The sequence below is a fragment of the Mesorhizobium sp. 8 genome, assembly GCF_006351905.1.
Classification (GTDB): Bacteria; Pseudomonadota; Alphaproteobacteria; order Rhizobiales; family Rhizobiaceae; genus Mesorhizobium; species Mesorhizobium composti.
On sequence record NZ_CP040914.1, the window covers coordinates 3795005 to 3908433 of the forward strand.

99 protein-coding genes, 2 tRNA genes, 1 pseudogene and 1 riboswitch (2 of these 103 running past the window's edge) are annotated in these 113429 nt (G+C 64.6%); of the genes and pseudogenes, 44 read left to right on the forward strand and 58 right to left on the reverse strand.

Annotated features, from left to right (window positions below; translation table 11 throughout):
• Positions 1-146 carry the beginning of a phosphate signaling complex protein PhoU gene (phoU, locus tag FGU64_RS18405; RefSeq protein WP_136360260.1) on the reverse strand. 580 nt of this gene lie to the left of the window's left edge, so the window shows 146 of its 726 coding nt (coding positions 1-146); the start codon lies at positions 144-146; its stop codon lies off the left edge, out of view.
• Between the two features lie 115 nt (positions 147-261).
• Positions 262-1497: an ATP-binding protein gene (locus tag FGU64_RS18410; protein WP_139954487.1), complete on the reverse strand. Its 1236-nt coding sequence runs from the start codon at positions 1495-1497 to the stop codon at positions 262-264.
• A gap of 107 nt (positions 1498-1604) precedes the next feature.
• On the opposite strand from FGU64_RS18410, the gene ppk2 reads away from it, so the two are divergent.
• Positions 1605-2501: a polyphosphate kinase 2 gene (ppk2, locus tag FGU64_RS18415; protein WP_139954488.1), complete on the forward strand. Its 897-nt coding sequence runs from the start codon at positions 1605-1607 to the stop codon at positions 2499-2501.
• On the opposite strand, the gene FGU64_RS18420 is transcribed toward ppk2, so the two are convergent.
• The 4 genes from FGU64_RS18420 to ilvD form a co-directional block, all read right to left on the reverse strand.
• Positions 2491-3060 (reverse strand): DNA-3-methyladenine glycosylase, encoded by a 570-nt coding sequence (locus tag FGU64_RS18420; RefSeq protein ID WP_139954489.1) that lies wholly within the window; start codon positions 3058-3060, stop codon positions 2491-2493. The genes ppk2 and FGU64_RS18420 overlap by 11 nt on opposite strands.
• A gap of 44 nt (positions 3061-3104) precedes the next feature.
• Positions 3105-4022 (reverse strand): DMT family transporter, encoded by a 918-nt coding sequence (locus FGU64_RS18425; protein ID WP_139954490.1) that lies wholly within the window; start codon positions 4020-4022, stop codon positions 3105-3107.
• 99 nt (positions 4023-4121) lie between these two features.
• Positions 4122-5417 (reverse strand): amidohydrolase family protein, encoded by a 1296-nt coding sequence (locus tag FGU64_RS18430; RefSeq protein WP_139954491.1) that lies wholly within the window; start codon positions 5415-5417, stop codon positions 4122-4124.
• 233 nt (positions 5418-5650) lie between these two features.
• Entirely contained in the window at positions 5651-7486 is a 1836-nt protein-coding gene (gene ilvD / locus FGU64_RS18435) for a dihydroxy-acid dehydratase (RefSeq protein WP_139954492.1), read from the reverse strand.
• Positions 7487-7709: 223 nt separating this feature from the next.
• Between ilvD and FGU64_RS18440 the strand changes: the two genes are divergently transcribed.
• Positions 7710-8183, forward strand: a complete 474-nt coding sequence (locus tag FGU64_RS18440) for a VOC family protein (protein WP_136360239.1) — start codon at positions 7710-7712, stop codon at positions 8181-8183.
• A 67-nt stretch (positions 8184-8250) separates the two neighbouring features.
• Here FGU64_RS18440 and FGU64_RS18445 read toward each other — a convergent pair whose 3' ends face one another.
• The gene (locus tag FGU64_RS18445) at positions 8251-11337 is read right to left on the reverse strand and encodes an efflux RND transporter permease subunit (protein ID WP_139954493.1); all 3087 of its coding nucleotides are present in this window, start codon (positions 11335-11337) and stop codon (positions 8251-8253) included.
• Entirely contained in the window at positions 11334-12539 is a 1206-nt protein-coding gene (locus tag FGU64_RS18450; RefSeq protein ID WP_136360241.1) for an efflux RND transporter periplasmic adaptor subunit, read from the reverse strand. Before FGU64_RS18450 ends, FGU64_RS18445 begins: the two co-directional genes overlap by 4 nt.
• Before the next feature lie 159 nt (positions 12540-12698).
• Here FGU64_RS18450 and FGU64_RS18455 point away from each other — a divergent pair, with 159 nt between their 5' ends.
• The 7 genes from FGU64_RS18455 to FGU64_RS18485 all read left to right on the forward strand — a co-directional run bounded on the left by FGU64_RS18455 (position 12699) and on the right by FGU64_RS18485 (position 19875).
• A complete protein-coding gene (locus FGU64_RS18455) occupies positions 12699-13238 on the forward strand; it encodes a TetR/AcrR family transcriptional regulator (RefSeq protein ID WP_136360261.1) in 540 nt (179 codons plus the stop codon).
• 44 nt (positions 13239-13282) lie between these two features.
• Positions 13283-14194: a LysR family transcriptional regulator gene (locus FGU64_RS18460; protein WP_139955442.1), complete on the forward strand. Its 912-nt coding sequence runs from the start codon at positions 13283-13285 to the stop codon at positions 14192-14194.
• A gap of 133 nt (positions 14195-14327) precedes the next feature.
• Positions 14328-15488, forward strand: a complete 1161-nt coding sequence (locus FGU64_RS18465) for an ABC transporter substrate-binding protein (protein ID WP_139954494.1) — start codon at positions 14328-14330, stop codon at positions 15486-15488.
• A 155-nt stretch (positions 15489-15643) separates the two neighbouring features.
• Positions 15644-16651, forward strand: coding sequence for an ABC transporter ATP-binding protein (locus tag FGU64_RS18470; protein ID WP_139954495.1), 1008 nt, complete (start codon positions 15644-15646; stop codon positions 16649-16651).
• A 59-nt stretch (positions 16652-16710) separates the two neighbouring features.
• On the forward strand, positions 16711-17616 hold the full coding sequence (locus FGU64_RS18475) for an ABC transporter permease (RefSeq protein ID WP_180375730.1): 906 nt from the start codon (positions 16711-16713) through the stop codon (positions 17614-17616).
• Positions 17606-18421 carry an ABC transporter permease gene (locus FGU64_RS18480; protein ID WP_139954496.1) on the forward strand — a complete coding sequence of 272 codons (816 nt, stop codon included), beginning with the start codon at positions 17606-17608 and terminating at the stop codon, positions 18419-18421. The genes FGU64_RS18475 and FGU64_RS18480 overlap by 11 nt, the downstream gene beginning before the upstream one ends.
• Positions 18422-18447: 26 nt before the next feature.
• Complete coding sequence (locus FGU64_RS18485) at positions 18448-19875, forward strand: gamma-aminobutyraldehyde dehydrogenase (RefSeq protein ID WP_139954497.1); 1428 nt, start codon at positions 18448-18450, stop codon at positions 19873-19875.
• A gap of 139 nt (positions 19876-20014) precedes the next feature.
• On the opposite strand, the gene FGU64_RS18490 is transcribed toward FGU64_RS18485, so the two are convergent.
• From FGU64_RS18490 to FGU64_RS18515, 6 genes are all read right to left on the reverse strand, one after another.
• Complete coding sequence (locus tag FGU64_RS18490) at positions 20015-20308, reverse strand: formate dehydrogenase subunit delta (protein WP_139954498.1); 294 nt, start codon at positions 20306-20308, stop codon at positions 20015-20017.
• Positions 20298-21068 (reverse strand): formate dehydrogenase accessory sulfurtransferase FdhD, encoded by a 771-nt coding sequence (gene fdhD, locus FGU64_RS18495; RefSeq protein ID WP_246671369.1) that lies wholly within the window; start codon positions 21066-21068, stop codon positions 20298-20300. Before fdhD ends, FGU64_RS18490 begins: the two co-directional genes overlap by 11 nt.
• A gap of 57 nt (positions 21069-21125) precedes the next feature.
• Positions 21126-24041, reverse strand: coding sequence for a formate dehydrogenase subunit alpha (gene fdhF, locus FGU64_RS18500; RefSeq protein WP_139954500.1), 2916 nt, complete (start codon positions 24039-24041; stop codon positions 21126-21128).
• Positions 24042-24051: 10 nt separating this feature from the next.
• Positions 24052-25608: an NADH-quinone oxidoreductase subunit NuoF gene (locus FGU64_RS18505; RefSeq protein WP_139954501.1), complete on the reverse strand. Its 1557-nt coding sequence runs from the start codon at positions 25606-25608 to the stop codon at positions 24052-24054.
• Positions 25605-26084 (reverse strand): formate dehydrogenase subunit gamma, encoded by a 480-nt coding sequence (locus FGU64_RS18510; protein ID WP_139954502.1) that lies wholly within the window; start codon positions 26082-26084, stop codon positions 25605-25607. Before FGU64_RS18510 ends, FGU64_RS18505 begins: the two co-directional genes overlap by 4 nt.
• A 132-nt stretch (positions 26085-26216) precedes the next feature.
• Positions 26217-27116 carry a LysR family transcriptional regulator gene (locus FGU64_RS18515; protein WP_136360252.1) on the reverse strand — a complete coding sequence of 300 codons (900 nt, stop codon included), beginning with the start codon at positions 27114-27116 and terminating at the stop codon, positions 26217-26219.
• Positions 27117-27257: 141 nt separating this feature from the next.
• Here FGU64_RS18515 and FGU64_RS18520 point away from each other — a divergent pair, with 141 nt between their 5' ends.
• From FGU64_RS18520 to FGU64_RS18530, 3 genes are all read left to right on the forward strand, one after another.
• Positions 27258-27899 (forward strand): DUF47 domain-containing protein, encoded by a 642-nt coding sequence (locus FGU64_RS18520; RefSeq protein ID WP_139954503.1) that lies wholly within the window; start codon positions 27258-27260, stop codon positions 27897-27899.
• 6 nt (positions 27900-27905) lie between these two features.
• The gene (locus FGU64_RS18525; protein ID WP_139954504.1) at positions 27906-28910 is read left to right on the forward strand and encodes an inorganic phosphate transporter; all 1005 of its coding nucleotides are present in this window, start codon (positions 27906-27908) and stop codon (positions 28908-28910) included.
• A gap of 104 nt (positions 28911-29014) precedes the next feature.
• Positions 29015-30175, forward strand: coding sequence for an Mrp/NBP35 family ATP-binding protein (locus tag FGU64_RS18530; protein ID WP_139954505.1), 1161 nt, complete (start codon positions 29015-29017; stop codon positions 30173-30175).
• Between the two features lie 41 nt (positions 30176-30216).
• On the opposite strand, the gene FGU64_RS18535 is transcribed toward FGU64_RS18530, so the two are convergent.
• Positions 30217-30663: a carbon monoxide dehydrogenase subunit G gene (locus tag FGU64_RS18535; RefSeq protein WP_139954506.1), complete on the reverse strand. Its 447-nt coding sequence runs from the start codon at positions 30661-30663 to the stop codon at positions 30217-30219.
• A 147-nt stretch (positions 30664-30810) separates the two neighbouring features.
• On the opposite strand from FGU64_RS18535, the gene FGU64_RS18540 reads away from it, so the two are divergent.
• Complete coding sequence (locus tag FGU64_RS18540) at positions 30811-32613, forward strand: IlvD/Edd family dehydratase (RefSeq protein WP_139954507.1); 1803 nt, start codon at positions 30811-30813, stop codon at positions 32611-32613.
• Positions 32614-33300: 687 nt separating this feature from the next.
• Here FGU64_RS18540 and FGU64_RS18545 read toward each other — a convergent pair.
• Together FGU64_RS18545 and FGU64_RS18550 are read right to left on the reverse strand one after the other, a co-directional pair.
• Positions 33301-34989, reverse strand: coding sequence for a hydantoinase B/oxoprolinase family protein (locus tag FGU64_RS18545; RefSeq protein WP_139954508.1), 1689 nt, complete (start codon positions 34987-34989; stop codon positions 33301-33303).
• 2 nt (positions 34990-34991) lie between these two features.
• Positions 34992-37055, reverse strand: a complete 2064-nt coding sequence (locus FGU64_RS18550) for a hydantoinase/oxoprolinase family protein (protein ID WP_139954509.1) — start codon at positions 37053-37055, stop codon at positions 34992-34994.
• Between the two features lie 225 nt (positions 37056-37280).
• Here FGU64_RS18550 and FGU64_RS18555 point away from each other — a divergent pair, with 225 nt between their 5' ends.
• A complete protein-coding gene (locus tag FGU64_RS18555; RefSeq protein WP_139954510.1) occupies positions 37281-38099 on the forward strand; it encodes a ferredoxin--NADP reductase in 819 nt (272 codons plus the stop codon).
• Between the two features lie 122 nt (positions 38100-38221).
• Here FGU64_RS18555 and FGU64_RS18560 read toward each other — a convergent pair whose 3' ends face one another.
• From FGU64_RS18560 to FGU64_RS18585, 6 genes are all read right to left on the reverse strand, one after another.
• Positions 38222-38998, reverse strand: a complete 777-nt coding sequence (locus tag FGU64_RS18560) for an amino acid ABC transporter ATP-binding protein (RefSeq protein ID WP_139954511.1) — start codon at positions 38996-38998, stop codon at positions 38222-38224.
• 1 nt (position 38999) lies between these two features.
• The gene (locus tag FGU64_RS18565; RefSeq protein ID WP_139954512.1) at positions 39000-39662 is read right to left on the reverse strand and encodes an amino acid ABC transporter permease; all 663 of its coding nucleotides are present in this window, start codon (positions 39660-39662) and stop codon (positions 39000-39002) included.
• Positions 39662-40309, reverse strand: a complete 648-nt coding sequence (locus FGU64_RS18570) for an amino acid ABC transporter permease (protein WP_139954513.1) — start codon at positions 40307-40309, stop codon at positions 39662-39664. Before FGU64_RS18570 ends, FGU64_RS18565 begins: the two co-directional genes overlap by 1 nt.
• 71 nt (positions 40310-40380) lie before the next feature.
• Positions 40381-41199 carry a transporter substrate-binding domain-containing protein gene (locus FGU64_RS18575; RefSeq protein WP_139954514.1) on the reverse strand — a complete coding sequence of 273 codons (819 nt, stop codon included), beginning with the start codon at positions 41197-41199 and terminating at the stop codon, positions 40381-40383.
• Positions 41200-41487: 288 nt separating this feature from the next.
• On the reverse strand, positions 41488-42651 hold the full coding sequence (locus tag FGU64_RS18580; RefSeq protein ID WP_180375568.1) for an acyl-CoA dehydrogenase family protein: 1164 nt from the start codon (positions 42649-42651) through the stop codon (positions 41488-41490).
• Positions 42648-43799 carry a CoA transferase gene (locus FGU64_RS18585; RefSeq protein ID WP_139954515.1) on the reverse strand — a complete coding sequence of 384 codons (1152 nt, stop codon included), beginning with the start codon at positions 43797-43799 and terminating at the stop codon, positions 42648-42650. The genes FGU64_RS18580 and FGU64_RS18585 overlap by 4 nt, the downstream gene beginning before the upstream one ends.
• Positions 43800-44018: 219 nt before the next feature.
• On the opposite strand from FGU64_RS18585, the gene FGU64_RS18590 reads away from it, so the two are divergent.
• The 8 genes from FGU64_RS18590 to FGU64_RS18625 all read left to right on the forward strand — a co-directional run bounded on the left by FGU64_RS18590 (position 44019) and on the right by FGU64_RS18625 (position 54538).
• A complete protein-coding gene (locus FGU64_RS18590; RefSeq protein ID WP_139954516.1) occupies positions 44019-44741 on the forward strand; it encodes a GntR family transcriptional regulator in 723 nt (240 codons plus the stop codon).
• A 285-nt stretch (positions 44742-45026) separates the two neighbouring features.
• Positions 45027-46541: an ABC-F family ATP-binding cassette domain-containing protein gene (locus FGU64_RS18595; RefSeq protein WP_139954517.1), complete on the forward strand. Its 1515-nt coding sequence runs from the start codon at positions 45027-45029 to the stop codon at positions 46539-46541.
• 277 nt (positions 46542-46818) lie between these two features.
• On the forward strand, positions 46819-47064 hold the full coding sequence (locus FGU64_RS18600) for an acyl carrier protein (RefSeq protein WP_139954518.1): 246 nt from the start codon (positions 46819-46821) through the stop codon (positions 47062-47064).
• A gap of 68 nt (positions 47065-47132) precedes the next feature.
• Positions 47133-48290 (forward strand): acyl-CoA dehydrogenase family protein, encoded by a 1158-nt coding sequence (locus FGU64_RS18605; protein WP_180375732.1) that lies wholly within the window; start codon positions 47133-47135, stop codon positions 48288-48290.
• Positions 48291-48292: 2 nt separating this feature from the next.
• On the forward strand, positions 48293-49216 hold the full coding sequence (locus FGU64_RS18610) for an amino acid--[acyl-carrier-protein] ligase (protein WP_139954520.1): 924 nt from the start codon (positions 48293-48295) through the stop codon (positions 49214-49216).
• A gap of 2 nt (positions 49217-49218) precedes the next feature.
• Positions 49219-50217, forward strand: coding sequence for a DUF1839 family protein (locus tag FGU64_RS18615; RefSeq protein ID WP_139954521.1), 999 nt, complete (start codon positions 49219-49221; stop codon positions 50215-50217).
• Positions 50218-50231: 14 nt separating this feature from the next.
• A complete protein-coding gene (locus FGU64_RS18620) occupies positions 50232-52754 on the forward strand; it encodes a glycoside hydrolase family 2 protein (protein WP_139954522.1) in 2523 nt (840 codons plus the stop codon).
• A complete protein-coding gene (locus tag FGU64_RS18625; protein ID WP_139954523.1) occupies positions 52751-54538 on the forward strand; it encodes an alpha/beta fold hydrolase in 1788 nt (595 codons plus the stop codon). The genes FGU64_RS18620 and FGU64_RS18625 overlap by 4 nt, the downstream gene beginning before the upstream one ends.
• A gap of 24 nt (positions 54539-54562) precedes the next feature.
• On the opposite strand, the gene FGU64_RS18630 is transcribed toward FGU64_RS18625, so the two are convergent.
• From FGU64_RS18630 to FGU64_RS18640, 3 genes are all read right to left on the reverse strand, one after another.
• Entirely contained in the window at positions 54563-55906 is a 1344-nt protein-coding gene (locus tag FGU64_RS18630) for an MATE family efflux transporter (protein WP_168734620.1), read from the reverse strand.
• Positions 55907-56032: 126 nt separating this feature from the next.
• Positions 56033-56563 (reverse strand): L-2-amino-thiazoline-4-carboxylic acid hydrolase, encoded by a 531-nt coding sequence (locus FGU64_RS18635; RefSeq protein ID WP_136360320.1) that lies wholly within the window; start codon positions 56561-56563, stop codon positions 56033-56035.
• Positions 56564-56611: 48 nt separating this feature from the next.
• Positions 56612-56875, reverse strand: a complete 264-nt coding sequence (locus FGU64_RS18640; protein WP_136360319.1) for a DUF6460 domain-containing protein — start codon at positions 56873-56875, stop codon at positions 56612-56614.
• Positions 56876-56993: 118 nt separating this feature from the next.
• Here FGU64_RS18640 and FGU64_RS18645 point away from each other — a divergent pair.
• Positions 56994-57067: transfer RNA gene (locus FGU64_RS18645), tRNA-Gly, on the forward strand.
• A gap of 16 nt (positions 57068-57083) precedes the next feature.
• Here FGU64_RS18645 and FGU64_RS18650 read toward each other — a convergent pair.
• Entirely contained in the window at positions 57084-58061 is a 978-nt protein-coding gene (locus FGU64_RS18650) for a LysR family transcriptional regulator (RefSeq protein WP_139954524.1), read from the reverse strand.
• A gap of 289 nt (positions 58062-58350) precedes the next feature.
• Between FGU64_RS18650 and chvE the strand changes: the two genes are divergently transcribed.
• From chvE to araD1, 4 genes are all read left to right on the forward strand, one after another.
• Positions 58351-59421, forward strand: a complete 1071-nt coding sequence (gene chvE / locus FGU64_RS18655) for a multiple monosaccharide ABC transporter substrate-binding protein (RefSeq protein WP_136360317.1) — start codon at positions 58351-58353, stop codon at positions 59419-59421.
• A gap of 93 nt (positions 59422-59514) precedes the next feature.
• Positions 59515-61050, forward strand: a complete 1536-nt coding sequence (gene mmsA, locus FGU64_RS18660) for a multiple monosaccharide ABC transporter ATP-binding protein (RefSeq protein WP_136360316.1) — start codon at positions 59515-59517, stop codon at positions 61048-61050.
• Entirely contained in the window at positions 61047-62336 is a 1290-nt protein-coding gene (gene mmsB, locus FGU64_RS18665; RefSeq protein WP_139954525.1) for a multiple monosaccharide ABC transporter permease, read from the forward strand. Before mmsA ends, mmsB begins: the two co-directional genes overlap by 4 nt.
• 127 nt (positions 62337-62463) lie before the next feature.
• Positions 62464-63456 carry an AraD1 family protein gene (gene araD1 / locus FGU64_RS18670; protein WP_139954526.1) on the forward strand — a complete coding sequence of 331 codons (993 nt, stop codon included), beginning with the start codon at positions 62464-62466 and terminating at the stop codon, positions 63454-63456.
• Between the two features lie 215 nt (positions 63457-63671).
• Here the strand turns inward: araD1 and FGU64_RS18675 are convergent, their stop codons facing one another.
• Positions 63672-64769 (reverse strand): 2'-deoxycytidine 5'-triphosphate deaminase, encoded by a 1098-nt coding sequence (locus FGU64_RS18675; protein ID WP_139954527.1) that lies wholly within the window; start codon positions 64767-64769, stop codon positions 63672-63674.
• Positions 64770-65036: 267 nt separating this feature from the next.
• Positions 65037-65113, forward strand: a riboswitch (SAM riboswitch).
• Between the two features lie 70 nt (positions 65114-65183).
• On the opposite strand from FGU64_RS18675, the gene FGU64_RS18680 reads away from it, so the two are divergent.
• Positions 65184-66371, forward strand: a complete 1188-nt coding sequence (locus FGU64_RS18680) for an O-succinylhomoserine sulfhydrylase (RefSeq protein WP_139954528.1) — start codon at positions 65184-65186, stop codon at positions 66369-66371.
• A 3-nt stretch (positions 66372-66374) separates the two neighbouring features.
• Here the strand turns inward: FGU64_RS18680 and FGU64_RS18685 are convergent, their stop codons facing one another.
• Complete coding sequence (locus FGU64_RS18685) at positions 66375-66698, reverse strand: MmcQ/YjbR family DNA-binding protein (RefSeq protein WP_139954529.1); 324 nt, start codon at positions 66696-66698, stop codon at positions 66375-66377.
• Between the two features lie 126 nt (positions 66699-66824).
• Between FGU64_RS18685 and apaG the strand changes: the two genes are divergently transcribed.
• Positions 66825-67217 (forward strand): Co2+/Mg2+ efflux protein ApaG, encoded by a 393-nt coding sequence (apaG, locus tag FGU64_RS18690; RefSeq protein ID WP_139954530.1) that lies wholly within the window; start codon positions 66825-66827, stop codon positions 67215-67217.
• Positions 67218-67226: 9 nt separating this feature from the next.
• On the opposite strand, the gene yihA is transcribed toward apaG, so the two are convergent.
• The 5 genes from yihA to rpmH all read right to left on the reverse strand — a co-directional run bounded on the left by yihA (position 67227) and on the right by rpmH (position 71012).
• Positions 67227-67877, reverse strand: coding sequence for a ribosome biogenesis GTP-binding protein YihA/YsxC (yihA, locus tag FGU64_RS18695; protein ID WP_180375569.1), 651 nt, complete (start codon positions 67875-67877; stop codon positions 67227-67229).
• Complete coding sequence (locus FGU64_RS18700; protein WP_139954531.1) at positions 67874-68512, reverse strand: CatB-related O-acetyltransferase; 639 nt, start codon at positions 68510-68512, stop codon at positions 67874-67876. Before FGU64_RS18700 ends, yihA begins: the two co-directional genes overlap by 4 nt.
• A 170-nt stretch (positions 68513-68682) precedes the next feature.
• Positions 68683-70497 carry a membrane protein insertase YidC gene (yidC, locus tag FGU64_RS18705; RefSeq protein WP_139954532.1) on the reverse strand — a complete coding sequence of 605 codons (1815 nt, stop codon included), beginning with the start codon at positions 70495-70497 and terminating at the stop codon, positions 68683-68685.
• 15 nt (positions 70498-70512) lie between these two features.
• Positions 70513-70863, reverse strand: a complete 351-nt coding sequence (rnpA, locus tag FGU64_RS18710) for a ribonuclease P protein component (protein WP_139954533.1) — start codon at positions 70861-70863, stop codon at positions 70513-70515.
• Positions 70864-70877: 14 nt separating this feature from the next.
• A complete protein-coding gene (rpmH, locus tag FGU64_RS18715) occupies positions 70878-71012 on the reverse strand; it encodes a 50S ribosomal protein L34 (protein ID WP_011579721.1) in 135 nt (44 codons plus the stop codon).
• 270 nt (positions 71013-71282) lie between these two features.
• On the opposite strand from rpmH, the gene FGU64_RS18720 reads away from it, so the two are divergent.
• Both FGU64_RS18720 and FGU64_RS18725 read left to right on the forward strand, forming a co-directional pair.
• Entirely contained in the window at positions 71283-72770 is a 1488-nt protein-coding gene (locus tag FGU64_RS18720; RefSeq protein WP_139954534.1) for a HAMP domain-containing sensor histidine kinase, read from the forward strand.
• Positions 72771-73123: 353 nt separating this feature from the next.
• Positions 73124-73200 (forward strand) — tRNA-Arg (locus FGU64_RS18725).
• 1 nt (position 73201) lies between these two features.
• Here FGU64_RS18725 and FGU64_RS18730 read toward each other — a convergent pair.
• The 6 genes from FGU64_RS18730 to FGU64_RS18755 form a co-directional block, all read right to left on the reverse strand.
• Positions 73202-74296, reverse strand: a complete 1095-nt coding sequence (locus FGU64_RS18730; protein ID WP_139954535.1) for a tyrosine-type recombinase/integrase — start codon at positions 74294-74296, stop codon at positions 73202-73204.
• Positions 74289-74585, reverse strand: coding sequence for a hypothetical protein (locus FGU64_RS23440; RefSeq protein WP_210239038.1), 297 nt, complete (start codon positions 74583-74585; stop codon positions 74289-74291). The genes FGU64_RS18730 and FGU64_RS23440 overlap by 8 nt, the downstream gene beginning before the upstream one ends.
• A 1580-nt stretch (positions 74586-76165) precedes the next feature.
• A complete protein-coding gene (locus FGU64_RS18740) occupies positions 76166-76384 on the reverse strand; it encodes a hypothetical protein (protein ID WP_139954536.1) in 219 nt (72 codons plus the stop codon).
• On the reverse strand, positions 76384-76701 hold the full coding sequence (locus tag FGU64_RS18745) for a hypothetical protein (RefSeq protein ID WP_139954537.1): 318 nt from the start codon (positions 76699-76701) through the stop codon (positions 76384-76386). The genes FGU64_RS18740 and FGU64_RS18745 overlap by 1 nt, the downstream gene beginning before the upstream one ends.
• Entirely contained in the window at positions 76701-77507 is an 807-nt protein-coding gene (locus FGU64_RS18750; RefSeq protein ID WP_139954538.1) for a DUF3102 domain-containing protein, read from the reverse strand. Before FGU64_RS18750 ends, FGU64_RS18745 begins: the two co-directional genes overlap by 1 nt.
• A gap of 92 nt (positions 77508-77599) precedes the next feature.
• Positions 77600-78133 carry a hypothetical protein gene (locus FGU64_RS18755; protein WP_139954539.1) on the reverse strand — a complete coding sequence of 178 codons (534 nt, stop codon included), beginning with the start codon at positions 78131-78133 and terminating at the stop codon, positions 77600-77602.
• Between the two features lie 440 nt (positions 78134-78573).
• Between FGU64_RS18755 and FGU64_RS18760 the strand changes: the two genes are divergently transcribed.
• Positions 78574-79809, forward strand: a complete 1236-nt coding sequence (locus tag FGU64_RS18760; RefSeq protein ID WP_139954540.1) for a hypothetical protein — start codon at positions 78574-78576, stop codon at positions 79807-79809.
• A gap of 489 nt (positions 79810-80298) precedes the next feature.
• On the opposite strand, the gene FGU64_RS18765 is transcribed toward FGU64_RS18760, so the two are convergent.
• Entirely contained in the window at positions 80299-83721 is a 3423-nt protein-coding gene (locus tag FGU64_RS18765; protein ID WP_139954541.1) for a DEAD/DEAH box helicase family protein, read from the reverse strand.
• 86 nt (positions 83722-83807) lie between these two features.
• Here FGU64_RS18765 and FGU64_RS18770 point away from each other — a divergent pair.
• Positions 83808-84574 (forward strand): annotated as a pseudogene (locus tag FGU64_RS18770) (IS5 family transposase).
• Between the two features lie 85 nt (positions 84575-84659).
• On the opposite strand, the gene FGU64_RS18775 reads toward FGU64_RS18770, so the two are convergent.
• A complete protein-coding gene (locus tag FGU64_RS18775; RefSeq protein WP_210239039.1) occupies positions 84660-85097 on the reverse strand; it encodes a hypothetical protein in 438 nt (145 codons plus the stop codon).
• A 45-nt stretch (positions 85098-85142) separates the two neighbouring features.
• Positions 85143-85412: a hypothetical protein gene (locus FGU64_RS18780; protein WP_139954542.1), complete on the reverse strand. Its 270-nt coding sequence runs from the start codon at positions 85410-85412 to the stop codon at positions 85143-85145.
• 111 nt (positions 85413-85523) lie between these two features.
• Between FGU64_RS18780 and FGU64_RS18785 the strand changes: the two genes are divergently transcribed.
• Complete coding sequence (locus FGU64_RS18785; protein WP_139954543.1) at positions 85524-86597, forward strand: hypothetical protein; 1074 nt, start codon at positions 85524-85526, stop codon at positions 86595-86597.
• On the opposite strand, the gene FGU64_RS18790 is transcribed toward FGU64_RS18785, so the two are convergent.
• The 3 genes from FGU64_RS18790 to FGU64_RS18800 are packed head-to-tail and all read right to left on the reverse strand — an operon-like array spanning position 86575 to position 90169.
• Positions 86575-87408, reverse strand: a complete 834-nt coding sequence (locus FGU64_RS18790) for a DUF3883 domain-containing protein (RefSeq protein ID WP_210239040.1) — start codon at positions 87406-87408, stop codon at positions 86575-86577. The two genes, FGU64_RS18785 and FGU64_RS18790, sit on opposite strands and share 23 nt — an antisense overlap.
• A gap of 2 nt (positions 87409-87410) precedes the next feature.
• Positions 87411-88571 carry a restriction endonuclease subunit S gene (locus tag FGU64_RS18795; protein ID WP_139954544.1) on the reverse strand — a complete coding sequence of 387 codons (1161 nt, stop codon included), beginning with the start codon at positions 88569-88571 and terminating at the stop codon, positions 87411-87413.
• Between the two features lie 8 nt (positions 88572-88579).
• Positions 88580-90169, reverse strand: coding sequence for a class I SAM-dependent DNA methyltransferase (locus tag FGU64_RS18800; protein ID WP_139954545.1), 1590 nt, complete (start codon positions 90167-90169; stop codon positions 88580-88582).
• Between the two features lie 175 nt (positions 90170-90344).
• Between FGU64_RS18800 and FGU64_RS18805 the strand changes: the two genes are divergently transcribed.
• Complete coding sequence (locus FGU64_RS18805; RefSeq protein ID WP_210239041.1) at positions 90345-95027, forward strand: DUF3320 domain-containing protein; 4683 nt, start codon at positions 90345-90347, stop codon at positions 95025-95027.
• 87 nt (positions 95028-95114) lie between these two features.
• Here FGU64_RS18805 and FGU64_RS18810 read toward each other — a convergent pair whose 3' ends face one another.
• From FGU64_RS18810 to FGU64_RS18825, 4 genes are all read right to left on the reverse strand, one after another.
• A complete protein-coding gene (locus tag FGU64_RS18810) occupies positions 95115-95426 on the reverse strand; it encodes a hypothetical protein (protein WP_139954546.1) in 312 nt (103 codons plus the stop codon).
• A 103-nt stretch (positions 95427-95529) separates the two neighbouring features.
• Positions 95530-95715: a hypothetical protein gene (locus FGU64_RS18815; RefSeq protein WP_139954547.1), complete on the reverse strand. Its 186-nt coding sequence runs from the start codon at positions 95713-95715 to the stop codon at positions 95530-95532.
• On the reverse strand, positions 95712-96122 hold the full coding sequence (locus FGU64_RS18820) for a helix-turn-helix transcriptional regulator (RefSeq protein ID WP_139954548.1): 411 nt from the start codon (positions 96120-96122) through the stop codon (positions 95712-95714). Before FGU64_RS18820 ends, FGU64_RS18815 begins: the two co-directional genes overlap by 4 nt.
• Before the next feature lie 197 nt (positions 96123-96319).
• Positions 96320-97222, reverse strand: a complete 903-nt coding sequence (locus FGU64_RS18825) for a sigma-70 family RNA polymerase sigma factor (RefSeq protein ID WP_139954549.1) — start codon at positions 97220-97222, stop codon at positions 96320-96322.
• Positions 97223-97335: 113 nt separating this feature from the next.
• Here FGU64_RS18825 and FGU64_RS18830 point away from each other — a divergent pair, with 113 nt between their 5' ends.
• From FGU64_RS18830 to FGU64_RS18875, 9 genes are all read left to right on the forward strand, one after another.
• On the forward strand, positions 97336-97794 hold the full coding sequence (locus FGU64_RS18830) for a carboxymuconolactone decarboxylase family protein (RefSeq protein ID WP_139954550.1): 459 nt from the start codon (positions 97336-97338) through the stop codon (positions 97792-97794).
• 157 nt (positions 97795-97951) lie between these two features.
• Positions 97952-98374 carry a carboxymuconolactone decarboxylase family protein gene (locus FGU64_RS18835; protein ID WP_139954551.1) on the forward strand — a complete coding sequence of 141 codons (423 nt, stop codon included), beginning with the start codon at positions 97952-97954 and terminating at the stop codon, positions 98372-98374.
• A gap of 332 nt (positions 98375-98706) precedes the next feature.
• Entirely contained in the window at positions 98707-99408 is a 702-nt protein-coding gene (locus tag FGU64_RS18840; RefSeq protein ID WP_139954552.1) for a GntR family transcriptional regulator, read from the forward strand.
• Between the two features lie 229 nt (positions 99409-99637).
• Positions 99638-100639, forward strand: a complete 1002-nt coding sequence (locus tag FGU64_RS18845; protein ID WP_139954553.1) for a sialic acid TRAP transporter substrate-binding protein SiaP — start codon at positions 99638-99640, stop codon at positions 100637-100639.
• A 14-nt stretch (positions 100640-100653) separates the two neighbouring features.
• Complete coding sequence (locus FGU64_RS18850) at positions 100654-101151, forward strand: TRAP transporter small permease subunit (RefSeq protein ID WP_139954554.1); 498 nt, start codon at positions 100654-100656, stop codon at positions 101149-101151.
• Positions 101148-102443: a TRAP transporter large permease gene (locus tag FGU64_RS18855; RefSeq protein WP_139954555.1), complete on the forward strand. Its 1296-nt coding sequence runs from the start codon at positions 101148-101150 to the stop codon at positions 102441-102443. Before FGU64_RS18850 ends, FGU64_RS18855 begins: the two co-directional genes overlap by 4 nt.
• Positions 102440-103321, forward strand: coding sequence for a shikimate dehydrogenase (locus tag FGU64_RS18860; protein ID WP_139954556.1), 882 nt, complete (start codon positions 102440-102442; stop codon positions 103319-103321). The genes FGU64_RS18855 and FGU64_RS18860 overlap by 4 nt, the downstream gene beginning before the upstream one ends.
• Positions 103322-103337: 16 nt before the next feature.
• Entirely contained in the window at positions 103338-104219 is an 882-nt protein-coding gene (locus FGU64_RS18865) for a dihydrodipicolinate synthase family protein (protein ID WP_139954557.1), read from the forward strand.
• A gap of 593 nt (positions 104220-104812) precedes the next feature.
• Entirely contained in the window at positions 104813-105577 is a 765-nt protein-coding gene (locus FGU64_RS18875; protein ID WP_139954558.1) for an SDR family NAD(P)-dependent oxidoreductase, read from the forward strand.
• Between the two features lie 17 nt (positions 105578-105594).
• Here the strand turns inward: FGU64_RS18875 and FGU64_RS18880 are convergent, their stop codons facing one another.
• From FGU64_RS18880 to FGU64_RS18915, 8 genes are all read right to left on the reverse strand, one after another.
• Complete coding sequence (locus tag FGU64_RS18880) at positions 105595-106461, reverse strand: LysR family transcriptional regulator (RefSeq protein WP_246671148.1); 867 nt, start codon at positions 106459-106461, stop codon at positions 105595-105597.
• Between the two features lie 186 nt (positions 106462-106647).
• Positions 106648-107523, reverse strand: coding sequence for an ABC transporter substrate-binding protein (locus FGU64_RS18885; RefSeq protein WP_139954559.1), 876 nt, complete (start codon positions 107521-107523; stop codon positions 106648-106650).
• 98 nt (positions 107524-107621) lie between these two features.
• A complete protein-coding gene (locus FGU64_RS18890) occupies positions 107622-108410 on the reverse strand; it encodes an amino acid ABC transporter ATP-binding protein (RefSeq protein WP_139955448.1) in 789 nt (262 codons plus the stop codon).
• Positions 108410-109273 carry an amino acid ABC transporter permease gene (locus FGU64_RS18895; protein WP_246671372.1) on the reverse strand — a complete coding sequence of 288 codons (864 nt, stop codon included), beginning with the start codon at positions 109271-109273 and terminating at the stop codon, positions 108410-108412. Before FGU64_RS18895 ends, FGU64_RS18890 begins: the two co-directional genes overlap by 1 nt.
• Positions 109274-109484: 211 nt before the next feature.
• Complete coding sequence (locus FGU64_RS18900) at positions 109485-110465, reverse strand: nitrate ABC transporter substrate-binding protein (RefSeq protein WP_139954560.1); 981 nt, start codon at positions 110463-110465, stop codon at positions 109485-109487.
• 10 nt (positions 110466-110475) lie between these two features.
• Positions 110476-111279 carry an aldolase/citrate lyase family protein gene (locus FGU64_RS18905; RefSeq protein WP_139954561.1) on the reverse strand — a complete coding sequence of 268 codons (804 nt, stop codon included), beginning with the start codon at positions 111277-111279 and terminating at the stop codon, positions 110476-110478.
• Positions 111280-111480: 201 nt separating this feature from the next.
• Positions 111481-112659: a M20 aminoacylase family protein gene (locus tag FGU64_RS18910; RefSeq protein ID WP_139954562.1), complete on the reverse strand. Its 1179-nt coding sequence runs from the start codon at positions 112657-112659 to the stop codon at positions 111481-111483.
• A 37-nt stretch (positions 112660-112696) separates the two neighbouring features.
• Positions 112697-113429, reverse strand: the 3' portion of a protein-coding gene (locus FGU64_RS18915; RefSeq protein WP_139954563.1) for an amino acid ABC transporter ATP-binding protein. It continues 41 nt past the right edge of the window; 733 of the gene's 774 nt are visible here — the last part of the coding sequence; its start codon lies off the right edge, out of view; its stop codon occupies positions 112697-112699.

A 113429-nucleotide genomic window follows, 5' to 3' on the forward strand; every position in this document is an offset into this window, starting at 1 on the left:
TTCTGCGCCAGCCCGGCATCGGCATTGACGAGGGCGGCGATGGATTGCTCCACCATGCGCTCGGCATGGCCGCCCATGGCCGCGATGCGCCTGGCCAGATAGGCCAATTCCTCGTCATAGGCGCTGACGATGTGCATGGTCTGCATGGGCATGACGCCTTTCCGGTCGATTCGCGATTTCCAGTTTGCCGGTTGTTACGCCGGCAACATGACAGGAAGACGAAACCGTTCGCTCAGACATAGCGCGTGACGGATTATTATTCTAGTTCGCCGGCAAATGAACCGTGAAGGCGGCGCCTTCGCCGGGCTCCGAGGCGATGGACAGGCGCCCGTGATGGCGCGTCAGTATGTGCTTGACGATGGCAAGGCCGAGCCCGGTGCCTTTCTGCGCCCGGCTGCTCTCGGCATCGATGCGGTAGAAGCGTTCGGTGACGCGCGGGATGTGTTCTTCCGCGATGCCCGGTCCGAAGTCGCGCACCGTCACGTCGACGGTCGGCTCCGGCCCGTCATGGCCGGGCTTGACCGAGACCACCACCCGGCCGCCCGACTGGCCGTATTTGCAGGCGTTTTCGACAAGGTTCTCGAACACCTGGAAAAGCTCGTCGCGGTCGCCTGGAATTTCCGTCGGCTCGTCGGCGAATTCGCGTTCGATGACGACGCCGTTGTCCTTCGCCAGCGGCGTGAGCGTATCGATGACGGCCTTGAGCGTACCGGTGAGGTCGACCCTGCTGCCCGGTCTGAGATACGGCTTCATCTCCAGCCGCGACAGCGACAGGAGGTCGTCGATCAGCCGCGCCATACGCTCGGTCTGATTCTGCATGATCTGCAGGAACTTGTCGCGCGCCGCCGCGTCGTTGCGGGCGGGGCCGCGCAAGGTCTCGATGAAGCCTGAGATGGAGGCCAGCGGCGTGCGCAATTCGTGGCTGGCATTGGCGATGAAATCGGCCCGCATGCGGTCGATGCGGCGCGCCTCGCTCTGGTCCTTGAAGATCAGCACGTAGAGGCCGCTGCCATGGCCGACGGTCGAGGCGCTGACACGGTAGAGCCGCTCCACCGGCAGCTTTTCCGCGTAATCGATGCTATCGGCGCCGACGCTGCCGGAAAGCACGTTGTCCAGCAGCACCTGCATTTCGGGCGCGCGGAACTTGAGCGGCAGCGAGAGCCCCGGCGCCAGGCTGCCGAAAGCCGCGATGGCGGCGGCATTGGCATGCACCACGGTCGCCGTGCGGTCGAACAGGATGAGCGGATCGGTGACGGCCTGCGCCAGATGCTCCGCCGGCAACCTTTGCAGGTCGTCGGCCATGGCGGCGCCCGCGCCTTCGCCGTTCTGGTTCTCGCCATCGCCGACCACCAGGACGGACGCGACGAGCAGGAGGCTGAGGCCCACCGGCACCACGAGCGAGGAGCCGGCCAGCGCATGGGCGACCAGGATCGCGACGATGCCGGCCGTCAGCAATCGGCGATGCCGCCACAGTTTTCGCCAGAGCGCCTCGATCATTGCGTTCTTCCTGCCGCGCCGAACGTGCCGGCGGACATAACTTCCCGCTGGACCGCCGGCAGGCCCCCCCATAGCATGAAGACGATGACGAAAAAGGTTCTGCCTGCATGAAAAAGACCGATGCACAGCCCGAGCGCACCGGGCCGCTGAAGATCGAGATCGGGGGCAAGGAGCGCATCTTCGACATCGACGATCCGGTGCTGCCCGACTGGATCGAAAACCACAAGCTGACGACCGGCGGCTACCCCTACGACAAGAAGATGAAGGGCAAGGATTACGACGAGACGCTGGAACGGCTGCAGATCGAACTGGTCAAGGCGCAGGCCTGGCTGCAGAAGACCGGCCAACGGGTGATCGCCCTGTTCGAGGGGCGCGACGCCGCCGGCAAGGGCGGCACCATCTTCGCCATCCACCAGTACATGAACCCGCGCACGGCCCGCAACGTAGCGCTGCCCAAGCCGACCGAGCCGGAGCTAGGGCAATGGTATTTCCAGCGCTACGTCCGGCATTTCCCGACTTCCGGCGAATTCGTCAGCTTCGACCGTTCCTGGTACAACCGTGCCGGTGTCGAGCCGGTGATGGGTTTCTGCACGCCCGAGCAGCACGAGCGCTTCCTGCACGAGGCGCCGCATTTCGAGCGCATGATCCGCAACGACGGCATCCATTTCTTCAAGTTCTGGCTGGACATCGGCCGCGAAACACAGCTCGACCGTTTCCACGACCGCCGCCACAGCCTGCTCAAGAGCTGGAAGTTCTCGCCCATCGACATCGCCGGCATCACCAAGTGGGACGCATACACCAGGGCTCGCGACGAGATGGTCAAGCGCACTCACACCAAGGAGGCGCCGTGGATCGTCATCCGCGCCAACGACAAGCGTCGCGCCCGGCTCGCGGCCATCCGGCGGCTGCTTCTGTCGCTGCCCTATGACGGCCGCGACCTCGATGCCATCGGCAAGGAAGACAAGAAGATCATCGGCGAAGGGCCGTCGAAACTCAGCGGTTGATCGTTTCCCGGAAGCGGCGACTGACGAAGGACGATCCCGCGAGGCCGAAGCGCCACGGCTTGTCGACGGCCCGGGTGATGCCGATGCGCGGGCCGGTCGCCACCGGCATCGGGTCCGCCGGCAATTCGAGTGAGAAGGGCGGCCGGTCGAGGGCTGCGCCGTTCAGCGAAATGTCGACGCCGAGCGCCTGGCAGAGCCGGCCCGGTCCCGAACAGAGGAGCCTCGGCTGGACGCTCTGTCGCCGCGCCTGCATCGCCTCAAGGTCCGCTTGCGGCTCGATGGCGCGGATGAGCACGGCGCAGCCCGGCAGGCAGACGAAATTCAGGCACCAGTGGATACCGTAGGAGCGGTAGACATAGACGTGCGCGGCCGCGCCGAACATGGCGCCGTTGCGCTTCGTCTCGCCGTTGTAGCTGTGCGAGGCCGGATCGTCGCGCTCATAGGCTTCCGTCTCGACGATGATGCCGCCGACACCGTCCACGGCAAGCCGCGCACCGATCAGGTCCCTGGCGACGATGCTGGCGGGTTTGGTGAAGAAGGTTTCGAACGTCGCTGTCATTCGGATTCGCTATATGGCGGGCCGCCCACAGCGCGGCAGATCGCTTAGTTCACGCCCTTCGGCACCACCTCCGGCGGCACCGTATCGACCACCTTCTGGCGATGGAAGATGAACAGGCCGGCGACGACGACGATGGCCGCGCCGATCAGCGTACGGGGGCCGGGCACGTCGCTGAAGAAGACGAAGCCGAACACCACGGCCCACAACAGCAGCGTGTATTGCAGCGGCGCCAGCGTCGAGGCCGGCGCCAGTTTCAGCGCGCGCGTGATGAGGAGATGGGCGATGCACGATACGACGCCGAGCAGGAGCATGGCGCCGAGGTCGAAGGCACTTGGCGTGGCCCAGTTGCCGATGGCGAGCGCGGCACCGACCACGAGCATGCCGACCGTCTGCCATGTCACCAGCGTCGTGTCGCTGGTGCCGCGCAGCAGCCGTCCGAGGATGATGGTGAAGGCGAAGGCGATCGATCCGACCAGCGCGAAGAGCGATGCCAGCGAGAAGGCGGCGGAAGAAGGCTTCAGGATGATCAGCACACCACAGAAGCCGATCAGGATGGCAATGGTGCGCCGCCAGCCGACCTTTTCGCCGAGCAGGAAATGCGACAGTGCCGCGACGTAGATCGGGCCGGCCATGTAGAAGCTCATCACGTCGGCCAGCGGCAGGTAGACGACCGCTGCATAGAAACAGCCGGTGTCGGCGGTGGTTGCGACGACGCGCAGCACCTGCAGCAGCGGCCGTTCGATGTTGAAAAGCTTGCCTGCGCCCTGCCGCGCCATCATCGGGCCGAGCACCAGGAAGGCGCCGACCGAGCGGATCGCCACCACCTGGCCGACCGAGAAGGACGCCACCAGCCATTTGCCCATGGCGTCGTTGAGGGCGAACATGAAATCGCCGGCCAACATCAACAGGATGCCGGCGAGCAACAGGTTCTTCGTGGTCAGTTTTGCTGCAATGGTCGCCATGGTCGGCAAAATCCCTCCGACTTGGCTCGGATTCGTCCGCCTTTAGCCCGGCCGGTTGCGGCTGGCGAGGGAAATCGGTTGGCGCAGCGATCCCTCCCCTCAAGGTGGAGGGAAGGCCTCGGTCCGATGTCTCCGGTTCACCGTCTTCGGCCGGCCGGCGATCGACAGCCGCGTGTCCTGCTGCGTGCGCTCGGCAACCACTTTGCCGCGCGCGATGACGGCGAGCCGTTCCGGCCGCAGCCGCACCGCCTCGATGGCGTCGCCGGCGTCGAGCACGACGAGGCTGGCACGCTTGCCGACAGCCAGCCCAAGATGGTCGAGGCCCATGATCGAGGTATTGACGGTCGTCACCATGTCGAAGCACTTCGCCATGTCGGCAGGCGACGACATCTGCGCCACATGCAGGCCCATGAAGGCGACGTCGAGCATGTCGGCGGTGCCGAGCGAATACCACGGGTCGAGCACGCAATCCTGCCCCCAGCCGACGCGGATGCCGAGCGCCTGCATCTCCTTGACCCGCGTCAGCCCGCGCCGCTTCGGGAAGGTGTCGTGGCGGCCTTGCAGCATGATGTTGATGAGCGGATTGGGAATGGCCGAAACTTGCGCTTCCGCGATCAGCGGCAACAGCTTCGAGACGTAGTAATTGTCCATCGAATGCATGGAGGTGAGATGCGAGCCGGCCACCCGGCCTTGCAGGCCGAGGCGCTGGGATTCGTAGGCGAGCTGCTCGATATGGCGCGACAGCGGATCGTCCGTCTCGTCGCAATGCATGTCGACCGTCAGACCGCGCTCGGCGGCGATTTCGCAAAGCTCCGTGACCGAGCGCCGGCCGTCTTCCATGGTGCGCTCGAAATGCGGGATGCCGCCGACCACGTCGACGCCCATGTCGAGCGCGCGGATTGTGTTTTCGCGCGCCGTCGGCGAGCGGTAGAAACCGTCCTGCGGGAAGGCGACCAGTTGCAGGTCGATATACGGCGCGACGGTCTTCTTCACCTCCAGCAGGGCCTCGACGCCGAGCAGCCGGTCGTCGCAGGTGTCGACGTGCGAGCGGATGGCGAGCAGGCCCATCGAAACGGCCCAGTCGCAATAGGCGAGCGCCCGGTCGCGCACCTCCTCGAAGGTCATCACCTTCTTCAACTCCCCCCACAGCGCGATGCCTTCCAGCAGCGTGCCCGAGGCGTTGATGCGTGGAATGCCGTAGGAGAGCGTCGCATCCATATGGAAATGCGGATCGACGAAGGGCGGCGAGACGAGATTGCCGGTGGCGTCGATCACCCGTCCGGCCTCGGCCTCGATCTTCGGCTCGATCGCCGCGATGGCCTCACCGCGAATGCCGATGTCGGCCTTTCGGCCGTCCGGCAGGGTACCGTTGCGGATGAGGAGATCGAAAGTCATGCCGTTTCCCGGTCGATTGGGTTCATATTTTCAGGATGCGTCTTTCAAGACTCGCTTCGCTCGCACCTCGGGATGAGGACGGTTGGGCGCTGTTCGGATGTCAAGATATCCTAAGCCGGCACTACAAGGCTTCGGTTCGGCATCAAACGGTCCTCATCCCGAGGTGCGAGCGAAGCGAGCCTCGAAGGACGCACCCAATTGGCTGGGGAGCCCCGCAAGGCCTGGCTTCACGCTTACTCCGGCACTTTCCTCACCGCGCCCTTGTCGGCGCTGGTGGCGAAGGCGGCGTAGGCGCGCAATGCCTGGGTGACGTTGCGCTTGCGCTTCTCGGCCGGCTTCCAGCCGGCCTTGTCCTGCGCAACGCGGCGAGCGGCAAGCTCGGCTTCCGATACGGCGAGGTTGATGGTGCGGTTCGGGATGTCGATCTCGATCAGGTCGCCGTCGCGCACCAGCCCGATGGCGCCGCCTTCGGCCGCTTCCGGCGAGGCGTGGCCGATGGAGAGGCCCGACGTGCCGCCGGAAAAGCGCCCGTCGGTCAAGAGCGCGCAGGCCTTGCCCAGACCCTTCGATTTCAGGTAGCTGGTCGGATAGAGCATCTCCTGCATGCCCGGTCCGCCGCGCGGGCCCTCGTAGCGGATGACCACCACGTCGCCGGCCTTCACGGCGTTGCCGAGGATGCCCTTCACCGCCGCGTCCTGGCTTTCGAACACCACGGCCGGGCCGGAGAATTTCAGGATCGATTCGTCGACGCCGGCGGTTTTCACGATGCAGCCGTCGAGCGCGATGTTGCCCTTCAGAACGGCGAGGCCGCCGTCCTTGGAGAAGGGATGCTCGGCCGAGCGGATGACGCCCTTTTCGCGATCGAGGTCGAGTTCGTCCCAGCGCCGCTCCTGGCTGAAGGCGACCTGCGTCGGCACGCCGCCGGGGGCGGCGAGGTAGAAGTCGCGCACCTTCTGGCTGTTGGTGCGCGAAACGTCCCAATGCTCGATGGCCTGGCCGATCGTGGCGGTATGCACCGTCGGCTGGTCGCGGTTGATGAGGCCGGCTTTGTCGAGCTGGCCGAGGATGGCGAAGATGCCGCCGGCGCGGTGGACGTCCTCCATGTGCACGTCGGCCTTGGCCGGCGCCACCTTGGACAGGCACGGCACGCGCCGCGACAGGCGGTCGATGTCGGCAAGCGTGAAGTCAATGCCGCCTTCGACAGCAGCGGCGAGAATGTGCAGCACCGTGTTGGTCGAACCGCCCATGGCGATATCGAGGCTCATGGCGTTCTCAAAGGCCGGCTTGGAGGCGACGTTGCGCGGCAGAACGCTCTCGTCGTCCTGTTCGTAGTAGCGCTGGCAGAGATCGACGACGAGATGGCCGGCCTCGACGAACAGCCGCTTGCGGTCGGCGTGGGTGGCGAGAGTCGAGCCGTTGCCCGGCAAGGACAGGCCAAGTGCCTCGGTCAGGCAGTTCATCGAGTTCGCCGTGAACATGCCGGAGCAGGAGCCGCAGGTCGGGCAGGCCGAGCGCTCCATCACCGTCACCTCCTCGTCGGAGACGGAATCGTCGGCAGCAGCCACCATGGCGTCGATCAGGTCGACGGCGGTGACCTTGTCCTTCCATACCACCTTGCCGGCTTCCATCGGGCCGCCGGAAACGAAGACGGCGGGGATGTTGAGGCGCATGGCCGCCATCAGCATGCCGGGGGTGATCTTGTCGCAGTTCGAGATGCAGACCATGGCGTCGGCGCAGTGAGCGTTGACCATGTATTCGACGGAGTCTGCGATCAGCTCGCGCGAGGGCAGCGAATAGAGCATGCCGTCATGGCCCATCGCGATGCCGTCGTCCACCGCGATGGTGTTGAATTCCTTGGCGACGCCGCCGGCCTTCTCGATCTCGCGCGCCACAAGCTGGCCGAGGTCCTTCAGGTGGACGTGGCCGGGTACGAACTGGGTGAAGGAGTTCACCACCGCGATGATCGGCTTGCCGAAATCCGAATCCTTCATGCCGGTTGCGCGCCAAAGGCCGCGCGCGCCGGCCATGTTGCGGCCGTGGGTGGTGGTACGGGAACGGTAAGCTGGCATCGGATCGTCCTTGCGGCTGCGCCTTGCGCCTAATTTCACTGGAACTGCTGGCCTTATATACGCCGGGCGCCGGCCTTGCCATTGTTTTGCGCTGCGCCAGATTGAACCTGCGTCGCTGGGTGGAGGGCAGCCGGAATACTTTTTTCAGCGGGGATGTCGGATTGGCCTTGTGCTGCCCGTCCTCGAAGCGTCGAAGCCGAGGCCGATACCCGAGGAGAAAACAATGCAGAAGATCAGCCCATGCCTGTGGTTCCGTAATGAGGCCGAAGAGGCGGTGGACTTCTATGTCTCGATCTTTCCCGACGCGAAGAAGGGAACCGTGTTACGCAGCGGCGAAGGCGGGCCCGGCCCGGCTGGCAGCGTCATCATGGTTCATTTCGAGTTGTTCGGACAGTCATTCCAGGCACTGAACGGCAATTCTGAGGACGTGTTCAACAATTCCATCTCGCTGTCTGTCGATTGCGAGGACCAGGCCGAGGTCGATCACTACTGGGACAGCCTGATCGGCGATCGCGGCCGGGGGATAGCCTGCTCCTGGCTGAAGGATCGCTACGGCGTCGCCTGGCAGATCGTACCGCGGATCCTGCCGAAGTTGCTCGGCGATCCCGACAAGGCCAAGGCCGGGCGCGCCATGGCGGCGATGATGAAGATGGTCAAGATCGACGTCGCCAAGATCGAGGAGGCGGCAAAAGGCTGACCAGCCTGACCGGAAATGGAAGAAGGCGGCGGATCGCTCCGCCGCCTTTTTCTGAATGCCGATCGGTCTAAAGCCAGTCGGTCGCCGGCATCAGCGCCGGGTCGGGCTTCTCCGCATGCTGCGGCAGGTCCTTCGACGCGATGAAGGTGTAGAACATCGGCACCACGAACAGCGTGAACATCGTGCCGACGAGAATGCCGGTGAAGATCACAAGGCCCATCGAGTAGCGCGCTGCCGCACCCGCGCCGCTGGAGGTGATCAGCGGCACGACGCCGAGCGCCATGGCTGCCGTCGTCATCAGGATAGGCCGCAGGCGCACCTTGGCGGAAGCGATGATGGCGTCGCGCCGTCGCATGCCATGGATCTCGCGCTGCTGGTTGGCGAACTCCACAAGCAGGATGCCGTGCTTGGTGATGAGGCCGATCAGCGTGATGAGGCCGACCTGCGTGTAGATGTTCAAGGTGCCGAGCCCGAGGTTGAGCGGCACGATGGCGCCGAAGATCGACAGCGGCACCGCCATCATGATGATGAGCGGATCGCGGAAGCTCTCGAACTGTGCGGCGAGCACGAGGTAGATGACCAGCACCGCCGCGGCGAACGCGATCATGATGGTGTTGCCCTGTTCCTTCTCCTGCCTGGACTGGCCGGAATAGTCGACAAAGAAGGTATCGGGCAGCGTCTCATGGGCGATCTGCTCAAGCGTCGCCAGTCCGTCGCCGGTGGTGACGCCGGGCAGCGGCAGGGCCGAGATCGTCGCCGAGTTCAACTGGTTGAACTGTTCGATCGCCGCCGGCGAGGCGTTGGTGGAAATATTCACCACCGCCGACAGCGGCACCATTTCACCGGTCGTCGAGCGCACGAAGAACTGGCCGAGTTTCTCGGGATTGTTGCGGAACTCCTCGGGCACCTGCGGGATGATGTCATAGCTGTTGGAGTCGCGGTCGAATTGCGCGACCTCGGCGCCGCCGACAAGCAGCGTCAGCGTGCGGCCGATATCAGCGATGGGAATGCCGAGCGCCGCCGCGCGGTCGCGGTCGATGGTCACCGTCACCTGCGGCGCGTCGTAGGCCATCGAGTTCTGCACGATGATGAACTTGCCGGTCGCCTGCGCCTTGTTCTTGATCTGCTCGGCTGCCTCGTAGACCTGCGAGGCTTCACCGGTGGACCGCACGACCATGCTGATCGGCAGGCCGCCGCCGGAGCCGGGCAGCGTCGGCGGGGCGAAGACGAAGGCCTGCACGCCCGCCACCTTGGCAAGCCGGTTCTGGATGTCGGCCTGCAGTTCCTTGGAACTGCGGACACGCTGGGCCCAATCCTTGAAGGCGAAGCCGACGAAGGCCTGGCCGGTGTCGCCGCCGAAGGCGACGGCCGAGAACTGCGCCCGCGTTTCGGGGATGTCCTGTGTCAGCTCGCGGATCTGGGTGACATAGCGGTCGGTGTAGTCCGCCGTCGCGTAACGCGGCGCCGTCACCAGCGAGAGCAGGAAGCCTTGGTCTTCTTCCGGCGCCAGCTCGCTCGATGTCTTGGTGAACATGAAGCCGGTCAGGGCGACGAGCACCAGCACGATCATCAGCGTCACCGGCCGGTACTTCAGCGAGCCGGTGACGAGCTTTTCGTAAATGTGCTCGACATAGCCGAATGTGCCGTCGACGATGCGCTGGAAACGGCTGTAGTTGCCGGCCTTCAGGATGCGGGCCGACATCATCGGCGTGATCGTGATGGCGATGAGGCCCGACAGGACGACGGAGCCGGCCAGCGTCACGGCGAATTCGCGGAACAGCGCGCCCGTCAACCCGCCGGTGAAGGCCAGCGGCGCGAACACCGCCGCCAGCGTCAGCGTCATGGCCACGATCGCCGAGGAGATTTCGCGCATGCCGTTGAAGGCCGCCTGGATGGCCGACATGCCGTCTTCTTCCATGTGGCGGTGGATGTTCTCCACCACCACGATGGCGTCGTCGACGACCAGGCCGATCGCCAGAACCATGGCGAGCAGCGACAGAAGATTGATCGAGTATCCAACTGTATAGAGCAGGAAACACACGCCGATCAGCGACAGCGGAATGGTGACGATGGGCATCAGCACCGAGCGGAAGGAACCGAGGAACAAGAGGATGACGACGATGACGATGGCGACCGCCTCGCCGATCGTCTTGAAGACTTCCTCGATGGAGGCGCTGATCTGCTCGGTGGAATCGTAGACGACCTCGATCGTCATGCCCTGCGGCAGCGTTTCCTGGATCGTCGGCACCAGCTTCTGGATGGCGGCGGCGGTCGTCAGCGGATTGGCGGCCGGCGTCGGGAAGACGGCGAGGAAGGTGCCGGGCTTGCCGTTGAAGGAGACGCGGGTGTCGGTGCTTTCTGCGGCCAGCTCGATGGTGGCCACGTCGCGCAGCCGTACCACGTTGCCATCCTTGGTGCGCAGGGGCAGCTCGCCGAAGGCTTCCGGCGTCTGGATGGTGGAGCGCACCGTGATGGACGAGACGTAGTATTCGTTCTCGGTCTTGCCCGGTGCCGACAGGAAGTTCGACGCCTGGATGGCCGCAAGCACTTCGGCGGCGGTGACATCGCGCGAGGCGAGCTTCACCGGGTCGATCCACACGCGCATGGAATAGTCGGCGGCGCCGAACACCTGCACGTCGGAGACGCCTTCAACCGTCGACATGCGCGGACGGATGACGCGCTCGATGTATTCGGTGAGCTGCTCCGGCGTCATGTTCGGATTCTGCATGGAGATATACATCATCGCGAACGACTGGCCGGTGCCCTTGACGATCACCGGGTCCTTGGCTTCCGTCGGCAGCACGCCGCGCACGCCCTGCACCTTGGACATCACCTCCGTCAGCGCCACGTCCGGGTTGGAGCCGAGCTTCATCTGCACGGTCACCGTGCTGGACGACGGCCGGCTGGCCGAGGTGACGTAGTCGATGTTCTCTGTCGAGGAGACGGCGCGCGCGATCGGCGCCGAGATGAAGCCCTGGATCAGGTCGGCGCTGGCGCCCGGATAGGCGGTGGTGATGGTGATCGCCGTCTCGTCCACCTTCGGATACTGGCGGATCGACAGGCTGGAAATGCCCTGGAAGCCCAGGAGCAGGATCATGCAAGCAAGCACGGTCGAAAGGACCGGCCTGCGGATGAAGAGGTCGGAGACGTTCATTGTGCGGTCCCCTGCTTGGCGTTCGACAGTTCCGGCGTAAGCGTGTTGTCGACCGTGACGTGCGCGCCGTTGGAGAGCCGGTTCTGGCCCGCCGTCACCACCTCGTCATCGGCCTTGACGCCCTCGGTGATCTCGACCAGCCCGCCGAAATGGCGGCCCGACTTGACGAAGATCTGCCTGGCGACGAGGGCAGGGGCCTCCGTCTTCGGCGCGGCCGGCTTTTCGGCCGAGGCGTCCGCCGCCTTGGCGCCCTCCGCAGGCTTTTCGGCCGCCGGCGGCGTCTCCGTCTTCGGCGCGGGAACGACGGTGTAGACGAAATCGCCGTAGAGGCTGGTCGTCAGCGCCGTTTGCGGGATCGCGATGACGTTATCCTCCTTCGGCAACTCGACGCGCACCTGAAGGAACTGGCCGGGGCTCAGCTTGCCGTCGGAATTGGTGACTTCGGCGCGTACAGAAACCAGCCGGCTGATCGGGTCGATCTTGGGGTCGATGCCGGTGATGGCGCCGCGATAGGGCAGCTTGTCGAGCGTCAGGCCGAAGGAGACCGGCTGGCCGATCTTGAGGGCGGCGAACTGCTGTTCGGGCACGGTGAAGTCGACGCGCATGGTGTCGAGGTCCTGCAGCGTCACCACCGTCGCGCCGGGAGCGATGTACTGGCCCTCGTCGACGCGCGGAATGCCGGCGGTGCCGGAGAACGGCGCCTTGAGCAGCTTCTGTTCGGCCAGCGCCTGCAGCTTGGCGACCTGCGACTTCGAGGTCGATGCGGCCGCTTCGGCGGAATCGAGCGCGGCCTGGGTGCCTGCTCCGCTCTTGCGCAGAGCCTGCGCACGGTCCAAGGCCTGCTGGTCAAGGGCCGCCTGGGTCTTGGCCGCCGCGAGGTCCGCCTGCTCCACCGCGTCGTCGAGCCGGACCAGAAGCTGGCCCTGCTCCACATGATCGTTCGCCTTGAACTGGATTTCCTTGACGATGCCGGTGGTTTCCACGGTGAGGTCGACGCCGCGCGAGGCCGCGGCCGTGCCGATCGCCTCGATGCCGGGCGTCCAGGTGGTGGGTTCGACCTTTACCGTCGAGACCGTCAGCGACGGCACCGGCATGTTGGCGAAATACTGCTGGATCGCCTTGTCGCGGAACAGGTTGAAGCCGACGATGCCGCCGCCGATGAGGACAAGCAGAATGAAGGCAATGATGAAGCGCTTGATCACGGACGGTCCCTCGGGCGGCGTTTGGTATGGATGGCCGTACACGCTGACTTCGCTGCGTGCACGGAGGCACCGGCGTGAAACGCCGGTTTTGAATCGCGGCACTTACTGTACCGTCCGGACGGTCTTGTCAACCGGGGTGCGGCTAATATATGGGGGGGCATGGCGACTTCCCGAAGAACCAACTCGCGTGAGAAGATATTGGCTGCGGCGGCCGATGTCGCGCGGGTATCCGGTCCGGGAAATGTTTCCCTGGAGGCGGTGGCCAGTCGTGCCGGCGTCTCCAAGGGCGGACTTCTCTACAATTTTCCCAGCAAAGGCAAGCTCATGCAGGCGCTCGTGGAGCGCTACCTGGGCGAATTCGAACAGTCGCTGACCGAGGCGCATGCTAGCGGCGAGAGCCTGCTCGAAGCCTTCGTCAAGCGCTCTGTCCGGGAATGTCAGGAGAGTGAACCGTCTTCGGCTTCGTGGGTTTTTTCCGCGATTGCCGAAGATCCGGATTTCCTGACGCCGATGAAGGCATTCCACCGCCAGCTCTTCGCGCGTCTCAAGGGCGAGACGAACGACCTGCGCGCTGTTCTGCTGTGCTATCTCGCCATTGAGGGCCTGCGCAGCCTGAATCTGTTCGATTTCGATATCCTGTCGCCCGAGGAACGCGACGTGCTTCTGTCTTCATTGCTGGAGATCGCCGAAAAGGCTTGATCGCAGCCCTTTCCAGTGCCGCCCGCACCGTGTTTATTCGGTGCATGGCCTTCACCATCCGCCAGCTCCAGTTCTTCGTCGCTGTCGCCGAGCAGGGCACGGTGTCGCGCGCGGCACAGAACCTGTCGATCTCGCAGTCCTCGGTGACGGAGGCGATCAAGGAATTGGAGGGCGACCTTGGCGTCGAACTGTTCGAGCGCCATCCGCGCGGCCTGTCGATTACCCACAAGGGCCATCAGTTCCTGCGCCATGCCACCAAGATCCTGGCCGACGTTTCGGACGCCCGCCGTGCCTTCCTCGATGCGCCTGCGGCGACCGGCGGCAGGCTGCAACTCGGCGTGACCTCGCTGGTCGCCGGCTACGTGCTCTCCGATCTTCTCGCCCGCTACCGCCGTGCCAATCCCGGCGTCGAGGTCTCGGCGATCGAGGACAATGGCGACTACCTTGAGCACCTGCTGGTCGGAGGCAAGCTCGACATCGCCGTCATGGTGACCTCCAACCTGCGCGACCGCATGGCCTTGCAGTCCGAGATCCTGGAGGTGTCGGCCTACCGGCTGTGGCTGCCGCTCAGCCACCGGCTGACGACGACGGAAATCATCGGCATCGGCGATCTCGCAGGCGAGCCGCTCATCATGCTTACCGTCGATGAGACGGAGGAAAACACCGGCAAGCTGCTCGCAGCCATCGGCACCAGACCGAACGTCGCCTTCCGCACCCGTTCGGTCGAGGCCGTTCGCAGCCTCGTCGCCACGGGGGCCGGGGTGGCGCTGCTGCCCGACCTCGTCTACCGGCCGTGGTCGCTGGAAGGTGACCGCATCGAGCAGCGCGACGTGTCCGGCTCGTTGCCGGTGGTCCAGGTCGGCATGGTCTGGCGGCGCGGCTCCGGCCTGCCGCAGGCAGCGCGCGACTTTATCGGTCTTGCTCAAGCGCAGCGCACGGTGCGGCAGCGCCCATAACCGATACCTATCGGTAAAACCGATATCGGCGTTCTGATAAATGAATTTGCGAAACCGGGATTTTCGCGACACCTTCTCTCCAAGGGATCAAAGCCGCCGCTGGAGTGTGGCCCCTTTGAATGGGAGGATGACAATGAATTCATTCCTGAAGTCCTGCACAGCCTTGACCGTCGCGCTGACCTTCGCCGGTCAGGCTGTCGCGCAGGAGGCGCTGAAGGAGCTCGGCAAGGGCGAAGGTGCACTCAATATCGTTGCCTGGCCGGGCTACGTCGAACGCGGCGAGACGGACAAGGCCTACGACTGGGTGACGGATTTCGAGAAGGAAACGGGCTGCAAGGTGACGGTCAAGACCGCCGCCACTTCCGACGAGATGGTGTCGCTGATGAACGAGGGCGGCTTCGACCTCGTCACGGCCAGCGGCGATGCCTCGCTGCGCCTCGTCGCCGGCAAGCGCGTGCAGCCGATCAACCTCGACCTGATCCCGAGCTGGAAGACGGTGGACGAGCGCCTGCAGAACGCGCCCTGGTACACGGTCGACGGCGTCCACTACGGCGTGCCCTATCAGTGGGGGCCGAACGTGCTGATGTACAATACCGAGATCTTCAAGGAAGCGCCCAAGAGCTGGAATGTCGTCTTCGAGGAGCAGACCCTGTCGGACGGCAAGTCCAACAAGGGCCGCGTGCAGGCCTATGATGGGCCGATCTACATCGCCGACGCCGCCAACTACCTGATGGCGCACAAGCCCGAGCTCGGCATCAAGGACCCTTATGAGCTGAACGAGGACCAGTACAAGGCCGCGCTCGAGCTGCTGCGCGTCCAGCGCACGCTGGTCGGCCGCTACTGGCACGACGCCGCCATCCAGGTCGACGATTTCCAGAACGAAGGCGTTGTCGCCTCCTCCTCGTGGCCGTTCCAGGTCAACACGCTGGTCGCCGCCAAACAGCCGATCGCCTCGACCGTTCCGGAAGAGGGCGCCACCGGCTGGGCCGACACCACCATGATGGAGGCCGACGCCGCGCATCCGAACTGCGCCTATATGTGGATCGAGCATTCGCTGAAGCCGAAGGTGCAGGGCGACCTCGCCGCATGGTTCGGCTCGGTGCCGGTCGTGCCCGCCGCCTGCAAGGGCAATGAGCTCCTGACCGACGAGGGCTGCAAGACCAACGGCTTCGAGAACTTCGACAAGATCAAGTTCTGGAAGACGCCGACCTCCAAATGCGCCACCCAGGGCGACCAGTGCGTGCCCTACTACCGCTGGGTGTCGGATTACATCGGCGTCATCGGCGGACGGTAAATGCCTGTCCTTCCCCTCCTGGGGGAAGGATGCCGCGCGAGGTGGGGACGGATGAGCTCCTCCCCTTTCCATCCCCACCCGCGCCTGCGGCGTGACTTCCTCCGTAGAGGAGGCGGCGTCCCCGCTCTCGATCGTAAATCTGAGGCGACAGCACGATGACTCCAGCCGTTTCCTTCCAGGGCGTATCCCGCCATTTCGGCGCGGTGAAAGCCGTCGACGCGCTTTCCCTCGACATCCAGCCTGGTGAGTTCTTCGCCATGCTGGGGCCGTCCGGCTCCGGCAAGACGACCTGTCTCAGGCTCATCGCCGGCTTCGAGCAGCCCACCGCAGGATCCATTTCCATCTTCGGCGAGCGTGCCGAGGGCGTTCCGCCCTATCGCCGCAACGTCAACACCGTCTTCCAGGACTACGCGCTGTTCCCGCATCTCAATGTGCTCGACAACGTCGCCTACGGCCTGATGGTCAGGGGCGTTGGTAAGGCGCAGCGCCACAAGGCGGCTGAGGAGGCGCTCGCTCTTGTGCGCCTGCCCGGCTATGGCGCCCGCCGGCCCGGCCAGCTGTCCGGCGGCCAGCGCCAGCGCGTCGCGCTTGCCCGTGCGCTCGTCAACCAGCCCAAGGTGCTGTTGCTGGACGAGCCGCTCGGCGCGCTCGATCTCAAGCTGCGCGAGGACATGCAGGAGGAGCTGAAATCCCTGCAGAAGGCGCTCGGCATCACCTTCGTCTTCGTCACCCACGACCAGGGCGAGGCGCTTTCCATGGCCGATCGCGTCGCCGTCTTCAACGAGGGTCGCATCGCCCAGGTCGGCGCGCCGCAGGACATCTACCAGAAGCCGGCGACCCGCTTCGTCGCCGATTTCGTCGGCTCGTCCAATGTCCTGCCGCCGGATTTCGTCCAGCGCTGGTCCGGCCAGAAACGCTGGGGATCGCTGCGGCCGGAAGCGATCCGGGTCAACCTCGGCGGCGGCGCCAAGGGGAATGAGGGCGTGGCGGCGCGCCTCGTCGCCACCAACTACCTCGGGGCCACCACGAGGCTGGCGCTCGATGCCGACGGTCTGCGGCTGCATGCCACCGTGCCGGCCGGGTCGGCGCTGCCTCGGGAAGGCGAGCAGGTGACGCTCTCCTTCAACCGCGAGAGCCTGCACCTGATGGAGGAAGGTGCGTGAGCGTGCAGGCGACCCTGCCGACGCGGCAAGCTCCCGCCGTGCTGCCTTCGTCGGGCGGCATGCGCGGCGCGCTGTCCGACCTGTTCTGGCGACGGCCGCGCGTCCTGCTGCTGCTGATGCTGGCGCCGCCGCTGTTGTGGCTGGGCATCGTCTATATCGGCTCGCTGATCGCCCTGCTTTTGCAGAGCTTCTTTTCGATCGACGAGTTTTCCGGCCTCATCAACCGGCAGTTCACGCTGAAAACCTACGGCGACCTGTTGCAGGCCGCCAATCTCGACATCATCCTGCGCACGGTGACGATGGCAGCCCTTGTGACGCTGGCCTCGGCGGCCATCGCCTTCCCCATCGCCTACTACGCGGCGCGCTATGCGCGCGGCCGCTGGAAGGCCTTGTTCTACCTCGCCGTCATGCTGCCCCTGTGGTCGAGCTATCTCGTCAAGGTCTATGCCTGGAAGCTGATCCTCGCCAAGGAAGGTATTCTCACCTGGCTGTTGGCCAAGGTGCATCTCGGCTGGCTGCTCGACGGCTGGCTGGCGCTGCCCTATGTCGGCGGCTCCTCGCTCTCGGTCTCGGCCACCGGCACCTTCATCGCCTTCGTCTATGTCTGGCTGCCCTTCATGATCCTGCCGGTGCAGGCCTCACTCGAGCGCGTGCCGACGAACCTCATCGAGGCATCGTCCGACCTCGGCGCCTCGCCCGGCCAGACGTTCCGCAACGTGCTGTTCCCGCTGGCGCTGCCGGGCATCGTCGCCGGCTCCATTTTCACCTTCTCGCTGACGCTCGGCGACTACATCATCCCGCAGATCATCGGCACCTCGCGCCTGTTCATCGGCCAGGCCGTCTACGCCCAGCAGGGCACCGCCGGCAACATCCCCCTTGCCGCCGCCTTCGCCGTCGTGCCGATCGTCATCATGGGCTTCTATCTCTGGGGCGCCAAGAAGCTGGGGGCCTTCGATGCGCTCTGACCGCAACCAGGCAGCACCCCTGCCGCTGAAGATCGCCGCCGCCTGTGGGCTGCTCTTCCTGCACCTGCCGATCCTGCTGATCTTCGTCTACGCCTTCACGACCGAGGAAAAGACCTTCCAGTGGCCGCTGCCGGGCTTCACGCTGCAATGGTTCGGTGTCACCTGGAACCGGCCGGACGTCTGGTCGGCCCTGTCGCTCTCCGTGCGCGTCGCCGCCATCTCGACGCTGATCGCGCTGGTTTTGGGCACGCTGTGCTCGGCCGCCGTGTCCCGCTCGAAATTCTTCGGCCGCGAGACGATTTCGCTGCTGGTCATCCTGCCCATCGCGCTGCCCGGCATCATCACCGGCATCGCGCTGCGCTCGGCTTTTTCGCTGACCGACATTCCCTTCTCTTTCTGGACGATCGTGCTCGGCCACGCCACCTTCTGCGTGGTGGTGGTCTACAACAACGCCGTCGCCCGCTTCCGCCGCACCTCCGGCTCGATGATCGAGGCGTCCTACGATCTCGGCGCCGACGGCTTCCAGACCTTTCGGCATGTCGTGCTGCCCAACATCGCCACCGCCCTTCTGGCCGGCGGGATGCTCGCCTTCGCGCTGTCCTTCGATGAGGTCATCGTCACCACCTTCACCGCCGGACAGCAGCAGACGGTGCCGATCTGGATGCTGGAGGAACTGATCCGCCCGCGCCAGCGCCCGGTCACCAATGTCGTGGCCATGGTAGTGGTGATGGTGACGTTCCTGCCCATCCTGCTGGCCTACTACCTCACCCGCGACGGCGACCAGATCGCCGGGTCGGGAAAATGAATCCCAAATCATCACGGGAGTTCCCCATGCACACCGAAATGCTGATCGGCGCGAAGTTCGAGAAAGGCACCGAGGCCGGCGAGCCGGTGCTCAATCCGAAGACCGGCGCCACCATCCTCGAGCTGCCCGAGGCCAACCCGGCGCAGATCGAGGCGGCGGTGGCGGCTGCCGAAAAGGCGTTCGCGGGCTGGTCGCGCACCACGCCGGCCGAGCGGTCGGCATGCCTCCTGAAGATCGCCGACCGCATCGAGGCGGACGCCGCTGAGTTCGCTCGGCTGGAAGCGTTGAATTGCGGCAAGCCGATCAATTCGGTGTTGAATGACGAGATCCCGGCCATCGTCGATTGCTGGCGCTTTTTCGCCGGCGCGGTGCGCACCATGCCGGGGCAGGTGGCAGGCGAATACCTGCCCGGCCACACCTCGATGATCCGCCGCGATCCGGTCGGCGTCGTCGCCTCCATCGCGCCGTGGAACTATCCGCTGATGATGATGGCCTGGAAGCTGGCACCGGCGATCGCCGGCGGCAACACCGTCGTCTTCAAGCCGTCCGAACAGACGCCGCTGACGGCGCTGAAACTGGCGCGCGTCCTGGCGGACGTACTGCCGGAAGGCGTCGTCAACGTCGTGCTGGGCCGCGGCGACAGCGTCGGCAGCCCGCTGATCAACCACGTAAAAGTCAACATGATTTCGATCACCGGCGACGTCGCCACCGGCAAGAAGGTGCTGCAGGCGGCCGCCAAGTCGGTCAAGCGCACGCATCTCGAACTCGGCGGCAAGGCGCCGGTCGTCGTCTTCGACGACGCCGATCTCGACGCGGTGGTCACCGGCCTGCGCGCCTTCGGCTATTACAATGCCGGGCAGGATTGCACCGCCGCCTGCCGCATCTATGCCGGCAGGAAGATTTATGACAGGCTGGTCGCCGATCTGTCGTCCGCCGTCTCGACCATCAGGTACAACCGCCCGGACGACACCGAAAACGAGATCGGCCCGCTGATTTCCCGGCGCCAGCGCGATCGTGTCTCGAGCTTCGTCGAGCGCGCCTCGGAACTGAAACACATCGAAATCACCACCGGCGGCAGGCCGGGCGAGGGATCGGGCTTCTTCTACCAGCCGACCGTCGTGGCGGGCGCCTTGCAGGAAGACGAGATCGTGCGCCGCGAGGTGTTCGGCCCCGTCGTCTCCGTCACCCGTTTCTCGGACGCGGACGAGGCGGTCGCCTGGGCCAACGACAGCGACTACGGCCTCGCCTCATCGGTGTGGACGAAGGATATCGCGCGCGCCATGGCGACGGCCGCGCGCCTGCAATATGGCTGCACCTGGATCAACACGCACTTCATGCTTTGCAACGAGATGCCGCATGGTGGGCTGAAACAGTCCGGCTACGGCAAGGACATGTCGCTCTACGCGCTGGAGGATTATACGGCGGTGCGGCACGTTATGATTGCGCATTCATAGTTTTCCTCGCCCCGTTTGCGGGGAAAGGATGCCGGCAGGCAGGTGAGGGGCGGTGCCGACTTTGTGAATATTCACGCAGCCCCTCATCCGCCCTTTGGGCACCTTCTCCCCGCAACCGGGGAGAAGGAAGAAGCCGCTCTTACCCGACCGCCTTGGCCTTTGCCGGCAACGGCGGCGGGCCGTCCAGTGGCGCCGGCGGGCGCCTGATGCTCGGCGCGGCTTTCAGCACGAACTCGTCGAAGCCGGGCGTGCCGCCGTCGATCATCTCGAAGAACTGCCGCCGCATGCGCGGCTCCCAGAACTTGTTGATGTGCTCGGCTACGCCGGCAATGCCTTCCTCGCGCGGCTTGGAGTGGAAGAAGGTGGCGATCTGGTTGGCCATGACCATCAGCTTTTCCTTGGTGGTCGGTCCCGACCCGTGATCATGCGACATGCTTGGCTGCTCCCCTCGTCACCCGCTCGGGGTGGGTAAAAACGTCGAAATCGTCGCCGCGCACCAGCGCGACCAGCGTCATGCCGGCCTCGTCGGCGGTCCGGATGGCAAGCGCGGTCGGCGCCGACACTGCAACGATCGCCGGCGATCCGATCGCCGCAGTCTTCTGCACCATCTCGACCGAGACGCGGCTGGTCACCACCACCGCTCCGGAAGCGCCGCCGATGCCGGCTTTGGCCAGAGCGCCGGCCAGCTTGTCCAGCGCGTTGTGGCGGCCGACATCCTCGCGCGCCGCGACGATGCCTTTGCCCGGCACGTAGAAGCCGGCGGCATGCACCGCGCCGGTCTCGGCATGCAGCGGCTGTTGCATCGCCAGCAACCGCACCGCGCCGGTGATGTCCTCCGGCGTCAATTTCAATTTCGAGGCGCCGACGGCGTCGACCGAGCGCATCGCCTCGTCGATCGATTCGATGCCGCACAGACCGCAACCCACCGGCCCGGCCAGCCTGCGCCGGCGCGCCTCGAAGCGCGTGTTGGCGCTGTCTTTCAGCCTGATCTGGATGTCGATGCCGGCGCCGAGGTCCTGCACCTCGATGGCCTCGATCTCGTCAGGTGACCCGACGATGCCTTCGGTCAGCGAGAAACCGAGGGCGAAATCCTCGAAATCGGCCGGCGAGGCCATCATCACCGCATGCGTCGTGCCGGCATAGGAGAACGCCACCGGCGTCTCCTCCGGAACGTTGCGCGGCGCGCTCGCCATGCCGCTGGCGCGGCGGGCGAGCCGCGACGTGGAGGTGATGGCGGGGCGGGTCAAAACCTACTCCGCCGCTTCGAGATGGCCTTTGATGCGCCGCGTCTTCTTCGACAGGTCTTCGTAGTCGCGCTGCCATTCCGTCGGCCCGTTCGACGGCCCGACCTGCACGGCGGTCACCTTGTATTCGGGGCAGTTGGTCGCCCAGTCGGTCGCTTCGGTCGTCACCACGTTGGCCTGCGTGTCCGGATGGTGGAAGGTGGTGTAGACCACGCCCACCGCCACGCGGTCGGTGATCAGCGCGCGCAGCGTCGTCTCGCCGGAGCGCGACGCCAGCCGGACCCACTGGCCGTCATGGATGCCACGATCCTCCGCATCGTGCGGGTGGATCTCCAGCCGGTCCTCCGGGTGCCAGACGCTGTTGCCGGTCCGCCGCGTCTGCGCGCCGACATTGTACTGGGTGAGGATGCGCCCGGTGGTGAGCAGCAACGGGAAGCGCGGTCCGGACCTTTCCTCCGTGGCGACGTATTCGGTGCGCACGAAGTTGCCCTTGCCGCGCACGATGCCGTTGATGTGCATGATCGGCGTGCCGAGCGGCGCTTTCTCGTTGCACGGCCACTGGACGGAACCTTCGCGCTCCAAGAGGTCGAAGGACACGCCGGCGAAGGTCGGCGTCGTCGCCGCGATCTCGTCCATGATCTCGGATGGGTGCGTGTAGTTCCAGTCGAGCCCAAGCGCGCGCGCCAGTTCCTGCGTCGCTTCCCAGTCGGCATAGCGCGCCTTCGGCTCGATCACCTTGCGCACCAGGTTGATGCGGCGCTCGGCGTTGATGAAGGTGCCGTCCTTTTCCAGGAAAGTCGAACCGGGCAGGAACACATGGGCGTAGCGCGCCGTCTCGTTGAGGAACAGGTCGTGCACCACCACGCATTCCATCGCTGCCAGGCCGGCGGCGACGTGCTTGGAATCGGGGTCGGATTGAAGAATGTCCTCGCCCTGGATGTAGATGCCCTTGAACGAGCCGTCGGTGGCAGCGTCCAGCATGTTGTTGATGCGCAGGCCCGGCTCCTTGTCGAGCGTCACGCCCCACAGGTTTTCGTAGATTTCACGCACCGAATCGATGGCGATATGGCGATAGCCGGGGAATTCGTGCGGGAAGGACCCCATGTCGCACGAGCCCTGCACGTTGTTCTGGCCGCGCAGCGGGTTCACGCCGACGCCGTTGCGGCCGAGATTGCCCGTCGCCATGGCGAGGTTGGCGAGCCCCATCACCGCGGTCGAGCCCTGGCTGTGCTCGGTCACGCCGAGGCCGTAATAGATGGCGCCGTTGCCGCCGGTGGCGTAGAGGCGCGCCGCCTCGCGGATCGTCTCGGCGTCGACGCCGCAGATCCTGGCCGTCTCTTCCGGATTGTAGCGCGGATCGGAAACGAACTCGCACCAGTCTTCGAAGGCGCCCCAGTCGCAGCGTTCGCGGATATAGGTCTCGTTGTAGAGCTTCTCCGTGACGATGACATGCGCCAGCCCCGTCAGGATGGCGACGTTGGTGCCCGGCTTGATCGGCAGGTGGTGAATGGCCTTCACATGCGGGCTTTTCACCAGGTCGATGCGGCGCGGATCGATGACGATGATCTTGGCGCCTTCGCGCAAGCGCTTCTTCATGCGCGAGGCGAATACCGGATGCGCGTCGGTCGGGTTGGCGCCGATCAGCAGCATGACGTCCGCTTCCTCGACCGAATCGAAATCCTGCGTGCCGGCCGAGGTGCCGAGCGTGGTATTGAGGCCGTAACCGGTCGGCGAATGGCAGACGCGCGCGCAGGTATCGACGTTGTTGTTGCCGAAACCCTGCCGCACCAGTTTCTGCACAAGGTAGGTCTCCTCGTCGGTGCAGCGCGACGAGGTGATGCCTCCGATGGAGGCGCGGCCGTACTGGTACTGGATGCGGCGGAACTCGCCGGCGGCATGCGCCAGCGCTTCCTCCCAGGTCACCTCGCGCCACGGATCGGTGATCTTCTCGCGCACCATCGGCGAAAGAATCCGGTCCTTGTGCGTGGCGTAGCCATAGGCGAAGCGGCCCTTGACGCAGCTGTGGCCGTGGTTGGCCTTGCCGGCCTTGTACGGCATCATGCGCACGACCTCGTCGCCCTTCACCTCGGCCTTGAAGTTGCAGCCGACGCCGCAATAGGCGCAGGTCGTCACCACCGAACGCTCCGGCATGCCTTTTTCCAGCACCGCCTTTTCGCGCAGCGCGTCGGTCGGGCAGGCCTGCACGCAGGCACCGCAGGACACGCATTCGGATTCGACGAAGGCCTCGTTCATCGAGGCGACCATGCGACTTTCGAAGCCGCGGCCCTCGATGGTCAGCGCGAACGTGCCCTGCACGTCCTCGCAGGCGCGCACACAGCGCGAGCAGACGATGCACTGGGCCGGATCGTAGCTGAAATACGGGTTGGAATCGTCGCGCACCATGTAGTCGATGGTGAGCGATCCATGGCCTGGCGCCACGCCGTCTTCCGGCTTCACATGGTTGCGGCCCTCGACGCCATAGCGGTTCTCGGAGAGCCCGACCATTTTCGCGACATGATCGAATTCGCTGGCGCCAGTACCGGCCTTCTCGCCGAAGCCTGTCGGATGGTCGGAGACGTAGAGTTCCATGACGCCCTTGCGGATGGCGTCGAGCCGGTCGCTTGACGTATGGACCACCATGCCTTCGCCGACCGGCGTGGTGCAGGAGGCCGGCGTGCCGTTGCGGCCTTCGATCTCGACCAGGCAGACCCGGCACGAGCCGAAGGAGTCCAGCATGTCGGTGGCGCACAGCTTCGGAATCTCGACGCCCGCTTCCATCGAGGCGCGCATGATCGATGTGCCTTCCGGCACCGTGATCGAGCGGCCGTCGACGGTCAGCGTCACCGTCTTGTCAGCCTTGGATTCGGGCGTGCCGTAGTCGATCTCGGTGACGAGCGAGGAAATGTCGGCCTTGACGTTCATCGGTCCGCTCCTATTCCGCAGCGGCGCGCACGGGCGCCGGCTTGAAGTCCTCGGGGAAGTGGGTCAGCGCACTCATGACCGGATAGGGGGTGAAGCCGCCCAACGCGCACAACGACCCGAATTTCATAGTATTGCACAGGTCTGTGACGAGAGTGAGGTTCTTCTCCGGTTCGATGCCGGCGGCGATCCGGTCGATCGTTTCGGTGCCGCGCACCGCGCCGACGCGGCAGGGCGTGCACTTGCCGCAGCTTTCGACGGCGCAGAACTCCATGGCGAAACGCGCCATCTTCAGCATGTCGGCGCTGTCGTCGAAGACGGTGATGCCGGCATGGCCGATCAGCCCGTCACGCTTGGCGAACTCCTCGTAGTCGAACGGCGTGTCGAACAGGCCGCGCGGGAAATAGGCGCCCAGCGGACCGCCGACCTGCACTGCCTTCACCGGCCGGCCGCTTGCCGTGCCGCCGCCGATATCGTCGACGATTTCGCCGAGCGTCAGGCCGAAGGCGGTCTCGAACAGGCCGCCGTGCTTGACGTTGCCGGCGATCTGGATCGGGATCGTGCCGCGCGAGCGGCCCATGCCGAAGTCGCGGTAGTATTCCGCGCCCTTGTCCATGACGATCGGCACCGAGGCGAGCGAGATGACGTTGTTGATCACCGTCGGCTTGCCGAACAGGCCCTGGATGGCCGGCAGCGGCGGCTTGGCGCGCACCACGCCGCGCTTGCCCTCGAGGCTGTTCAGCAGCGAGGTTTCCTCGCCGCAGACATAGGCGCCGGCGCCGACGCGCACCTCCATGTCGAAGGCATGCGCCGAACCCAGCACCTTGACGCCGAGCACGCCCGCCTTGCGGGCTATCTCCACCGCCCTGTTCATCTTGGCGACGGCATGCGGATATTCGGAACGGATGTAGATGTAGCCCTTGGTCGCGCCGGTCGCGATGCCGGCGATGGCCATGCCCTCGATCAGCACGAAGGGATCGCCTTCCATGATCATGCGGTCGGCGAAGGTGGCCGAATCGCCCTCGTCGGCGTTGCAGACGATGTATTTCTGGTCAGCCGCCGTATCGAGCACGGTCTTCCACTTGATCCCGGTCGGGAAGCCGGCGCCGCCGCGTCCGCGCAGGCCTGAATCCGTCACCTGTTTGACGATGTCGGCCGGCTGCATGGCGATCGCCTTGCGCAGGCCTTTCAAGCCGCCGTGGCGTTCGTAGGCGTCCAGCGACAGGGGGTCGGTGATGCCGCAGCGCGCGAAGGTCAGTCGCGTCTGCTTGGCCAGGAACGGAATCTTGGCCGGATCGCCCAGCCAGCGCTTGTGATGGCTGCCCTTCAGGAAGCCGCTGTCGAACAGGCCCTTGACGTCGGAGACCTTGACCGGACCGTAGGCAACGCGGCCCGCGTCGCAGGCGACCTCGACCATCGGTTCGAGGAAATAGGCTCCGCGCGAGCCGTTGCGCACGATCTTGGCCTCGATGCCGCGCTCCTTGAGCTCCTTCTCGATGGCCTTGGCGACTTTTTCGGCGCCGAGCGCCAGCGCGCCCGAATCGTCGGGAATGAAAATGCGGGGGATCATGAGCGCACCGCCTCGACGATCTCGTCGATCTTTTCGTTGTCCAGCCGGCCGATCACTTCGCCGTCGAGCATGGCGGAAGGGGAGCAGGCGCACAGGCCGAGGCAATAGACCGGTTCCAGTGTCACCGAGCCGTCCTTCGCCGTCTCATGGAAATCGATGCCGAGCAGTTGCTTGATCCGCGCCGTCGTCGTGTCCGAGCCCATCGACTGGCAGGCTTCCGCCTGGCACACCTTCAGCACATGCCGGCCGCCGGGTTCCTTGCGGTAGTCGTGATAGAAGGAGGCGACGCCGTGCACTTCGGCGCGCGACAGGTTCAGCTCGTCCGCGATGACGCGCAGCGCCTCCTGCGGGACATAGCCGAATTCGCCCTGGACGCCGTGCAGGATCGGCAGCAGCGGCCCTTCCAGCGCCTTGAATTCCTGGATGATCGACGCCGTGCGCGCCGCTATTTCGGTACTTGCAGGCTGCACAGCCATGCAGCGCCCTCCCTGTCGTCGCGGTCTACCCGCTAAGTCCTTAAGAAACCGGAGCAAACCGGCGGAATCAATAGCGTTGTCCCGTTGCTTGATAGAAATTTCCTATCAATCCGTCGTTGTAACCCTTTTAGATCAACGCTCCTGCCTGAAATCGCTTGCCAGCGTCATTGCCTCGTCCAACAGCGCCGACACCAGCGGCGTCTGCGGCTGTCGCGGGGCAGCCACCAGGCCGACCGTGTGGCGGGCATCCGGATCGACGATTGGAATGGACCGGATGGGTTCGGAAAAGCCGAACGTTTCCGTGAGGTTGAGCGGCATGATCGACGACCATTTGCCGGTCCTGATGTGCGAGAACAGCACGATCATCGAATTCGATTCGAGCGTCGGCCGCACCTGCACGCCGGCTTCAGCGAGGTGCTGGTCGATGATGCGCCGGTTCTGCATGTCGGGGGTGAGCAGGCAGAGCGGCAGCCGGCTGACCTCGGCCCATGACACATGGTCGCGGTCGGAGTAGGGCGTGCCGACGGCCGTGATGAGCTGGTAGCGCTCGTTGTAGAGCGGTACGCTTGCCACCCGCCCCAGCGGCTCGTTGTCGAGATAGGTGATGCCGGCATCGATGTCGAAATTGCCGAGCAGGGTGAGCACCTCGATAGAGGTTCTCGATAGGATCGAAAAGGTGACGCCGGGATGCTTCTCGCGGAACGGCGTCGTCAGCCTTGCCACCATGGCGAGCGCGGTCGGGATGGCTGCGATACGGATATGGCCGGTGAGGCCGATCTTGGCCGCGCGCATCTCCTCCTTCATGGCGCGCGTGTCGCCGACGATGCGCCGCGCCCAGGCAAGCACCTGCGCGCCTTCCGGCGTCAGCCCCTGGAAGCGCGAGCCGCGCTTGACCAGCATGACGCCGAGCTGGTCCTCCAACTGCTTGATGCCGGCCGACAGCGTCGGCTGCGTCACCCCGCAACGCTCCGCCGCGCGGCCGAAATGTTCTTCCCTGGCCAGCGCGATGAAGAATTCCAGCTTGTCGATCATGGCCGAATCTATCATGAGGCAACCGGCCGGCCATGCCGGCATCCCCACTTTTTGCACCGGCCCCACTTTTTGCACCAGTTTGTATTTGCGCCGCCGGCTAATCGCGTTATGGGACGCCATCGCCGCAAAGGGACGTCGGGAATGCTGGGCTGGTTTCGCAAGCTTCTGCCGCGCGAGGATCGTTTCTTCGATCTGTTCGACCGGCACGCACGCACCGTGGTCGCCGCCGCCGAGGCGCTGGAACACCTGCTTTCGGGCGAGGATGTCGAGGCCAACTGCGACAGGATCGTCACGCTGGAAAAGGAAGCCGACACCATCGCCGCCGAGGTGATGCTGGCCGTGCGGCGCTCCTTCATCACCCCCTTCGACCGCAGCGACATCCAGGACCTGATCCAGTCGATGGACGACGCCATCGACATGATGAACAAGACGGTCAAGACGGTCAGGCGGTTCGAGACGAAGGAATTCGACCCGCTGATGCGCGAGATGGGCGGCACGATCGTCGACGCGGCCCGGCTGGTCGCCAGGGCCGTGCCGCTGCTGGCCAAGGCCAATGCCAACGCGCAGCAACTGGCGACGATCGCCGAGGAGGTGACGCGCGCCGAGGAGCGGTCCGACGAATTGCACGAGCGGGGCCTGAAGGACCTGTTCCACCGCCACCGCACCGGCAACGCCATGGCCTACCTGACGGGCGCGGAGATCTACAGCCAGCTCGAAAAGGTGGTCGATCGGTTCGAGGACGTCGCCAACGAGATTTCCGGCATCGTCATCGAGAACGTGTAGCCGCCGATGGAAGCCTCGCTCGCCTTTCCGCTGCTCGTTGGGCTTGTCGCTGTCGCGCTGTTCTTCGATTTCCTCAACGGCCTGCACGACGCCGCCAATTCCATCGCCACCATCGTCTCGACGCGGGTGCTGAGGCCGCAATACGCCGTCTTCTGGGCGGCCTTCTTCAATTTCATCGCCTTCCTGTTCTTCGGCCTGCACGTCGCCGAGACCATCGGCAAGGGCATCGTCTCGGCCGAGATCGTGACGCCCGCCGTCATCTTCGCGGCGCTGACAGGGGCCATCGTGTGGAACATCCTGACCTGGTGGCTCGGCATCCCGTCTTCGTCCTCGCACGCGCTGATCGGCGGGCTGGTCGGCGCCGGCGTGGCCAAGGCCGGCACCGGCGCCATCGTCTGGGGCGGGCTGAGCAAGACGGTTGCGGCAATCGTCCTGTCGCCCGCCACCGGCTTCGTGCTGGCGTTGATCCTCATCCTTCTGGTGTCGTGGCTGTTCGTGCGGCAGACGCCGTTCGCCGTCGACAGCACCTTTCGCGTCGCGCAGTTCTTTTCCGCCTCGCTCTATTCGCTCGGCCACGGCGGCAACGATGCACAGAAGACCATGGGCATCATCGCCGTGCTGCTCTACTCGCAGGGCATGCTGGGCGACACGTTCTACGTTCCGCTGTGGGTCGTGCTGACCTGCCAGTCGGCGCTGGCGCTCGGCACGCTGTTCGGCGGCTGGCGCATCGTCCACACGATGGGTTCCAAGATCACCCGGCTCAATCCCATGCAGGGCTTCTGTGCCGAGACCGGCGGCGCCATCACCCTGTTCGGCGCGACGTGGCTCGGCATTCCCGTTTCCACCACCCACACCATCACCGGCGCCATCGTCGGCGTGGGTGCCGCACGCCGCGTTTCGGCCGTGCGCTGGGGTCTTGCCGGCAACATCGTCGTTGCCTGGGTCGTTACCCTGCCGGCCACCGCGGCCATCGCGGCGCTGACCTACTGGGTCTCGCATCTGGCCGGCTGACGGCGCGATCTGGCGCTTGCGTCCCGGCGAAAGCGGATTATGTGACTCTTGATTTCGCCATCACGCCCGCCGGACATGCGGTCCGGCCAGCCAAGGAATGATCCATGACCGTCACCAAGGAATCCGTCATTGAGCACCTGAAGACGGTCAACGGGCCGGATTTCACCGGCAATATCGTCGATCTCGGCCTTGTGTCGGAAATCTTCATCGCCGATTCCAAGGTCTTCTTCTCCATCACCGTTCCGGCCGAACGGGCACAGCAGATGGAGCCGCTGCGCGCCGCCGCCGAGCGCGTCGTCAAGACGATCCCCGGCGTTGCCGGCGCGGTCGTGGCGCTGACCGCCGAGAAGAAGGGCGGCGGCATGGAAAACGCCCCGCCGCGCCAGCCGCCGCGACTGGCTCCAGCTCCTGGCGGCCATGCCCCGCACGCGCCCGCTTCGCGCACCTCCGGCAAGCGCGGCGTGCCGGGCATCGAGGCGATCATCGCCGTGGCGTCCGGCAAGGGCGGCGTCGGCAAGTCGACCACCGCCGTGAACCTGGCGCTGGGGCTCGCCGCCAACGGTCTGAAAGTGGGCGTGCTCGACGCCGACATCTACGGTCCGTCCATGCCGCGCCTGCTTGGCATCAGGGGCCGGCCGGAGACGAAGGACGGCAAGATCCTGCAGCCGATGCAGAATTTCGGCCTCAAGGTCATGTCCATGGGCTTCCTCGTCGATGAGGAGACGCCGATGATCTGGCGCGGGCCAATGGTGATATCGGCGCTGACGCAGATGCTGCGCGAATGCGAGTGGGGACCGCTCGACGTGCTGGTGGTCGACATGCCGCCCGGCACCGGCGACGCCCAGCTCACCATGGCCCAGCAGGTGCCGCTGGCCGGCGCCGTCATCGTTTCGACGCCGCAGGACCTCGCTTTGATCGACGCCCGCAAGGGCCTCAATATGTTCCGCAAGGTCGACGTGCCGCTGCTCGGCATCGTCGAGAACATGAGCTATTTCATCGCCCCCGACACCGGCAAGCGCTACGACATCTTCGGTCATGGCGGCGCGAAGCGGGAGGCCGAGCGGCTCGGCGTCACCTTCCTCGGCGAGGTGCCGCTGGAGATGGGCATTCGCGAAAGCTCCGACGACGGCAGGCCGGTCGTGGCCGCCAAGCCGGACGGCCCCGAAGCCAAGATCTATCGCGACATCGCGGCCAAGGTGTGGGAGCGGCTGGCCGAGGAGAAGGCGTCGGCCGAAGGTGCTGCGCCGGCGATTGTGTTCGAGTAGCGGCGCCTTTTCCTCCCCTCAAGGGGGGAGGTGGAACGGCACTACCCTCCCACTTTCTCCCCGAACGTCGAGAAGAATTGGCCCGCCAGCTTCTTCGACGTCGAGGTGATCAGCCGGCTGCCGAGCTGGGCGATCTTGCCGCCGACATCGGCCTTGGCGGCGTATTTCAGCATGGTGCCGTCGCCGTCGGGCGTCAGCGTCACGTCCGCGCCGCCCTTGGCGAAACCGGCGATGCCGCCCTTGCCTTCCCCCTGGATGGTGTAGGAGTGCGGCGGCTTCAAATTCTTCAGCGTCACCTCGCCGTTGAAGGTCGCCTTGATCGGGCCGATCTTGAGCACGACGGTCGCCGCCATCTCGGTCGGTGATTTCATCTCCAGGCTCTGGCAGCCGGGGATGCAGTCCTTCAGCACGTCCGGATCGTTGAGGGCGGTCCAGACCTTCTCCACCGGCGCCGCGATGCGCTCCTCGCCTTCGATCACCAAAGCCATTGCATCCTCCCGTCGAGACGTGGGAAATGCGTAGCTTGGTATGGCGTCGCTGTCCATCGCACCAAAGTCCGGGGTGCGACAGCGAACCCTCTTGCCGGGGGGACGGCGCTGTCCTATCCATTTATCAGACAAATAAGGATTTCCCCGATGGCAGGCGCCCCGACCCGGAAAAAGCTTCGCTCCCAGGAGTGGTTCGACAACCCGGACAATCCCGGCATGACGGCGCTCTACCTGGAACGCTACCTCAATTTCGGCTTGACCCGCGAGGAACTGCAGTCCGGCAAGCCGCTGATCGGCATCGCCCAGACCGGCTCGGACCTGTCGCCTTGCAACCGCCACCACCTGGACCTTGCCAAGCGCATCCGCGCCGGCATCGAGGCTGCCGGCGGCGTGCCCTTCGAGTTCCCCTGCCATCCGATCCAGGAAACCGGCAAGCGCCCGACCGCCTCGCTCGACCGCAACCTCGCCTACCTGTCGCTGGTCGAGGTGCTTTACGGCTATCCGCTCGACGGCGTGGTGCTGACCATCGGCTGCGACAAGACCACGCCGGCGCTGCTGATGGCCGCCGCCACCGTCAACATTCCCGCGATCGCGCTGTCGGTCGGGCCGATGCTGAACGGTTGGCACAAGGGCAAGCGCACCGGCTCCGGCACCATCGTGTGGGAATCGCGCCAGCGGCTGTCGGCCGGCGAGATCGACTACAACGAGTTCATGGAAATCGTCGCATCTTCGGCGCCGTCGACGGGCTACTGCAACACCATGGGCACGGCCACCACCATGAATAGCCTCGCCGAAGCGCTCGGCATGCAGCTTCCCGGTTCCGCCGCCATCCCCGCGCCCTATCGCGAGCGCGGCCAGATTTCCTACGAGACCGGCAAGCGCATCGTCGAGATGGTGCACGAGGACCTGAAACCATCCGACATCATGACGCGCGAAGCCTTCGAGAACGCCATCGTCGTCAATTCGGCCATCGGCGGCTCGACCAACGCGCCGATCCATCTCAACGCCATCGCCCGTCATCTCGGGGTCAAACTCGACAACGACGACTGGCAGGCGGTCGGCCACAAGATTCCGCTGCTGGTCAACCTGCAGCCGGCCGGCGAATATCTCGGCGAGGACTATCACCATGCCGGCGGCGTGCCGGCGGTCGTCGCCGAACTGATGAAGGCCGGTCTCCTGCCGCATCCCGACGCCGTCACCGTCAACGGCAAGTCGATGGGCGAGAACTGCGCCGGTGCCGAGGTCATGGACCCGGACGTCATCCGCACGGTCGCCGATCCGCTGAAGAAGGAAGCCGGCTTCATCAACCTGAAGGGCAACCTGTTCGATTCGGCCATCATGAAGACCAGCGTGATCTCGGAGGAGTTCCGCGACCGCTACCTTATGAACCCGGCCGACCCCGACGCCTTCGAAGGCAAGGCGGCCGTCTTCGACGGGCCGGAAGATTACCACGCCCGCATCGACGACCCGGCCGAGGGGATCGACGAGCACACCATCCTCTTCATGCGCGGCGCCGGGCCGGTCGGCTATCCGGGCGGCGCGGAGGTGGTCAACATGCAGCCGCCGGCTTATCTCATCAAGAAAGGCATCCACTCGCTGCCCTGCATCGGCGACGGCCGCCAGTCCGGCACGTCCGGCACGCCGTCGATCCTCAACGCCTCGCCGGAAGCCGCCGTCGGCGGCGGCCTGGCGCTGCTGAAGACCGGCGACCGCGTGCGCATCGACCTGCGCAAGGGCACGGCCGATATCCTGATTTCCGACGAGGAACTGGCCAAGCGCCGTGCCGCGCTGAACGGCAACGGCGGCTATCACTATCCGAAACACCAGACGCCGTGGCAGGAGATCCAGCGCGCCATGGTCGACCAGTTCGACCAGGGCATGGTGCTGAAGCCGGCGGTGAAATACCAGGACGTCGCGCATACGGCCGGAATGCCGAGGGACAACCACTGAGCGTCGGCGCACTTCATCTTCGCCACGCTGCCTTTTGGCCCTGGCCATTGTCAAAGAACTGACCTCATTGAATTGAGGTCGGAAAGCGGGCGCGGTTGCCGAGCCTGCTAAGTTAAGTAATGGCGCGGCATCCCGCGCCCGCCGGCGATTTCTGTTCCCGTCCGTTCCGCTTCACCGCAGCTCACGCTGAAGGCATTTGCGCCAACACCGGCCGATGGCTTGCAGCGCTCGTCCAGCGCGCGGGGGCCGTATTACCCCCAGGGGAACCCTTGGACGGAACCTCCCCGGGCGGTTGCTTACGTTGAACAACCGCCGGAGGCGCCGGCTCCCCGCCACGCAATCACCGTCATGACCGGTGTTCCCGCGCGGGAAGCTGGGCCAAGTATGCGGCGGGTTCGGGAGAGGTGGATAAGTTTCGGGAGAAAATCTTTCTCAGGTAGCGCTCCGTCCAGCAACCCTCATCCGACCTCACTTCGCTCGGCCACCTTCTCCACAAGGGGAGAAGGGAGGAGTTTGCGCCTCCGCTGCAGCAAATCTCCAGCGTTGACGATTGGCCGCGAGGGTGCGCTGCCGTACCTTCTACCCTTGTGGGAGAAGGTGGATCGGCGCGCAGCGCCGAGACGGACGGGGGGTGCTGGACGGTGTGCAGTGCTCAAGATCGGGGGCTGATGTCTGCTAATCCCGATCTCACTCCACCGCCACTCCGAACATCTCTTTCGCCTGCGTCGCAGTGTAGTACCCCATGGCCACGTCGTGCCGCACCGCATCCGGGTCGCGCTGGTGCGGGTCGCCATAGCCGCCACCGCCGGGCGTGCCGACGCGCACGCGATCGCCGGCCTTCATCGGGATATCCTGTTCCTTGGAGAGGTGCGGCGGCACATGCGCCTCGCCGTCGCGGAACACCGTCACTTCGTTGACGGCGCCATCCGCGCCGCCGAGTGCGCCCTGCGGCCCGAAGCGGCCGTGATCCATGACGAAGGACGCGCGGGCTTCCCCTCTGAGCAATTCCACCTCGTAGGCGAGCCCGAAGCCGCCGCGATGCTTGCCCGCGCCGCCGGACCCTTCGCGCAGCGCATAGTGGCGGTAGAGCACCGGAAACGCCTGTTCCATGATCTCGACCGGCGGCGACTTGGAGATGCCGATGGTCGAGCAGCCGTTGGAAAGCCCGTCTTCGGCCGCGTTGCCGCCATAGCCGCCGCCGGAAATCTGGTACATGACATAGTCGCGGCCGCGCGCCGGGTCGTGGCCGCCGAGAGCGAAGTTGCCGCTGGAGCCTGCGGGCGCCGCCGTCACCTTTTCCGGCAGGGCCTGCACGAGGGCCGCGAACACCGCCTCGGCGATGCGCTGCGAGACTTCCGCCGCGCAGCCGGAAACCGGGCGCGGATAATGCGCGTCGAGGAAGGTGCCCTCCGGCCGCCTGACGATCAGCGGCTCGAAGGCGCCGGCGTTGATCGGCACGTCGGGGAAGATGTGGCGCATGGCGAGATAGACGGAGGACAGCGTGGTGGCGAGCACGCTGTTCATCGGCCCGGCGCAGGGATGGCTCGACTGCGAGAAATCGAAGGTCAGCGTCTCGCCCTGCTTTTCGACCAGCAGCGCCACCGTCAGCGGATGGTCGACCACCCCGTCGGAATCGACGAAGGCCTTCGAGCGGTAGAGCCCGTCGGGAATGGCGGCAATCGCCGCGCGCATCTGCTCGGCGGCGCGGCGGCGCAGTTCGGAAATGGCATCTCTTACCGTTTCGTCTCCGTAACGATCCAGGATCTCGTTGACCCGGTCCTGCCCGACCAGCAGGGCGGCGGCCTGCGCCTTGATGTCGCCGATACGCTGGTCGGCGACGCGGATGTTGGAGGCGATGATGGCGTGGATTTCCGGATCGAGCACGCCTTTCTTGAAGAGCTTTACCGGCGGCAGCCGCAGCCCCTCCTGTTCGACGGCGGTGGCCGAGGCGGAAAAGCCGCCCGGCACCGCGCCGCCGATATCGGGCCAATGGCCGGTGTTGGACAGCCAGCAGAAGATTTGTCCGTCGCGATAGAGCGGCATGACGAAGCGCACGTCCATCAGGTGCGTGCCGCCGAGATAGGGGTCGTTGACGATGTAGATGTCGCCTTCTTGCGGCGGCAGGCAGCGCCCGTCGCGGATCATCTCGATGACGGTGCGGGTGGAGTGCTGCATGACGCCGACGAACACCGGCAGGCCCTGGTTGCCCTGCGCGATCAGCGAGCCGTCCTCGGCCGAATAGATGCCGTCCGAGCGGTCGTTGGCCTCGGCGATGACCGGAGAGAAGGCGGCGCGGGAGAAGGTCAGGTCCATCTCGTCGCAGGCCTGTTGGAGCGCGGCCTGGATGACGGAGAGGGTGATGGTGTCGAGGGTCATGGTCATCTCACCTCGATGACGATGTTTCCGTCCGCATCGCCGCGCGCCGTGTCGCCCGGCTCCAGCACCGTCGTGCAGTCCATCTGCTCGAGGATGGCCGGGCCTTCGATGACGGCGTCCAGCGGCAGCCTTTCGCGTGCATAGACCGGTGTGTCGTGCCAGCGCCCGTCATACCAGACGGGGCGCACTTCCAGCCGTGCCTCGGCAAGCGTGCCAGCACGCCCGGCCGGGTCGATGAGCCGGCTAAGGTGGAGCGCGGGGCGCACGCCGGTGACTGAGGTGTTGAGGTTGACGAGGTTGGCGCGGATTTCCGGCAACTCCACCTTGAAGCGGGCGAAATAAGCCTTCTCGAACAGCGCCTGCAAGGTCGCGCGGTCGATGGTTGCGGAAGGCAGGGGAACGTTGACGATATGCGTCTGGCCGATGAACTGCATGTCGGCCGAATGGTTGATGCGGATTTCGTCCGGCTGCACCGCTTCCTGCGCGATCAGCGCCTTGCCTTCCTCCACTTGCGAGGCCAGCACGGCCTGCACGCGCTCCTCGTCCAGCGCCGTCACCGGCTGGTTCAGCGTGTTGACGAAGTCGTGCCGCAGGTCCGCCACCACGCAGCCGAGCGCGTTGGTGATGCCGGGCCGCGCCGGCACCAGAACGCGCGGCAGGCCAAGCTCGCGGGCGAGCGCCGAGGCGTGCAGCGGCCCGGCGCCGCCGAAGGCGAACAGGGTGAAGTCGCGCGGGTCGTGGCCGCGCGCCACTGACACCATGCGGATGGCGCCGGCCATCTTCATGTTGCCGAGTTTCAGAACGGCGCCCGCCGCTTCGACACCGGAAAGCCCGGCGGCGCGACCGATTTTCTCCTCGAAGACGGCGGTCACGCTTTCCATGGAAACCGGATTGTCGACGGAAAGCAGCTTCTTCGGCGCCAGCCGGCCGAGCACGAGGTTGGCGTCGGTGATGGTCGGTTCCGTGCCGCCGCGGCCGTAGCAGATCGGGCCGGGGGCAGCACCCGCGCTCTGCGGCCCGACCTGGATCAGCCCTGCCGCGTCGACGCGGGCGATCGAGCCGCCGCCGGCGCCGACGGTGTGCACCGCCACCATCGGCACATGGATCGGCATGGCGTATTCGATCTCGATCTCGTTGGAGACGGCCGGCTCGGCGTTGCGGATCAGCGCGACGTCCGTCGAGGTGCCGCCCATGTCGTAGGTGACGAGGTTCTCGAAGCCGGCGCGCCTGCCGGTATAGGCGGCGGCGATGACGCCGGAAGCCGGGCCGGACATCACCGTCTTGGCCGCCTCGCGGGTGACGAAGCGGGCCGAGATCATGCCGCCGTTGCCGTTCATCATCAGGAAGTCGCGGGCATAGCCCTGTCCCGCCAGCTCTGTCCTGAGCTTCTCGACATAGCGTTCGAGGATCGGCTGCACCGAGGCGTTGACGGCCGCCGTCACCCCGCGCTCGAATTCGCGCGCTTCCGAAAGCAGCGCGTGGCCCATGGTGATATGGCCGTTCGGCCAGAGTTCGGCGGCGATCTCGGCCGCGCGCTTCTCGTGCTCGGGGTTGGCGTAGCAATGCAGGAAGTGGATGACGAGCGACTCGCAGCCGGCATCGAGCAATTGCCGCACGGCATCGCGCACGCCGTCCTCGTCGAGCGGCGTGCGCACTGCGCCGCCGGCTTCCACGCGCTCGGCGACTTCGAGGCGCAGGTTGCGCGGGATGACGGGGACGAAGGTTCCGGTCATGCCGTATGCCTGCGGGCGCGTGCGCCGGCCGAGCTCGATCACGTCGCGGAAGCCGGCGGTGGTGATCATGCCGGTCCTGGCGAGCCGCCGTTCCAGCACCGCGTTGGTGGTGGTGGTGGTGCCGTGGACGATGAGGTCGATATCCTTCACCGGGTAGCCGGTGGCGGCAAGGGCCGCGACCACACCGAAGGCCTGGTTGTCGACGGTCGTCGGCGTCTTGGCGATCTCGACCTTGAAGGCCGCTTGGTCGATCAGGATCAGGTCGGTGAAGGTGCCGCCGACATCGATGCCGGCCACGACGCTGCCCGAGTGAACCTGAAGGTTTTCATCCATCGCCGAAACCCGAATCCGGACCGCGGATACGCGCCGGACCGACCGGCTTTCCCGCCCGATCTTGACACGGAAATCATTTGTATACTAATAAATTTACCACACAAGGGCCTGATACGTGGGGCCTGATGCGCGGGGCCGTGACGAGGGCGCTGTGACAGGCCGCCCGATTGACTGGTTCAGCGCCGCACGATAACGCCCTTCGTCTTTGCCGCAGGATGTTTCCGCATGACGTCTGCCCTTGCACCCGAGCCGCGCGCGCCGCAGTTCCCCATTCCCGCCAATGTCTATGCCGAGACGGTGGTGTCGGTGCGCCATTACACCGACCGGCTGTTCTCCTTCCGCATCACCCGTCCGCAGTCCTTCCGCTTCCGCTCCGGCGAGTTCGTCATGATCGGCCTGCCGAATGCCGAGAAGCCGGTGTTCCGCGCCTATTCGGTGGCGAGCCCCGCCTGGGACGAGGAACTGGAGTTCTTCTCCATCAAGGTGCCCGACGGCCCGCTAACCCAGCATTTGCAGAAGATCCAGCCGGGCGACACGGTGCTGATGCGCCAGAAGTCGACCGGCACGCTGGTGCTCGACGCGCTGACCCCGGCCAGGCGCGTCTTCATGATCTCGACCGGCACCGGCATCGCCCCCTTCGCCTCGCTGCTGCGCGATCCCGACACCTACGAGAAGTTCGATCAGGTTGTCCTTACCCATACCTGCCGCGACAGGGCCGAGCTGGTCTATGGCCAGGAACTTGCGGCGTCGCTGAAGGACGATCCGCTGATCGGCGAACTGACCGAGGGCCGCTTCACGCTCTACAATTCGACGACGCGCGAGCAGAGCGACTGCATGGGCCGCATCACTGCGCTGATCGGCTCCGGCAAGTTCTATTCCGACCTCGGCGTCGAACCGCTCAACCCGGAAACCGATCGGGTGATGATCTGCGGCTCCATGGAGATGCTGAAGGACGTCAAGGAACTGGCCGAGAACCACGGCTTCGTCGAGGGGTCTCTCAGCGCGCCTGCCAGTTTCGTCGTCGAGCGCGCCTTCGTCGGCTGACGGCTGGCTTCAGCTTCCAGTCATCATTCCCCACGCGCCTTGCAGGGCGTGGCTAAAGTCGTGCCCGGGTAGCGATAGAAGGGTGGGCGACGTCCGAACTCCGCACCGCTGGCGGCGGCAGGTCAAAAACTGTTGCGCTCGTGATAGGTGCGTAGGAAGGCCTGGATGCGCGGGTCCTCGGGATGGTGCAGGATCTTGCCCGGTGCGTCCACGCCCACCAGTTCGCCCTTTTCCATGAAGGCGACCTGATCCGCGACATGGGCCGCGAAGCCCATTTCGTGGGTGACGACGACCATGGTCATGCCTTCGGTCGCGAGCGTGCGCATGACGCTCAGCACCTCGCCAACCAGCTCCGGGTCGAGTGCCGAGGTCGGCTCGTCGAACAGCATCAGGCGCGGTTCCATGGCAATCGCCCGGGCGATCGCCACGCGCTGTTGCTGGCCGCCGGAAAGGCGCGAGGGATGGTTGGCCATCTTGTCGGCCAGTCCCACTTTCTTCAGCGCCTCGGCGGCGCGGGCCTCGGCTTGCGCCTTCGGCAGGCCGCGCACGCGGATCAGCCCCTCGGCCACGTTCTGCAGCGCGGTCATGTGCGGCCACAGGTTGAATTGCTGGAACACCATGCCGATGGAACGGCGCATCTCGCGCAGCTTGCGACCGGGCATCCTGCGGCCGCCGGGCGTCGCATAGCCGATCAACTGCCCGTCGATGGCGATCTCGCCGGAATCGTATTCCTCGAGGAAGTTGATGCAGCGCAGCAGCGTCGATTTGCCCGAACCGGAAGGTCCGATCAGGCAGGTGACCTTGCCAGGCAGGATCGACAGGTTCACGTCCTTCAATGCCTGGAAGGGGCCGTAGAACTTGTTGACCTTGCGGATCTCGACGGATGAGGCTTCGATCATCCTACGTCCTTTCGATCAGATGTCTGGTGATGCGCGTTTCCAGCCAGCGGCCGGCGCGCGAGATGGTTTCGACCAGGAGCCAGAAGAACAGCGCCAGGATGAAGTTGGCTTCCAGGTAGCGGAAGGTCTCGGTGGACATGCGCTGCACGGAATACATCAGCTCCGGCACGGTGATGATGGACAGGATCACCGTCTCCTTGGTCAGGATGATGGAGAAGTTGACCAGTGCCGGCAGCGCCGAAACGAGGCTGAGCGGCAACAGTATGCGGCGAACGATGGTGAGTTCCGACATACCGATGGCGCGTGCCGCCTCCAACTGCCCGACCGGCACGGCGAGGTAGCCGGCGCGAAAGATCTCGGCGAAATAGGGACTGCCGTAGACGCTGAGCCCGAGTAGTCCCGCCGGAAGTGCGTCGAGGCGCAGGCCGAGCAGCGGGCCGCCGTAATAAAGAACGAAGAGCTGCACCAGGAACGGCGTGCCGCGGATGACCTCGATATAGGCCTGGATCAGCCAGCCGAGGGGGCGCGGCCCGTAGCGCTGCGCCAGCGAGATAATCAGGCCGAGGATCATGCTGAAGATGGTGCCGAGAACCCAGCACAGGATCGTCAGTTTGAAGCCGGAGAGCAGGATCGGCCAGTATTGCAGCAGGATGCTCGGGTCCATCAGACGGCCGTCCTGTGCTCGAGGTAGCGCCCGAGCGCCGCGAAGCAGAGATTGATGACGAGGTAGATACAGGCGGCCGCGATGTAGACTTCCAGCGGCCGGAAGGTGGTGGCGGCCTGCGCCTGGCTGGCGCGCGTCACCTCAAGGATGCCGACGACCGAGACCAGCGACGACGCCTTGACCAGAAGGATCAGTTCGTTGACCAGCGCCGGCAGCGAGTAGCGGAAGGCCTGCGGCAGGATCACCCTGATCCAGATGTCGCGCGGCAGCATGCCGATGGCGGTGGCCGCCTCGGTCTGGCCTTTCGGCAGCGCGATGATGGCGCCGCGCCAGATTTCCGAGACATAGGCGCTGGAACAGATGCCGACCGTCACCACGGCGGCGACCATCGCCGGCACGTTGATGCCGATGACCGGCAAAAGGTAATAGGCGAGCAGGAGCTGCACCAGCAGCGGAACGCCGCGCAGGAAGCTGACCCAGAGCGCCGCGAACCAGCGCAGCCAGCGCGTGCGCGACAGTGCCGCCGCGCAGATCAGCGCGCCGACCACCAGCCCCAGCGCGATGCCGAGGACGGAAATCAGCAGCGTGAAGCGCGCCGCCCAGAAGAGCGGCTCGAAACTGCTCAGGAAAACGGGGATCGAAAACATCGATGCTCCATTTGCCGCCAAGGGGCGGATGGAAGGTTGCGGGCGGGATCACTCCCGCCCGCTCTAAGGCCTTACTTGGTCGGAACTTCGCGCGGCAGCTCGGTGTAGGTGCCCAGCCACTTTTCCTGGATGGCCTTGATGCGGCCGTCGTCAGTCATCTTCAGCATGGCGTCGTTGATCGCCTTGACGAAGCTTTCGCTATCGGCGTCCTTGCGCGCCACCCAGGCGAAATAGGTCGGCTGGCCGAAGGTGGCCTTGTCGAACATGGCGAACGTCTCGGGACGGCTCTTGACCAGATAGGTGAGGTTCGGCAGCGAGCCGGCGACGGCGTCGAGACGGCCGGCGGCGAGGTCGGCATAGGCCTCGTCGGTGGTGCCGTATTCCTTGACGTTGACGCCGCCGAGCTTGTCGCCGAAGGCCTGCAACTGCTTGAACTGCGCGGTGCCCTGCTGGACGCCGACGGTCTTGCCCTTGATGTCTTCGGGATTCTTCAGCTCGGTGTTGGCGGCGGCGCGCACCAGCGCCACGGTGGCGTCGGCGATCGGCAGCGTGAAGGCGTAGCGTTCGAGGCGCTCGGCCGTGATGGTGACCGGTGCGATGACGATGTCGAACTTCTTCACCTCAAGGCCCGGCAGCTCGGCGGTCCAGGGAATGTCCTGGTAGACCGGCTCGACGCCGATTTCCTTGGCCACGCCGTCGAACAGGTCCTTGGTCATGCCTTCGTAGGTGCCGTTGTTCAGCATATCGAAGGGCGCATAGTGCATGTCCGTGGCGGTCTCGATCTTGCCCTTGGCCTTGATGTCGGCAAGCTGGTCGGCCATGGCCGGCACGGTCAGGCCAAGCACGGCCAGGCCGAGCAGGGCGGATTTCAGTGCGTTGGAAAAGGTCATCGTCGTTCTCCTTGATGGACGAGTGAACTATCGGGAATTCATCGCGCGCCGCCACTCCCCCAACGGCGCTTGATAGGGTCAGAGAATGGACGCCTGCGTCAATCGTCTCCTGGCGCTAGAGCATTTTGCAGCCAGACGGAATCGTCTGGCGTCGCACAAATGCGGCTAAAACAAAGAGATAGATCGTTGCGCCGTTTCCGTGAAACGGTGAAACGATCTAGCGTGCTTCCGTCTGCAAGAAAACTGTAGCGGGCATCGTCCCCTCGGTCGTTCACGATCCGCCTCCTGTCAGGCCAGCATGTTGCCCGAGATGATGATGCGCTGGATTTCGCTGGATCCTTCATAGATGCGCATGATCCTCAGGTCGCGGGCGATCCGCTCGACGGGGAAATCGCGAGTATAGCCGTAACCGCCGTGCAATTGCAGGGCGGTGTCGGCGATCTTTCCCGCGGCCTCCGAGGCGCCGAGCTTGGCCATCGACGAGGCGGCCGAGAAGCGTCCGCCATGGCGGTGCGCCAGGTCGCGCTGGCGCGCGGCCTCCTGCGACAGGAGCAGCGCCGAATGCCAGGCGAGCCCCATGTCGGCGATCATCCAGCGGATGCCCTGGCGCTCCGACAGCGTAATGCCGCCGATGACGCGTTCCTTCGCATAGGCGATCGCCGCCTTCATCGCCGCGCCCGCAAGGCCGAGGCATTGGGCGGCGACCTCCACACGGCCGTTGTCGAGGACCTGCATGGCCGTGCGGAAGCCCTTGCCTTCCTCGCCCAGCAGCGCGCTTTCGGGCAGTTCGCAATCGAGGTTCAGCGTGAAGACGTGGCCGCCCTTCAGGCCCATGGTCTTTTCCGCCGGGCCGGCCTCGAAGCCGGGCGTGCCCTTCGGCAGCAGGAAGGCGGAGATGCCGCGATGGCCCTTGTCCGGATCGGTCACGGCATAGACCACGACGACGTCGGCGACGCCGCCGTTGGAGATGAAGCACTTGGTGCCCTTGAGGTGCCAACCCTTTTCGGTGCGCCGCGCCCGCGTCTTCATGTCGGCGGGGTCGGAGCCGGCGGTGGGCTCGGTGAGCGCGAAGGCGGCGAGCACCTCGCCGCTGGCGGCCTTGGGCAGCCATTCTTCCTTTTGCGCTTCGGTGCCGCCGATCAGGATGGAATCGGTCGCCAGATAATGCGCGGTCAGCGCCGAAGCGGTCGAGCCGCAGGCGCCGGCGACGATGGCGACGGCACGCAACAGCGCGGGCGCGGAAATGCCGCCGCCGCCATAGGCGTCCGGCAAATTGGCGCCCATCATGCCGGCTTCGCCGAGCGTTGCGAGCTGCTCATGCACGAAGCGCGATGTCTCGTCGGTTTCGGCCGCCAGCGGCGCGATCCTGTCGGCGCACAGGCGCTCCAGCACGTCGCAGAACAGGCGCTCTTCCTCGGAGAGCATGTGCCAGGGATCGTCGATCGCAGTCATGCGCGCTCCTCCAGCCCGAATTCCTTCAGCACGGCCGCGAGGTCGCCGCCGAGGCGGGGGGCGGCCGACGCGGCCACCGGCTTGACGCCGTCGAACCGAACCGGCTGGCCGACAACCGGGGTTTTCCCGAGGACGGGATGCGCAAGCCGGCTCACCAGGCCGCGCACGGCGGCATGCTCGTTGTCGGCGGCCTGCGCGATGTCCCAGATCGGCGCGGTCGGCAGGCCTTCGGCGGCCAATGCGGCGACGGCCTGTTCGGTGGTCAGGCGTCCGGACCATTCCTCGATCAGCGCCCGCAGCGCCGGTTCGTGCTCGGTGCGACTAGAGTCGGAGGCAAAGCGCGGGTCGTTGGCGATCTCGGCTCTGCCGATCAGCGCCGCGAGGCGCTGGAACTGCCCGCCGCTCAGCACCGCGATCACCACTTGCCCGTCGCTGGTCCTGAAGCAGCCGAAGGGCGTGGAAAGCGGATGGCGATTGCCGACACGGCCCGGCAGCACGCGGCCATAGAAATGCTGGGCGTGGCTGGTGGTCAGCATGGAAAACAGCGCGTCGTACATCGCAATGTCCAGCACCGCGCCCTGGTCTGTCGCGTTGCGCTGCACGAGAGCGGCCATGATCGACCAGCTTGCGAACAGGCCGGCGATCAGGTCGGCGATGCTTTCGCCGGTTTTCAGCGGCGCGCCGCCGTCCTCGCCGGTCGCGGCCATCAGGCCGGACATCGCCTGCACCACCAGGTCGTAGGCCGGCAGGTCCTTGAAGGGGCCTTCCTGCCCGAAACCGGAGATGGAGCAGTAGATCAGCCGGGGATTGGCCTTGCGCAGTGCCTCGGCGCCGAGGCCGAGCCGGGCGGCCACGCCGGGGCGGAAGTTTTCCACCACCACGTCGACACGGGCGGCGAGCGCCTGCGCCAGTTCGAGGTCGGCCGGTTTCTTCAGGTCGAGCACGACGCTCTTCTTGCCGCGGTTGTTGAGCGTGAACAGCGCGCTCTCGCCGTCCTTGAACGGGCCGATATGGCGGTAGTCGTCGCCGGAAGGCGGCTCGAGCTTGACGATCTCGGCGCCGACGTCGGCCAGCAGCGCCGTGCAATACGGCCCCGCCAGCACGCGCGACAGGTCGAGCACCTTGATGCCGGCAAGCGGGCCGCTCATGCGGCCAAACCAAAGAAAAACGCGGCAGGCCGGCTGCCCGCCGTTTCATCGGCCGCGGTTGCGGCCCTGTCGAGAACCTGCATCTGGCGCTCCTCCCGGCCGGTTCGTGATTTTTAAGTCTAAACATATCGAATTCTCTATGTCTAGACTTATTCTGATTCCGTGCCTAAACTTGTCATTGCCGGTTCATGCGGACCGGGGCGTCAGGAGGAGATCGCGATGGCAGCCGGAGCGGCGTCATCCAAGGCGCGGACCATCGCCGACGAGGTGCGCCGCCGCATCGTCGAGGGGCAATGGCGCCAGGGCGACCGCATCCCCGACGAAGCCGACCTCGCCATCGAGTTCGACGCCGCGCGCGCCACCGTCAACAAGGCCCTGCAGCTTCTGGCCAACGACGGCCTGCTGGACCGTCGCCGCAAGGCCGGTACGCGCGTGACTGTCGATCCGGTGCGCAAGGCGTCCTTCACCATCTCCATCGTGCGCGAGCAGGTCGAGCAGGCCGGCATGGCCTACAGCTATCGGGTCGTGGCGCAGCGCAGGAGCCCGGTTCCCGCCGGGGTCGCCGCGCGGATCGGCTTGGCTCAAGGCGAGGTCCTGGTGCGCATGCGGGCCATACACTATGCCGACGATCGGCCCTTCCAGCTGGAGGACCGCTGGCTCAACCTTCGCGCCACGCCGGCGCTGACCGGGGTGGATATGCGGCATTTGAACGCCAACGAATGGCTGGTGCGCAACGCGCCCTACCTGCGCGCCGAAATGGCGTTTTCGGCCGAGAACGCCGACCGGCGCGATGCCAGGCTTCTCGGGACGCAACCCGGCCGCGCGCTGCTTGTCCTCTACCGCAGCACCTGGAACGACCTCGGCCCGATCACCACCGTCAGGGTAGCGTTCCAGCCCGGCCATATCGTCGGCACCGAAGGCAACTTCTGGCCCGACCGGTAGGTCCGGGCTCCGGTATTTCCAGCAGAAAAGGACTTCGTGGCGTCCCGGAACGCAGCTCGGTTTCCGCCGGTCTTGCCTCGCTGCGGCCGGTTTGGTACATCGCCGCGACGTTTTGCAACCGAGAAGGGGGAAGCTGGTGCTTTGCCAGTGCTTCCATAACCGCACCCGCGGACCTGTCTCAGCCCCGCGCCTGACCTCGCGGGGCTGATCGGGAAACGCATCGCCGTCTCACTGTCAGCCTCACCGGCGCGCCTGCCGCGCTTCCTGACCTGAAGTGAGACCACAATGTCCCTGATCGCCGTCAAAGACCTTTCGCTGATCCGCACCGAAGCCCTGTTTACCGGGCTGAACGTCTCCATCGCCAAGGGCGACCGCCTGGGCCTCGTCGCCGCCAACGGGCGCGGCAAAACCTCGCTCTTTCACATCGTCGCCGGCAATGAGGCGCCGACCGGCGGCACCGTTACCCGCTCACGCGGCCTCGTCGTCGCTACCGCCCCGCAGGACCCGCCCGCCCGGCTGCTCGCCATGACGCTCCGCGAGGCGGTGCGCGACGCGCTCTCGCCCGAGCTTGCCGAGACGGAAGACTGGCGGGTCGATATCCTGCTGGACGACCTCGAAGTCGACGAGGCGATCCGCGACCGCGCCGTCGGCAAGCTGTCGGGCGGCTGGCAGCGGACGATGCTTCTGGCGCGCGCGGCGATCGTCGAGCCCGACCTGATCCTGCTGGACGAACCGACCAACCATCTCGACATCGGCCGCATCGGTGTGCTGGAGCGCTTCCTCGCCGCGCTGCCGCACGATTGCGCGGTGGTGGCGGCAAGCCACGACCGGGCATTCCTCGACGACGTGACCAACCGCACCCTGTTCCTGCGCCCTCAGGAAAGCCTCGACTTCGCCCTGCCTTATTCCCGCGCCCTGCAGGCGTTGGAGGAGCGCGACGCCGCGCGCGGCCGGCAGTTCGACAACGACATGCGCAAGGTCAGGGCGCTGCGGCAGCAGGCGGCGAAGCTCAAGAACATCGGCATCAATTCCGGCTCCGACCTGCTGGTCGTCAAGACGAAGCAGCTTTCCGAACGCGCCGACAGGCTGGAGGAACGGGCCAGGCCCGCGCACCGGGAACGCTCGGCCGGCGCCATCCGCCTCTCCAACAGCGGCACCCATGCAAAGGCGCTGGTCTCGATCGACGACGCGGCGGTCGAGACGCCGGACGGCCGGCTCCTGTTCCGCACCGGGCGGTTGTGGATCGAGAACGGCGACCGCATCGTCCTGCTCGGCGCCAACGGCACCGGCAAGACGCGGCTGGTCAACAGGCTGAGGGCGGCGCTCGCCGCCCCCGACGCGGCCATCCGCGGCGCGGCCAGCCTCAGGCTCGGCTATTCCGACCAGGCGCTCTCCCAGCTCGACGCGTTTCCGACGCCGTGGGACGCCGTCAAGCGCTCCAGCGACGCGACCGATCACCAGGCGCGCGCGCAACTCGCCGGCGCCGGCATCGGCGTCGACGCGCAGGCCGCACCCGTCTCGCGCCTGTCGGGAGGGCAGCGCGCCCGCCTCGCCATGCTTCTGCTGCGCCTCGCCCAGCCGAACTTCTACCTGCTGGACGAGCCGACCAACCATCTCGACATCGAGGGGCAGGACATGCTGGAGAGCGAACTGGTCGAACAGGGCGCGGCCTGCCTGCTGGTCAGCCACGACCGCGCCTTCGTCAGGGCGGTCGCGACGCGGATCTGGGTGATCGCGGGCAAGCGGCTGGTCGAGGTCGACGATCCCGATCCGGTTTTCGACAGGCTGATGGCGTCATAGGGGCCGACGAGGCGTGCCGCAAAGGGGCATTGCCCGATGCTGCGCTGTTCGCGCCCCATCAGGGCAACGCCAAGCCTTCCTCTTACCGGAGGACGGCACAACCCTGTCGTACGATATCCCCTTGCGCGCGCCGCTTGTTTTGCCGATCGCTCGAATTGTGCCGGTCCTCGATACCGATCCTTAAGCCTGTCTCCAGCTTCCGCAAATCGTTAACGCGGCGGTTGCCATGGACGTGCGACTTGTCCTCCCACAAGCACAACAGGGCAGGGACGCCACCATGATCGACCGCATCCGCACGCTATTGTCCGGCCATCCGATGATTCCGCTGGACTTCTCGGCGCTCAGCGACGACGCCAATCTCTACGACGCGGGGCTGACCTCGTTCGCCTCGGTGCAGATGATGCTGGCGCTGGAGGAGGAATTCGACATCGAGTTTCCCGAAGCGATGCTGACGCGCCGCACCTTCGCCTCGCTTGCCAACATCGCCGATGCCGTCACGCAGATCACGCGCAAGGCGGCCTGACCATGAATGTCCTGAGCAAGATCGATGTCGCCGCTCCTGCGGCGGCCCCGGAGGCGCCTGCCGAGCGCATGCGCCGGGTGGCGGCGGTGGCGGTCGAGCACGGCGATGCCGTCGATCGCGAAGGCCGCTTCCCGGCGGAAACCATTGATGCGCTGAAGCGCGAACGCCTGCTCGGCGTCGCCATTCCCGCCGAATACGGCGGCGAGGGCCTCGGCACCGCGGCCGTCGCCGACCTGATCGCGCAGCTCGCCCAGGCCTGCGGCTCGAGCGCGATGATCTACGCCATGCACCAGATCAAGACGTCGAGCTTCGTCATGCACGGCATCGGCAGCGAGTGGCACCGCGCCTACATGCGCCGCATCGTCGCCGAGCAACTGTTGATGGCGTCGGCCACCACCGAGGCCGGCATCGGCGGCAACCTGCGCAACTCCATCTGTGCCATCGAGGTCGAGGACGGCCGCTTCCGGCTTACCAAGGAAGCCATCGTCATTTCCTACGGCAACTATGCCGACGCCATCCTCGCCACCGCCCGGCGCGCGCCGGACGCGGCAAGCTCCGACCAGATCATGGTGGTGATCCCCAACGACGCCAACCGCACGATCGACCGCACCGTGGTGTGGGACACCCTCGGCATGCGCGGCACCTGTTCCGACGGCTTCCACCTGGAGGCGGCCGGCGACGCGGCGCAGATCTTCCCCAAACCGTTCTCAGAGATCGCCGCGCAGTCGATGCTGGCGTCTTCGCACATCTACTGGGCGGCGACCTGGTTCGGCATCGCCGCCGATGCTTTCAACCGCGCGCAGGCCTTCGTCAAGGCGGCCGCCCGCAAGCAGACCGACGGCACCTTGCCGCCCGGCGCGCTGCGGCTTGCCGAAGCTGCGGCGAAATTGCAGGAGATGAAGGGCCATCTGATGGCCGCCATCCACCGCTTCGACGCCGCGCAAGTCGATGCCGCTCGGGGCGACGACGCCGCGCTGTCTTCGATCGGTTTCGCCGCCGAGATCAATGCGCTTAAAGTGGCCGCCAGCGAGAAGGCCGGCGAGGTGGTGCGCATCGCGCTGCTGGTCAACGGCATCCTCGGCTACAAGAACGGCACGCCGTTCAGCGTCGGCCGCCATCTGCGCGACACCGCTTCCGCGCCGGTGATGATCTCCAACGACCGTATCCTTTCCAACACCGCGACGCTGCTTTTGATGAGCCGCTTCGACACCAGCCTGGGGGGCTGACCATGGACGCCAAGACTTTCGACGCAAAGACCCTGCTGGACAGCCTGTTCGACAACGGCATCCTGTTCGAGACGGGCGTGGACGGGCTCTACGGCCGCTCCGGCGCTTTCGAGGAAGTGATCGAGCGCTTCGAGCGCCTCGTCACCCGCCTCGGCGCGCCCGACAAGGCGACCCGAATCCACTTCCCGCCGGGCATGAGCCGCGCCACGCTGGAAAAGAGCGGCTACATGAAGTCCTTCCCGCAGCTCGCCGGCTGCGTGCATTCCTTCATGGGCGGTGAGCGTGAGCATGCCTCGCTGCTCAACATGATGGCGACCGGCGAGGACTGGACCGAGCTTCAGAAGGCCACCAACGTCGCGCTGACCCCGGCGGCCTGCTATCCGCTCTATCCGACGGTCGCCGCGCGCGGCCCGGTGCCGGCCGAGGGCGTGCTGTTCGAGCTGTCGTCCTACTGCTTCCGCCACGAGCCGTCGCAGGACCCGGCCCGCATGCAGCTGTTCCGCATGCGCGAGTTCGTCAAGATCGGCACCGCCGAACAGGTCAGCGCCTTCCGCGAAAGCTGGCTGACGCGCGGCAAGGCGATGATCGAGTCTCTCGAACTGCCCTGCGACGTCGACCTCGCCAACGATCCGTTCTTCGGCCGCGGCGGCAAGATGATGGCCAACAACCAGCGCGACCAGGGCCTGAAGTTCGAGCTGCTGATTCCGGTGACCAGCATCGAAAAGCCGACCGCTTGCTTGTCCTTCAACTACCACCAGGACCATTTCGGCCAGACCTGGGGCCTGAAATTCGCCGACGGCGAGCTTTGCCATTCGGCCTGCGTCGGCTTCGGGCTGGAGCGCGTGGCGCTGGCGCTGTTCCGCCATCATGGCCCGGACATCGAAGCCTGGCCGGCGGGCGTGCGCGCCGTCCTGTGGGGCGAGTGACGATGAAGGCGGCAATAGCCGGGCTCGACCCGGCAGGCTACCGGTCGCATCCGCTGCACGACGCGGAGCGCCGCTGGCCGCAGACCAACTGCTATGTCGACCTGCTGGTCGAGGTGATGCACGCGACCGGACACGACCCGGTCGCCGCACTCGGCTTTACAGTGGCACAGGACTTCGAGGGCGACCAGTTCACCTTCTTCAAGTTCCCGAGCGCCGACCTTCAGCGGCTTGCCGGCATCGACATCCAGGAACTGGCGATCTTCGACCGGCTGGAGGATCATATCCTTGTGCAGATCGGGCGCGGCCGCCTGCCGCTGGTCGAACTCGACGCCCATTTCCTGCCCGACACGGCCGGCATCACCTACCGCAGCGGCCATTCCAAGACGACCGTGGGCGTCAATGCCTTTGATCCCGAAGCGCGCCGCATGCACTACTTCCACAACGACGGCTATTTCGCGCTGGAAGGCGAGGACTACGACGGCCTTTTCGGCCCGTACCGGAATGCGCCGGCCGGCGGCCTGCCGCTGTTTCCCTATGCCGAGTTCGTCAAGTTCGGCGCCCCGGACCGGCAAGAGCCGGCGACGGCCGCGCTCGAGCTTCTGCGTGGCCATCTGGAACGACGGCCGAGGCGCAATCCGCTGGCATGCTATGCCGAGGCGTTCGAGGATCACGCCCGCGGGCTGGCCGGCCGTGCGCCGGACTATTTCCACACCTACGCCTTCAATACGCTGAGGCAGGTCGGCGCCAACTTCGAGCTTCTGGCCAGCCATCTCGACTGGTTGCAGATAAAAGCCCGCATGGACTTCGACGCGCCGGCGCGTGCCGCCGAGCGCATCGCCGACGGTGCCAAGGCCATCCAGTTCAAGCTCGCCCGCGCCATGGCGCGGCAACGCTTCGACGGGCTGGCCGAGAGCATTGCCCCGATGGCCGAAGCCTACGACGCGGTGATCGCGGCGCTGGAAGCGCGATTGTCGGCACGGGCGGATTCGAAGGCGGCCTGAGCCGCCGGGAGACGATGATGGACGTCATGGTGCCGGTCTCCGGCGCGGATCGGGTGCTGGACACGGGATGGTCGATGGCCGTCTCGGATGCCGGCGCATGGCCGGCCCCCGCCGCGATCGATCCGTACGCCGAGTGGCTGGCGGCCGAATGCCCCGGCACGGCTGCGGCCACGCTGGAGCGGCACGGCCGTTGGGATCGCACGCAGCCCACGCCGCTGCATGACAAGGACGTCTGGTATCGCTGCCGGCTCGATGCGAAAGGGCCGGTACGCTTCGTCTTCGAGGGGCTGGCGACCGTCGCCGAAATCTGGCTGCACGACAAGCTTCTCGCCACCTCCACCTCGATGTTCGAGCCCTGCGCGGTCGAGGTCGATCTTGCCGGCGGCGAACAGCTCGCCATCGCCTTCCGCAGCCTCGACAGGCATCTGGAGACGCTCTCCGGGCCGCGCGCCCGCTGGAAACCGCGCATGATGAACGACCAGCGTCTTCGGCTGGTGCGCACCACGCTGATCGGCCATATGCCGGGCTGGTGCCCGCGCTTCGATGTCGTCGGGCCGTGGCGGCCGGTGCGGCTGGTGCAGCAAGGGAAGGAACCGCGTATCCTCGACAGGATGTTGCGGGCCGATCTTGACGGCGCGACCGGCCGCCTTTCGGTCGCGCTCGACCTGTCGGCGCCGCTCGCCGGCGACGCGACCGTGACCTGCGCCGGTGTGACGGTACCGCTGCGTCGTGAAACGCCGACCCGCCTCGTCGCGGAAATGGACGTTCCCGATGTCGCGCCGTGGTGGCCGAACAGCCACGGCAAGCCGGTACTGCACGGCGTCTCCGTGCGCCTCGGCGCCACGCGCCACGATCTCGGCCGCGTCGGTTTCCGCCGCATCGCCCTTGACCGCGGTGCCGACGGGTCCGACTTCCGGCTTCTCGTCAACGGCGTGCCGGTGTTCTGCCGCGGCGCGGTGTGGACGCCGTCCGATCCGGTGGCGCTTGCCGGAGACGAGGCCGCATTGGCGCGCGACCTCGAACTGGTGCGCGATGCCGGCGTCAACATGCTGCGCGTCGCCGGCACCTTCACTTACGAATCCGACGATTTCCACGCATTGTGCGACGAACTCGGCATCCTCGTCTGGCAGGACTTGATGCTGGCCAATTTCGATTACCCGGCAAAGGACGAAGGCTGGTGCGCGGCGCTCGGGCGTGAGGTCGCGGCGCTGCTCAGGCGGCTTGCGTCTTCGCCTTCGCTTGTCGTGCTGTGTGGCGGCAGCGAGATCGCCCAGCAGGCGACGATGCTCGGCCTGCCGGCTGGCATCGATGCGACGCCATGGTTTGACAAGGTCGTGCGGCCGGTGGCGGAGGCGCTGCGTCCGGATCTCGTGCTCGTCCCTTCCACGCCCCACGGCGGCAGCCTGCCTTTCGCCGCTTCCGGTGGGCCGATGCATTATTACGGCGTCGGCGCCTATTGCCGGCCGCTGGAGGACGCACGCCGCGCGGAGGTGCGCTTCGCGTCCGAATGCCTGGCCTTCGCCAACGTGCCCGATCAGGCGACGCTGGACGCGCATCTGCCGGTGCCGCAGGTGCACGATCCGCGCTGGAAGGTCGGCGTGCCGCGCGATGCCGGCGCCTCGTGGGATTTCGAGGACATTCGCGAGCATTATCTGGAGACGCTGTTTGCGGTCGACGCGCGCCGCCTGCGCCGCGAGGACCCGGCGCGGTATCTCGACCTGTCGCGCGCCGTCACCGCCGAGGTGGTCGAGCGCACCGTCGACGAGTGGCGCCGCCCCGCCTCGCCGACGGCCGGCGCGCTGCTGCTGTTCTGGAAGGATCTGGCGATCGGCGCCGGCTGGGGCGTGGTCGATGCCGCCGGCCGGCCGAAATCGGTCTGGCATGCGCTGAAGCGCGCCTTCGCGCCGACGCGGCTGATCCTCTCCGACGAGGGAGTCAACGGGCTGGACGTACATCTCATCAACGACGGCCCGGCACCCTTGCGCGGCACGCTCACGGTGTCCTGCCTGCGCGATGGCGCGGTCGCTGTCGTCGGCGGCAAGCGGGCGATCGAGCTGCCGCCGCATGGCGGCCTGACGCTGCCGGTGTTCGAGCTTCTCGGCGCCTTCTTCGACGTCTCCTATGCCTATCGCTTCGGTCCCGCCGGCCACGAACTGACGGTGGCGCGCTTCGAGGACGAGAATGGCGTGGTGCTGGCCGAGGCCGTCCATGTCCTGCCGGGCGCCATGACCGCGCGCCGCGACGTCGGCCTAACGGCGCGGCTGGACCGTTCGGAGGAAGGCTGGCAACTCGTGCTCGCCTGCCGCCGCGCCGCCTATCACGTCGACATCGCCGGCGACACCGCGTTCCGGCCGGAGGACAACGGCTTTCATCTCCTGCCCGGCCGTGAACGCACCGTGCGCCTGTTCGGCCCGGCGGACGCAGACCCGGCAGGCATGGTGACGGCGCTCAATGCGGACAAGGGCGCGGCCTATCGGCCGGAAAGGCCAGTTTCGGGCGCCGTGATGGTTTTCGAGACACCCGAGGTCGTGACATGAGGCCGCTCGTCTTCGACGCAACCATCGGCTGGCTGCACGAGGCCAGCGGCCGTCGCGGCGTCGTCATTGCCGGCGCGCACGGCTTCGAGGACCTGTGCAGCCGCCGCTTCCTGACGCTGCTGGCGGGCCGTGTCGCGGCGGCCGGGCTTCCCGTGCTCCAGTTCGATTATCCCGGCTGCGGCGATGCCGCCGGTGACCACACCGATCCGGGCCGCGTCGAGGCGTGGGTGAAAAGCATCGGTGCCGCCGTCGATCGGCTGAAGCGCGAGACGGGCGTCGGGGACGTCGTCATCGTCGGCTTCCGGCTGGGCGCGCTGCTGGCGCCGCTGGCGGCTGCCGGCCGCGACGACGTCGCCGGCCTCGCCCTGCTCGCACCGCCCGCTTCCGGCAAGGCCTATGTGCGCGAGATGACGGCGCTGTCGCGCATGATCGACGCGCCGCTGGCGGCCAAAGCCGGACCGGCCGAGCCGTTCGACGGCCGCCAGGTCGCCGGCTTTCACCTGTCTTCGGAAACGCTGGCGGCGCTGGCGGAGCTCGACTGGCAGCAGGCGCTGGCCGAAGCCGTCGTGCCGCACATGCTGGTGCTTGCCAACGGCAGGATTCCCGATCCGGAAAGCCTGCGGTCCGAACGCGGCGGCATCGTGCCCGAGGTCGCGGTCGCCGAGTTCGAAGGCTATGTCCACCTGGTCTGCGATCCGACCGCCAACCGGATTCCCGAACCGACGCTCGACCTCGCCGCCAGCTGGATCGCGCGTCTCGCGGAACAGGCCACAGCGCCGGGCGTCGCCGACCGCTCGAACGAGCTACAAATCCTCGTCGGTCCCGACTGGCGCGAAGAGCCGGTGGTCATCGGCGGCGGCAGCGAGATCTGCGGCGTACTGTGCCGGCCCGAAATCCGCACCGCGCCCGCAACGCCCGTGGTCTTCCTCAATGCCGGCGCGGTGGCGCATGTCGGCTGGGCGCGCGGCACGGTCGAGGCGGCGCGGGTACTCGCCGCCGAAGGCATAGCCTCGTTGCGCATCGACCTGCCGGGCATCGGCCAGAGTGCCGCCCCCGCCGAGGACCGGCTGTTCCTTTACGACGACCGCACCAGCAGCGACGTCATGCGCGTCATCGACTGGATGGGGCAGGCGGGGTTCGGCGAGGTCGGGCTGGTCGGCACCTGTTCCGGCGCCTTCCAGGCTTTCCACGCGGCGCGCGCCGACCGTCGGGTGCGGCGGCTGACGATGATCAATCCGCTGTGCTTTGCCTGGAACAGTTCCTACGCGCTCGATCTCGCGGCGTGGAAGGTCTACGAGAACGCCAAGGCCGTGCGTGGGCCGGACAGCGATGCACCGCAGGAGCCTTCGCGGCCGGCGATCGGCACGACGCTGCGTGCCGGCGCTTCGAAGATTGGCCGCCTCTCCATCCGGCGCGGGCTGGAACTCGTCAAGACCGCGCTCGCCGTGCCGGAGCGGCTGATCGGCCGCTCGCCGGTCGAACGCTGGATGCGGGCCTTGTGCGCCCGCGGCGTGAAGGTGCTGATGGTTACCTCCGAGGGCGACCTCAGCCTGAAGGAGATCGCCCGCCATTTCGGCCCGGATGGCCGGCGGCTCGACGCGCTGCGCGGCGTGGCGAGGCTCGGCCTCGCCGCCGCCGACCATACGCTGACGCCCCATCATGCCCGCCGCGCCCTAGTCGCCCGGCTGATCGCTTTCGGCGACGACGACGATGGCCGGTCGAACAAGGCGTTCGTGCGCGAGACGGCGGTTCAGCGGCCGAAACCCGCGTTGGAAACGCCCTGATCGTTCTTGCCGAAGTCCGCCGTTTCAGGCCGCGCCGAATGCGGTGCGGGTGCGTAGCCGCAGCATCATGGCCAGGCTGACGCCGCGCACCAGCAGGAAGACGTGCAGCGCCGCCCACAGGCCGTGGTTGCCGAACAGCGGCGCCAGCGCAAACAGCGCGGCCGTGAAGGCAAGGAAGGAGAGCAGCATCATGTTGCGCATGTCGCGCGACCATGTGGCGCCGATGAAGACCCCGTCCATCTGGAAGGCGAGCACGCCGGACAGCGCCGTGAACGCCGCCCAGGGCAGGTAGGTGTCGGCCGCCTCGCGCACGTCGACGGCGGTGGTGATGATGCCGATGAGATTGGCGCCGAAGACCAGCAGGATGAGCGTCGCCGCCCCCGCCAGCCCGAAGCCCCACAGCACGGTCAGCCGAACGGCGCGGCGGAACGAGCGCTCGGCACGGGCGCCGATGGCACGCCCGGCCAACTGTTCGGCGGCGGTGGCGAAGCCGTCGAGGAAATAGCCGGCGATCAGAAAGAAATTCATCAGCACGGCGTTGGCGGCCAGCGTCACCGTGCCGAACTGCGCGCCCTGGCGGGTGAACAGCGCGAACGCCGCCAGCAGCGAGAAGGAGCGGATCATGATGTCGCGGTTGAGCGACATCATCGCCCGGAAGGCCGCAAGGTCGAGGATGCGGCTTCGCGCCAGCGGCGGCGCGTTGCGGAAGCGGCGCGTGACGATCGCCAGCCCGAACAGCGTGGCGACCGCCTCGCCGGTCACCGTCGCCCAGGCGACGCCGGCGACGCCCCAGTCGAGTTCCAGCCCGAGCAGAATGCACAGCGTGATGTTCATGCCGTTGAGCACGATCTGCAACAAAAGGCCGAGATTGCCTTCGCCGCGCCCCAGCACGTAGCCGAGAATGGCGTAGTTGACGAGCGAGAAGGGGGCGCCGAGCATGCGGATGCGGATGTATGTATCCATGACAGCGCTGACGCGCGGTCCGCCGCCGATGAAGGCCTGCCCGCCCTTCGAGATCAGGGGTGCCAGAAGGGCGAGCGCAATGCCGGCAACCAGCGCCACCAGCACAGCCCGCCACAGCACCGCCCGTTCCTCCAGCGCGTCGCCGCGCCCGAAGGCCTGCGCCACCAGCCCGGTGGTGCCGGAGCGCAGGAAATTGAAGGTTGTGAAGACGACGTCGAAGACGAGCGCGCCGGCGGCCAGCCCGCCGAGCAGCGCTGCATCGCCGAACTGGCCGACGACGGCGGTGTCGACGATGCCGAGCAGCGGCGTCGTCAGATAGGCAAGCGTCATCGGCACCGCGATCGCCAACACCGTGCGGTTGGTGACGGCGAAGGGCTGGGAAGCGGATGCCTGGGTCTGGTCCACGTGGTGCCTTGAGATGGTTTGGCCGGACGGCGGATGTGGCCCGCTTTCGGCCGCCCCGCAACCGCCAAAGCGGCAAGGCCAAGCGATTTCGACCGCTGGCTTACCGCGCCGCAGGGGAAACCGCGACTATTCGGCTTCGCTTTTGTAGGAATAGCGGAACGTGCAGCGCGGCGCGCCGGCCATGATGGTCTGCTTGCGGTCCAGCTGGATATTGGGATCGTAGCCCTGGCAGAAGGTGCCGTCGCGGTTGCACGACATCAGGTGGCCGATCTGACCGAGGCCCATTTCCCGATAGCTCTCGGCATAGCGGCAGCGCGTCACGTCGAAATTGAAGGTGGTGTCGGAAGCCTCCAGCACCTCGATCTCCAGCGCGCCGTCGTGGGTCCACAGGTCGTAGAGCTTGATGAAGTCGGCCATGCTGGTGACGCCGCCGGGGGCCAGCGCGGCGAAATGCTTGCCTTCCGCCACCGCCGCCTTGCGGATTGCCGCATCGAGGATGGCCTGCGCCTTCTCCTCGCCGATGGCCGCGACCATTTCGGCATAGATCGGCCCGATGACCTCGGCCTGGATGCGCCGCCTGGTCAGCGTCGGCAGTTCCTTGTCGTGCCCCTGTTGCGTCACTTCGATATCCTTTCCGGCTGGCGATGATGCCGCCATCCGAACGCTTTTGCCAGCCTTCCGATGCCGTCTGCGGCGTTCTGCGGGCTACTTGCGGTAGCCGAGCAGGCGAATGACGAGGAAGGCGGGCACGACGATCGCCGCGCCGAGCAGGATATAGCCGACGAAGCGGTCAAGCGCGTGGAAACCCATGTGCCAGAGGTCGACGAAGAAATTCCGGATGCCGTAGACGACGTCGAGCGGCGACCAGCCGAAGGCGCTCATCACCAATCCGACGAGGAAGGAGACGACGATCAGCTTGAGCAGGATGCGCAGCGGCGAATCGCCGAGAAAACGCGTCAGTGCGGACATGGGCCGTCAGGTCCGGTTGGTCGGATGGTTCAGATACGCAGTCGGGGCGGGGAGTTCAAGCAACGATGCTTCAAGGCAGTTGCAGCCCCCGCCGGCAGCGTGATAACGAAGCTGCTGCGCGGGTGTAGTTCAATGGTAGAACGGCAGCTTCCCAAGCTGCATACGAGGGTTCGATTCCCTTCACCCGCTCCACCTTGCCGCACCGTTCCTAGCCCACCTCCCGCAGGATGAAGTCGTAGAGCATCCTTGCGGCCGGCGAGAGCACGCGGTTGCGGGCGGTTATCAGGCTGTAGGGCCTCACCTCGATGTCGAACTCGATCGGCACCACGTCGATGGCGCCGGCCAGGCCCTCCGGGTTCTGGATGAAGCGCGCCACCTGCACCGACACCGGCGCGATAGCGTCCGACTGCGCCACCATGACCAATGTCAAGAGAAGCGAGGAGGTGTTGAGGATGCGCTCCGGCAGCGGCACGTTGCGATTGAGGAAGTTCGCCTCCATCGCCTGCCTGAGCGGCGAGCCGCCGGATTGGAACACCCAGTCATAGCTGGTCGTCTCCTCCAGCGCCACCTGCCGCCCGTGCGCGAGCGGATGGCCGCGGCGCACGATCAGGCAGGCTTTCTCGACGCCGATGACGCGGCTGTCGAACAGGCGTGGGTTGAGGTCGTCGGGGATGCGCGCGACGATGAAGTCGTGGCGCGAGGCGATCAGCTCGCGCGCCAGCACGTTGGAGGTTTCCACCTGCATGGTGATCTCGATGCGCGGATAGAGCCGGCGGATTTCGCGGATCGCCGGCACCGCCAGCTCGATGGCCGGCGCGGTGACGGCGCCGAGGAACACCGAGCCGCCCTTGCCGGCCTTCAGTTCGGCGATCTCGCGGTCGGCCTCGCGCATCTCGAGCAGGATGGAGCGCGCGCGCCGCGCCAGCGCCTTTCCGTAGGGCGTCAGCGCCACGCCGCGCGGCAGCCGCTCCAGAAGCGTGACGTGCAGCACCGCTTCCATCTCCGCGATCATGCGCGAGGCGGCCGGCTGCGAGATGTTCATCACCTGGGCGGCGGCGCTGACCTTGCCGTGGTCGTCGAGCGCCGCGATCATGCGCATGTGGCGCAGGCTGAGGCCGCTGCGCAGCAACGGCACGGCGGCAGTTTCGCGGTTGTCGTTTCCGGTCGAATCGCGCGCCCCAACCATGCCTGTCCGTCGCCTCTTTCGCCCGATCCCGAAGGCTTAAATCGATATGATATACCGGTTTCGATATAGCAACAATCGAAGATCGCATTTGACAGTTATGGCAAAGGATAACACGCTGCGCACGCTTCAAAGACGTCGCGTTCCGGCCCGCAGGCCGGCGGGGCGGCCGGAGGGGCCGATCGGGAGGATGCGAGACAATCGATGATCCGCGGCTGCGCGTTGCGCTGTCGTCCGGTCGTGCGGCCGCGAGCCACGCGGCTGAGCGCCCATCAACCAGGGAGAGAGTAACGTGAAGATCATCAAATCGCTGGTCGCTGCCGCGGCCCTCGGCATCGCGGCCATGTCCGTGCCCGCGCACGCCGAAGACAAGGGCCTTGTCGGCGTGCTCATGCCCACCAAGACCTCGCAGCGCTGGATCAACGACGGCGACGCCGTCAAGAAGCAGCTCGAGGAGAAGGGCTACACCGTCGACCTGCAGTATGCGCAGGACGACATCCCCAACCAGCTCAGCCAGCTCGAGAACGAGATCACCAAGGGTCCGAAGGCGCTCATCATCGCCTCGATCGACGGCACGACCATGTCGGACGCCTTGCAGAAGGCCAACGACGCCGGCGTCGTCGTCGTCGCTTACGACCGCCTCATCAAGAAGACGCCGAACGTCGACTACTACACCACCTTCGACAATTTCGGCGTCGGCGTTATCCAGGCCAATTCGCTGGTCAAGGGCCTGAAGGAGCGCTTCCCCAACGCCAAGCCGTGGAATGTCGAGCTGTTCGGCGGCTCGCCGGACGACAACAATGCCTTCTTTTTCTACAACGGCGCCATGTCGGTGCTGCAGCCGCTGATCGACGACGGCTCGATCAAGATCAAGTCGGGCCAGATGGGCATGGACAAGGTCGGCACGCTGCGCTGGCTGGCCGCCACCGCCCAGGCGCGCATGGATAACCTGCTGTCGGCCAACTACTCGGACGGCAGCCGCGTCCACGGCGTGCTGTCGCCCTATGACGGCCTGTCGCGCGGCATCACCGCTTCGCTGCGCGCCGTCGGCTATGGCACGGACGCCCAGCCGTGGCCGATCGTCACCGGCCAGGACGCCGAGACCGCCTCGGTCAAGCTGATCATCTCGGGTGAGCAGTATTCGACCGTCTTCAAGGATACGCGCGAACTTGCCAAGGCGACCGTCGAGCTGGTCGACACCGTGCTGTCGGGCAAGAAGCCCGAGGGCCTGGACGAGAAGACCTACAACAACGACGTCAAGGTCGTTCCCTCGATCCTGCTCACCCCGGTCGAGGTCGACAAGTCGAACTATGAGAAGCTGGTCGTCGAGTCCGGCTACATCAAGGCCGACGAGCTGAAGTAATATCGTGTCCGGAAAGGGGCCTGGCCTGGCCCGGCCCCTTTCCGTTTCGCAGTGCTGCCGGTAGAATTGCGGCCACGAAGGAGCGATATCGCGATGGCTTCCACGATCCTGGAAATGCGCGACATCACCAAGACGTTTCCCGGCGTGAAGGCGCTGTCGAACGTCACCTTGAGCGTCGAGGAAGGCGAGATCCACGCCATCGTCGGCGAGAACGGCGCCGGCAAGTCCACCCTCATGAAGGTGCTGTCGGGCGTCTACCCATCCGGCACCTATGACGGCACCATCGTCTTTCGCGGCCAGGAATGCCAGTTCGCCGGCATCCACGACAGCGAACGGCTGGGCATCGTCATCATCCACCAGGAACTGGCGCTGGTGCCGATGCTGTCGATCGCCGAGAACATCTTCCTCGGCAACGAGCACGCCAGCTACGGCGTCATCGACTGGAACGCCAACGAGACGCGCACGCGTGCGCTGTTGAAGAAGGTCGGCCTCGACGAGGACCCCAAGACGCTCATAACCAACATCGGCGTCGGCAAGCAGCAGCTTGTCGAGATCGCCAAGGCGCTGTCGAAGCAGGTCAAGCTTTTGATCCTCGACGAGCCGACGGCGAGCCTGTCGGAGAAGGACAGCCAGGCGCTGCTCGACCTTCTGCTCGAATTCAAGCGGCAGGGCATGACCTCGATCCTCATTTCGCACAAGCTCAACGAGGTCAGCCGCGTCGCCGACCACGTCACCGTCATCCGCGACGGCCAGACGATCGAGACGCTTGCGCGCAAGGACGTCACCGAGGACCGCATCGTCACCTCGATGGTCGGCCGCTCGCTCGACGACCGTTATCCGCCGCGCGAGCCGAAGATCGGCGAGGTGGTGCTGGAGGTGAAGGACTGGTCGGTCTACCACCCGATCCACGCCGAGCGGCAGGTCATCAAAGGCATAGACCTCAACGTCCGCAGGGGCGAGGTCGTCGGTATCGCCGGCCTGATGGGCGCCGGCCGCACCGAATTCGCCATGAGCCTGTTCGGCCGCTCCTGGGGCCGCCGCATCACCGGCACCGTCCTGCTCGACGGCAAGCCGGTGGACGTCTCCACCGTCGGAAGGGCGGTGGACCGTGGCATCGCCTACGTCACCGAGGACCGCAAGACCTACGGCCTCAACCTGATCGACCACATCAAGCACAACGTCACGGCCGCCAACATGAAGGGCGTGTCGAAGCGCGGCGTCATCGACGACCTGCGCGAGCTTGCGGTGGCCAACGAATACCGCGCCAAGACCAACATCCGCACCCCCAGCGTCTACCAGCTCACCGGCAACCTGTCCGGCGGCAACCAGCAGAAGGTGGTGCTTTCGAAATGGCTGTTCGCCGACCCCGAGGTGCTGATCCTCGACGAGCCGACGCGCGGCATCGACGTCGGCGCCAAATACGAGATCTACACCATCATCGCGCGCCTTGCCGCCGAGGGCAGGGCGATCATCGTCATCTCGTCCGAGATGCCGGAACTGCTCGGCATATCGGACCGCATCTATGTCATGAACGAAGGGCGCATCGTCGGCGAGATGGCGGCTTCCGAAGCCAGCCAGGAAAAGATCATGCGCGCCATCATTCGCGGGGAAGGAAAGGCTGCATCATGACCGTCGAGAGCTCGCCCTCGCCACAGACAGGCGTGGCCCAGGATACCCATGAGCCGCGCGTCGCCGTCTCGGCGCTGGTGACGAACCTGCGCGAATACGGCCTCGTGCTGGCGCTCATCATCATCATGCTGTTCTTCCAGTTCACCACCGACGGTACGCTGTTCAAGCCGCTGAACCTGTCCAACCTGGTGCAGCAGAATTCCTTCATCATCGTCATGGCGCTCGGCATGCTGCTGGTCATCGTCGCCGGCCACATCGACCTGTCGGTCGGCTCGGTCGCCGGCTTCATCGGCGCGCTCGGCGCCAACATGATGGTGACATGGCAGCTCGGCCTGTTGAGCAATCCGCTGGTGGCTTCGATCGTGTGCCTGCTGGTCGGCGCTGCGATCGGCGCGGCGCAGGGCTACTGGATCGCCTACCATCGCATACCGAGCTTCATCGTCACGCTGGGCGGCATGCTGATCTTCCGCGGCCTGTGCCAGGCCATGCTCGGCGGCGGTCTTTCCGTCGGCCCGTTGCCGGTCTCTTTCAAGGAACTCTCCTCCGGCTTCATCCCGGAGCTGCTGGGCGTCTGGACTCTGGTCCCGCCGACGGTCAACGCCGCCGGCAAGACGATCTTCGGCAGCGGCGTCCAGCTCCAGATGACGTCGGTGATCCTCGGCCTGATAGGCGTCGCCGCCTATGCCTGGTTCGGCCTTTCGGCGCGCCGCACGCGCGAGCGCCACGGCTATCAGGCCGAGCCGTTCGCCCTGTTCACCGCCAAGACGCTGATCGTCAGTCTGCTGGCGCTGTTCCTCGTCTACCAGTTCGCGGTCTACAAGGGGCTGCCGATCGTGCTGGTCGTGATGGGACTTTTGATCGGCCTGTTCGTCTTCGTCACCAAGCGCATGGTCATCGGCCGGCGCGTCTATGCGCTCGGCGGCAATCCGAAGGCGGCGCAGCTTTCCGGCATCAAGACCGAACGGCTGACGCTGTACGTCTTCATCAACATGGGCGTGCTGTCGGCGCTCGGCGGCCTGATCATCGCCGCGCGCCTCGGCCAGGCGGTGCCGGCGGCAGGCCTCGGCAGCGAGCTCGACGTCATCGCCGCCGTCTTCATCGGCGGCGCCTCGGCCATGGGCGGCGTCGGCCAGGTGATCGCCACGGTGGTCGGCGGCTTCATCATGGGCGTCATGAACAACGGCATGTCGATCATGGGCGTCAACGTCGACTGGCAGCAGGTGGTCAAGGGTCTCGTGCTGCTCGGCGCCGTCGTCTTCGACGTCTACAACAAGAACAAGGCCTGAGCCGCGGGCGAAGGCCGGACGGGAACTTAAACCGATACGCATTGGAGGAACGCGGCGCAGGCCTTGCGCCGCGACAGGGATGGTTTGCGCGGCCGCGGCGGCCGGCACGGGAAAGCAGGAGATGGCTATGCTGGTTTCACAGATGCTCGGCGACGACGATACGATCCGCGTCGTGGCGCGCAACGGCAACGGCGCGCGCGTCGTCAACGGCGCGCGCAGCGTCTATGCGCTGGCGGTCGAGGCGGCGCGCACCGGCATCGGGCTTGCCGCGCTGATCGAGCGCAAGGGCTGGGGCGCCGCGGTCGACCTCGAGGCCGCCTATCGCAAGGGCCTTCTGCTGTCGCCGATCAACCATCCCGATCCGGCGCATCTGCACCTGACCGGCACCGGGCTGACCCATCTCGGCTCGGCGGCGACGCGCGATTCCATGCACAAGAAGCTGGCCGAGGACGGCGAGGAGCAACTCACCGACTCCATGAAGATGTTCCGCATGGGTCTCGAAGGCGGCAAGCCGGCCGCGGGCAAGGTCGGCGTGCAGCCGGAATGGTTCTACAAAGGCAACGGCACCATGGCGGTGGCGCCGGGCGCGCCGCTCGTCTCGCCTTCCTTTGCCCAGGACGGCGGCGAGGAACCGGAGATCGCCGGCATCTATGTCATCGGCGACGACGGCCAGCCGCTGCGCGTCGGCTTCACTCTCTCCAACGAGTTCTCCGACCATGTGACGGAGCGGGTGAACTATCTCTTCCTCGCCCATTCCAAGCTGCGCAACGCCTCTTTCGGTCCCGAGATTCTGGTCGGCGACCTGCCGGCCGATATCCGCGGTACCTCGCGCATCCTGCGCGGCGGCAAGGCGATCTGGGAAAAGCCGTTCCTGTCGGGCGAGGCGAATATGTCCCATACGATCGCCAACCTGGAACATCACCATTTCAAGTATCCGGCCTTTCGCCAGCCGGGCGACGTGCATGTCCATATGTTCGGCACCGCGACGCTCTCCTTCGCCGATGGCGTCCGCACCGAGCCCGGCGATGTATTCGAGATCGAGGCGACCGATTTCGGCCTGCCGCTGCGCAACGCGCTGGAGATCGAGGCGCCGGTGAAGGTGGCGGTGAGGGCGCTGTAGCAAGCTTGGCGGGCGTCGACAGGCAGGCAATCGCGGAGGGCGCAGACCCCCACCCCTAACCCCTCCCCGCAAGGGGGAGGGGAACCTTGCGTCGGAGCCGCAATTCGCCAACGTAGATAATTTCGCGGAGACGGTGCTGTCCGCGTCTCCCTCCCCCTTGCGGGGAGGGGACAGGGGGTGGGGGCGCCCGTCAATATCCGTCGAAATTGCCGGTATCACCGCCCCGGCGGGCGGAAATGCTTCGACAGCTTCAGGCCCTGCGCCTGGTAGTTGGAGCCGAGGTCGGTGCCGTAGAGCGCCTTCGGTCGTTCCAGCATGTGCTCGTAGACGAGGCGGCCGACGATCTGGCCGTGCTCGAGGATGAAGGGCACTTCGTGGCTGCGTACCTCCAGCACGGCGCGGCTGCCGGTGCCGCCGGCGGCGGAATGGCCGAAACCGGGATCGAAGAAGCCGGCATAGTGGACGCGGAATTCGCCGACCAGAGGATCGAATGGCGTCATCTCGGCGGCGAACAGCGGCGGCACATGCACCGCCTCGCGGCTGACGAGGATGTAGAACTCGTCCGGGTCGAGCACCAGTTCGCCGGCCTTGTTGCGGGTGAGCGGCTCCCAGAAGTCGGCGACGTCGTGCGCGGCGCGCCTGTCGACGTCGACCAGTCCGGTGTGGTGCTTGCCGCGATAGCCGACCAGCCCGCTGGCGTCGCCGGCAAGGTCGATGGAAAGCGCGATGCCGCCGCCCGAAATGTCCGGCGGCTCGGTGGCAACCAGCGTCTGTGCCCTGTGCAACGCCTGCAACTCGTCTTCCGACAGCACGGCATGGCCGGTGCGGAAGCGGATTTGCGACAGGCGCGAGCCGGCGCGCACGACGATCGGAAACGTCCGCGGGCTGACTTCGAGATAGAGCGGACCGTGATAGCCGGCGGCGATCTTGTCGAACTCGTGGCCGTGGTCGGTCATGACGCGGGTGAAGATGTCGAGCCGGCCGGTCGAGCTTTTCGGATTGGCCGAGGCCGAGACATGGTCGGGCAGGGAAAGGCTCTCCATCAGCGGCACGATGTAGACGCAGCCCGTCTCCAGCACGGCGCCTTCCGTCAGGTCGATCTCGTGCAGCTTCAGCCGTTCCAGCTTGGCGTCGACCGTGCTGCCGGGGCCGGGCAGGAAGGACGCGCGTGCCCGGTACGCCTTGGCGCCGAGCCTGAGGTCGAGGCTCGCCGGCTGGATCTGGTCGGCGTCGAGCGGCCGGGGGGCGGCGAGCGCGCCGGAGGAAAACAGCGCCGCTATGTCCTGATCGGGAAGAATACCGGTCTTGCGCAATGATTGCTCCGTCGGTGCGATGCTCGTTGTGCGTCCTTCGAGGCTCGCTTCGCTCGCACCTCAGGATGAGGGAGGCTGGTGCCTTCATCCTCATCCTCAGGTACGGGCATAGCATTTCCGCCGGCGTCGTTTTCCGCCGAGCGTGTCGACTTCCCTCATCCTGAGGTGCGAGCGAAGCGAGCCTCGAAGGACGCACCAAAGGAATACCAGCCGCACAAGGCATAGTGAAACCATCGATTGACGCAAGCGCGGGCTGGGTCTAAAGGGGCTTTATCCCGTGGTGATTTGCCGGTCGGCTTGCAGCCACGTTAAACAAGTCGCTAAAGGACCGTCGGCACAAGAGCCCATGGCACCGGTTGCGACTTTCGCGGCCGGTTTTTTTGTGTCGGTGCCGATTTTGGCTGGTGAAGGACCATGACGAACAACAAGCGCAACTGGAAGCCCGCAACCCAACTCGTGCACGAAGGCACGCTGCGATCGGGCTTCGGCGAAATGTCGGAAGCCCTGTTCCTGACACAGGGCTATCTCTACGCCACCGCCGAGCAGGCCGAGGCCCGCTTCAAGGGCGAGGAACCCGGCTTCATCTATTCGCGCTACGCCAACCCGACGGTCGACATGTTCGAGAAGCGCATGTGTGCGCTGGAAGGCGCGGAAGACGCGCGCGCCACGGCGTCGGGCATGGCGGCTGTCGCTGCGGCGGTGCTGTGCGGCTTGCGGGCCGGCGACCATATCGTGGCGGCACGCGCCCTGTTCGGCTCCTGCCGCTGGGTGGTCGAGACGCTGGCGCCGCGCTACGGCATCGAATGCAGCATCGTCGACGGCACCGACATCGCCAACTGGGAAAAGGCGGTGAGGAAGAACACAAAACTGTTCTTCCTCGAAAGCCCGACCAACCCGACGCTGGAAGTGGCCGATATCGCCGCTGTCGCCAAGCTCGCCAATTCCACCGGTGCGCGGCTGGTGGTCGACAATGTGTTTGCCACGCCTCTGTTCCAGAAGCCGCTCGAACTCGGCGCCCATGTCGTCGTCTATTCGGCCACCAAGCACATAGACGGGCAGGGGCGTTGTCTGGGCGGCATCGTGCTGTCGGACAAGAAGTGGATCGACGAGAACCTGCACGACTATTTCCGCCACACCGGCCCCAGCCTGTCGCCCTTCAACGCCTGGACGCTGCTGAAGGGGTTGGAAACCCTGCCGATCCGCGTGCGCCAGCAGACGGAGTCGGCCGGCAAGATCGCCGACGTGCTGGCCGGTCATTCCAGGGTGGCGCGCGTCATCTATCCCGGCCGCGCCGACCACCCGCAGGCCGACATTGTGAAGAAGCAGATGAAGGGCGGCTCGACGCTGATCTGCCTCGACGTCAAGGGCGGCAAGGCGGCGGCGTTTGCCTTCCAGAACGCGCTCGACATCATCCTCATCACCAACAATCTCGGCGACGCCAAGAGCCTGATCACCCATCCGGCGACGACCACGCACAAGAACCTCACCGACGAGGCGCGCGCCGAACTCGGCATCGGGCCGGGCACGCTGAGGCTCTCCATCGGGCTGGAGGATGCCGACGACCTGATCGAGGATATCGCCCAGGCGCTCGACCGGACCTGACCGTCAAGGCAGGGATTTCGGCGCCGCGTTGCGCCATGCCATCTGCATGGCGTGGCCGAGCGTCGCCGCATCGATCCTGTCCAGCGCCACCAGCGTCCAGCCTTTCAGGCCCCATGAGCCGGCAACCGGCACGAACAGGCCCGCCGCCGTTTCCTTGAACAACTGCTGCTGGTCGGGCGTCAGCTTCAGGACCGCCCGGCCGTCCTTCTCGCGCCACGTCGCGAAGATCCTGCCGCGCACGCGAAAATCGGTGACGTCGAAATGGCCGCTTTGCTCGGCCTCGGGAAGGCCGAGCGCCATGGCGCGAAAGTCTTCTGCACTGGCCATACCGGTCCCCGCAGCCATCGTGCATCGGTAGTGCGCGCGATCGCGCGCCGTCACCCATCCTTGCGGACATATTGACCACGGCCCCGCCGGGTCCACAATACGGACGGTCAGAGTCGGGAGAATGTCATGTATCGCGCCGTCACCCGCAACATCGAAGTCGAGGTGGAGCCCTTCTACATGGAGGATCGCTCCGATCCCGATACCGGCCGCTATGTCTGGGGCTATCGCATCACCATCGAGAACCGGTCCGAGGAGTTCGTCCAGCTCCTGACGCGCTATTGGCACATCACCGACGCGGAAGGGCGGGTGGAGGAAGTGCGCGGGCCGGGCGTCGTCGGCGAGCAGCCGGAACTCAACCCCGGCGACAGCTTCCAGTACACGTCCGGCTGTCCGCTTTCGACGCCGTCCGGCATCATGGTCGGCCACTACACCATGCGCAATGCACAGGGCGACCTGTTCGACATCGCCGTGCCCGCCTTCTCGCTCGACCTGCCGAACACGATGCGGACGGTCAACTGACCGCCGATCTTATTGGCTCGCTGCCAGCGCGATGGCCGCGCGCAGGTCCTCGATGCCGCCGCCCTTTTCCGACGATGTCGCCAGGACGGCGGGAAAGGCCGCCGGGCGCCGGCGGATCTTTTCAAGCGTCTCGTCGATCAGGCGGGGGACGCCGGCGGCCTTGATCTTGTCGGTCTTGGTCAGCACGATCTGGTAGGAGACCGCGGCCTTGTCGAGCAGCGACAGCACCTCCTCGTCGTTCGTCTTGATGCCGTGGCGGGCGTCGATCAGCACATAGACGCGCTTCAGCGTCGAACGTCCGCGCAGGTAGTCGAACACCAGTTTCGTCCAGCGGTCCACCTGGTCCTTCGGCGCCTGCGCGTAGCCGTAGCCCGGCATGTCGACCAGCGCGATCGGCGGCAGGTCGGCGCCTTCGCCGGAATAGCCGTCCGGCACGAAATAGTTCAGCTCCTGCGTCCGGCCCGGCGTGTTCGAGGTGCGCGCCAGCCCCTTCTGGCCGGTCAGCGCGTTGATGAGCGAGGATTTGCCGACATTGGAGCGGCCGGCGAAGGCGATTTCCGGCGGCCCTTCCGGCGGCAGGAATTTCATCGCCGGCACGCCGCGGATGAAGATCCACGGCCGCTCGAAGGCCTCGGGTGCGATTGTCGTCGGCGCGTTCAAGATGCCGCCTCCAGTGCTTCGATGTCGGCGCCACGGATGGCGGCGAGGTTGCGGCCTATCTTCTCGGCCGGCCAGTCCCACCACGCCGCTTCAAGGAGGCGCGCGACGGTTCGCTGGTCGAAGCGCATCTTCACCACCTTGGCCGGATTGCCGGCGACGATTGCATAGGGCGGCACGTCGTGCGTGACCACCGACTTGGCCGCCACGATGGCGCCGTGACCGATCGAGATGCCCGGCATCACGATCGCCTCCATGCCGATCCAGACATCGTTGCCGATCACCGTGTCGCCGCGGTTCTCCTGCTGCCACGTGGCGACGTCGAAGCCTTCCTCCCAGCCGTGGCCGAAGATGTTGAAGGGATAGGTGGAGAAGCCGGACATGGCGTGGTTGGCGCCGTTCATGATGAAGCGCGCGCCCTCGGCGATGGCGCAGAACTTGCCGATCACCAACCGGTCGCCGATGAACGGATAATGGTGCAGCACGCATTTCTCGACGAATTTGTCCGGCCCGTCGGGATCGTCATAATAGGTGTAGTCGCCGATCTCGACGTTCTCAGCCTCGACCAGCGGCTTCAGGAAGCCGACGCGCGGATGCATGGCGATGGGATGCTTGATGTCGGGATTGGGTCCGGTCATCGACAGGCCTCTGCGAAAGTGCGTCCTTCGAGGCTCGCTTCGCTCGCACCTCAGGATGAGGAAGGTTAGCTCCTGCCTCTCAACAGAGGTCAGTGCAATCGGTCCTCATCCTGAGGTGCGAGCGAAGCGAGCCTCGAAGGACGCACCCTAGCTGAAATGCGGCGAAGTTTTCACTCCGCCGGCGACGGTTTCTTCTTGAACATGCCCGCCAGGTTGTCCCAAAGCTCGATCTTGACGCCCTGGCGCTTCATGATGACGCCCTGCTGGATGATCGACAGCGTGTTGTTCCAGGCCCAGTAGATGACCAGTCCGGCGGGGAAGCCGGCCATCATGAAGGTGAACACCACAGGCATCCAGGTGAAGATCATCGCCTGCGTCGGGTCCGGCGGTGCCGGGTTCATGCGCATCTGCAGGAACATGGTGATGCCCATCACCACCGCCCAGACGCCGAGATGCGGCAGGAAGGCGGGGGCCGCGAAGGGCAGCAGTCCGAACAGGTTGAAGATCGACGTCGGGTCGGGCGCGGCGAGATCGTGGATCCAGCCGAAGAACGGCGCATGGCGCATCTCGATGGTGATGTAGAGCACCTTGTAGAGCGCGAAGAACACCGGGATCTGCAGCGCCACCGGCCAGCACCCGGCGATCGGGTTGATCTTCTCGGTCTTGTAGAGCTCCATCATGGCCTTCTGCTGGGCCATCTTGTCGTCCGCGTACTTCTCGCGGATCTCGACCATCTTGGGCTGCACCTTCTTCATGTTCGCCATCGACTTGTAGGACTTGTTGGCGAGCGGGAAGAACACCGCCTTCACCAGCACGGTGGTGGCGATGATGGCGAGGCCGAAATTGCCGAAGAACTTGTAGAGCGTGTCGATCAGCCAGAACATCGGCTTGGTGATGAAATAGAACCAGCCCCAGTCGATCAGCAGGTCGAACTGGCGGATGTGGCGGTCCTTTTCGTAGGTGTTGACGGTGGAAACCTCCTTGGCGCCGGCGAAAACCAGCGTCTGCAAGGTGGCCGACTGGCCTGGCGCGAGCGCGATCTGGTCGGACAGGTAGTCCGACTGGTAGCGTGTGCGGCCGTCGTCGAAGAAGCCGAAGCGCGGCTGGAAGGGCTGCTTCGTCGACGGCACCAGCGTCACGGCCCAGTATTTGTCGGTGATGCCGAGCCAGCCGTCGGTGGATTTGCCCGGCGTGACCTGCTTGTCCTTCTCGATCGCGGCGTATTTGATCTCCTGCAGCCCTTCCGAGCCGGTGACGCCGATCAGGCCTTCATGCAGCACGTAGGTGCTGCGGTCGTCGGGTTTCTCGTAGCGCGTCACGCGGCCGTAGTTGGCGAGCGAGACCGGGGCGCTTCCGCCGTTGCTCACCGTATCGTCGACCGTGAACATGTACTCCTGGTCGACCGAAATGGTGCGCTTGAAGGTCACGCCCTTGTCGTTGGTGTAGGTCAGCGTCACCGGCGTCGTTGGCGTCAGCTTGGCGTTGTCGTCCACGGTCCACACCGTGTCCGGTCCCGGCAGCGTGCCGGCCTCGGGCGTGCCCGAAAAACCGATCTCGGCGAAATAGCCGTCCTTCAGCGTGTATGGGTTGAGCAGTTCGATCTCGGGCGAATTGGGGTCGATCGTCTCGCGGTAATGCTTGAGCTTGAGGTCGTCGAGGCGCGCGCCGGTCAGGTTGATCGAACCTTGCAGGCTGGGCGTATCGATGGTGACGCGGCCGGTCTGCGCCAGCGCCTGCTCGCGGGTGAGCGTGGCGGCGGCGCCGGCGCCGGGCGCATTCGGGATCGCGCCCGGCTGGGCCGGCGTCTCGGTTCCGGCCGCGGGGGCCGTGCCCTCGGCGGCCTTCTTGTCCTGGTCGCGCGCCGCCTCGATCTGGGCGGCCTCGCGCTGCTTCTCGATGCGCGGGTTCATGTAGAACACCTGCCACAAGGTCAGGATCAGCACCGACAGCGCGATGGTGATGAAGAAGTTGCGGTTTTTTTCCATCGAGAACCCTGGTCCCTATTTTCCGCCGATCCTGCGGGAAAGTTCGGCCCTGATGAGGCCGAAGGGGGCGTCGAGCGCTTCCGCGCGCCCGACGATCACATAGTCATTGCCGGGCGCCATGTCAGCGGCGGCGGCAGTCCGCACCGCTTCTTTCAGGCGCCGGCGGATGCGGTTTCGCACGACCGCGTTGCCGACTTTGGTCGTCACGGTATAGCCGACGCGCGGCGGCTCGCTGTCGCCGCGCTGCAGGACTTCCATGAGGAAAAGCCGCCCGCGGCGCTTTTCACCACGCCGGACGGCCAGGAATTGCGCGCGCTTCAGCAGCCGTTCGGGGCCTCGCCCGATGGGCTTGCCGGGAGCGGGCAACGGATATCTGCCGGTCAGGCGCTGAGACGCTTGCGGCCACGGTTGCGGCGGGCGGCGATGACGCCCCGGCCGCCCTTGGTGGCCATGCGGGCGCGGAAACCGTGCCGGCGCTTGCGGACGAGCTTGGAGGGTTGGTAGGTACGCTTCATTTGTTTAAATACCGCGGAGTGCGGCCCTTCTTGGTTCTGCCACGTCTGTAACAGGAGCTGTGCCCGGCCTGCCGCTCGGTTCGGCGCACCCGAAAGCGCGCCGGGACTGGCTGGTCCGTGCGTGGCCGGGCTTATAGGGTCAAAGGGGGTGCGAAGTCAATCGGGGCCTGGGCGGAGCAGGGGGACGGCCTGAGCCTCGCCAAAGGCCAAATTGGCAAAAGCCGCGCGATCACCTATTTTTGAAGCGACAGTCCTGACACCCGGACCCGCATGAGCGCCGACCCATCAGCAGACCGGCAGGAGGCCGATCGATCCGCCGCCGCCCGCACCGTGCCATTGGCGCGCGGCCTCTCGGTCAAGCTGCTCCTGCTCACCATCGCTTTCGTGCTGTTGGCCGAGGTGCTGATCTTCCTGCCTTCGGTGGCGAGCTATCGCATGGCCTGGCTGAAGGAAAGGCTGGGCACCGCCGCCGCCGTTTCGGTCGTGCTGGTGCAGGGCGATCCGCAAAGCCTGTCGCGCGCCGCCCAGGACGACGTGCTGGCCGCCATGGGCGCCACCGCGATCGCCGTGCGCGACGGCGGTGTCTCGCGCCTGCTGGCGGTGGCCGACATGCCGCCCAGCGTCGACGAGCATATCGCCGTCGCCGACACCGGCATGGCCGAGGCGATTGCCGGCGCGCTCGACACGCTGGTGTTCGGCGGCGAGCGCATGCTGCGCGTCTACGGCCCCGTCGGCGACAGCGACAAGGAATTCGAGCTGATCATGCCGGACCGCCGGCTGCGCGAGGCGATGCTCACCTATTCGCGCACCCTGGCGCTCATCGCGCTGCTGCTCTCGCTGGTCACCGCCACCCTGGTCTATGCCGCGATCGACCGCATCATGATCCGGCCGATCCGCGCCATGACGCGCTCCATGCTGTCGTTCTCGCAGGCGCCCGACGATCCGTCCCGCGTCATCAGCCCCGCCGCCCGCGCCGACGAGATCGGCGTGGCCGAGCGCGAGCTTTCCATGATGCAGGAGCGCCTGCAAAGGATGCTGGCCGAGCAGAAGCATCTGGCCGACCTCGGCCTGGCCGTCTCCAAGATCAACCACGACATGCGCAACATCCTGGCCTCCGCCCAGCTGATGTCCGACCGCCTGCGCCAGGCGAAGGACCCGGCCGTGCAGGCCTTCGCGCCGAAGCTGTTGCGCACGCTCGACCGCGCCGTCGCCTATTCGGAAGGGGTGCTGGCCTATGGCCGCACCCAGGAAGCGCCGCCGGCCCGTCGCCGTCTCAGGCTGCGCCGGCTGGTCGAGGAAGTTCATGGCCTGCTCGACATCGGCGAGGGCATCGAGTTCGTCAACGCCGTCCCGCCCGACTTCGAGATCGACGCCGACGCCGACCAGTTGTTCCGGCTGCTCACCAATCTCGCCCGCAACGCCGTGCAGGCGATGGCCGCCGACACCGAAAGCGCGCTGGTGCGACGTCTCACCGTCTCGGCCGAGCGCAAGGGAAGCGTCAGCCGCATCCTCGTCGCCGACACCGGCCCCGGCCTGCCGCCGAAGGCGCGTGAGAACCTGTTCGCCGCCTTCCGCGGTTCGGCCCGCAGCGGCGGCACCGGACTGGGCCTGGCGATCGCGCAGGAACTGGCGCGCGCCCATGGCGGCGGCGTCGAACTGGTGGAAAGCGTCGGCGGCCGCACCGTCTTCGCTGTCACCATCCCCGACCAGCCGGTGCGACTGGAGGCGGCGCGCGGCACCCTGCGCCGCCCGGCGTAAAAAGCGTCGAAAGCGGCAGGCTTGACGGCAACCTCCGGCACTTGGCTCGACATGGGACCGGGAGTCGGCCCGCCCTCTACAGGCGGCGGGTGGTGGAGGCGCCAGCGCTGGTTTATGGCGTTTCGGCCGCGCTCGAGGCCCGGAACCTCAACGGGGCGCTCCGGTGAGGGCGAGGCTGCTATTTTGAGCTTCAAGCCGCCGTGCGGACCCTGCCGATTCCAGCGATGCAGGCGATGTGCAAATCTTTTGAGGCGTCGTCTTGCATTTCGCCAAGCGAGCCGTTAGGTAGCACGTCAATTCGCGGCCGATCGTCCGATCGGTTCGCTGCCGCAGTGTCGACGACACGCCGGTGCGCGCCCGTAGCTCAGCTGGATAGAGCACCAGACTACGAATCTGGGGGTCAGGAGTTCGAATCTCTTCGGGCGCGCCATTTATTTCAACGACTTAGCATCTTTCCCGTCCGGCTGTGGCGCCTTGGTTTGCAGACGGTTTGCAAAATCTGTGCTCGATGCGTTCTCGAAACGAGCGACCGCTTCGCTCGCCAGGACGCGGGTCCGGGCCAGATAGCGGTCGAGAATTGACGACACGGTCTTCAACGAGTGACCGGTGATGGCAGCAATCTGAGGAGTGGTGCAGCCTGCCTCCGCCAGCATGGTGACCGCGGTTCCTCGTAGATCATGGAAGTGCAGGTCCTCGATCCCAGCTTTCTTGGTCGCGGCTTCCCACTGCGACTTGAAGTAGCGCGCCTTCCAAGGCAGTCCGCTCTTCGTCGCCAGGATCACCGTCGACTTCTTCTCCAGAGGATCAAGCATCCGCTTCAACGCCGCGGTGCAGGGGATATCGACCCGACGGTTCGTCTTTCCCTGCCGCAGCGTGATCAGATGTCCGTCGTAGTTCGTCCAGGCAAGTCGCAGCAGGTCACCCTGCCTTTGGCCGGTGTGCAACGCCAGGATCAGTGCCCGCTGCAGCTCGACCGGGGCGACATTCATGAACGCCTCGATGTGCTCCGGCAGCCAGATCATCTCCGAGCGGTCGGACTTATGGAGCCGCCGGAAGCCGGCAATGTGATTGGCCGTCACACGACCATTATCCCTCGCCCAGGAAAGCATGGCCGAGATAACGCTGAGGCGGTTGTCGGCCTCGCGGTCTCCGGAAGATCTCGCGACTTCCGCGCGCCATGACATGAAATCCTGCCGCACTCGCGGATCATCAAGCGCCGGTATGGGCATGGTGCCGAACTTTACCTCGACCTTCGTCAGCATGCGCCGATATTCCTTGCGCGTGCTCTCGGCACGCTTTTCGAATTCGGGTGACAGCGTGTAGGCCCTGATAAGCTGCACGAGCGTGCCGGCGTGGTGCTGCAGCATGGTCTTCTCTGCAGCAGCGTAGGCCTCCAGGAACTCGATGCTTCCAGGCTCACCAGTTAGGGGGCGGCCGGTCGCGCGATGATAGTGGTGAATACGCATCCGGCCATCCGCAAGGCGCTTTCGCACCTTGTTGATGCCCTTCAGCCGCGCCTCAACCATGGCTATTCCTCCAGGCATCGAGGGGGGAAAGAGGCGGCGGTGCATGACTGACGCGAGACGGGGAAGCGAACCTGGAGGAAGGGGACTTGGCATCGACGGCATCGTCGAGCGCCCGTCGATCCCATACCTTGCGACCAAACAGCTCAATGGACGACGGCATCTCGCCGGTCCGAACCAGCTTGTCGAACGTGCCGACGCTGACGCCGACATAGCTGGCAGCCTCTCTTCGGTCGAAGCACCTGCGTTCAGATACAGGGAGGGCATGGATCAGGGACGTGACGATCTGCATGGCGGTTACAGGGTTGAGATGAAGATGGGCGACACAACCGACTTCGAGGAAGACGGAGATGAAGGTGGACGGCGACGAAGCCGAGAGGCTCCGACCGTCGTCCGCGGGGAGACTGGACGAGCCAAAAGATCGATTGCGATAAACTCTGACGCTTTGGCTGGAGTGAGAGGACGCTGCATATTTTCAGTTATAGCGGAAATGAAATTGGAGTGCAGTTTACGCTGCGTAATATTCCATTCTTGCCGCCCATCATTCGCCGCATGACGACGTTGGTCATTTGCTAGACGGCGGACAGAAGGAATAGCGCCCGAACCGGAGTTCGCCCTGGCAGGATGCTGCGGCTCGCAGTAACGACGCTATGTCCTGATGTCGGTAGACGAACAGAAATGTGAACCCGAGCCTGCATCCGGTCCTGGAACAAGGATCGGGGAGAAATGGGGAATGGCTGACTTCCTCTTGACGCGATCAGGTCGGTGGATCCCCACGGGCTCCCGTGTGGATCCACCAGAGGGCAGAGATCGAAGTCCTAGGAGATTTCAATGTGTTTGACGGGGATGCTTTGGGACACCACCGACATCCGCGGCCCCAATCCTCCTCTGAGCCATTCGGCATCGTCAATTCTCCCTACCGACGGTCTCCGCCGTTTGCACGTTGTCCAGCGTGGAGGCTGCGGACATATCGCTCCATGGTCCTGATCTGCACGGTTTCCACGTGGTGCTCGATGCGCGATATCTCGGCCTGCTTCAGGCCCGATGCCGAGGAGAGTTCGGCCAGATGAACCTGACGAACGATCCTTGCGGCTCAGGCCTCGATCCTGGAGCGGCGATCTTCGGAAAGATCATCAATCCATGCACGAGTAGAAAGCGCATCCGACTTCCTGTATCTCGTCAACTTGACCTACCGCATTTGACCGTGATCATCCGATCATATTCAACCAGTGGTATGTTTCTATATGTTGTCACTACAACCTGAAAATGACAACTTCGCCTCGAAAAGTGTCAACTTACGATCCTTCGTAAGGCTGAAAACGACAACTTCAGCAGGATCGGTGTCAACTTCTTATAGGCAAAACACCCGAAAATCGGGCACTAAGTTGGCGCCGCGTTGTAGAATGTTGTCACTTTTGACCAGAAACGAGCTTTTTGGGGAAAGTGTCAACATGAGCGTGAACTAAAGAGCAGGTCGGGCCACTTATTCGGACATAGGCTGAGCACCGGAGTGCACCTGATCGAGGAAACAGCTCGCCGTAGTATTTCCGCACGTATCAGGCCCTCTCATCGGATCGGCGCAACCCCTTGCCTGCCAACGGGCAATACATATTCATACAGAGTGCTCGTGTGACCTTCAGGATCGAGACGGCCGACAGAATCCATCGCTGACAACGGCTTGTTCGTCGGGCGGAAATGATCGGCGTTCGGTGACCGAGCCGGAGCGTTCGATGTGTTCAGAATAAAACAAAGGAGGCATGCTGGTGCGCCGACCGTATGCCTTCCTTCGACCGAACGCGGCAAAACCTCCCATGAAGCTTCCAGGAGGCTGCAATACACAGCAGCCTCCAGGCATGTCGATGCTGGATCAGATCAGGAAGCAGGCGCCATCCGGGATCTGGCCTTAACCCGAACACGTGCTTTCTCACGAAAAATCTGGCTCTCCTCGATCTGATCGACGGTCATTTCTGCGACTTCCAGAACCCCGATGTCCTCGGGGCCGGACAAAGCCGCTCCGATGACATCAGCGATATCGAAGATCAGCATGTCGCGCGGATCCGGCTGATACGTTTCCAGGGGTGAGATCGGCATCAGGCGGTTCCTTCGACGGTGCGGAGCCGGCCACCGATATCCAGGAGAAGATGCTCGTCCAGATACCCTGCATGTTCCGGGCAAAGGACACAGTCGCGTGCGATCAGCCGAGGATCGATTTCCACGAAGCTCGTCTTCGGCTCGCCCTTGTAGAGAAGCATGGAACTCCAGCCATGCCTGTGCGGTTCAGTAGTGCTCTTGAAGCATCCGTCCCATGCGCACATGCTGGGGAGGTTGATAAATTCCTCTACCCTCATCGTCCGTTCCTCGACCACGCGAATCTTCATCGCGCGCCGGCGTTCGTGACGGTTGGCCATTATTCGGCTCCTCCACTAGAACGCACCCCAAAAGACGCGGCGATTTCCTTGCTCAACAACCCGCCGAAGGCGGGTGCATTGAAGCCGGCGTGACCATCGATCTCCTGCCGGGTCGCATGAGGCAGCGCGTCAGCAATACGCTTCGCCAGTTCTTCGGCCGCATCCTGGTTCTTGTCGGTCGAGGCCGCAGATGACGTATTCTTGTCGGTGGCCGGCTTCACCTTCTTTGAGCGCGTCATCGCCTTCGCGATGGCGCCGGACATGACGTTCTTGACGTGCTTATCCTTGAGTTCTTCCGAAAGCTTGTCGAATTCGTAGAGGGCGGTCGGCGGCAGCAGGGCGATTGCTTCAGGCGAGCAACCCCGCTTTGCCAACTCATCGAATGCCCTGGCGGCGTTCATGTAGTTCTGTGCCGTGCGTTCCGACCAACCAAATTCATGTTTAAGCCAGTCGCCGAAGCGGCCGTGTCCCATCTTCTCCTTGACGGTGATCAGGTCACGACCGTTTTCGACGAGCATGAAAACTCCGCGCTGCGTCCTCGCCCGGATACGATCCGCGATTGGAGCGAACTGTGCATCGTTGTCTGCGGCCGGTGCTGCAACCGCCGTGCCGCCCTTGGTCGGCGGGATGATCTCGCCTTCAAGAGGCTTGGAATCCGCAACGGTTGCGGATTTCGGTTTGGGCGAGGTCGCCGCCTGTGCGGGTCCGGTCGCGTGTCCGGGCCTAACAAGGTCGAAGTCCTGAATCTTGTCACTGGTAGCCGGCGTTGCCGTCGTCGCCTTGGCCGTGCTATTTTCGTCAATCATCGTAGTTGCTCCTTTTTGTGATTGCGATGTTCGTAAATGCGGGACGGCCAAGCGAAGATTGGACCCTGAGCTTGGCTGTTCCGTTTTCGGGCCTATTCGCCCGATGCCTTCCACTGCGGGAAGGTCCACCGAACCTGTTTGTCCAGTTGCTCAAGCATCTTGTTCAGCCGAACAACGTTCGTGAGCGCCTGCTTGCGTGCGTCCGGATCGGACAGGTCGGAAGTCTCGATTTGGCGAATGCGGTCGGTGATCTGCTTCCTCTTGTAGCGGTTGACCAGGCTCGCGAGTTCGACGGTCGCGCTGATCAGCGCACCTACCATGATCTCCGCACGGGCGAGCGACCCCTTGGCGTTGTAGTAGGGGCTGTCTTCCGGGTTGTCGGTGAAGATCGCCTCGATCTCACCGGTGGCCGACTTGGGATCGCTGTCGTCCTCTATTTCGGGGGCCTCGATGCCCGCGATGTCGAGGCACATCTGAAAATCGGAGCCGCCGTTATACCATTCGAAGAACGGCTCGCGTGGATGTTCGAAGACAGCGAGGTGTTCGGCCTGCTTGGTCTTCACCTTCTGCTGCGCCTTCTTCCGCTCGCGATGTGCGCGGACCTTCTGTGCGTTCGTCATTGCCATGTGCGTTATCCGGTGTCGGTTACAAATTGTAAGTAACCGACACCTTCTGATCTTGCAAGAGGAAAAAATCTCCGAGCATCGATTTCTTGGTGCTCGGGCTTTCCGACCGACATAGATGGGCGCTGGAACGTTCCGTCGTGCCAGCGCCTCTCGGGCCAGACTCCGGATCGCTCAGCGGGCCTACCTGACCCGCTGAGCACTACGTCACACAGCGAGCGGCGAGAGAGGCGTGAGTTAAAAGCCCATCCGCATAAACCGGCATACAAGCCCGCCAAAACGCGTTCGGCGAGTAGCAGGTCTCGCGACTCGGGAACCGCCCACGCCTACCAGCGATTCTCTATGAGCCGGCAAACGCTATTGTGTTCGCGGCCTCGTGCCGGACGGGATTGCTGCGAATCACGGCGCCCGATACGGCACCCGATATCCACGGCGGGGCACAAATGGCGATCTCAGTTCCCTACTTCACGATCAAAACTAAGTCAGACCCCGGCGAACTTGTCTTCTGGCGGAGACCCACTGGCAAGAAGCAGGCCCGCTTGGCGGGACGCTATGCGCTGGAGCCGGACATCGACTTGAAAGCTTTCTCCTGTAACGCAGTCATCGATTGGATCGTGGTCTGTTTCTGGCTTGGCCGGAAGACGCAGGTCCAATGGTTGAAGCGAGATGTAGATTCCGCGCTCAGAACGAACTGTCATGTTGACATCCACGACGAGGAACCGGGAGGTGTGTCCGACAAGTTCGACGTCAGGATCCAGGAGCCGAACCTGCGAAAGATCCGAGCCCTGTGCGACGCGCTTGAGGTCAAATTCGGGTTGGAGATAATGCCAATCGTGCGGGCCATAGAAGTCAGCGTTGATTTCAAGCCGAAAGAGCCCGACGATGCGGCCCGTGCGAAGCTATACTCCGCACTCACCCGGCATTTCTGGACCGACCGGGACGTGATATCGCGCCTCTATGACCGCCCTCGTTTCACCTGGGGAACAAAAGCAGAGGCGGCAGCGGAGAAGAAGAAAAAACACGACCAGGTGCTCATGCACTTCCCTAACGAGGAGCCGTGCGTCAACGAGCATTTCTTGATCTCGACGAAGCATGACAGGGCACCATTCGTGGATGCGAACTACTACGTCGGCGCCAAGGATGCTGATGTCAGATGGCGGATCATGGACAAGGTGGTCGATAGGCAGAACCGGAGCGCCGGGACGTCCGTGCGGCTTGATGAGGCCGACAAGCGAGTGCGGGTCGAGGTGACATTGGATCGGCCGGCGGTGGAACAACTTGGCGTGACGTTCCTCGAGGATCTTCCCAGGATGTTTTCGGCACGGCTGCAGGGTAAATTCTTCAAGTTCATGTTCCCGACGTTTCTCGACGTCGGGAAGACGGGCCGCTCCCGGGATGCCGCGATCAAGCTCTGGCACGATCAGCAGCGGATCCAGAAGTTCTTGAAAACCGGCGTGATCGGACTGAAGGCTATGGACGACGCACGGGAGCGTCAAGCCAGGCGGTTGCGAAAGCGGGAGCGAGGGCGGCTGGTGTCGAAAGAACTGAAGATGAAGCTGCCGCCTCGCATCGGCACCCAGAAGGCCGGAACCTTTCTTGCATATGATGAACTGAATGGGCGCGTAAGTGATGCACTCGGCGAACTCGAGCGGCGTGTCGGGGCTGCCTTCTCCGGGTAGGTGCCCATGAGAGAAGGTGGGGAAGTATGAGGCATTAAAGAAGTTATTAGGTCCGGCGAAGACAGTTTTGAGCCAACGGCTGCTGCTTAAGGGTTTCTGCCCCCGCATCTTTGCGAAGTGTCCCGGGAAAAACTTGCACACTTGGCTGATCAACGCCTAACTGGTCTCGACACGAGATCGGCAGGGAGGGGCATGCACGGCCGCCTGCATGCCATCCATACCAGTCGATGAACCTCGTCGGCGCGCCCTGACTGCTCGCTGAAGAGGTTTCACTCGAGCGTGACGCGCCGTGATGATGTTGCCCTCGGAAGCATTGGAATCCGCAACCGTTGCGGATTTGAGTTCCCGGGAGATTGTCGTCGGCAGCGCGACCATGTTCCCTACGCCGAGGTTGGACGCACCGCTCGTCCGGCGTCATTTCGCCGACCTGCCCCTTCGTTCCCGCACGAATAGGGACGGCTCGAGCACGACCGATAATCGTTGCCAGTTTCACACAACAGCGCTGTCGCTAATCTCCCGGATCCGGGCAACGAGATCCGTAACGCGCCAATCGTCGAAGACCTGCTCCGGCCCGGTCGGTGCGATGTCGGTAAACGGCGCCTCATAGAGCAAGGCCGGATCCATCGATCCGGCTTCGGTCAGGTGCTCGATGACCAGGTCGATGAACGCGATCTGTTGATGGGTGGCGGTTCCATTCGCGAGGAAGTCGCCGAATATCTCATTCACGGCCGCTCGGTCGAGCCCGACCAGCGCGCGCACGAAACGACCGAAGCCATGGCTCGCCTCCCTCGCCCGTTCGATGTCCTGCGGACTGGCAATGCCTGCCTCCGCGAGCAGCCGTTCGAGCTCCGTCAGGTCGTAGGCTGTCAGCGGCTTTCCTTGGCGCAGCTTGTCGAGAACCTGGTTGCCGGAGAGACCGCGCAGGAAATGCCGCGCCTTGGCCTTGAAGCGGGCGAAATCCGCCTCGCCGACCTGCGGCAGATCGATTTCCTCGCTGGTGCCGATCTCGTCGGCGAAGTTTGAGTAGACGATCGCCTTACGGCCCTTCTCGATGTGCTGGATCAGGTTGCGCAGGCTCAGGCGAACGAGTTCCAGCAGGGGAACCGTCACGCCTTGCCACCATTCCGAGGTTTGGATCTCCTCGATGAGGGCGGCCTGCGCGGCGATGCCCGGAATAGCGGTCTGATCATCGAACGCCGATGCGATCGCCAGAAGCTCCTTCTTCAACGTGTCGAAGCGCCTCGAGCCTGTCAGCAAGGCAAGCTCGAGCTGGAACATCAGCAGGTCGAAGCGCTTCGCCTCCTCGTTGCCGAGTTCGCGCGATGACGGCAGCGGCGCGATGTCGCTCACCAGTTCGTCACGCGCCGCGTCGTCGATCGCGGTCCACGCCGCGTCACCCTGGTATTTTTCGACCGTGCGGCGCTTCTGGCGGACAATGAAATTGTTGAGGTTGATCCCGGCTATCGTTTCGCGCAGCACGGTAAGCGCATCGGCACGCACCTCTTCATCGCTCGTCGGCGCATCTGGCCCGGTGTCGTAACCTTCCTGCTCGCCCGCCGAGAATCCATCGACCTTGCCGCGCTTGTCGTCCAGCGTGCGCACTAGATCGAGCCTGGCCGCGAATAGACGGGCCGACAGCGACTTGGCCGCGCTTGCTTCCTTGATCTCGGGATTGGCGCCAAAGAATTCAAGGTTCTGGCAATAGTCAAAGACGCGGAAGAACTCCTTGTCCTGACCTGGGCCGAACAGGTCAGGGCAAAGACGCGTGCCGCGCCCCATCATCTGCCAGAATTTCGTCTTCGACCGCACCTGCTTGAAGAAGACGAGGTTGACCACCTCGGGCACGTCGATGCCGGTATCCAGCATATCGACCGAGATGGCGATGTGCGGAGCCTTGTCCTTCCTGGAGAAGTCATCGATCAACGTCTGTGCGTAAGGCCCGCTCTCATAGGTGACGACGCGGGCGAAATGCCCGGCGAGTGACGGATAGGCGGCGTTGAAGCGTGCCTCGATATAGACGGCGTGCGCCTGGTTCTTGGCGAAGATGATGGTCTTGCCGAGCCGGTCTCCACCTTCTACCTTGAGGCCGTTCTGCATCAGGTGCGCGATGACCTGGTCGACCGTATCCTGGTTGAACAGCCGTTTGTTGACCTCGGCCGCCTCGACGGTGTCGGGGATTTCGTCCTCGCCCCACTCCAGCATGTCCCACTGGTCCTTCTCCTCATCGGAGAGGTCGTCGTAGCGCAAGCCGGAACGCACAATCTTCAGCGGCACCGAAATCGCCACTGGCGGCACGAGATGACCATCGGTGACGGCCTCCTCGAGGCTGTAGGCGTCGGTTGGCACACCATCCTCCAAGTCGAACAGCGAATAGGTGTTCTTGTCGATCTCGTCCTTCGGCGTTGCGGTCAGGCCTACGAGAAGCGAGTCGAAATATTCGAAGATGGCGCGGTAGCGCTGGTAGACCGAGCGGTGTGCCTCGTCGATGACGACGAGGTCGAAATGGCCCGGCCCGAATTTCGCCTTGCCCTCCTGCCTGCCGTCGATGAGGTTCATCATCGTCGGATAGGTGGACAGGAACACGCGGCCCTCAGCTGTGCGCTCGGTCACCAGATTGACTGGCGCGGAATCCGGCAGGTGCGCCTTGAAGGCTCCGGCGGCTTGGTTCACCAGCGCCACGCGGTCGGCGAGGAACAGCACGCGTTTCACCCAACCGGCGCGCATCAGGAGATCGACCAGCGCGATCACGGTGCGCGTCTTGCCCGAGCCGGTCGCCATCACCAAGAGCGCCTTGCGCTCGCCGTCCTCCTCGAATGCCTTGGCGATGGCCCGGATGGCGCGCTGCTGGTAGGGCCGCTTGTATCCGGCGATTTTCGTATTCAGCTTCGTCTCAGCGAGGCTCTTCCGACTCGTGCGGCGCTGGATCAGCAATTCCAACTCGTCGCGTTTGTAGAAACCGCCGATCTGGCGTGGCGGATAGCGCGTGTCGTCCCAGATCCAGTGCTCGTAGCCGTTCGAATAGAAGATCACCGGCCGTTGGCCAAAGCGCGCTTCCAACTGGTCGGCGTAGAGCTTCGCCTGCTGCTGGCCCTGACGCGCGTCCTTGCGCGTGCGCTTGGCCTCGACCAGCCCGAGCGGCTTGCCGTCGGCACCCCACAGCACGTAGTCGACGAAGCCGACGCCCTCGGCATTCGGCATTCCCCCTACCCGAAACTCGATATCCTCCGGCTTGTCCAATGCCCAGCCTGCCTCGCGCAGGAGTAGGTCTATGAAGCGGTCGCGAGTCTCGGCCTCGTTGTAGTCGTGGGTGGAAGGCACGGCCTCCGCGATTTTGCGCGCTGCTGCGACCTCGGCTCGCAGGCGCTTCAACTCGTCGTCCAGACTGGCTTTGTCGGAAAGCAGCCTGGTCAATTCGCCGTTTGTGGCGTCGAGTTCGGCCTGCTGCGCCTTGAGATGGGCAAACGCTTTCTTCAGCGTGTCGTCGCGGCGCGTGAGAACGGAGCCGTCGAAGGCAAGCCCGTCCGGCGGCCTGGCTTTCCGGGCGTAGGTGCGGGCCAGCCAGAAGCAGACGTGAAACAGTTCCTTCACCGCGCCAGCAGCATCCTGTGGCCGGATGGTGCGCTCCTCGTGCACGGCGCGGTTACGCAGCGTGTTGATGAACTTCGCTTTGGCGAAAACGGCCTCACCCGCCGCGCGGCGGAAGCTCGGCTCGTGCAGCAGGGCGGCTATGTTGTCCTGGTAGGGCAACTTAAGGCCGGGGTCGTTACGGAACGCCCACTTGACTGCCAGCTCGACGGCCTTGCCGGCGAAGAACGCTGCCGCTGTCGGCGAGACGCCCGCCTGGCGCTCAGCCTCTGTCGCCGCCTCGTGGACGGTCGGGAACTCCAGCGCAAGGAAGGCGAAGTTGGACACTAGCGCTCGTGGACAAAGGTTGACTGCGGAATCCGGTTTTGATTCAAGGCTTCCATTTGGAGGGAGCCTTGGGCGAACGGATTGGTTTGACGGACGAGGAATGGGCGCTGATCGGCCCGCTTCTTCCTGCCGAACGAGGACGCGGTTGCCGCCCTGCGCAGGACAACCGGCGCTATTTCGAAGGCATGATGTGGATGGCGCGCACCGGAGCGCAATGGCGACATCTGCCTGACGAATACGGCAAGTGGAACAGCGTCTTCCGCCGATATCGGCGATGGGTCGAGACCGGCGTGTTCGAAGCGATGCTCGAAACGCTGGCGGAGATGGTCGAGCGGGATCGAAGCGCCGACATGATCGACAGCACCATTGTCCGGGCACATCATTGTGCGATCGGCATAAAAAGGGGACTCAGGAGACCGAGGCGCTTGGCCGATCGCGCGGCGGCTTCACCACCAAGCTCCATGCACGGTGCGATGCGAAGGGGCGGCCACTCGGCTTCGTCCTGACGCCTGGGCAAACGCACGACACACAAGGCTTCGCGCCGTTGTTCCGGATGATCTCCGATCGGATCGAGGCATTCCTCGCCGACAAGGGTTATGACGCCGATGCAATCCGCGAAGAGATCTCCAGCGCCAACGTTGAGGCTGTCATTCCCTCGAAAAGCAACCGGCGCGAGCCCATCCTCCACGACAAAGCCAAGTACAAATGGCGCAACCAGATCGAGCGCCTCTTCAACAAGCTCAAGAACTGGCGGCGCATCGCCACCCGTTATGACAAGACAAAGGAATCCTACCTCGGCTTCGTCGCCATCGCAGCAGTCAAACTATGGATACCCTTTGTCCACGAGCGCTAGCTCAACCGGCCAAGCTCAGGAAAATCGTCAATGAATGCCCTGCGAACCGGCAACCACTTCGTATCGTCAACGTCATACTTCCACTTTACGTTGTTAAACACCTTATATCCAACATCGGAAAGCTCTTTCGCTTCTCCATCGCCCCGACTTCATCACGCAGCGGCAAGTGCAATTTCATCAATTCTTCGCACATTGTCTTGTCGGCATGATCGAAATCTTCCGGCCGCACGACTTCAGGGTGGATGGGACCATGAGTGACCAGGTCAAAGTTTTTGCAAGACAGTGGATCAACGCCGGCTGCCAGGAGATTCCGCCGGAGCGCGTTCTGGTTCTTCACCGATCCGAGATGCTGCCCCATTCGAATGTAGGGCGGCGAGGCATTCGGGCTTGAGTTGTCGCCAGTTCGCCCGACATAGAGGAGGTCCCGCCCGTCGGCGGTTAGGACTTTCCAGACATAGAGCCAAAAGCCGCGCCTCAGCATAGGACCGGGAAGCGTGAAGCGGAATGTGCCGATGTCGGTCATCTTCCTCCCTCAGTTCCGCCTACGCCTGGCAAATCGCGGAACCGGTCATCGGTCGCCGACGAGCACGAGGAAAAGCGTGAAGAAAATTCCACCCCAGAAGAACAGCGAAAAGCCAACCTCCATGACCGGATTGCCCTTCTGGCGAGCCGACAATGCGATGTTGCCGGGCTTGGCGAAATAGTATCGCCACCAGAGGATAAGCGCGCCCGGCGCCCGGAACAGAAGCCAGGCAGGACCGCGGGTCGGCCTCAGCTCCTTCCCGACTGCCGATGGCGCCGACTTTATCTGCCTGCCTTCGCGGACACTTCGCCCCAACACAGATCCCCCCATCCAGCCTCCGCCTATTCATGCCTTGTCGAACAGGGTATTTGCAAGATGGCGGAGGCTGGCGACAATCTCCGTGTGCAGTCGCCTAAGGGGGGCGGGATGATTGTTCAGTTTCGCCGGATCGTGGCGCTCATGACTGCAGGGTCCCTGGCGCTTTCCGCCAGCGCCGTGCTGCCGCAAGCGTGGTTGGCGGGACATATGCTGTTGGGTCGGCCCGATGCCTATGAGATCGCGGTTTACGAGCTTTCGCGGCTGAGCGCCGCCGACTACGAACCGGCAATCGAGAGTGCCTTAGAAGATGGAGACGTCGACCTTGCCGACAGCATGGTCGATCTCGCCCGGCAACATCAGGTCGTGTTGCCTCCGGGTTTGACTGACCGCGTCGAGGCGGAGGCAGGCAGCACGGCTTTGGCGTCGGCGTCGGATACTTGGGACGGCTTCATATCGGGCGAGGCATCGAATGAAGCGGCTCTTAGCGGTGCGATTGCAGCTGATCTCGTAGGCTACGGAGACGTTCGGGATCTCTCTGCCCAAGCGAGTGCTTATCTGAAAGGCGAGCCAGTGGATCATGTCACCGTCGCGGTAGCCTCCGTTGGCCTAGCGCTGACGGGAACGACGCTTCTCTCCCTCGGCGGCGCCTCGCCGGCGACTGTCCCGGCCAAGGTCGGGCTCAGCACGATCAAGCTTGCGCGACGAGCGGGGAAAATGTCGATGGGTCTGGTCGAGGATGTCGCCGGCATGGCTCGCCGATCGATCAATGACGCCGCGCTTGCCGATCTCGGGCGGGCGGCAAAAAGCCTCGACCCGCGCGCGATGCTCTCGGCGGCTAGAAGCCTCGTGAAGCAAGATGCCGTCAAGACATTCGCCGACCTTGGAGACGATGTCTCCGCGATCGGCCGGAACGGCGGCCATCGCGGTGTCATGGACGTGCTGGCCCAGGCCAAAAACGTCGATGACGTGCGCCAGGCGGCGCGTGTTTCGAACCAATTTAGAAAGGGCACTCGCGGCGCCTTCCACTTCATCGGCAGGATGACGCTCAAGCTGAGCGCGTTGCTATATCACATATTCGGCTGGCTGCTAACTGCCGCGGCCTGGCTGGCCGGCGCGCTTTGGTTGCTGTTTCGGTTCATATCGTGGGCGAGCCGCTCCTTCAGAACTGTGCCCGCCAGGTAGCCGCGCGAAGCAACACCGCCTTGTCCAGCGGTGGCGCGAGTTCAAAGGCACGCGGCTCTCGAGCGAAATCAAACAGCCGCACCAACCGGAACGCGTCCGGACGCTCCTCCGAGAAGGCGCGTTCGTTTTCCGAAAGCAGGAACGGCGTCCGCTTGTGGCCGATGGTGGTTTTCACCTCGATCAGCCGTTCACGTCCGGCCGGATCGAAGGAACGGATATCATAGCCGGCGCCATCGCCATCTTCCGCCGAGACCCAGCGCACCTTGCGGGCAAGGTCGTCACGCCCCGACGATCGTAAGCTGGACTGCTCGGCAAAGAAGATGCGTTCCTCGCCATCCTTGCCCAGTTGACGGTTGCGGGCGTCCCGTAGCGCCGGATCGAACTTCCGCACGATCCGCTCCAACGCGGGAGGCACGGCTTCGAAATCAGCGGCGGGCGGCGCCTCGAAGAAAATCGGTTGCTGCTCCTGCAGGCCTGGCACAGGCGCATTCGCCCTTGGGTTCTCGAAGAGCGCCGGATTGGAGGCAATATTGCGCTCGATGCCGTCGACCAAGGCGTGCTGGAAATTGTGCCGCGGCACGTAGCCTTTCAGCCAGATCATGCCGAGCCGGTCCAGCACAGCGCTGATATTGTGGCGCTTGAACTCGATCGAGCCACGGCTGCGACCGGTCAGTTGCTGCAATGCCGCGTTGCCCTGCGCCTTCACGAACGGGCGGCCAGCCAGTTCCAGCGCCAGCATGTCAAAATAGTCGGCAACGATCAGGTCGATTTCGCTGTCAGTCCAGTCACTGCCGGCCAGCGCGGCGGACATGCTCAGAGCTGCCCTGAAAAGGCGCGGGATTGTAGGGAGGAGAAGAGGGCATTTGCATGGGTTTCGGCAACCAGAAGCTGTTTCATTCTCCCAGCGGCTCCTTCGGCGGCGATAACGAATTTCTGCTGCAAATCCATTGGCGGAATGACGGTTGGAAAAGCCGAAAGCTGGGTCTTGTTGATGGAAGCGATCCCCGTCGTCTGCTTGGCGACCCTCAAAAAATATTTCTTTCCATAGCCGCTCCCAACGAGCCAATTCAAAAACAGCGGCAGGAGGCGGTTCGATGTAGTCCTTACGCGAAATATATGATTCTGATGAATGGCCTCTGCTAACTCACCGGCCCACAGCGTGCCTCTTCCCAGCTTGTCCGGATCGCCGCCTTCCGTAAGCAACAGGTCATTCGGCTGGAGCCGATAGCGTTCGATCTCCCCCTCTGTCGCCTCGATGTATTTGACAGTCGAGAGGTCCAGCCGTCGATCCTGGACATTCACGACGGCCAGATAGGGCACTTCCCTCGTGGCACTCCCGTTGAGCTTGCGGCCCTTTGTGATGCCCGAACCGATATCGGCCACCTCTGACAAGGGGATCGGCTTGCTCCATCGCGACAGTTGCTCAGGCTTTTTCCCAAACATCTCCAGAAAGATCGACTGGGTGAGGCTGTCGAGCAGTTCGATGGCGCGCTTACGCTTGCGGCGCAACGCATCCGCCTTGTCCAGGATCGCCGCGATCCGCCGCTGCTCGGGAAGTGGTGGGAGAGGGATTTCGAGGCACAACAGTTCATTCGGACTCAAGCGTGGCAGATTTACACCGGTTGCACGACTGGCGGCCCAATCGACATTCCTATTGAGGCGCAGAAAGTGCAGCAGGAAGCGCTTGTCGATCCGATCCGTTGGCAAGATCGGCAGGATGTCTGTGCTGCATATGCCCTCAAAGTCAGGCGCGGCAATTTTCGCAAGATACGGACGTAGCTTACCGAAAAGGATGTGATTAGGGCTGAAACGAAACTTGTTGCTCGCTAGTTCCCCGTTTGCAACCTCGCCGAAGCTTAATGATGCGCCGCCGCTTTCAATGTGTTCAAGGCCGACATAGCGCGTTCCGGTGACGATGGCGTCTGGCGAAATGCTCTGCCGTTCGATCGAGGCAACCTCTCCCAGCGGCACCATCGGCCAACTCACAACATCGCCTCCAGTTCCTCCAACCCCTCAACGATCTCCTTCTCCAGCGCCCTCAGCTCCGCGATGATCTCCTTCGGCGGGCGGTGCTCCACCTGTTCGTGCACCACCTCCTTGTAGCGGTTGATGGACAGGTCGTAGCCGGCGGAAGCGATCTCGGCCTTGGGCACGCAGAAGCTTTGCGCGGTGCGCGGGCGGTCGCGCTCGGCGCCGTTGCGGTGCGCCCAGCGGGTGGCGATGTCGGGCAGGTTGTTCTTGGCCAGTTCCTCGTCGGCCAGTGTCAGGTTGACGAAATGACTTCCCGCCCCATTGGCCTCCTCATGCCCCGGCGTCGGCCCGATCTTTTCCGACGGCAGAAGGGCGTTGCGCTTGTCGTCCAGCGAAAAGCCGTCGGCTTGGCAGTCGTAGAACCAGACATGATCGGTGCCGCCGGAATTGGTCTTGGTGAACAGCACGATCGCGGTGGAGACGCCAGCATAGGGCCGGAACACACCGGACGGAAGCTTGACGATGCCATCGAGGCGATGGTCCTCGACCAGCATCTTGCGGATCGCCTTGTGCGCGGTCGACGAGCCGAACAGCACGCCGTCCGGCACGATGACCGCCGCGCGCCCGCCGGGCTTCAGCAGTTTCAGGAACAGCGCCATGAACAGAAGCTCGGTCTTCTTCGTCTTGACGATCTGGAGCAGGTCCTTGGCGGTGGTCTCGTAGTCGAGCGAGCCGGCGAAGGGCGGGTTGGCCAGCAACAGCGAATAGCGGTCCTCGTCGCCGGCATGCTCCTGGCTGAGCGAATCCTTGTAGCGTATGTCGGGATCCTCGATGCCGTGCAGCACCATGTTCATCGAGCCGATGCGCAGCATGGTGCTGTCGAAGTCGAAGCCGTGGAACATTTCCGTGTTGAAATGGTCCCTGGTTTGCCGGTCGATGAACAGCTTCGGGTGGTTGTCGCGCAGATACTCGCCGGCCGCGACCAGAAAACCGCAGGTGCCGCAGGCCGGATCGCAGATAATGTCCGCAGGCTTCGGCGCCGTCATCTCCACCATCAGCGAAATGATGTGGCGCGGCGTGCGGAACTGGCCGTTCTGGCCGGCGCTGGCGATCTTCGACAGCATGTATTCGTAAAGATCGCCCTTGGTGTCGCGGTCGGCCATCGGCAGCTTGTCGATGAGGTCTACCACCTTCACCAGAAGTGCTGCCGAGGGAATAGTGAAGCGCGCGCCCTTCATGTGGGTGGCGTGCGCGGTGCCGTCCTCGGCCATGCTGCGCAGGAAGGGGAAGACGTGCTCGGCGACGAGCGAAAACAGCGTGCCAGCGTCGCTGACGTTCTTCAGCCGCGACCAGCGCATGTCGGCATAGGCGACGCCGCCGTTTTCGCCGATGCCGTCCCTGCGGTCCGGGAAGATGCGGCGGCGCATGGGCTGGCCAGTGCGGGTCGCACGGTTTTCCTCGAGAAGCTCGGCGTCGTCCAGTCCGCGCATGAACAGCAAATAGGTGATCTGCTCGATCACCTCGAGCGGATTGGCGATGCCGCCCGCCCAGAAGGCGTTCCAGACCTGGTCGATTTTCGAGCGAAGTTCCCCTGTGATCATTTCTTACAAACTCTTGATTCCGATGGCGGCGACAACCTAGGCTGGATCGGGCAAAAAGAAAAAGGGCCTGGGGTGGCTTACGCTTTGATGACGCGTGCGAAGTGCACCGGCAACTGTGCATTTGCCGGTGCTGGATATGCTCCTGGCTGCAAGTCTGATTTCCGGGACCAGTTCGATGCCTGAAGTGAATTCGAAAGCCATTTCCAGAATTCTGGAAATGGCGCGGCGCAAGCTCCTCGAAACAGGAACACGAAACCGGCTGATTCACGTCAACCGGGCCAATCAAAGAGCCAATTGTCTGAATGTGATCAACGAGCGCTCGGAGGATATTTTTGCGCTCCTGCGCGTTCAAGCCAAGCGCATGCGCTTCAAGGCGATGGGCAAGGACAAGGTCGAAGACGGGCAGGACGTGCTGCTCTCCCTGCCGAGCGACGATCGCGAACCCGGCGCCGACAGGTATGGCGACAATTTCATCGAGACGCCGCTCGGGCCGGAATCGCTGGCGCGGCGACTCTTGCGCCTGGCACATGACGCGAAGACGGCGGAAGAAGAACAGGGACTCAACATCCTCTATCTCGCCATGGGCTTCCTGCGCTGGCGCGAGAGCCCTACATCGGAGATCCAGCGCGAGGCGCCGCTGGTGCTCATGCCGGTGCAACTGGTGCGCAACGAGCGCACTTCGACCTTCGATATCCTGTCCCGCGACGACGACATCACCACGAACCTGCCCCTGCAGGAGCGGTTGAGGCAGGATTTCGGCATCGTGCTCCCGGAAATCGAAGAATCCGAAGAATGGAGCCCGTCGCAGTATTTTGAGCTGGTGACCGATGCCGTTTCGGGGCAACCAAGCTGGTCGATCGATGCGGACGGCATGCAGGTCGGATTCTTCTCCTTCGCCAAGCTTTTGATGCATCGCGATCTCGATCAGACGAACTGGCCGGATGGCACGCTTGCCGACAACGACTTGCTCACCGGACTGCTGGCGGACGGCTTCGAGGCCGACACCCCGCTGTTTGGACCGGAAGACAAGCTCGACGATCACCTTGACCCGGCGCAGATCATCCAGGTGGTCGATGCCGATGCGTCCCAGACCAAGGTCATCGAAGAGGTGCGCAGAGGCGCCAGCCTGGTGGTGCAAGGCCCGCCGGGGACCGGCAAGTCGCAAACCATCACCAACATCATCGCGGCCGCTGCCCATGACGGAAAGTCGGTGCTCTTCGTTGCCGAGAAAATGGCGGCGCTTTCAGTTGTGCATGATCGGCTCGTGAAGTCGGGATTGCGCGACATCTGCCTCGAACTGCATTCGCGCACGGCCAACAAGAAGGCCCTGGCGCAGGAACTCGGCCGCACGCTCATGGCCAGCGCGCGCGCTTTGCCGGGAGCCGCCGATCCTGCCCAGCTTCGTCTCACGCGCGACGAACTGAACCGGATCACGGCGCTTCTGCACACGCCTCTACCGCCGAGCAATGAAAGCCCCTTCCGGGCAATCTCGGAAATTATCGGCTTCATAGGCCAAGGAGCCCAGGCGCCTTCCATTCCCGAGGAAGGTTTGGAGACACTGACGCGGGAAGGCCGCCAGCTGGCGCTAACGGCGATATCCGGTTTTGTCGCGGCGCTCGAAATGGCAGGCTCACCCGAAGCGCATCCATTCCGCGGAACCATGAATCTCGATCTGCAGCCTACAGATTTGGCGCGCCTCGAGAATGAATTGGCGGCGGCAACGAAATCAATCTCGGATCTGCGTGGCGCCGTGGTGCAGTTTGCTGACACGCTTCATCAACCCGAGCCGACCACCCTAACCGAGATCGCCGCTCTCGGTGCAGGGTTAGAGGCCCTGGCAGCGGCTCCTGCCGGAGCGGCATCATCAATAGCCGCGTTGTTTCCGAATGCGGACCATGCCCGGCAACGCGAAGCGTTACAAGCCGGCGTGAACTGGGCGACGGCCCACGCTGTTGCGGCCCCCAAGTTTGCTGCACCCGCATGGAGCGCCAGTCTCGGCCCGATGCGACAGGCAATCGTTCGCGGCCAGGCATCTTTCCTTGCCCGGCTGTTCGGTCCTTATCGCCGGGCGTCCGGCGAGTTGGCGAGCCTCTTGTCAGGTCCGCTACCCAAGGCGCCGGCAGAACGGCTGGCTCTGGTCGACGAACTGGCCGATGTGCAGAACCGGCGCAAGAGCCTGGCCGATGAAGAAGGCTGGCTGCAAGCGACACTCGGCGCCGAATGGCGCGGCGAATGCACCCCCTTCGCAACTCTGTTCGCAATCAGCGACTGGTTGACCGACATCAAACGTTCTGGAGCATTTTCAGAAGCCGACCATGTCACGAAGGCGATCACGGCATTTTCGGATCCTCTCGCGACAGCACGCGACCTCGAGGCCAGCATCCATGCCTGCCGCGCGCGTTCAGAGGCACCGATTACCCGGTTGCAATTGGATCTCGCCCAAGCGGAAATTGGAGAGGCACTGGAGACGGCGCCCTTGTCCGAAATCGCTGCCGCATTCGAACAGATGGCGGCCGATACGGGACGTTACGGCGACTGGGCCACTCTCGCACGCAGCGTTGCGACGGCGATCGATAGCGGCGCCGGCGCGATCGTCACCGCAATCGATGAGGAACGGATTACCCCATTAGAGGCCGGACGTGAATTCGCCTATGCTTGCGCCGAGGCACGCTGGAATGCAGCGCGGGCAGCGAGACCCGAGTTGAATGGGCTTCCCCGGCTTGATCGGCACGACCTCGTGCAATTGTTCCGCAAACTGGAGAAGGATCGTATCGATACCGCCAAGACATTGATCCTGTCGCGTCATTTCGAGCAGATGCCGCGCGGCACGATGGGAGAGATGGGTATCATCCGCGGTGAGGTCGGCCGCAAGCGCGGTCACAAGTCCATTCGCTGGGTGATGAAGAACGCCGGCAGCATGGTGCAACGCATCAAGCCGGTAATGCTGATGAGCCCGATTTCGGTAGCCCAGTTTCTTCCTCCGGGCAGCGTCCATTTCGATCTTCTCGTGATTGACGAGGCATCTCAGATTCGGCCTGAAGATGCCTTGGGCGTCGTGGCCCGTGCTCGACAGATCGTCGTTGTGGGCGACCAGAAACAGCTTCCTCCGACGTCATTCTTTGATCGGTTGGTTGATGATGTTGAGGATATTGAAGATGAGGACGAGGATGCCCCGATCGGCGCCACGGCGGCTGACATGGAGAGCATTCTGTCGCTCTGTGAGGCACGCGGGCTAAGGTCACGCATGTTGGAATGGCATTACCGATCGCGTGATCCATCTCTGATCCGCGTGTCGAACGCCGAGTTTTACAGAGACGAATTGGTGCTGCCACCGTCGCCACTGCAACTCGACGACGATTACGGGCTGAAATTTCAACGCGTCCCCGGAGTGTATGCGCGTGGCGGCAGCGGGTTGGGTCGTCAAGGCACCAACCGAATTGAAGCGCAAGCTGTTGTTCGCGGGATGGCGGACCATGCTCGCGCCTGGCCGGACCTGTCGCTTGGGGTGGTTGCCTTCTCAAAGGCGCAAGCCGACATGCTGACCGAGCTGCTGGAACTAGAGCGCCGTCAGGATCCCGTCCTGGACGGGTTCCTGCGCGAAGGGCGCCATGAGGATGTGTTCGTCAAGAATATCGAAAACGTGCAAGGTGACGAGCGCGATGTCATTTTGATCTCGGTGGGCTACGGGCCGCAGGAGGCAAATGGGCGGCTCGCTTCCATGTCTTTTGGACCGGTCAACGGTGAAGGTGGAGAGAGGCGGCTAAACGTCCTGTTCTCCCGTGCCAGGGTGCGCTGCGAGGTCTTTGCTTCATTCGACCCGGGCGATATCGATCCTGCGCGCAGCAAACGCGAGGGGCCACGGGTGTTGAAGCGCTTCCTCGACTTCGCAAAGACCGGCATCATGGAGGAGCGTGCGATCAGCGGTCTCGATGCAGACAGTCCGTTCGAGGAAGACGTTGCTGCCGCAATCCGTTCGCTCGGATACCTGGCGGATCCTCAAGTCGGGACGGCTGGGTTCCGAATTGACCTGGGCGTGCGTCATCCAGACCGTCCGGGGCAATATCTACTGGCAGTTGAATGCGACGGCGCCGCCTATCACGCCGCGCTCTGGGCTCGTGAGCGTGATCGGTTGCGTCAGGATGTTCTCGAAAATCTCGGCTGGCGTTTCCACCGGATCTGGAGCACCGACTGGTTCCATCACAGATCCCGAGAGATTCAGCGATTGTCCACGGCATTGGACCAAGCTCGATCGGCGGCACAAGATCGTATTCGCGTTCGCGGTGCAAACGACGGGGCCGTGAAGCCGACAGCAGTGGCACAAGATGCTGCACCTGAACTGATTGAGATAGACCATCTTGCTTTGTCGGCGCCTCCTTATGTCCGCGCTGAGCTTTCCGTGCGATCAAATCTCGAGCCTCATGAGGCTCCGGTCGCTCAGCTCGCTGACCTAGTGTTAAAAATCGTCGAGATCGAAGGGCCGATCCACATCGACGAGGTGGCACGGCGCATCACCTCAGCGTTCGGTAAATCGCGGGCCGGCAATCGTATTGTTGAGGCAACTGGGCGTGCCGCGCGTCTCGCCGCACAGAGAGACCACACGCTGAGGCGTGAAGGTCCGTTTCTCTTGACGGAGACGCAAGCTGAAGACCCGCCGATCCGGGATCGTATCGCCGAAACTGGCAGTCTGCTGAAGGCCTCCTACCTGCCACTCATGGAAATAGCAGCTGCGGCTCATCGCATTCGCTCGGAAAGTGGTGACATGCCGGCCGAGGATCTGATCCGCGCCGTAGCGCGTCTCCTGGGATTCCAACGGGTTGGAAGCGATTTGGCGGAAGTCATTAACGAGGCGCTGGGATAACCGAAGGATCGAGATGACGTGCCGGAATCTGCAAGAGGATTTCGTGTTGTCATGCCGGTGTTTTCTTTGGGTCGACGATCTTACTGCTCATCTTGGCTTTGATCGCCCGTGATTGTTCAAACGCCTGTTCGGCGGCAGCACAGTCACGATGTAGCCGTTTCTCACGAGAACGAAATATTGCTTCCACAGCCGGGTGTTCCGGATCATGTAGATGGTGGCATCGGAAGACACGCGCTCAATGACCGTCGCACGGCCAGCCTTGATGTCGCTCAGCATTTCCGAGAACTCGCCCGGCGCCAGGACGATGCCGTAGCGCGCGTAGAGTTGGCGGTGGAAATGCCAGTGATACTTCGGAATGGATTTCCCGTTCCAGAGCGGATCGAAGTCATCGTCGGCCATGATGTTCCGTATCTGACTGAGGGGTGCTTGGTGGACACAGGGGGCAGCCAGCGCTTGCGATGTTCGGTGTCGGGCAGGCCAGCACCTTCCGCGCCATGTGGCGTTACGGTCGGGTGTGAAAGATCATTCGCAGCTTCTGCACGCGCTCCAACGTCGGCGACGGATCGGAATCCCGGGACGCCAACCTGATCACTTCCAGCCAGAAACGCTCGTTGGTCGTGATCTCGCGGTCGCGGAGACAGGCCATGCGACGCCATTCATCGGGGGAAAGGCCGTGCTTGCGGCTCATTTGCCAAAGATCCCACGAATGGCCGACCGTGCCTTTGAGGTGAGGCTCGGATTGGTGTGGTCCGACGCCCGGCGGATTTCCTCGAGCCAGGCCGCCTCGTTCTCGGTGACCAGCGTCCCAAAGATCTGTCGGACGGCAAGTTCGGTGGTGTCGCCGCCGAGCTGCTCGAGCGCCAGCTGAAAGAGCATCACCGGATCACAGTCGAGGGCAGCCGCCAGAGCCGACACCCGGTCGAGCGGCAGCTTGGCCGTGCCGGCCTTGATCATGGCGAGCATGTTGGGATTGACGAAGCCCGCCTCGCTGGCAATCGCGATCTGGGTCTTCTTCGGCCTCAACTCAAGAACGCGCTTCTCGAGATACTTGGCGAGCCTGGTGTCCGCATAGGGCTTCCCCAGACGGTTGTTCATCATCACTTTCCTCTGAAATCGCAGCTTTATTGCGCTGCTGATTTCGTTATAGCGACGGCCTGATGGGGATTTTTTGGGAGATGATGGGTATTCAACTTTGAGCGCATGCCAATCGGGAATACATAACAGCTCAGGGTGCACGAGATTTCGTAGACATCTGGAGTGCCTTTGTGCCTGAACAGCCTGCGGGGTTGAGACTATTCGATTCCGCCGAAGCGTTGATCGGGGTCGAGCACCATCACGTCTAACCCGTCCAGGCTTTCGCGATCCGCCACGGCCTCGATGCTGACAATGCGATCGCCGTTCAGAGCGACGCGCAGGACGAGCAACGTGCGGCCACCAGCCTCCACCGCGATGCCGAGCGCACCGTCGAGCATTGCTGGCTTCGCTCCTCTGGCACGGCCGTTGAACGCGTTGGCAACCGCTGTCGGTCCGCGCAGTTCCGCCTGAGACCCCAGCCGCATTGCAGCCTCGTCGGCCCGGAACACGACGTCGGGGTCGAGAATGGCGAGCAGCGCCTCGAAATTGCCGTCGCGGGAAGCCGCGATGAACGCCTCGACCACGCTGCGCCGGCGGGCGCGGTCCGCTTCTGGAGAGATCGGGCTACCCTGCACGCGCCGGCGGGCGCGGCTGGCGAGTTTGCGTGTTGCGTCGGTCGTGCGCCCGACGATCGGGGCAATGTCATCGAACGGCAGGTCGAACATGTCGTGCAGCACGAAGGCGACCCGCTCGGCAGGCCCAAGTGTCTCCAGGACGACCAACATGGCAAGGCCGACGGAATCGGCCATGACGATCTCATGTTCGGGATCATAGGAGGCAGTGCCGGCTTCGGACGGCAAGTCGCCTCCGTCTTCGCTGATGGTATCTTCCCGGCGCAGTTTGCGTGAACGGAGCATATCCAGGCAGATGCGTGCCACCACGGTCCGCATCCAGCCGCCAAGATTCTCGACGTCACCGACGTCTGTTCGGTTCAGTCGCAGCCACGCTTCCTGCACTGCGTCTTCGGCCTCGGTGCGGGATCCGAGCATGCGGAAGGCGACGGCTCTCAGATGAGCGCGGTTTGCCTCGAATTGTCCTACCAGAATCTTTTTTTCGTCCATCGGTCACATCCCCAGTCTGCCGTGCGTCATGCCTGTGACGAACGAAATCCGGCCGATGTGACCAACTGGCGCTGGAATCGTCGCGAACCTGATCTAACACGGAGATGAAACCCATGCAGGCACGAATGAAGAACCCGGTCTTTGTTATTCCCGAAGCGATGCAGGCGCTGATGGCGCTGAACAAGGCGACGGAAAAGAGCGGCCTTTCCGAGGTCACCACCAAGCTCGTCCACCTGCGCGCGAGCCAGATCAACGGTTGCAGTGTGTGCGTGGACATGCATGCGCAGGAATTGAAGAAGGCCGGAGAAACCGATCGCCGCATCTTTGCCGTGGCGGCCTGGCGCGACACACCGTTCTTCACGGAAGCCGAGCGGGCGGCGCTTGCACTCACCGAGGCCGTCACTCGTATCGCCGATCGCGCGGACGCGGTGCCGGACGATATTTGGAATGAAGCGGCCCGACACTACGACGAGAAAGCCATATCCGGGCTCCTTCTTCAGATCGCACAGATCAACGTGTGGAACCGGCTGAATGCCAGTGTGCGGCAGGTGGCAGGCGCCGCGTGGAATTGAGCTGACGAGCAAATCGGAGGTCGGAGTGAGCGGTGCATTGCGCGAACAACAGCGCGCTGTGCACTGGCGCGCATTCTGGCCAAACTCTCAGCCTGCCTTCTTGCTGGCGACACCAGGAATGCCAGGTCTGCCGCCAAGGAACCGAGGATAAAGGACTATGACACGCCAATTCCCGAACACTGGCGAGAGTCGGCTGGAACGCGGCAAGCGAGTGCTTGCCGAGATCGACGGCGAAGCCGGCAACAATGTCGTGGCTGCGCTGGCTGACATTGCCCCTGATTTTGCAAACTACCTGTTCGAATTCCCATTTGGCGACATTTACAGCCGCCCCGGCCTCGATCTACGCGCTCGCGAGATCGCGACCATAGCGGCGCTGACGGCGATGGGAAACGCGACCCCGCAATTGAAGGTCCACATCGAGGCCGGCCTGAATGTCGGACTGACCAGGGACGAAACCATCGAGATCATCATGCAGATGGCCGTCTATGCCGGTTTCCCCGCGGCCCTCAACGGGCTGTTCGCGGCCAAGGAGGTCTTCGCTGCCAGATTCCTTGTCCAGCTTGAGCAAGCAGCAGGTTGACGGCGTATCTTAGCAGGTTGCCGCCGGTAGTCGCGTCCTCACGAAATGCTGTCCGGCCTCGGTGAGCTGATGTTCGACGCCGCCAGTGCGCGATGAAGCACCTAACTTTTGGCCCATAGGCGACAACGGTCAGCAAAGTGGTCTCGGATATGCCGAATGACCTTGAGATGGGCTGAAATGGTTTGCAGCCGTCCGGCTATAGCGACGACCTGATGGGGATTCTGTGGGACCTAGCGGACCCGCGTCCTTGTTCGCTTTCTTGGGATACGGTGCACAGCGGGGGCGATTGTTGAATCTATGGTATTTCAGGAAGTTTCTGATATTTTCTCGAAATGCTCGAAAGTCATGTTAGCACTACCATATCCGAGACGACCTATCGTCAGATCAGGGCTGACATCATTTTCGGCCGTTTGGCGCCCGGCGAGAAATTGCGGCTGGACCGGTTGAAGACGCTTTACGGCGCCAGCGTTTCGACGCTGCGCGAAATCCTCAACCGGCTGGCCTCGGACGGGCTGGTGATCGCCGAGGGTCAGCGCGGTTTCGAGGTGGCGCCGGTCTCGCCACAGGACCTGAAGGAAATCGCGGCGCTCAGGCAGTTGCTTGAATGCTATGCGATGGAACTCTCCTTCGCCGCCGGCGATATGGACTGGGAGGGCCGCGTGGTCGCGGCGCATCACAAACTGCAGCAGATGGAGCGGCGCATGATCGCCGGCGACCACTCCATCACCAAGGAATGGAAGCGCTACGACTGGGAATTTCACCAGGCGCTGATCTCGGCCTGCGGCTCCAAAGTGCTTATGGACACACACGCGGCGGTTTTCGACAAGTATCTACGCTACCAGATGGTTTCGCTGACTTTTCGCGGCCAGATCGCGGCCGACGAACACCGTCAGATGCTAGAAGCCGCCTTGGCGCGTGACGCCGCCACGGCCCAGACGATCCTGCGCAAGCATGTCGAAGCGGGCGTCGAGCGCGGCCTGCTGGCCAGTGAGCCGGAATTTCAAAAGCAGCGCAAAACCGTTACTGGCTCCTGAATCGGTCGATCAGGGTCAGCTCATCGCTTCGCTCCTTCCCGGGAGCTCCAGCCGGGTTCTGGAGGATGTCATAGTCGGCGAAGGTGCTCGCTATCGATATGTTTCATCCGATAAAATACAAAATCTATGGTGCTGCCTCCTTTATGGGTTGCCGCATCTGAGTGATCGTGTCATGTTTTTCCCAACGGCGCCAATGAAGCGCTGCGCATGCAATTCAGGGAGGAAAAGCATGAACATCAGGATCGATCGTCGCCGTTTTCTCGGCGGCATGGCAGTCGCCGCGGGTGCGCTTCCGGTTTTAGGCGCACGGCGGTCCTTCGCCGACGACAAGATCACGCTGCGCCTTTCGTCGCCGGCGACGCCGGGGGATCAGCGGGCTGTTGCGCTGACCGAGATTTTCGCGCCGGCGGTCAAGGATTTCGCCACCTTCGAGCCGCACTGGAACGCCGAACTGTTCAAGCAGGGCACCGAGCTTGAGGCCATCGCCCGTGGCAACCTCGAAATGTCGATCACCTCGGCGCAGGAACTGGCGACGATCTATCCGGAGTGGTCTATCTTCACCGCCGGCTACCTGCATCGCGACGCCGAACACCAGAAGAAGGTGTTCGCCGCCGATTTCATGGAGCCTATGAAGAAGAAGGTCGAGGACGAACTCGGCGTCAAGCTGCTGACGGTGATGTATCTCGGCCGCCGCCAGCTCAATCTCCGGACCGACAAGGACATCAAGACCCCGGCCGATCTCGCGGGGGTCAGGCTTCGTATGCCCGGCACCGATGCCTGGCAGTTCCTCGGCAAGGCGCTTGGCGCCAACCCGGTGCCGGTCGCCTTCACCGAAATCTACACCGCGCTGCAAACCGGTGCGATCGACGGCCAGGAGAACCCGCTACCGACCGACAAGGATTCCAAGTTCTACGAGGTCACCAAGCAGATCTGCCTGACCAGCCATCTGGTCGACCTGAACTATCTCGCCTTCTCCAAGAAGGTGTGGGACGGCATGAAGCCGGAGCAGCAGCAGGTGGTGCAGAAGGCCGCCGACGATGCGGCCGAATCCGGCCGCCAGAAGCAACTCAAGCTGGAAGCCGACCTCGAGCAGTTCTTCAAGGACAAGGGGCTGAAGGTTTACACGCCGGACGTCGATGCCTTCCGCAAGCATGTCCAGAAAGCCTATCTTGACTCCGAGTTCGCCAAGGATTGGCCGCAAGGCATGGTCGACAAGATCAACGCGCTCTGATCCGGGCCTGACCGATGTCGGCGACCCTACGCTGGTTGCGGGCGAGGGCCGATAACGTGGCGGTGGCGCTGCTTGCCGCCATGTTCATCGCCTTCATGCTACAGATCTTCGCGCGCTACGTCATCAACTACCCGATCGGCTGGACGCTGGAAGTGTGCCTGACCACCTGGCTGTGGCTGGTGTTCTGGAGCTCGGCCTTCGTGCTGACCGAGCGCGACCACGTCACCTTCGATCTGCTCTACCTGATCGTGGGCAAGCGCATGCAACGCATCTTCGCGCTCGTTTCGGCGGTGGCGATCGTCGCGGGCTTCGCGGCCGCGCTGCCGGCGACGATCGACTACATCACCTTCTACAAGATCAAGAAGAGCGCCACGCTGCACATCAGGCTGGACATAGTATTCAGCGTTTACGGCATGTTCGCCGTCGCCGTGATCGTGCGCTACGCGTGGCATATCTGGCGGCTGCTGCACAGCGACCGACCGGAGCCGCATGATGAGGCGCCAACGGTATGACGCTCGCCTTCTCGCTTTGCCTGCTGGCGCTGTTCTTCTTCGCGGGCATCGGAACCCCGGTCGCCTATTCCATGATCGTGGCGGCGATCGTCTATCTCGCCGTCAAGGGACAAGATCTCGGCCTCGCCGCCGAACAGATCATCCAGGGCCTTTACGACGGCTTCATCATCCTCGCCGTCCCCCTGTTCATCGTCGCCGCCAACATCATGAACGCCGGCACGATCAGCGAACGGCTGCTGACCTTCTGCATGGCGATCGTCGGCCGCCTGCGTGGAGGGCTGGGCCACGTCAACATCGTTGCCAACGTCATCTTCGCCGGCATGTCCGGCTCGGCGGTGGCCGATGCCGCCGGTCTCGGCAAGGTCATCATCGAGATGATGACGAAGGACGGCCGCTATCCGCCCGGTTACGCGGCCGCGATCACTGCCGCCGCTTCGACCATCGGGCCGATTATCCCGCCGTCGATCCCCATGGTGATGTATGCGCTCGTCTCCGACGCCTCGATAGGCTACCTGTTCCTCGGCGGCGTCCTGCCTGGGCTTCTGATGGGCGTCGTGCTGATGGTCCTCAACGCCTGGATCGCGCACAAACGCAACTTTGCCGTCGAGAAAGCGGTGCCGCTGCGCGACCTGCCCAAGGTCACCTTGAACGCCTTCCCAGCACTCCTGATGCCGATCATCCTTCTCTACGGCATCTATGGCGGCGCCACGACGCCGACGGAGGCGGCGGCGGTGGCGGCCGGCTATGCGCTGATCCTGGCCGCCGTGTTCTACCGCGCGCTCAGTTGGAAGGCGCTCTACGCCATCATCTCTGACAGCGCTCGATCCTCCGCAGCGATCGGCCTGGTGATTGGCGGCGCGCTGATCTTCAACTACATCGTCGCCAGCGAGAACATCCCGGCCCAGATGGCGGCCTCGCTGAAGGGGCTCGACATCTCGCCGCTCGGCTTCCTGTTCATGGTCAACCTGCTGCTCCTGTTCCTCGGCTGCCTGCTCGACGCTTCGACCATCATCCTCGTCATCGTGCCGCTATTCGTTCCGACCTGTCATGCACTGGGCATCGATCTCGTGCATTTCGGCGTCGTGGTCGTCGTCAACACCATGATCGGACTGATTACGCCGCCCTATGGAGTGGTGTTGTTCGTCATCAACGCCACGACCCGGATTCCGCTGCGCGAGATCATCAGTGAAATCGCGCCCTTCATCGCCGTGCTGGTGTTTGCACTGCTCACGATGATCGTGTTTCCGGGCATCGTGCTGTGGCTGCCGAGGCAGTTCGGATACATCGGATGAGCATTGCGGAGCCGAAACACCCGAAGGCCGATTCCGGCGACCGGGTCAGGCTCGGCCTGATCGGCGACAACATCGCCCGTTCGCGCTCGCCCGACCTGCACCGGCTGGCTGGAAAACTGTGCGGCCTCGACGTCAGCTACGAACTGTTCGTGCCACCGGACATGGGCAGCGATTTCGACGCCGTGTTTGATGCCTGCCGGGCCAGCGGCGTGCGCGGCCTCAACGTGACCTATCCCTACAAGGAAACGGTCGTCGAACGGATCCGCACTGCCGGCGAAGATGTGCAACGAATCGGCTCGGTCAACACCGTGGTGTTCGGCGAACGGGGGCCGATCGGACACAACACTGACCATTCCGGCTTCCTTGCCGCTTACCGCGCGACATTCGGACAGATGCAGCCAGGCAGGACGGCGCTGGTCGGCGCCGGTGGCGTCGGCAAGGCGGTCGCATTTGGGTTGGCTGCGCTCGGCGCGCGAGAGATCGCGGTAATCGACCGAGACGAGGAAAGGGCGAGGGGTCTGGCCGAGGCAGTAGCAGCCTACTCGGAGGGAGACGTTTCCACGACCTTCGCCGTTGATGCGCGCGAGGCCCTGCGGAGCGCGGACGGCATCGTCAACTGCACTCCGCTCGGCATGGTCGGCTATCCGGGCTCCGCCGTGCCGCTCGATCTGCTCGGCTCGCAGCGCTGGGCGTTTGAGGCCGTCTATACGCCGGTCGACACACCCTTCAAGCTGGCGGCAGAAGCGTCCGGCCTGAAGGTTCTGTCAGGCTTTGAGCTGTTCTTCCACCAGGGCGTCGATGCCTTCCGCATCTTCACCGGGCTGACGCCCGATCTTACCGCATTGCGCCGCCTGCTGGTGGAAGCAGCATCGAACTGACATCGAAGGAAGACCCATGCCAGACTCGCATCCCATGCGCGAAAAGATAGGCGTCAGCGCCGCCCTCGCTACGCCGTTCGATGACCAGGGCAGGATCGACTGGCGGCGCTTCACCACGCATGCCCGCAGCTTGCTGGGGCAAGGGATGAAGGTCGTGACCGCCTTCGGCACAACCGGAGAGGGCGTTTCGCTCGCAGCGGCGGCGCGTGCACCGCTTTACGAGAAGATGGCACAAGCCGGCATCGAGGCAGGCCAACTCGTGGAGTGCGTGTATGGTCCATCCTCGCAGGAGGCCGGGGGGCACCTGCGGCGCGCGCTAGATGCCGGCGCAGCCGGAATCCTTCTGGCACCGCCCTTCTATTTCAAGCAGCCCCAGCCAGAAGGCATCTACCGCTGGTTCGCCGAGACGCTGGAAACGGCAGGCCCGACCTGTCGCGATGTGATCCTCTACAATATCCCGCAACTCACCGGCGTGACCGTCGGCCCGGCGATGGTGACGCGGTTGAGGACGGCGTTTCCGGGCGTCATCGCCGGCGTGAAGGATTCCAGCGGCGATTGGGACCAGACGGCTGGCTTGCTGATAGAACACCGCGACCTCGCCATACTGGTCGGGCACGAGGGGCATCTGGCGCAGGCGGTGCGGCAGGGCGCCAGCGGCGCGATCAGCGGCGTGGCGAATTTCGCGCCGGCGCTGGTAGCCAAGTTGGTGCGCGGTGAGGACGACGCGCGGATCGATGCCATACTCGGCCTGCTGCTCAAGCTGCCGGTGGTGCCGGCGGTGAAATGCGTTCTCGCAGCACAGACCGGAGACGAGGCGTGGCTGCGCGTGCGCGCGCCGCTGGACGCCCTGTCTTCGGCAGATGATCGTGCCGCATGCGCAATGATCGCGAGAAGCTGACGCCTGAGCCTCGACGTTCAAGTTGCCAAGTTACAGGCTGAGGGCTGCAGGATCATCCAATCCGACAAAGTTTCTGAGGCTAGGTGGGACACAAATGGTTTGCAGGCACTTCGCCAAACCTTTGATTTCCTTGAACAGGAAAGTGGCCTGGTTTGCAAAAATAGTCCTGTAGTTACAATATCTTGCACCAGACTACGAATCTGGGGGTCAGGAGTTCGAATCTCTTCGGGCGCGCCATTCAAACCATTGAAATCGCTGGATAAATCGACTTCGCCGAGACGGATGAGCGGAAGACGTCTTGCCCGGTTCTGCCTTTTTCCAGCCGGGCTGGCGGGCGGGGAGCGCCAGGAGGAGCCGGAGGCCGATGGCGTCGAGGATCAGGTTCTTTGAACGGGCGGCGATGGTGCGCACTCGGAGATAGTCGGGCAGGTCACGGCCAGGATCGCGGCTTCGTCGCGCAGGCGCGACGGTGGCGCGTTCTGGCGGCGGATGTTCCTGCGCATAGCGGCTGAAAGGAACACTTCGGCGCTTCCGGGGCGGGTCTGCTTTGAGCTATTGAGTGCTTCGCGGCGGCGGCATCGGAAGGAAACGTCATGGCACATCATTCGCATCGGCCGGTCTTCATCGTGACCGGGGCCGCCAGGGGGCTGGGGAAGGCGATCGCCGAAAAACTGGTCGCCGATGGCGCCGCGATTGTTCCGGTCGTGCGCTCCGACGCCTCGGCGGCGGCCCTGCGCGCCCTGTTCGGCGAAGCCGCCGTGGTCGTGACGGGCGACGTGAATGCCCAGGACACGGCGGCGGCGGCGGTCGCGGCCGGGCTCGAGCGATGGGGCCATGTCGACGGTCTGGTCAACAACGCCGGCGTCATCGACCCGATCGGTGCCATCGCCGAAACGGACGCTGCCGCGTGGGACCTGTCGATCCGCACCAATCTCGTCGCACCCTATCGCCTCATGCGGACCTTCATCGGGGCGGCCGGGAGCACGGCCGAGCGGCGGCGCATCGTCAACATATCGAGCGGCGCGGCGCATCACCCCGTCGAGGGCTGGAGCGCCTATTGCGCGGCCAAGGCCGGGCTGGCGATGCTCACGCGCTCGGTGCAACTCGAACACGGTGCCGAGGGCGTCGTCGCGTTCGGCCTGGTTCCGGGCCTCGTCGATACGGACATGCAGGCCGCCATCCGGTCATCCGGGGTGAACGACGTAAGCCGCCTGCCGCGCAGTGCCCTGCGCCCGGCCGCCGAGCCGGCGCTCGCCGTCGCCTATCTGCTGTCGGGCGCTGGCGACGACCTGGCCGGCGGCGACGTCGAAATCCGCGATGCCGGCTTCCGCTCGCGCGTCGGGCTGCCGCCGCTGTAGGCGCGCGACCGGAGGCCTCAGACCGGCGAGGACGCAATATCCGCGCAGATCTTCTTGAAATGCCGCACGAAGGCCCTGGTCAGGTCCGAGCTTTTACGATGCGGATAGATCAGCTCGATGGTCACGTCGATGCGCGGCTCGAACGGCCGCGCCGAGAGCCGGTCCCGTGGATGGAAGCGCAGTGAGAACTCGTCCACCAGCCCGATGCCGATGCCGTTTTCGACATTCGGATAGACCGAGTTCACGTTCTCCACGGTCAGCACCGCCTCCGACGGCGCGTTGCCCATGACCTTTTCGTAGATCAGGTAGAGCCACTGATGGCTTGGCGGGTAGGAGACCTGCGGCCATGCGTTCAGCTCGGCGTGGCTGATGGAATCAAGCGCCTCCAGCGGATGGCCCCTGGGCATGATGCAATACATGTGCCCGACACAGACCTGCTCGACCTCGAGCCCTTCCGCCTTGGCCTCGCCCGTGCCGAACGAAATGCCGAGGTCGACGCCGTCCGTCGCCACGGCCTCGTAAACGGCCTTGCGCGGGCGGACGAGCAGGTTCATCCGCGCATCCGTGTTCTCGGCCATGAAGTCCTTCAGCGCATGGGCGATCAGGCCGCTGCTGAGCGGCTGGATGGTGGCGATGCTCATGCGCTGAGAAACGTCGCGCTGGAGATAGGTGATGGTGTCGGCGATCGCCTGGAAATGCCGGAAGTTGCGCTGCAGGGCCTCGAAGAGGACGCGTCCCTCGTTGCTGGGTATCAGCCGGCCGCGCTCCTTCAGGAACAGGGCGAGCCCGAGCTGATCCTCGATGCGGCGGATCATGGTGCTCACCGTCGGCTGCGAGATCTGCAGGCGCTCCGCCGCCGCCGTGATGCTGCCGGCAGAGATCACGGCATAAAACACTTCAAGCTGGCGCAGGCTTAAAGAACGTGAAGGTGCAATCGGGTTTATCGCCGGCCGCGTCTGCGGGGTCGCGTTGATCGAGCGTCGCTGGGGCATGGCGCATGAATAGCACGCAGCCCGGCAGCGGCGCTACCGGGCTGTTTTGGCCGGCAGGTCACGCCTGCCGCCTCGTGGTCACTTGGCCAGGTTGACGCCGGCCTTCTCGACCATGTTGCGTTCCAGGCCCCATTTTTTCATGATCTGTTCGTAGGTGCCGTTCTCGACGAGCATGTCGAGGCTCATCAGCATCGCCTTGCCGAGATCGGAATCCTTCGGCGCGATGCCGCCCTGATAGATATCGCCGAAGCCGTTGGGCAGGTTGGTGGCCGCCAGGTCGAGCAGGTTCGGCGCCTGGGAAACGAAATAGGTCAGCGGCGCCTGGCCGGAGAAGAAGCCGTCCGCCCGCTTCGAGCGCACCGCCAGGATCGCGCCGTTCTGGTCCTGGAAGGACTGGATGGTCGTCGGCTTGCCGGCGGCCTCGCATTCCCCGACCTTCTTCTTCAGCACGCGTTCGGCCGAACCTGCCGCCATGACGGCGATGTTCAGGCCGCAGACGTCGTCGAGCGACTGGATGTTGTGGGGATTGCCCTTCTGCACGGCGAAGGCGACGTATTCCCGCACCCAGTCGATGAAGTCGATCTTGGCGCGGCGGTCGGGAAAGTCGCCGATCGGGCCGACCGACATGTCGTAGCGGCCGGCGTCCAGGCCGGCGAGCATCGGCGCCAGGCCGCCGATGGTCTGGTGGCGGATTTCCACGCCCATGATCTGGCCCATGGCCACGGCGAGATCGGCCGCCGCGCCCTCGACTTCGGTCGGGCTGATGATGATCTCGTAGGGCGGATAGGAGCCGGTATTGACCGCCACCATATAGCCGCGATCGCGGATCGCTTGCGGCACCAGCGCGCGCACGTCCTGGTTCACCTGCTGCACCGGAACATCCTCGGCCTGCGCCGACGATGCCATCAGCAGCGCCGCCAGCAGGGCCGACAATCCGAACGTTTTCATTGCCATCAGTTCAATCCTCCACTTCTGATGCGATCAGCGCCGCAAGGCGCCCTGTTTGTGTGCGTGCTACTTTCCGAAAACCGGCTCCTTACGGGGCAACATGGTCAGATCACGCGATTCAGGAATGCGCGCGTGCGCGGATGAGAGGGGGCGACCAGCACCTGGTCGGGCGGCCCTTCCTCGACGATGTGGCCGCCGTCCATGAAGATCACGCGGTCGGCGGCCTCGCGCGCGAAGCTGATCTCGTGGGTGACGACGATCATGGTGAGGCCGCTGCGGGCGAGGTCGCGCATCGTCTCCAGCACTTCGCCGACCAACTCGGGGTCGAGCGCGGAGGTCGGCTCGTCGAACAGGATCAGCCGCGGCCGGATGGCGAGGGCGCGGGCGATAGCCACGCGCTGCTGCTGGCCGCCTGAAAGCTGCCGGGGATAGGCGTTGGCCTTTTCCGACAGGCCGACGCGCTTCAGCAGCGTCCTCGCGTAAGCCTCGGCCTCGCCGCGCTTCTCGCCGTAGACCCCGACCGGCGCCTCGATGATGTTCTGCATCACCGTCATGTGAGGATAGAGGTTGAACTGCTGGAACACCATGCCGATGCCCCGGCGCTGGCGGGCCAGCTGCGCGGGGCTGGCATGGTAGAGCGTGCCGTTGCGCGTCACATAGCCGACCTGCTCGTCGCCGACCGTGATCGAGCCCTTCTGCATCGCCTCGAGATGGTTGATGCAGCGCAGGAAGGTCGATTTTCCCGACCCCGACGGGCCGAGGATGACCACCGTCTCGCCGACGCGCACGTCGACGTCGATGCCCTTCAGCACCTCGTGGTCACCATAGGCCTTGTGGACGTCGCGCGCCGCGACCAGCACCGGGGCGGGTGGATTTGTCTCGCCGGCCGCCATCATGCAAGCTCCGCTTCGGAGAAATCGGGTTGCCGTTGCCCGTCGCGCCTGTCACCGCGCGCGTAATAGGCTTCGATGTAGGACTGCCCGATATTCAGGATGGAAGTGATGAACAGATACCAGACAACCGCCACCATCAGCATCGGGATGATCTCGAAGGTGCGGTTGTAGACGGCCTGCACGGAATAGAGCAGGTCGTTCATGGCGATGACGCTGACCAGCGACGTGCCCTTGATCATGCTGATGAGCTGGTTGCCGGTGGGCGGGATGATCGATCGCATCGCCTGCGGAATGACGATGCGGCGCAGCGCCCGTTCGCGGGTCATGCCGAAAGCCTGCGCGGCTTCGCTCTGGCCCGGATCGACCGAGATGAGGCCGGCGCGGATGATCTCGGCCATGTAGGCCGCCTCGTTGAGCGCCAGTCCGACGATCGCCGCCGTCAGCGGCGTTATCAGCGTGTTGGTGTCCCAGCTTATCAGCGTCGGGCCGAACGGGATCGTGATCGAGATTTCTGGAAACAGCGTCGCCAGATTGTACCAGAAGATCAGCTGCACCAGCATCGGGGTGCCGCGGAAGAACCAGATGTACAGGCTGGCGAAACCGGAAGGGAGGCGGTTGGCCGACAGGCGGCATATCGCCAGGAGGAGGCCGATGGCCGTGCCGAGCGCCATGGCGACGACGGTGAGGCCGAGGGTTACCATCAACCCCTGCATCACCGAGGGCTCGAACAGCCATGCGAAGACGACATTCCACTGGAATGCCTGGTTGGCGATGATGACCCACGCCATGTAGAGCGCCAGCAGCAGGATGGCGGCGGTCAGGCTCCGGCGCGCGTAATTGGCCGGCGAAACGGCGAGCGACACGTCCCGGCCCTGGACGGTGGCAGGCTTGCCGCCGCCGTTCCGCTCTCTCGCCGCCAGTTCGATTTCGCCGGGCTGTGGCACCGCAACAGGCCTCCCTTCGCCTCTTTCCGCGATTAGAGTGTCGTGTGCTGTCCGGCAAAACAGCTAAATTTTGAGCGGGGCATAGACGCTGACTATGGGAAGGCCCCGCCGGTGCCGTTTCGGATCGCAATCAGGAAGGGGCCGAAAGCATCGCTTCGAAGTCGCGGAACAACTGGTCCGGGTCTGCCGAGGATTGCACCAGACCCTGCGCGACCTGTTCCTGGCACATGACGGCCAGCATGCGCCGTGTCGCAGGCGACGTGTGGCCGAAGGGCGGCGTGTCGTCGGCGAAGTCGGCCAGCATGGTCTCGACCTCGGCCGTAGCCCATGGCGATGTCTCGCCGAAGTTCTTCGCCTTGGTCCACCACTGCCGCCAGGAGGCGCGCAACGCCTCGTAGACGGCAACGACCGCCGCCGGATGCCGCTCGGCAAACTCGCGCCGGAAGGCCATGACGTGGAACGCCGGATAGATGCCGGTGCGCTTGTGGAACTCGGTTTCCGCCGAACGGAAATCGACCACCAGCCGCCGCGCGGCGCCGTCCGGCGTGAACACCATGTCCGGCATGAAGGCGGTGGTGATGGCGTCGATGCGGTCGGCCATCATTTCGGCCATCAGATTGCCGTCGTCCGGCAGGAATTCGGTTCCGGGCGGCGGCGGGACATCCTGCGGCGTGCGCGGCTTCAGCTTGGTCGTCTCGTCCAGATGGCCGATGACCCAGCGCACGTCGCCTATGTCGACGCCGGCGTCGCGCAGCGCCTGGCGGGCCCACAACGTGCCGCTGTCGCTCCATGAATTGCAGCCGATGCGCTTGCCGCGCAGGTCCGACAGGCTGGTCAGGCTTGAATCGCGGCGCACGATGTAGTTGCGATGCCGGAAGCCGCGCAGCACGAAGGCCGGTATGCCGACGAGGCGGCGGTCGCCGTTCGCGTAACCCATGACGTAGCGGTTGAACGAAACTTCGCCGACATCGACCCCATCGGCGAACTCGTTGCCGATGCTGCCGCGGAAATCGACAGTGAGGTCGATGCCCGGCGTGGGCACGTTGCCGAGGATCAGTGGGCAGAACTGGTCGTAGGGCCGCAGCACCATGTTGACTTGAACGTTGGACACGGGCCTGCCCTCAGCTTGCCGGATCTTGATCGACCGAAAGCCCCGCCGCTTCGCGGAAGCGCCGGATGTCGGCCACGCAGGCGTCGTGCAGCCGGCTGGCGTCGGAGCCGCTGGCAATGAGCGAATAGCCGCGCTCGACCATGTCCTTCAGCGACTTGCCGGGCCACAGCACCGAACCGAGGGCCTTGCCGGCTCCCTTCGCCGCCTGCTCCACGGTTTCGATCATCTGCATCACCCGGGGATGGGTCATCTGCCCCATAAGACCCGCCGAGGCGGAAAGGTCGTAAGGGCCGACGAAAATCATGTCGATGCCGGCGACGGCGGCGATTTCGGCGGCGTTGCGCACGCCCTCCACCGTCTCGATCTGCACCGCCAGGAACACGTTGTCATTGGCGGTTGCGGCATATTCCTTCGCCTTGATGCCGAACCCGGAAGCGCGCACGGTGCCGGGGGCGGCGCCCCGGTTGCCCTGCGGAGGATAGCGGCACCAGTCGACGATCCGGCGTGCTTCTTCGGCGGTCTCGACCGATGGAGTCACCAGGCCGGCCGCACCGAGATCGAGCACCCGCCGCATGTAGTTGCCGTCCATGCGCGGCACGCGGACCAGTGAGACCGTCGGCGACGCTTCCAGCGCCAGCAGTTGCAGGCCGAGCGCCATGTGGTCGCCGATGCCGTGCTCGTGGTCGATGATGATGAAGTCGAAGCCCGCTTCGCAGATCACCTGCGTCGCGAAGGGGCTGCCAAGCACGCTCCAGCTTCCATAGACGCGTTCGCCCTGCGCGATACGCCGCTTCAACGTGTTCGGTCGATACATCGTTCGTCTTTCGCCCTGGATTGCAGTTTGGGAACCGGCGAAAGGATAGGCGGCAGGACCTCGAAGGAAATCGAAATAATCTCGGCATGCCATAAGGGCTGGCTATGGCCTTGCGGCCGTTCGACCCCACACGATGAAAAGCGCAGGGCGACCGGCAAGGCCGGTCGCCCGAACTGCCTGACCGCGCGGTCGTCTTGCCGTCTACGCCTGCAGGTAGCGTTCGGCGAGCCGCGCCCACAGCGCCGCGCCCGTCGTCAGGCTGGCGTCGTTGAAGTCGTACTTCGGATTGTGCAGGAAGGCCGAGCCTTCGCCGTTACCGAGCCTGAGGAAGCAGCCGGGCTTGTGCTCGAGGAAGTAGGCGAAATCCTCGCTTCCCGGAATCAGCGGGCATTCGGAGACGTTTTCCGCGCCGACCAGTTCGGTGACGACTTCTGTCGCGAAGGCGGTCTCTTCCGGCGCGTTGACGACAACGGGATAGCCATGCTCCCAGTCGATGTCGACCGTCGCGCCGTGCGCCTCGGCCACTGCGGCGGCGATCGCCCGGATCCGCTGCTCCAGCGTCTTGCGCACTTCTGGTGAGAAAGAGCGGATGCTTGCCGCGATCTCGGCGCGCTCCGGAATGACGTTGGAAGCCGTTCCGCCGTGGATCGTGCCGACGGTGACCACGGCCGTCTCGGTCGGGTTGACGCTGCGCGACACCACCGTCTGCAGTGTCATGACCAGATTGGCCGCCGTCACGATCGGATCGACGGCTAGATGCGGGCGCGAGGCATGGCCGCCGCGGCCGGTGATGGTGATGGTGGCGGTGTCGGCCGCCGCCATCAGCGGCCCCGACCGCGTAAGAAAGCTGCCCGCCGGGGCGCCGGGATGATTGTGCAGCCCGAAGATGGCGTCGCAGGGAAACCGCTCGAACAGGCCGTCGGCGATCATCGCCTGCGCGCCGCTGACCTTGCCGGCTTCCTCCGCCGGCTGGAAGATCAGGTTGACCGTGCCGGTGAAATGGCGGGTCCGCGCCAGATATTCGGCGGCGCCGAGCAGCATCGTCGTGTGGCCGTCATGGCCGCAGGCGTGCATGACGCCCGGCTTCGTGCTGGCGTAGGGCAGGCCGGTCTCCTCGACGATCGGCAGCGCGTCCATGTCGGCGCGGATGGCGATGCTGCGGCCGCCGGCTCCCTGCTTCAGCCGCCCCACCACACCATGGCCGCCGACATTGCGGGTGACCTCGTAGCCCCAGGCCTCCAGACGTTCGGCGACGTAGGCGGCGGTTTCGCGCTCCTCGAAGGAAAGCTCGGGATTGGCATGGAGGTGGCGGCGCGTGCGCATCAGCTCGGCCTCCTTGTCCTTGAAATCCGGGAGGGAGGCGAACTGATTGGATGTCATGGCTTTCTACTCGACTTGGAAGGGGCGGACGCCGCCGTCAGATGAAGCGGCTGAGGAAGCTGCGGGTGCGCGGATGCGACGGGTTGGTGAGAACTTCGCCCGGCGGGCCGGTCTCGATGACGTTGCCGCCGTCCATGAAGACAACGCGGTCCGCCGCCTCGCGGGCGAAGCCGATCTCATGGGTGACGACGATCATCGTCAGGCCCTGGTTGGCGAGGTCGCGCATCGTCGCCAGAACCTCACCGACCAGTTCCGGATCGAGGGCCGAGGTCGGCTCGTCGAACAGCATGAGTGTCGGCCTGATCGCCAGCGCGCGGGCGATGGCGACGCGCTGCTGCTGGCCGCCGGAGAGCTGGCGCGGATAGGCGTCCATCTTCTGCTCCAGCCCGACGCGGGTGAGCAGTTCGCGGGCGTAGCGTACGGCCTCGTCGCGCCCCTGGCCATGGACGCCGACAGGCGCCTCGATGACATTCTCCAGCGCCGTCATGTGCGGGTAGAGGTTGAATTGCTGGAACACCATGCCGATCTTGCGGCGCTGGCGTGCGATCTCGCGGTCCGACAGCCGGTCGAGCCGGCCATTGCGCAGGCGATAGCCGATCTGCTCGCCAGCGACCTCGATCGCGCCCTGGTCGATCGTTTCGAGATGGTTGATGCAGCGCAGGAAGGTCGACTTGCCGGAGCCGGACGGGCCGAGGATGACCACCGTCTCTCCGGGTGCAACGTCGAGATCGATGCCCTTCAGCACTTCGTTGGAGCCGAACGCCTTGTGG

What these genes read in the sequence shown, in the direction of transcription:
- FGU64_RS18410 (WP_139954487.1), bottom strand. Translation starts at nt 1,497, where the DNA reads ATGATCGAGGCGCTCTGGCGAAAACTGTGGCGGCATCGCCGATTGCTG.
- ppk2 (WP_139954488.1), top strand. Translation starts at nt 1,605, where the DNA reads ATGAAAAAGACCGATGCACAGCCCGAGCGCACCGGGCCGCTGAAGATC.
- FGU64_RS18420 (WP_139954489.1), bottom strand. Translation starts at nt 3,060, where the DNA reads ATGACAGCGACGTTCGAAACCTTCTTCACCAAACCCGCCAGCATCGTC.
- FGU64_RS18425 (WP_139954490.1), bottom strand. Translation starts at nt 4,022, where the DNA reads ATGGCGACCATTGCAGCAAAACTGACCACGAAGAACCTGTTGCTCGCC.
- FGU64_RS18430 (WP_139954491.1), bottom strand. Translation starts at nt 5,417, where the DNA reads ATGACTTTCGATCTCCTCATCCGCAACGGTACCCTGCCGGACGGCCGA.
- ilvD (WP_139954492.1), bottom strand. Translation starts at nt 7,486, where the DNA reads ATGCCAGCTTACCGTTCCCGTACCACCACCCACGGCCGCAACATGGCC.
- FGU64_RS18440 (WP_136360239.1), top strand. Translation starts at nt 7,710, where the DNA reads ATGCAGAAGATCAGCCCATGCCTGTGGTTCCGTAATGAGGCCGAAGAG.
- FGU64_RS18445 (WP_139954493.1), bottom strand. Translation starts at nt 11,337, where the DNA reads ATGAACGTCTCCGACCTCTTCATCCGCAGGCCGGTCCTTTCGACCGTG.
- FGU64_RS18455 (WP_136360261.1), top strand. Translation starts at nt 12,699, where the DNA reads ATGGCGACTTCCCGAAGAACCAACTCGCGTGAGAAGATATTGGCTGCG.
- FGU64_RS18460 (WP_139955442.1), top strand. Translation starts at nt 13,283, where the DNA reads ATGGCCTTCACCATCCGCCAGCTCCAGTTCTTCGTCGCTGTCGCCGAG.
- FGU64_RS18465 (WP_139954494.1), top strand. Translation starts at nt 14,328, where the DNA reads ATGAATTCATTCCTGAAGTCCTGCACAGCCTTGACCGTCGCGCTGACC.
- FGU64_RS18470 (WP_139954495.1), top strand. Translation starts at nt 15,644, where the DNA reads ATGACTCCAGCCGTTTCCTTCCAGGGCGTATCCCGCCATTTCGGCGCG.
- FGU64_RS18475 (WP_180375730.1), top strand. Translation starts at nt 16,711, where the DNA reads ATGCGCGGCGCGCTGTCCGACCTGTTCTGGCGACGGCCGCGCGTCCTG.
- FGU64_RS18480 (WP_139954496.1), top strand. Translation starts at nt 17,606, where the DNA reads ATGCGCTCTGACCGCAACCAGGCAGCACCCCTGCCGCTGAAGATCGCC.
- FGU64_RS18485 (WP_139954497.1), top strand. Translation starts at nt 18,448, where the DNA reads ATGCACACCGAAATGCTGATCGGCGCGAAGTTCGAGAAAGGCACCGAG.
- FGU64_RS18490 (WP_139954498.1), bottom strand. Translation starts at nt 20,308, where the DNA reads ATGTCGCATGATCACGGGTCGGGACCGACCACCAAGGAAAAGCTGATG.
- fdhD (WP_246671369.1), bottom strand. Translation starts at nt 21,068, where the DNA reads ATGGCGAGCGCGCCGCGCAACGTTCCGGAGGAGACGCCGGTGGCGTTC.
- fdhF (WP_139954500.1), bottom strand. Translation starts at nt 24,041, where the DNA reads ATGAACGTCAAGGCCGACATTTCCTCGCTCGTCACCGAGATCGACTAC.
- FGU64_RS18505 (WP_139954501.1), bottom strand. Translation starts at nt 25,608, where the DNA reads ATGATCCCCCGCATTTTCATTCCCGACGATTCGGGCGCGCTGGCGCTC.
- FGU64_RS18510 (WP_139954502.1), bottom strand. Translation starts at nt 26,084, where the DNA reads ATGGCTGTGCAGCCTGCAAGTACCGAAATAGCGGCGCGCACGGCGTCG.
- FGU64_RS18515 (WP_136360252.1), bottom strand. Translation starts at nt 27,116, where the DNA reads ATGATCGACAAGCTGGAATTCTTCATCGCGCTGGCCAGGGAAGAACAT.
- FGU64_RS18520 (WP_139954503.1), top strand. Translation starts at nt 27,258, where the DNA reads ATGCTGGGCTGGTTTCGCAAGCTTCTGCCGCGCGAGGATCGTTTCTTC.
- FGU64_RS18525 (WP_139954504.1), top strand. Translation starts at nt 27,906, where the DNA reads ATGGAAGCCTCGCTCGCCTTTCCGCTGCTCGTTGGGCTTGTCGCTGTC.
- FGU64_RS18530 (WP_139954505.1), top strand. Translation starts at nt 29,015, where the DNA reads ATGACCGTCACCAAGGAATCCGTCATTGAGCACCTGAAGACGGTCAAC.
- FGU64_RS18535 (WP_139954506.1), bottom strand. Translation starts at nt 30,663, where the DNA reads ATGGCTTTGGTGATCGAAGGCGAGGAGCGCATCGCGGCGCCGGTGGAG.
- FGU64_RS18540 (WP_139954507.1), top strand. Translation starts at nt 30,811, where the DNA reads ATGGCAGGCGCCCCGACCCGGAAAAAGCTTCGCTCCCAGGAGTGGTTC.
- FGU64_RS18545 (WP_139954508.1), bottom strand. Translation starts at nt 34,989, where the DNA reads ATGACCCTCGACACCATCACCCTCTCCGTCATCCAGGCCGCGCTCCAA.
- FGU64_RS18550 (WP_139954509.1), bottom strand. Translation starts at nt 37,055, where the DNA reads ATGGATGAAAACCTTCAGGTTCACTCGGGCAGCGTCGTGGCCGGCATC.
- FGU64_RS18555 (WP_139954510.1), top strand. Translation starts at nt 37,281, where the DNA reads ATGACGTCTGCCCTTGCACCCGAGCCGCGCGCGCCGCAGTTCCCCATT.
- FGU64_RS18560 (WP_139954511.1), bottom strand. Translation starts at nt 38,998, where the DNA reads ATGATCGAAGCCTCATCCGTCGAGATCCGCAAGGTCAACAAGTTCTAC.
- FGU64_RS18565 (WP_139954512.1), bottom strand. Translation starts at nt 39,662, where the DNA reads ATGGACCCGAGCATCCTGCTGCAATACTGGCCGATCCTGCTCTCCGGC.
- FGU64_RS18570 (WP_139954513.1), bottom strand. Translation starts at nt 40,309, where the DNA reads ATGTTTTCGATCCCCGTTTTCCTGAGCAGTTTCGAGCCGCTCTTCTGG.
- FGU64_RS18575 (WP_139954514.1), bottom strand. Translation starts at nt 41,199, where the DNA reads ATGACCTTTTCCAACGCACTGAAATCCGCCCTGCTCGGCCTGGCCGTG.
- FGU64_RS18580 (WP_180375568.1), bottom strand. Translation starts at nt 42,651, where the DNA reads ATGACTGCGATCGACGATCCCTGGCACATGCTCTCCGAGGAAGAGCGC.
- FGU64_RS18585 (WP_139954515.1), bottom strand. Translation starts at nt 43,799, where the DNA reads ATGAGCGGCCCGCTTGCCGGCATCAAGGTGCTCGACCTGTCGCGCGTG.
- FGU64_RS18590 (WP_139954516.1), top strand. Translation starts at nt 44,019, where the DNA reads ATGGCAGCCGGAGCGGCGTCATCCAAGGCGCGGACCATCGCCGACGAG.
- FGU64_RS18595 (WP_139954517.1), top strand. Translation starts at nt 45,027, where the DNA reads ATGTCCCTGATCGCCGTCAAAGACCTTTCGCTGATCCGCACCGAAGCC.
- FGU64_RS18600 (WP_139954518.1), top strand. Translation starts at nt 46,819, where the DNA reads ATGATCGACCGCATCCGCACGCTATTGTCCGGCCATCCGATGATTCCG.
- FGU64_RS18605 (WP_180375732.1), top strand. Translation starts at nt 47,133, where the DNA reads ATGCGCCGGGTGGCGGCGGTGGCGGTCGAGCACGGCGATGCCGTCGAT.
- FGU64_RS18610 (WP_139954520.1), top strand. Translation starts at nt 48,293, where the DNA reads ATGGACGCCAAGACTTTCGACGCAAAGACCCTGCTGGACAGCCTGTTC.
- FGU64_RS18615 (WP_139954521.1), top strand. Translation starts at nt 49,219, where the DNA reads ATGAAGGCGGCAATAGCCGGGCTCGACCCGGCAGGCTACCGGTCGCAT.
- FGU64_RS18620 (WP_139954522.1), top strand. Translation starts at nt 50,232, where the DNA reads ATGATGGACGTCATGGTGCCGGTCTCCGGCGCGGATCGGGTGCTGGAC.
- FGU64_RS18625 (WP_139954523.1), top strand. Translation starts at nt 52,751, where the DNA reads ATGAGGCCGCTCGTCTTCGACGCAACCATCGGCTGGCTGCACGAGGCC.
- FGU64_RS18635 (WP_136360320.1), bottom strand. Translation starts at nt 56,563, where the DNA reads ATGGCGGCATCATCGCCAGCCGGAAAGGATATCGAAGTGACGCAACAG.
- FGU64_RS18640 (WP_136360319.1), bottom strand. Translation starts at nt 56,875, where the DNA reads ATGTCCGCACTGACGCGTTTTCTCGGCGATTCGCCGCTGCGCATCCTG.
- FGU64_RS18650 (WP_139954524.1), bottom strand. Translation starts at nt 58,061, where the DNA reads ATGGTTGGGGCGCGCGATTCGACCGGAAACGACAACCGCGAAACTGCC.
- mmsA (WP_136360316.1), top strand. Translation starts at nt 59,515, where the DNA reads ATGGCTTCCACGATCCTGGAAATGCGCGACATCACCAAGACGTTTCCC.
- mmsB (WP_139954525.1), top strand. Translation starts at nt 61,047, where the DNA reads ATGACCGTCGAGAGCTCGCCCTCGCCACAGACAGGCGTGGCCCAGGAT.
- araD1 (WP_139954526.1), top strand. Translation starts at nt 62,464, where the DNA reads ATGCTGGTTTCACAGATGCTCGGCGACGACGATACGATCCGCGTCGTG.
- FGU64_RS18680 (WP_139954528.1), top strand. Translation starts at nt 65,184, where the DNA reads ATGACGAACAACAAGCGCAACTGGAAGCCCGCAACCCAACTCGTGCAC.
- FGU64_RS18685 (WP_139954529.1), bottom strand. Translation starts at nt 66,698, where the DNA reads ATGGCCAGTGCAGAAGACTTTCGCGCCATGGCGCTCGGCCTTCCCGAG.
- apaG (WP_139954530.1), top strand. Translation starts at nt 66,825, where the DNA reads ATGTATCGCGCCGTCACCCGCAACATCGAAGTCGAGGTGGAGCCCTTC.
- FGU64_RS18700 (WP_139954531.1), bottom strand. Translation starts at nt 68,512, where the DNA reads ATGACCGGACCCAATCCCGACATCAAGCATCCCATCGCCATGCATCCG.
- yidC (WP_139954532.1), bottom strand. Translation starts at nt 70,497, where the DNA reads ATGGAAAAAAACCGCAACTTCTTCATCACCATCGCGCTGTCGGTGCTG.
- rpmH (WP_011579721.1), bottom strand. Translation starts at nt 71,012, where the DNA reads ATGAAGCGTACCTACCAACCCTCCAAGCTCGTCCGCAAGCGCCGGCAC.
- FGU64_RS18720 (WP_139954534.1), top strand. Translation starts at nt 71,283, where the DNA reads ATGAGCGCCGACCCATCAGCAGACCGGCAGGAGGCCGATCGATCCGCC.
- FGU64_RS18730 (WP_139954535.1), bottom strand. Translation starts at nt 74,296, where the DNA reads ATGGTTGAGGCGCGGCTGAAGGGCATCAACAAGGTGCGAAAGCGCCTT.
- FGU64_RS23440 (WP_210239038.1), bottom strand. Translation starts at nt 74,585, where the DNA reads ATGCAGATCGTCACGTCCCTGATCCATGCCCTCCCTGTATCTGAACGC.
- FGU64_RS18740 (WP_139954536.1), bottom strand. Translation starts at nt 76,384, where the DNA reads ATGCCGATCTCACCCCTGGAAACGTATCAGCCGGATCCGCGCGACATG.
- FGU64_RS18745 (WP_139954537.1), bottom strand. Translation starts at nt 76,701, where the DNA reads ATGGCCAACCGTCACGAACGCCGGCGCGCGATGAAGATTCGCGTGGTC.
- FGU64_RS18750 (WP_139954538.1), bottom strand. Translation starts at nt 77,507, where the DNA reads ATGATTGACGAAAATAGCACGGCCAAGGCGACGACGGCAACGCCGGCT.
- FGU64_RS18755 (WP_139954539.1), bottom strand. Translation starts at nt 78,133, where the DNA reads ATGGCAATGACGAACGCACAGAAGGTCCGCGCACATCGCGAGCGGAAG.
- FGU64_RS18760 (WP_139954540.1), top strand. Translation starts at nt 78,574, where the DNA reads ATGGCGATCTCAGTTCCCTACTTCACGATCAAAACTAAGTCAGACCCC.
- FGU64_RS18775 (WP_210239039.1), bottom strand. Translation starts at nt 85,097, where the DNA reads ATGACCGACATCGGCACATTCCGCTTCACGCTTCCCGGTCCTATGCTG.
- FGU64_RS18785 (WP_139954543.1), top strand. Translation starts at nt 85,524, where the DNA reads ATGATTGTTCAGTTTCGCCGGATCGTGGCGCTCATGACTGCAGGGTCC.
- FGU64_RS18790 (WP_210239040.1), bottom strand. Translation starts at nt 87,408, where the DNA reads ATGTCCGCCGCGCTGGCCGGCAGTGACTGGACTGACAGCGAAATCGAC.
- FGU64_RS18795 (WP_139954544.1), bottom strand. Translation starts at nt 88,571, where the DNA reads ATGGTGCCGCTGGGAGAGGTTGCCTCGATCGAACGGCAGAGCATTTCG.
- FGU64_RS18800 (WP_139954545.1), bottom strand. Translation starts at nt 90,169, where the DNA reads ATGATCACAGGGGAACTTCGCTCGAAAATCGACCAGGTCTGGAACGCC.
- FGU64_RS18805 (WP_210239041.1), top strand. Translation starts at nt 90,345, where the DNA reads ATGCCTGAAGTGAATTCGAAAGCCATTTCCAGAATTCTGGAAATGGCG.
- FGU64_RS18810 (WP_139954546.1), bottom strand. Translation starts at nt 95,426, where the DNA reads ATGGCCGACGATGACTTCGATCCGCTCTGGAACGGGAAATCCATTCCG.
- FGU64_RS18815 (WP_139954547.1), bottom strand. Translation starts at nt 95,715, where the DNA reads ATGAGCCGCAAGCACGGCCTTTCCCCCGATGAATGGCGTCGCATGGCC.
- FGU64_RS18820 (WP_139954548.1), bottom strand. Translation starts at nt 96,122, where the DNA reads ATGAACAACCGTCTGGGGAAGCCCTATGCGGACACCAGGCTCGCCAAG.
- FGU64_RS18825 (WP_139954549.1), bottom strand. Translation starts at nt 97,222, where the DNA reads ATGGACGAAAAAAAGATTCTGGTAGGACAATTCGAGGCAAACCGCGCT.
- FGU64_RS18830 (WP_139954550.1), top strand. Translation starts at nt 97,336, where the DNA reads ATGCAGGCACGAATGAAGAACCCGGTCTTTGTTATTCCCGAAGCGATG.
- FGU64_RS18835 (WP_139954551.1), top strand. Translation starts at nt 97,952, where the DNA reads ATGACACGCCAATTCCCGAACACTGGCGAGAGTCGGCTGGAACGCGGC.
- FGU64_RS18840 (WP_139954552.1), top strand. Translation starts at nt 98,707, where the DNA reads ATGCTCGAAAGTCATGTTAGCACTACCATATCCGAGACGACCTATCGT.
- FGU64_RS18845 (WP_139954553.1), top strand. Translation starts at nt 99,638, where the DNA reads ATGAACATCAGGATCGATCGTCGCCGTTTTCTCGGCGGCATGGCAGTC.
- FGU64_RS18850 (WP_139954554.1), top strand. Translation starts at nt 100,654, where the DNA reads ATGTCGGCGACCCTACGCTGGTTGCGGGCGAGGGCCGATAACGTGGCG.
- FGU64_RS18855 (WP_139954555.1), top strand. Translation starts at nt 101,148, where the DNA reads ATGACGCTCGCCTTCTCGCTTTGCCTGCTGGCGCTGTTCTTCTTCGCG.
- FGU64_RS18860 (WP_139954556.1), top strand. Translation starts at nt 102,440, where the DNA reads ATGAGCATTGCGGAGCCGAAACACCCGAAGGCCGATTCCGGCGACCGG.
- FGU64_RS18865 (WP_139954557.1), top strand. Translation starts at nt 103,338, where the DNA reads ATGCCAGACTCGCATCCCATGCGCGAAAAGATAGGCGTCAGCGCCGCC.
- FGU64_RS18875 (WP_139954558.1), top strand. Translation starts at nt 104,813, where the DNA reads ATGGCACATCATTCGCATCGGCCGGTCTTCATCGTGACCGGGGCCGCC.
- FGU64_RS18885 (WP_139954559.1), bottom strand. Translation starts at nt 107,523, where the DNA reads ATGGCAATGAAAACGTTCGGATTGTCGGCCCTGCTGGCGGCGCTGCTG.
- FGU64_RS18890 (WP_139955448.1), bottom strand. Translation starts at nt 108,410, where the DNA reads ATGGCGGCCGGCGAGACAAATCCACCCGCCCCGGTGCTGGTCGCGGCG.
- FGU64_RS18905 (WP_139954561.1), bottom strand. Translation starts at nt 111,279, where the DNA reads ATGTATCGACCGAACACGTTGAAGCGGCGTATCGCGCAGGGCGAACGC.
- FGU64_RS18910 (WP_139954562.1), bottom strand. Translation starts at nt 112,659, where the DNA reads ATGACATCCAATCAGTTCGCCTCCCTCCCGGATTTCAAGGACAAGGAG.